An 82,267-nucleotide genomic window follows, 5' to 3' on the forward strand; every position below is an offset into this window, starting at 1 on the left:
GGTACAGAGCGATCGGAGTGAGGACCGCGGCGGAGCGGCGGCCGTCCGGGATGCGGGGCTGGGACGCGGTCTGCGAGAAGCGCGGGCGCAGGAACGCGCCGGTCCGCGATGCGGGTTCCGGAGCGGCCGTCTGGGCCGCGGCCGTCTCGGGAGCCGCGGCCGGGGTGGCGGCCGTGACGGGCTCCGTGCGCGGCGGTGCGCTGCGGCGCAGGTCCTGCTCGGGCACCTCGGCCGGAGCCAGCTCGCCCTCGATGAGCACGGGGGCGACGATCGGCTCCGAGACCGGGTGGTCGTCGGCGGCCACCACGACGACGCCGTCGTGCACCACCGTGATGCTCTCGGTCTGGCCGTAGCCGCCGCTGCTCTCGTCGCGCACGATGCTGCCGGCCGAGAGCTCGATGACGCGGCGCTTCATCTGGTCGACGATGCCGGCCTCGTGGGTCGCCATGATGACGGTCGTGCCGCCAGCGTTGATCCGCTCGAGGAGGGCCATGATGCCCGCACTGGTCGTGGGGTCGAGGTTTCCCGTGGGCTCGTCGGCGAGGAGGACCGCCGGCTTGTTGACGACGGCGCGCGCGATCGCGACGCGCTGCTGCTCGCCGCCGGAGAGCTCGTGGGGCAGTCGCGAGGCCTTGCCCGCGAGTCCGACCATCTTGAGCGTGTCCGGGACGGCCTCCTGGATGAAGCCCTTGGACTTGCCGATGACCTGCAGGCTGAACGCGACGTTGTCGAAGACCGACTTGTTCGGCAGGAGCCGGAAGTCCTGGAACACCACGCCCATGTTGCGGCGGAAGTACGGGACCTTGCGGCTCGAGATCTTGCCGAGGTTCTGGCCCAGCACGTGGATCGACCCGGACGAGGGCCGCTCCTCCTTCAGGATCAGCCGGAGGCAGCTCGACTTGCCGGACCCGGAGGCGCCGACGAGGAAGACGAACTCGCCCCGCAGGATCTCGAGGTCGATGGCGTTCAGGGCGGGTCTCGTGCCGCCGCGATACTGCTTGGAGACGTTGTCGAAGCGAATCATGTCGATACGAGGGTAAGCGACGATGCCCCGGGCGCCGCCGCCGTGCTCCCCCGGCGCGCCGGGTGAGGAGTCCGGGAGGGCCCTGCGGAGGGGCTCAGGCGGACTTGCGCCAGCGGATCCCCGCGGCGATGAAGCCGTCGAGATCGCCGTCGAAGACGTGCGCCGGGGTGCCGACCTCGTAGTCCGTCCGGAGGTCCTTGACCATCTGGTACGGAGCGAGCACGTAGCTGCGCATCTGGTCGCCCCAGCTCGCCGTGATGTTCCCGGCGAGCTCCTTCTTGGTCGCCGCCTCCTGCTCCTTCTGCAGCAGCAGCAGGCGCGACTGCAGCACGCGCATGGCGGCCGCGCGGTTCTGGATCTGGCTCTTCTCGTTCTGCATCGAGACGACCGTGCCCGTGGGGATGTGGGTCAGCCGGACGGCGGAGTCGGTGGTGTTGACCGACTGGCCGCCGGGGCCGGAGGAGCGGAAGACGTCCACGCGGATGTCGTTGTCCGGGATCTCGATCGCCCCGGCCTCCTCCATCAGCGGGATGACCTCGACCGCCGCGAAGGAGGTCTGGCGCTTGCCCGCCGCGCCGAAGGGGCTCATCCGGACGAGTCGGTGCGTGCCGGCCTCCACCGAGAGCGTGCCGAACGCGTAGGGGGCGTCGATCTGGAAGGTGGCCGACTTGATGCCGGCCTCCTCGGCGTAGCTCGCGTCCATGACGGTCGCGGAGTACTTGTGCTTCTCGGCCCAGCGCAGGTACATGCGCATGAGCATCTCGGCGAAGTCGGAGGCGTCGACGCCGCCCGCACCCGCGCGGATCGTGACGACCGCGGGGCGGTCGTCGTACTCGCCGTCGAGCAGGGTCTGGACCTCGAGCTCGCCCATCACCTTCTGCAGCGACGCGAGCTCGGCGATGGCCTCCTGCTCGGAGTCGGCGTCCTCGGCCTCGTTCGCCATCTCGACGAGCACCTCGAGGTCGTCGAGTCGGCGCTCGATCGAGGTGATGCGGGCGAGCTCCGACTGCCGGTGGCTGAGCGCGCTCGTCACCTTCTGCGCGTTGACGGTGTCGTCCCAGAGGTCGGGGGCGCCGGCCTGCTCGTTCAGCTCCGCGATGCGGGTGCGGAGGCGATCGACGTCGATCACGGCGCGGATGTCGTCGAAGGTGGAGCGGAGAGCAGTGATCTGCTCGGTGAAGTCGTTGTCCAGCATGGTGGACCCAGACTACCGGGGCGCGCCCATGGAGCCCTGAGCGCGCGGGGCGCGAGCGTAGGCTGGGGACGGTGACCGACACCGCCGAGCGCCCGTTCCCCGTGGGTCCGCTCCTGCTGTCGACGTTCCTCCCCACCCTCCTCTTCTCGATCGGCGAGGGCGCGATCATCCCGCTGCTGCCCGTGGCCGCCGGCGATCTGGGCGCGACGCTCGCGATCGCCGGCCTGGTCTCGGGGATGATCATGATCGGCGAGCTCGCCGGCGACGTGCCCAGCGGATGGGTGGTCTCGCGCATCGGCGAGCGCGGCGCGATGCTCGCCGCGTCGGCCGCGTCGATCCTGGGGCTCGTGATCTGCCTGCTGTCGACGTCGTGGGTGGGGCTGACGGTGGGCGTCTTCGTGATCGGAGTCGCGACCGCGGTGTTCGCGCTGGCGCGGCACGCCTTCATGACGTCGTTCGTCCCCGTCGGCTACCGGGCGCGCGCGCTGTCGGCGCTCGCGGGAGCCTTCCGCGCCGGCTGGCTCATCGGGCCGTTCGTCTCGGCGGGGGTCGTGCACCTGACCGGCACCGTCGAGTCCGTCTTCTGGATCCACATCGTCTGCTGCGTGCTGGCGGTCGCCGTGCTGCTCCTCGTGCCGGATCCGGCCACGATCCTCCGCCGGTCCGCGGCTGCCGTCGACGAGACGGCGCCGCCCGAGCCGCGCCGGGGACTCGCCCGGACCCTCCGCGAGCACCGCGGAGTCCTCGCTCGGATGGGCACCGGCGCCGCGCTCATCGGCGGGCTCCGGGCGAGCCGCACCGTGGTCCTGCCGCTCTGGGCCGTGAGCATCGGGATGGGCGAGACGGACACCGCGATCGTCATCGGCATCGCCGGCGGACTCGACTTCGCCCTCTTCTACCTGGGCGGCCAGCTGATGGACCGCTTCGGCCGGGGCGCCACGGCGATCCCGTCGATGATCGGACTCGGCGCGGGCCACCTGGTGCTGGCCGTCACCCTGCTCGCGGTCGATCCCGTGCCGTGGTTCGTGGCGGTCGCGTGCCTGCTCGCGGTGGCGAACGGAGTCGGCTCGGGCATCCTCATGACGATCGGAGCGGATCTCGCGCCGCAGGACGATCCCGCGCCCTTCCTCGGCGCGTTCCGCTTCACGGGCGACGTCGGCGGTGCCGTCGCTCCACTGGCCGTCGCCGGGCTGACCGCTGCGGTGTCCCTGCCCTTCGCCGCCGGAGCCGTGGGAGTGCTGGGCCTGGTGGGCGCGGGCGCGCTCGCCCGGTGGATCCCGCGCTACCTCCCGCACGGACGGCCGAGCGGCTGAGGCTCCCCTCCTACACTGGAGCGGCACCCGCGGGAGTGGTGGAATGGCAGACACGCAGGATTTAGGTTCCTGTGCCGCAAGGCGTGAGGGTTCGAGTCCCTCCTTCCGCACCTGTCGCAGACGGCCGCGACCGGGCCGCTGACCGCGTTCCCCGGCACGGCTCGCACGGCGGCGGCCGCCCGGTCGCCCAGGCCCGGGAGCGGGTCGCGGATCCACGGCCTGCGCGAGGGGTCGAGCGCTACGCTGAGCGCTGTCACGCCTTCGCCCCACCGCCCACCGGCCGAACGGCACCGCCGACGACTGGAGACCCGTTGAACCACGCCGCCCTCATCCCCTGGCTCGATCCGGAGACGATCCTCACCTCGTTCGGGCCCTGGGGCGTCGTCGTGGTCTGCCTGATCGTCTTCGCCGAGACCGGCCTGCTGATCGGCTTCCTCTTCCCGGGCGACACGCTCCTCATCATCACCGGGCTCCTCGCGCACGAGAACGCGTCCAACGGCGGACTGGGCGTCCCCATCTGGCTCATCTGCCTGGCGGTCGGGTTCTCGGCCTTCGTCGGCGGCGAGGTCGGCTACCTGATCGGGCACAAGGCGGGTCCGCGCATCTTCGAGCGCAAGGAGTCGGGGTTCTTCAGCGTCGAGAACGTGCGGCGCACCAACGCCTTCTTCGAGCGCTTCGGCGGCCTCGCCGTGATCCTGGCGCGCTTCGTCCCGATCGTGCGCACCTTCGCACCGATCGCCGCGGGCGTCGCCCACATGAACTACAAGAAGTACAGCCTCTACAACCTCATCGGCGCGCTGGTCTGGGGCAGCGGAGTGACCCTCCTGGGCTGGCTGCTCGCCTTCATCCCGCCGGTGGCCGACTTCGTGTCGCACTACATCGACGTGATCCTGCTCGGAGCGGTCGCCCTCGCCATCATCCCGACGCTCTTCCACTTCTTCCAGCAGCAGCGCCGGGCGAAGCATGCGGCCGACCCCGAGACCGACGCGGCCGAGGCGAGGGCGCTCGTCCTCGACCCGTCCGTCGTCGACGACGAGCGCCGCGAGCACTGACCGCTGGCGGGCTCAGGGCAGGCGCGCCGCCAGCCCGGTCAGCTCGGCGCGCAGCGCCGTGAAGGCGCGCGCACGGTGGCTCGCCGCGTTCTTCTCCTCGGGCGAGAGCTCGGCCGCGGTGCGGTCGGAGCCCTCCGGGACGAAGACCGGGTCGTAGCCGTGGCCGTTCGCGCCCCGGGGTGCGGTCGCGATCGCTCCGGGCCAGCGGCCCTCGACGACGATCTCCTGCCCGCCGGGCAGCACCGACTCGGGCACCACGAGCGCGATCGTGCAGACGAAGTGCGCCCCGCGGTGCTCCTCGTGCACGTCGGCGATCTGGGCCAGCAGCAGCTCGAGGTTCGCCACGGCGTCGTGCGGCTTCCCGGACCACCTGGCCGAGAAGATCCCGGGCGATCCGCCCAGGACGTCGACGCGGATCCCGGAGTCGTCCGCGAGCGAGACGAGACCGGTGTGCGCCGCTGCGGCGCGCGCCTTGATCAGCGCGTTCTCGGCGAAGGTGACCCCGTCCTCGACCGGCTCGGGGCCGTCGTAGGAGCGCACGCCGACCCCCGGCAGCGCCTGGGCGAGCATGGCGCGGAACTCCTCGACCTTGCCCGCGTTGTGCGTGGCGAGGACGAGATCCAGGCTCACGCGCCCGCCTCCGCGGCGAGCGCCTCCGCCTGGATCCGGGCGAGGTCCGACGCGCCGGAGACGGCGAGGTCCAGCAGGGCGTCGAGCTCGCGGCGGTCGAACGGAGCGCCCTCGGCGGTGCCCTGCACCTCGACGAAGAGGCCCCGGCCGGTGACGACCACGTTCATGTCGGTCTCGGCGCGGACGTCCTCGACGTAGGCGAGGTCGAGCATGGGCACGCCGTCGATGATGCCCACCGAGACGGCCGAGAGGCTGTCGATGAGGGGCACCGCCTTCTGCCCGATGTACTTCTTGCTGCGCGCCCACTCGATCGCGTCGACCATGGCCACGTAGGCGCCGGTGATCGCCGCGGTGCGGGTGCCTCCGTCGGCCTGCAGCACGTCGCAGTCGATGACCAGCGTGTTCTCGCCCAGCGCCTTCATGTCGACGACGGCGCGCAGGCTGCGGCCGATCAGGCGCGAGATCTCGTGGGTGCGCCCGCCGACCTTGCCCTTGATCGACTCGCGGTCCATGCGGGAGTTGGTGGAGCGGGGCAGCATCGCGTACTCGGCCGTCACCCAGCCCTTGCCCTTGCCCTGGAGCCAGCGCGGGACGCCGTTGGTGAACGACGCGGTGCAGAGCACCTTCGTGTTCCCGAACGAGACGAGCGCGGACCCCTCGGCCTGCGTGCTCCAGCCGCGCTCGATGGTCACGGTGCGCAGCTCGTCGGGCGCGCGGCCGTCCTTGCGGACGACGGTCTTCTCGGTGTCGGTCACTGGGGTCTCCCTCGATGGGGCGCGGCCGCATCCAGCTCGCGCAGATTGATGGTGCCGGTCTCGACGAGGTCGACGCTGGAGACCTCGGGGCCGAGGAAGCGGCGGGCGAGGCGGACGAAGTCGCTCGAGCCCGTCTCCTCCCAGCGGTAGGTCGGCGGCGCGGCCTCCGTGCGCTGCAGCCCGTGGGCGACGAGCGTCCGGTACACGTCGAGTGCGGTCTCCTCGGCGCTCGAGACGAGGCGGACGTCCGGGCCCATCACGTACGCGATCGCGCCGCGCAGCAGCGGGTAGTGGGTGCAGCCGAGCACGAGGGTGTCGACGCCCGCGGCCTTCATCGGCGCCAGGTACTCCTCGGCGACGGCGAGGAGCTCGTCGCTCCAGGTCACTCCCGCCTCGACGAACTCGACGAAGCGCGGGCAGGCGGCGGTCACGAGCTCGAGGTCGGGAGCCGCGACGAAGGCGTCGTCGTACGCCCGCGAGCGGATCGTGCCGACGGTGCCGATCACTCCGACGCGGCGGTTGCGCGTGTCGCGCACGGCGCTGCGGACAGCGGGCTGGATCACCTCGACGACCGGGATGCCGCGGCCGATGGTGTAGCGCTCGCGCGCATCCCGCATCATCGCCGCCGAGGCCGTGTTGCAGGCGATGACGAGCAGCTTCGCGCCCTGGTCGACGAGCGTGTCGAGCGTGTCGAGCGCGTACGCGCGGACATCGGCGAGCGGCTTGGGCCCGTACGGCGAGTGCGCGGTGTCGCCCAAGTAGACGATGGACTCGTTCTGCAGCTGGTCGATGATCGAGCGGGCCACCGTGAGTCCACCGACGCCCGAGTCGAAGATTCCCAGGGGTGCGTCGGTCACGATCGACCAGCCTACCCGCGCCCCTCCCCCGGGACGCGAGCCCCCGGCTGCCGACCCGCGAGCCCTCCGCGAGCCCCGGGCCGTGCGTGGAAGACTGCGGGGATGGACGCGACCGCCTTCCTCACCGACCGGTACGAGCTCACGATGGTGGAGGGCGCCCTGGGCAGCGGCACCGCCGATCGGCGCTGCATGTTCGAGGTGTTCGCCCGGAGCCTGCCCTCCGGACGCCGCTACGGCGTCCTCGCCGGGACCGGGCGCCTGCTCGAGCTCGTCTCGCGCTTCCGCTTCGGCGAGCCCGAGCTCGACTGGCTCCGCGAGAACCGCGTGGTCGACTCGCGCACCCTCGACTGGCTCGCCGACTACCGCTTCAGCGGCGACGTGTGGGGATACCGCGAGGGCGAGGTCTACCTGCCCGGCTCCCCCGTGCTGATCGTCGAGGCGCCCTTCGCCGAGGGCGTGCTGCTCGAGACCCTCGTGCTGTCGGTGCTGAACCACGACAGCGCCGTCGCGAGCGCCGCGGCCCGCATGGTCTCGGCTGCCGGCGACCGCCCGCTCGCCGAGATGGGCTCCCGCCGGGCGGGCGAGCGCTCGGCCGTCGCCGCGGCACGGGCCGCCTACATCGCGGGGTTCGGCTCCACCTCGAACCTCGAGGCGGGACGCAGCTGGGGCGTGCCGACGATGGGCACGTCGGCGCACGCGTTCACGCTGCTGCACGACTCCGAGGAGGACGCGTTCCGCGCGCAGGTCGCCGCGCTCGGCCCCGGCACGACGCTCCTCGTGGACACCTACGACGTCACCGCCGCGGTCGACCTGGCCGTGCGCGTCGCCGGCACGGGCCTGGGCGCCGTGCGGATCGACTCCGGCGACCTCCCGCAGCAGGTCGCCGCCGTCCGGGCGCAGCTCGACGCCCTCGGGGCGACAGGCACCAGGATCACCGTGACCAACGACCTCGACGAGTACGGCATCGCGGCCCTCGCCGCCTCCCCCGTCGACTCCTACGGCGTGGGCACCTCGGTCGCCACCGGCTCCGGCCACCCGACCGCCGGCATGGTCTACAAGCTCGTGGCGCACGAGGACGACGCGGGCGAGTGGGTCGCCGTCGCGAAGAAGTCGGCCTCGAAGGCGTCGATCGGCGGTCGCAAGGCGGCCGGGCGGCTGCTCGCGGCCGACGGAGTGGCTCAGGAGGAGGTCGTGCACGTGGGCGCCGGCCCCGAGGGCGGCGTCGGAGAGGGCGAGCGCGCACTGCTCGTCCCGCTCGTGGACGGCGGCGAGATCCTCGGCGACGCCCTGGGCGCGGCGGGCACGGCCGCGGCGCGCGAGCACCGGGCGTCGGCCGTGGCGGAGTTGCCGCAGGACGCCCTGCGCCTGGGCCGGGGGGACCCGGTCATCCCGACGCGCTACGCCTGACCTCCGAGGACGGCATGACACGCGAGAGCGGGAGGGGGCGGCCCGGTCGCCGGGCCGCCCCACTCACTTCATCCGGGCGTAGATCTCCTTGCAGGAAGGGCAGACGGGGAACTTCTCGGGGTCGCGCCCCGGGAGCCACTTCTTGCCGCAGAGCGCTTTGACGGGCTTGCCCGTCAGTGCGCTCTCGAGGATCTTGTCCTTCTGCACGTAGTGGGAGAACCGCTCGTGATCCCCCGGTTCGATGGTCTCCTGGTTCAGGAGCTCCTCGAGCTCGCGGTCGAGGGTGGCGGTTCCGCCGCCTCCCTCGAGAGGGTCGGTGCTGCTGTTCTCGGGGCGGGTCGTCATGCCCCCGATCCTACGCGCGGCCGACCGAGAGGTCAGCGGGAGCGGAGCAGGTCAGTAGCGGCTCGTGAACGAGACGAGCTCGGCCGCACGGCGATCGAAGAGCCACCCTCCGAGCAGCACCCCGAGCGCGAAGACGACCACCGCGCTGCCGAAGCCCGTCAGGATCGCGGCCTGCGCCGCCTCCGGCTCGACGAACAGCGCCCGGATCGCGAGCACGACGGTGGGAGCCGCCAGCAGCAGCCCGAGCCCGAAGGCCAGCGCCTGCGGGCCGGCTCCACTGGAACCAGGCGCCTGCGGCTGCACGAACGGGCTGTCGCCGGGCCGGGGAGCCGGGTACGCCAGCCGCGCCGAGACCGCACTGGCGACCCCGGCGGGCACCAGCAGGAGGCAGGTGTTGGCGGCGAGCAGGACGGGCAGGGCCCCGTCGAGACCCGAGGTGGCGCTCGAGGCGAGCGAGCCCAGGAGCACGATCGGCAGTCCGAGCAGGAGCGTCGGGAACGCCCGGCCGAGGCGGTCGGCCCGACCGCTCACGCCGGCGGCCACGTGGAGCCAGAACGCGGACCCGTCGTAGGCCGTGTCGTTGTGCAGGAACCAGCCCAGGAACAGCACCACGAGCGGCACCGGCAGCAGCGACAGGAGCGGGAACGGCACCTCGACCAGAGCCAGCAGGACGAGGACGACGACGGGGAGCAGCGGGACGGCCACGAGCGACGCCTGGTACCGCGGATCGCGGATCCAGTAGGTGATGCTGCGGGCGGCCACCGCGCCGGTCGGGGATCCGCCGAGCACGTCGAACCAGCCGAGCCGGAGCCCGCGCGGCGGACGGTGCGTGCGCTCGGGCCGGTCGACGAGCAGGCGCACGAGCAGCCACCAGAGGACCGCGAGGGCGGCCAGCGTCACGAGCGCCACCAGAAGCGGCCCGACGGGATCGCCGGCCACGGCCGCCGGAGCGATCGCCCAGGCCGCGCCGAACGGCGTGACGCCGAGGGTCGCGGCGACGGAGCCGAGCGCGCGCGCCCCTGCTCCGCCCCAGTCGAGGCCGGTGACGGCGATCATCACCGCGGGCACGGCGAGCAGGAGCACGAGTCCGAGGATCGCGAGGAGCTCCCGGGCGGTGCGCGACGGGACGAGGGCGGAGGAGGCGGCGAGGCCGATCCTCGCGCACAGGAGCGCGGTGGCGACTCCGAGCAGCGGTCCGAGGACGGCGAGCACGCCGGCGTCGGCGAAGAGCGGGACGAGCGCGAGGGCGAGCACGAGAAGCGCGAGGACCGGCACCGAGATCAGCCCCGCGAGAGCGAGCATCGCCGCGAGGCGCGCACTGGGGATCCCGAAGAGCCGGAAGGCGCGCGGGTCCATCGGATCCAGCGGCCCCAGGAGGAAGGGCAGCACCAGGAAGCCGGCGGTCACCAGGGCGCCTCCCCCCACGGTCGCGTCGGCCGCGAGCCCGGGGGCGCCGCGCAGCGCGCCGAGCGCGGCGAGCAGCCCGGCCGTCGCGGCGACGGCGACCAGGACCCCGAGGACGACCCCCGCGGAGCGGGCGGGACCGGAGCGGAAGGACCCGAGGAGGACGTCGAGCCTCAGCCGGAGAAGTCGTGCAGCCACTGCAGCCCCTCGGCGATCTGCTTGCCGCCCGCCAGCTCGAGGAAGCGCTCCTCGAGGGTGGCGGTGCCGGCGACGTCCTCGACCGCTCCCGAGGCGAGGACCCTGCCGCCCACGATGACGGCCACGTCGTCGCAGACGCGCTCGATGAAGTCCAGGCCGTGGCTCGAGAGCACGACCGTGCCGCCCCCCGCGACGAAGCGGCGGAGCACGGTGATCACGGCCGCGGAGGAGACGGGGTCGACCGACTCGAAGGGCTCGTCGAGCACGAGGACGCGCGGAGCGTGGATCATCGCGCCGGCGAGCGCCACCTTCTTCGCCATGCCGGCGGAGTAGTCCGAGATCAGGCGCTCGAGCGCGTCGGTGAGACCGAGCGCCTCGGCGAGCTCCTGGGCCCGCTTCTTCGCGGTCGCCCTGTCGATCCCGCGCAGCGCCGCGGCGTAGAAGAGGAACTGCGCGCCGGTCAGGCGGTCGAACAGGCGCAGGCGGTCCGGCAGGACGCCGATGAGCCTCTTGGCGGCGGCCGGGTCCTTCCAGACGTCGACGCCGTGGACGAGGACGCGACCGGTGTCCGGGCGGAGCAGGCCGGTCATCATCGAGAGTGTCGTGGTCTTGCCCGCTCCGTTGGGGCCGATGATGCCGTAGAAGGTGCCCGCGCGGACCGCCAGGTCGAGCCGGTCGACGGCGACGGTCCGGCCGAACGTGCGCGTGACGGCGTGCAGCTCGTAGACGACGGGGTGCGGGTCGGTCGCCGCCTCGGGGGCCTCCCCTGTCGCGACGGGCCCGGCCTGGAGCGCGGGATCGACGGCGTCCTCCGGATCGGCGGGGAGCGGGGTGCGCTCGGACCCCTCGGCGTTCGTCGACGTCATCCGGCAACGGTACCAACCCGCCCGCCCGGTCCACCGGGCCCCGCGCCGGACCCCGCGACACGGCGGAGGTCAACCCACCCTGGCCCTCGAGAGCGGGGACTGTACACTATCTCTCGACCCGAGGAGCAATCAGATCGATACGCAGCGGTTAATTCGAGGAGACGAGCAGACGATGACGAACAACGGAACGACCCGGGGCGGCTCGAGCAGCACGCCCGCCACCGTCGTGATCCTCGCCGCCGGCATGGGCAGCCGACTCGGCCGCTCGCTCCCGAAGCCCCTGACGCCCCTCAGCGACGGGCGCACGATCATGCAGCAGCAGTTCGACAACATCCACCACGCGTTCGGCACCTCCGTGCCCGTGAGCATCGTGGTCGGCTACAAGCTCGAGCACATCATCGAGGCGTTCCCGTCGGCGTCGTTCGTCTACAACGAGCAGTACGACCAGACCAACACCTCCAAGAGCCTGCTCCGCGCCCTCCAGGCCTCGGGCCAGGGCGGGGTCCTCTGGATGAACGGCGACGTCGTCTTCGACCCCCGCATCCTCGACCGCGCCGCCGCCCTCATCGCGAAGGACGCCTCCTTCGTCACCGTCAACACCGCCAAGGTGTCGGACGAGGAGGTCAAGTACACGACGAGCGCCGAGGGCTACATCCAGGAGCTCTCCAAGACCGTCCGCGGCGGACTCGGCGAGGCGGTGGGCATCAACTACGTGTCGGCCGCCGACAAGCCGGCGCTCATCCGCCAGCTGGCCCGGGTCGACGCCCAGGACTACTTCGAGCGTGGCATAGAGTTGGCGATCGAGCAGGACCGACTGCTCGTCGAGCCGATGGACATCTCCGACCTCTACGCCGTCGAGGTGGACTTCGCCGAGGACCTCGAGCGCGCGAACCTCTTCGTCTGACGCCCGACCCTCGTCCGGCTCGATCGGAGCCGGGTGAGGAGTCGCGCGCAGTGAGCCGGATCGACGTCGTGCCCGGGGACGACCTCTCCCGCGATGCGGCCGTCGCCGAGCGCCACCGCCGCTCGAAGGCCTGGCGGTACCGCCACTCCCTCTGGCTGCTGACGCGGCGCGACCTGACGGTCCGCTACGCCACCAGCGCGCTCGGCTACTTCTGGTCGATCCTCGACCCGCTCGTGATGTCCGGGATCTACTACTTCGTCTTCACGGTGGTCTTCGACCGCTCCGTCGGCGAGGACCCGTACATCGTCTTCCTCCTCGCGGGCCTGCTGCCCTGGATGTGGTTCAACCAGGCGACCTCCGACGCCACGCGCGCCTTCCTCAAGGAGGCGAAGCTCGTGCGCTCGACGTCGATCCCCCGCACCATCTGGGTCGGGCGGATCGTGCTGTCCAAGGGCATCGAGTTCGTCGCCAGCATCCCGGTCCTCGTGCTGTTCGCGGTGCTCGCGGGCGCCGAGGTCACGCCCGCCGTCCTGCTCTTCCCGGTCGCGATCGTGCTGCAGGGCGTGCTGACGCTCGGCGTCGGACTGCTCGTCGCGCCGCTGGTGGTCTTCTTCCGCGATCTGGAGCGGGTGATCAAGCTCGTGCTGCGCTTCCTCTTCTACGCGTCGCCGATCATCTACTCGACCGCGAACCTGCCGGAGGCGGTGCAGCCGTGGGCGGCGCTCAACCCGCTGAGCGGCATCTTCGCGCTCTACCGCTCCACGTTCTTCGCGAGCGAGCTCGACCTGCCGCTGATCCTCACCTCGGCGCTGATCTCGGTGCTCCTGCTGGTCGTGGGCCTGATCGTCTTCCGGCGCTCCGAGCGCTCCGTGCTGAAGGAGCTGTGATGAGCGCGTCCCCCTCCGCCCCCGCCGAGCAGCCGATCGTCATCGCGTGCCGCGGTCTGGGCATCAGGTTCCGCCGCAACCGCCGCGGGCGCCGCTCCTTCAAGGACCTCTTCGCCGGGCGCTCGCGCCGCTCGCGTCCCGGAGAATTCTGGGCTCTGCGCGGGCTGGACGTCGAGGTGCGCCGGGGCGAGGCCATCGGAGTCGTCGGCCGCAACGGCCAGGGCAAGTCGACCCTCCTGAAGCTCGTCGCCGGAGTGGTGCTGCCGGACGAGGGCACGGTCGAGGTCCGCGGCGGGGTCGCCCCCCTGATCGAGATCACCGGCGGATTCGTCGCCGACCTCAGCGTCCGCGAGAACGTCTACCTGACCGCGGGCCTGCACGGCATGTCCAAGCGCGAGGTCGACGAGCGCTTCGACTCGATCATCGCCTTCGCCGAGATCGGCGACTTCCTCGACACCCCGTACAAGCACCTCTCGAGCGGCATGAAGGTGCGCATCGCCTTCTCCGTCGTATCGCGGCTGGAGGAGCCGATCATCCTCGTCGACGAGGTGCTGGCCGTCGGCGACAAGGCGTTCCGCGAGAAGTGCTACGCGCGCATCGAGGAGCTCCTGGCCGCCGGTCGGACGCTGTTCTTCGTCTCGCACAACGAGCGCGATCTGCGCCGCTTCTGCACCAGGGGGCTCTACCTGGACAAGGGCTCGCTCGTGCTGGATGCACCGATCGATCAGGTGCTCGCGCGTTACGCTGAGGACTACGCGCCGAAACCGCCGACGCCCGCCGACTGACGGCGGTGCCGCGCGGGCGGCATCCGGACGACGCAGGAGTGCACCACATGGCGCCGAAGGACCGCGGCTCGAAGGCGCAGGGCCGGGACATCGAGCAGTCGGACCCCGGGCCCGTCGACACGGCCCAGCTCGCGAGGATCCTCGATCGGGTGCTCGCCGTGCAGCGGCCGGCCGTGCTGGCCAACATCCGCGCTCTGCGCCGACGTCGGCCGAACGCGTCCCCCGAGCAGCTCATCACCTCGCTCGAGCGGCAGTACCTCTCGAGCGTCGCCGCCGGCGGAGCGGCCATCGGAGCGACCGCCGTCGTCCCCGGGCTCGGCACCGCGGCGTCCGTCGCCCTCTCGGGCGCCGGCGCCGTCGGGTTCCTCGAGGCGAGCGCCCTCTTCGCGCAGTCGGTGACCGAGGTGCACGGCATCCGCCTCGAGGACCCGGAGCGCGCCCGCGCGCTCGTGCTCACGCTGATGATGGGCTCCTCCGGCAGCGAGCTCGTGCGCCAGGTCGCCGGGCAGGTCACCGGCGGCGCCGGACTCAACCAGTACTGGGGGTCCGTCGTCACCAAGGGCCTCCCCTCGTTCCTCGTCGGCGAGCTCGCCGATCGCGCGAAGCGCTCCTTCACGCGGCACTTCCTGGCCCAGCAGGGCGCCGGACTGGTGGGACGCGCGATGCCCTTCGGCGTCGGCGCGGCACTCGGCGGCGTCGGCAACGCGATGCTCGGCCGCAAGGTCGTGCAGAACGCCCGCGACGCCTTCGGTCCGGCACCGCAGGTGTTCGGCAACGCCCTCGTGATCGAGCCGACCCGCTCGGAGCGCAAGCGCGCCCTGACCGCGGGGGCCCCGGAGCCCCTCGAGCTGCACGTGCGCGACTACGGCGGAGCGGGCGAGCGCGTCGCCCTGCTCCTGCACGGCCTCGCCTCCGACTCCCGCACCTGGTACGCCCTCGTGCCGACGCTGCAGGAGCACGGCTACCGGGTGATCGCCCCGGATCTCGCCGGTCACGGCGGCTCGCCGAAGTCCCTCGCCTACTCGCCCGAGCGCTGGGCCGCGGACGTGCGCGCCTCGGTCCTGCAGACGCCCGACCTGATCCTCGGCCACGGACTGGGAGCGGTCGTCGCGGCACGCCTCGCGGACGAGTACCGGCCGGAGCGGCTGATCATCCTGGACCCCGCGTTCTCGGACTCCCGAGGGCTCGTCGGCGCTCTGCGCGGCTCCCGCTCGCTGAGCCGGGTCGAGAAGGGCGACGCCGACGACCTGCGCCGACGCCACCCGATCTGGACCGACGAGCAGATCGAGCTCGACGTCTCGGCGCACCGGATGTGGGACCCGGCCTCGGCGGGCGGACTCACCGCTCGCGGTGCGACGGACGCGCCGGACGCGTTCGTCGTGCCGACCCTCGCCGTGCTGCCGGAGGATCCGATCGGGCATCCGTCGCTCGCGGGTCTGCTCACCGAGCGCGGCGTCGAGGTGCGCAGCGTGCCCGGCGCGGGTGCCTCGATCCTGCGCGAGGACCGCCCGGCGCTGATCGCGGCGATCGAGGACCGGCTCTAGCCGCTCGCCTTCGCCGTCTTCGCGGCGGCCTTCGCGGCCTGCTTCGTCGCGCGGACCTTCGTCAGCGACTCCGGGGAGACGATGTCGGCGACGGAGCGGAACGAGCCGTCCTCGCCGTAGGCGCCGGCGGCCTCGCGCCAACCCGCTCCCTCGAAGCCGCGCTGCTTGCCCAGCAGGGCGAGGAAGATCCGCGCCTTCTGGTCGCCGAAGCCGGGGAGCGCCTTCAGGCGCGCGAGCACGGTCCTGCCGTCCGGCTCGTCGCGGGTCCAGATCGCGGAGGCGTCGCCGCCCCAGTCGTCGACGATCGCGCGGCACAGGGTCTGCACGCGGCCGGCCATGTTCGCGGGGTAGCGGTGCACGGCGGGAGGAGTGCGGCAGAGCTCCGAGAACGCGTCCTCCTCGATTGCCGCGATCGACTCCGCGTCGAACGACAAGCCGATCGCCTCGAGGCGCTGCTCGATCTTCAGGGGGCCGGCGAACGCCGTCTCCATCGCGACCTGCTGATCCAGGAGCATGCCGATCAGCAGCGCGAGCGGGTCGCGCGTCAGGAGCGCATCGGCGTCCGGGTCGTCGGTGATGTGGAGCGCGTCGGAGGTCATCCCTCAGGGATACCACGCCGACCGGCGCCGTGCGCGAGGCTCCGCACGGTGCGGTCGATCGTCTCGAGCGAGGAGGAGAGCTCGAGGTCGCTCAGGTGCCCGTAGCCCAGTACCAGCGCCGGCTCGCCCGCGCGTCCCGACACCGCGTACGCGTCGAGCGTCGCCACCTCGAGCCCCTCGGCGGCCAGCGCGGCGGCGACGTCGGCCGCCTCGAGCGGGACCGGCAGGGTGAGCACCACGTGCAGGCCGCCGTCCAGGCCCCTCGCCTCACCCCAGTCGATCCGCGCCGAGAAGGCGCGCACGAGCTCCCGGCGGTGCGCGTAGCGCCGCCGCGAGCGGGCGAGGTGGCGGCGGAACGCCCCCGTCGCCATGAAGGCGGCGAGCGCCTCCTGCGTCGGACCCGAGACCGAGGCGTCGCGCTCCGAGTCCAGGCCCGCGAGTGCCGGACGCAGCCACGAGACGGCGGGCAGGGCGAGGAAGGCGACGCGGAGCCACGGCGACACGGTCTTCGAGAACGAGCCCACGTGCGCCACTCCCCCGCTCGCATCCAGCGACGCGAGGGCGGGCAGGGGCGCGCCGACGTAGCGGAACTCGCTGTCATAGTCGTCCTCGATGACGAGGAGCCCTTCGGTCGCTGCGAGGCGGACGAGCTCGAGCCGCGCCGCGAGGGCCAGGCGCCCGCCGGTCGGGTACTGGTGCGACGGAGTGACGACCACCACGTCGAGCCGCGCCGACGCGAGCGCGGCGAGGTCGATGCCGTCGGAGTCGAGGGGGATCCCGACGATCTCGTGCCCTTCCGCGTGCAGGCGCCTCCGGACGGCGGGGTAGCCCGGGTCCTCGACCCCGACGCGCACCGGTCGGCCGAGGGCGGTGGCAGCGGCGCGGGCGAGCAGCGCGACGGCGTCGGCCGTGCCGCTCGTGACGACGACATCAGCGGCCGCGACGTCGACGCCGCGCGAGCGTCGCAACTGCAGGGCGATCTGCTCGCGCAGACCCGGGTCGCCGGTGGCGGCGGGGAGCGCGGAGGGCGGCGCGGCGAGCGCGGGACGCCACGCCGCCCGCCATTCCGGTGTGTCGAGCCCGCGAGTGTCGGGCCGGCCCGGCCGGAGGTCGAGGACCTGCGCGGCGCGCTCCGGAGGGAGCGGGTCGGCGGCGGGACGCAGCGATCGCGGCGGCACGACGACGCCGTCGGCCGCCACGGTGACGGACGCCCGCGGCTCGGCCACGAGATAGCCCTCGCCCACGAGCTGGTCGACGGCCGCCACGACGGAGCCGCGCGAGACGCCGAGGCGCTCGGCGAGCACGCGGCTCGACGGGATGGGGTCGCCCGCCCGGTAGCGGCCGTCGAGCACCGCGGCGCGCAGAGCCTCCGCGAGGTGCGCTCGGACGGATCCGCGCGGGGACGGAGCGAGCAGCAGCGGGATCTCCAGATCTCCGGACGCCATGGACTCCCCCGCTCTGGACCACTCGGATCGTGTCCCGCTGGCATTCTGACAGATCCAGTGACCGTCGGAGGATCGGAGCATGAGCACCCTCCCCGTCACCGACCGCACCCGCGTCACCCGCCTCCGCGAGCGGCAGAGCACCGACCGCACCGAGCTGTATGCGCTGCTCGACGAGGCGCTGATCGCCCACGTGGCCGTGGTGCGCGACGGCGCGGCGATCGTCCTGCCGATCCTCTTCGCGCGCGACGGCGACTCCCTCCTGCTGCACGGATCCAGCGGTGGAGGGCTGTTGCGTGCGGCGGCTCGGGGGGCGCTGCTGACGGTGTCCGTGACCCTGGTCGACGGACTGGTCGTGGCACGCTCGACCTTCGACAGCTCGATGAACTACCGCTCGGCGATGATCCTCGGCGAGGCCGAGGCACTGGAGGGCGAGGAGAAGCGCCGAGCCCTCGACGTGCTCGTCGACCGGCTGCTCCCCGGCCGGGCGGCGGAGGTGCGGCCGACGACGGCCCGGGAGATCGCGGCGACCCTCGTGCTGCGGATGCCCCTGGCCGAGGCGAGCGTCAAGATCCGCGCGGCGGGTCCCTCCGACGACGCCGGGCACGAGGACGGCGTGTGGGCCGGCGTCGTGCCGCTGGCGACCCGAACGCTCCAGCCCCGGCCGGCCGCGGGAGTCGACGTCGGGACGCCCCTGTCCGTCCGGAGCTTCACCGCGGCCCTCGACGCCGCGGCACCGCCGTACCGCTGAGGACCGCCCGGCCCTACTTCGCGTCCTGGCGGGGGAAGACGACCTTCTGCACGACGATGATGATCGACGCCGCGACCGGGATCGCGACGAGCGCGCCGAGCACTCCCGCGATCGTGCCGCCCGCGACCGCCGCGATCACGACGACCGCACCCGGCACCGAGACCGCGCGCGCCATGATGCGCGGGCTCAGCAGGTACGCCTCGACCTGCATGTAGACGAGGTAGTAGATCGCCGCGACGAGGGCGGTCAGCGGCGACGCGAGCAGGCAGGCGAGCGAGATGATCGCGGCGCCCGAGATGGTGCCGACGAGCGGGATCAGGGATCCGAGGAATGCGACGCACGCGAGCAGCGCCGGCACCGGTCCCCCGATCGAGACCAGGAGGATGAAGGTCAGCACGCCGTTCACGCCGGCCAGCGTGACCTGGCCGACGACGTAGCGGCCGACGGCTCCGGTGATCTCCTCGCCGACCTCGCGCGCCTTCGCGCGGTGCGAGGCGGGGGCGAAGCGGTACGCGACGGACTTCATCGACCGAAGCGACGCCAGGAAGTAGAGAGTGAGGATCAGCACGATGATCGCGCCGGTCACTCCGCTCGCGATGCCCGTGCCGACGGCGAGCAGCCCGCCGCCGAGCGAGAGCAGGTTCTGCGGATTCCCGATGAAGCCCTGCACCGTCGCGATCAGCTGATCGACCTCGATCACGCCGCGCAGCTGATCCTCGAGATCGAGCACCCACTGCTGCGAGGCGATGTCGGTGACGATGCGCGGAGCGTCGGTGACGAACAGGGTGAGCTGCTCGACCAGGATCGGGATGATGTAGAGCAGCAGACCGGCGAAGCCGAGCACCACGACCGCGAACACGATCGTGATCGCCAGGGCGCGCGGGATCCGCTTGCGCTCGAGCCAGGACACCAGGGGATCCAGGCCCAGCGCGAAGAACATCGCCACGAAGACGTAGGTGAGCACCGTGCTCAGCTCGACGACGAGGCCGCCGAGCACGAGGGCCACGAGGACGCCGAGACCGCCGAACAGCCCGATGCGGAACGAGCGGATGGTGAAGACCGGGCGCTCCTGGTCGGCCGTCACGACGATGTCGGAGTCGACCTGCGGCGGTGTCGGCGCGGCCGCGCGCCGTCGGGCGCGGGCGAACATGCGTCTGGTCCTCATGGGACGAGCGTAGCGGCGCGCAGGAGGCGCTCCTCCGCGCCCGGCGGGACTTGACGCGGGCCTCACCGGCCCCCGCTCAGCCCTCCGGATCGTGGTCGTCGACAGCGGGATCGTCGCGGTGGAGGGCCGCGTGGCGGTCCCACTCCTCGAGCAGGTGCTCGATCGCGGCGTGGAAGCGCGCGGTCGCGGCTCCGGGGCGGGTGTCGCCGAAGTAGTGGGCCACCCAGCGCTGCAGCCGCTCGACGGCCGCCGCGTCGCGCTCGACGCCGGCGAGGCGCGTGGTGATCGAGGACGCGTCGGCGGCGAGGAGCCATTCGGCGTCGCCGAGGTAGCCGGACTCGTCCACGTCCGCCTCCGGGCTCACGGGCCGCGTCACCATCAATGGCAGACCGGTCGCGAGCCGGTCGTAGACCATGGCCGAGACGTCGAGGACCGCGACGTCGGCGGTGAGCTGCCAGCCGAGCTCGGCCGCGGTGTCGTGGACGTGGGCGGCGGTGCCGTCGGCGGCGTTCGCCGCGGCGATGAGGGCGATGATCTCGCGGTTCGCCGCTCCGTACGCGGGGTCGACCGCCCCGCTGCGGGGGTGGGGCCGGTAGACGAGGCGGTAGCGGGGGTCCGCGAGCAGGGCGCGCACGAGCGCCACTCCGTGGCTCGCGACGGAGCCGTAGCCGGCGGCCGCCCGATCGCCCTCCCAGGTGGGTGCGTAGAGCACCACGCGGCGCTCATCCGGCGTGAACGGCGTGCGACCGGCGAGGTGGTCGGCCTGGGGACGGCCGATCGGGATCGCCCGCTTCTCGAAGTCGAAGTCCCAGAGGACGCGGTGCAGCCGTGCGAGGGCGGCGTCTCCGGCGATGAGGCTGTAGTCGTAGGCCTTGAACTGGTTCGTCGTCATGTACATCTTGTCGCTCTCGCCGTGGTTGACGAAGACGTGCCAGCGGCGCCCGTAGCGCATCATCTGGAAGTTGCGGGAGTTCTGGTTGACGTACAGCACGATGCGCAGCGGCTGCCGCGCGATCGTCTCCTCGAGGTCCACGACCGAGCGGACGTAGGCCACGGGGACGGGGCTCTCGCGGAGCAGGACCGCGGCGGCGCTCGCATTGCGCGTCAGCAGCACCACGGGCCGCGTCTTCGCGAGCTCGACCAGAGGGCGGTACCACTGGCGCACCTGGTAGAGGTTGATGTCGCCGTCGGCGAAGTACACGCCGATCTCGAAGCGCCCCTCGGGCAGCGGGGCTCGCGCGGCGAGGAGCCGGGCGACGGTGTGCCGGGCGCGGCGGGCGGCGAGGAGGTCGGCTCCGACCTTCCGCGCCAGCCGCGCGTCCCTGACGAGGCGGAGGAGGAGATCGCGGGACGTCATCGCTCCAGGCTACAAGCCGCCCCTCCTCCCAGTGGGCACCGCGAGGGGCGTCAGGAGAGGGGGGTCACCCGGAGCCAGACGAACTGCAGCGGTGCGAGACGGAAGCCCTCGCGGAGGTCCACGGTGACCTCGGTCACGAGATCCAGGGCCCACGGATCCACGCCGCCGAAGCGCTCCGGGGCGATCTCCTGCACCTCGTCCGAGACGTTCGCCAGCACCAGCAGCGCCTCGCCGTCGCCCGGCCGCTGGTAGCCGAGCACGTGGTTGTTCTGCGCGTCGAAGACGGTGAGCGCGGTGCCCGCGAACAGCGGGACCGACTTGCGGATGGCGATCAGGTGCAGCAGGCCGCCGAAGACCTCGCCGGCGACGGTGCCCGGCGTCTCGCGCTCGGCGTAGCGCTCCGCCGGGCGGCGGGGCCGGTTGACCCATCGGGAGTCCCCCGCGGTGGCGGGGTCGTCGCGGTAGGAGTAGTCGTTCAGCTGGCCGACCTCGTCGCCGAGGTAGAGCAGCGGGAGCCCTCCGGTGCTGAGCGCGATCGAGTGCGCGAGCAGGACACGCTCGATCCCGTAGGGGTCGCCCGCCTCGATGCCGGCGAGGGACGCGGTGGTGCCCGACACGCGGCGGTCCCCGGTGCGCGGGTTCTCCTGGAACGGGACGCCGCGGGCGAACGTGCCCTCGAAGCGATCGGTGTAGAAGTCGTTCAGGAAGCGGCGGTGGCCCGCGGCATCGATCCCGAGCTCGGCCGCATCCTCGTCGGCGAAGGTCCAGCCGATGTCGTCGTGACCGCGGACGTAGTTCACCCAGGCGGTGCCGTCGGGCAGAGCGTGTCGGCGCTCGAGCGCCTGGGAGAGCAGACGGACGTCGCGGGTCGCGATCGCCTCCCACGTCAGCGCCATCTGCAGCGGGTTGTACGAGAGCTGGCACTCCTGGACGTCGATGTACTCGACGACCTCGTCCGGGTGCACGATCGCCTCGGACTTGAACAGCAGCGACGGAGCGGCGAGGCGGCAGACCTCGTTGAAGGCGCGCAGCAGCAGGTGCGCCTCGGGCCGCGACTCCGAGGTCGTGCCGAGCTCCTTCCAGATGAACGCGACGGCGTCCATCCGCAGAGCGTCGATCCCCTGGTTGGCGAGGAAGAGCATCTCGCCGGCCATCGCGCGGAAGACCTCGGGATTGGAGTAGTTGAGGTCCCACTGGTAGCGGTGGAAGGTCGCCCAGACCCAGCGGCCGTCTTCGAGCGGCACGAAGGAGCCCGGGTGGTCCTCGGGGAAGATCTCGCGGGTCGTCCGCTCGAAGGCGTCGGGCTGCTCGCGGTCGGGGAAGATCCAGTAGTAGTCCTCGAACCGCTCCTCACCCGCGAGCGCGCGGCGCGCCCACTCGTGCTCGTTCGAGGTGTGGTTGAAGACGAAGTCGACGACGAGGGCGATCCCCTGGGCGCGGAGCTCGGCGGCGAGCTGGCGCAGCTGGTCCATGTCGCCCAGGTCGGGCCGGACGCGGCGGTAGCTCGAGACGGCGTAGCCGCCGTCGGACTCCCCCTCCGGGGCGTCGAAGATCGGCATCAGGTGGAGGTAGTCGAGCCCGATCTCGCGGAAGTACGGGATCTCGGCGCGCAGTCCCGCGAGGTCGCCGGCGTAGCGGTCGACGTAGCAGACGCCGCCGAGAGCCTTGTTCGAGAGGAACCAGTCCGGGTGCTGCTCGCGCGCCCGGTCGAGCGCGCGCAGCTCCTCGGGCCGCTGGGCCCAGGACGAGGCGGCGAGGGCGACGACGCCCACGATCTGCTCGGCGAGGTCCTCGCGGTCGCCGTAGACCCCGGAGAGCAGCTCCACCAACCGGGGCAGGTGCTCGTCCAGGCGGGCCCGGAACTCGTCGTCGTCCCCGACGACGGCCCCCTCATCGAGGTGCGTGCGCACCGTGGCGAGCAGCTGCGTCGAATCGAACACCGTCGTCCTTCCGGGGGCATCCGCCCCGGCGGGAGCGGCTGCCCCGATGCTAGACGATGGGCGGACGCCCGGCGAAACCCATGCGGAGCACGGTCCGCCAGGACATCGCGCGGCGCGATCCCGGGTCCGCGAGCCAGCCCTCGCGCCACCCCGCGAACCAGGCACGGAGCGCCGGGAGGTCGCGCGCCCAGCGCAGGCACTGGATCGCCGTCCAGGAGCCCACGTAGGCGAGCGCGAGCGGAGCCGGCAGGTTGCGCCGCGCGAGCCAGACGCGATTGCGCGCGTTCAGCCGGTAGTAGTCGGCGTGCCGGGTCTGCTGGATCACCGGATGCTGCGCGACGAGCTCGCCCGCGTACCAGGTGGTGCGCCCCGTGTCCCAGACCCGCCAGGCCAGCTCGATGCCCTCGTGGGCGTAGAAGAACGGATCCGCCCAGCCGCCCGCCTGCTCGAACACGTCGCGGCGCAGCACGACCGCGCCCTCCCAGACCGAGAAGACGGGGCCGGAGCGGCGGGGGTCGCCCTTGAGGATCCGCGGGATCCAGCGGCGCGGCGCGGGGGTGCCGTCGGTGCTGTCGACCCGCGGCTGCACGAGTCCGATGCGCCGGGGCGAGTCGAGCAGGGCGATCGCGTCCCGGAGGAAGGTGGGCGACGGCACGCGCGCGTCGTCGTCGAGGAAGAAGAGGTGCTCGCCCCGGGTCGCGGGGGCACCGGCGTTGCGTCCCGCGGGGATCCCGACGTTCTCGGGCAGTGCGAGCGGGCGGACGCCCTCCGGCAGGCCCGTGGGCTCCCAGCCGTTGCCGACGCAGACCACGTCGAGCTCGACGCCCTGCTGCGCGAGCACGCTCGCGAGCCCCGCGGCGAGGTCGTCGGGGCGCGTGCCCTGAGTGAGGACGACGACTCCGACGCTCGGCAGCGGCGCCGGCCGATCAGGAGCGGACACGCTTGGACGCCATGATCGCGATGAAGTGGCCGACGAGGGCGAGCACGGCCAGCGGCAGGAGCGCCGCGACCAGCACGCGGTCGGCGGTGCCCGCTCCGACCACGAGACCGACGAGGGAGGCGGCGAACGCCAGCATGGTCAGCTCGACCGAGTGGTAGAGGCGGTGGAAGGGCACGAACCGGGCCGCCCGGCGGAGTCTCGCGAGTCCGGAGGAGGACGGCACCGCCTCCCCCTTCGTGTCGGCGAGCTTCGTCAGTCCCGCGTTCGCGCGGGCGACGTGCACCATGTCGTTGAGCGCCTTGTTGAGGACGATCACGAGCGCCAGGGCGAGGCCGATCGTCGTCCAGAGGAAGTCGCCCGGCGTCTCGAACGGGAACCCGGCAGCGCGGAGCCCGAGCGCGATCGGGATGAGCGACTCCGTCGTGTAGTGGCCGACCTTGTCGAGGAAGACCCCCGCAGGGGACGACGTGCGGCGCCAGCGGGCGACCTCGCCGTCGCAGCAGTCGACGAGCATCTGCAGCTGCCCGAGCAGGAGCGCGAGCGCCGCGCCCGCGACGCCCGGGATCAGCAGCGCGGCGGCCGCGCTCCAGCCCACCAGGATCATGAGCCCGGTGACGCCGTTCGCCGAGATCGAGGTGCGCAGCAGCACCCAGGTCAGGTACGGCGAGAAGCGCCGCAGGTAGAGCGACGCCGTCCAGTGCTCGGCGTTGCGGCGCCCGCGCACCTCGGGGGGCTGCGCGACCGCCTTCAGCTCGGCGATGGATCGGGGTCTCGTGGTCGCGGTCATGCGCCCCTCGCAGTGTCGGTGCCGTCGTCGCCGGCCGTGGGGACCCCGCCGGTGCGCGGCTGGTTGCGCGCCGCCGAGATGTTGCTGGTCAGACCTGCGAAGCCGAGCACGAATCCGGTGCCCCACGCCACGTGGATCGACGGGATCACGACGGCGAACCACAGCATCGCGCGCGGACCGTCGACCCGGGCGACGGCGACCGTCGCGGCGGCGACCAGCACGAGGTAGCCGAGCGGCACGACCAGGCCGAGCAGGAGCCAGGGCGCGGCGCCGACGAGCGCCTGGACGACTCCGGCGGCCCCCGCCAGCAGTCCCAGGGCGAGCAGGGCGACGAGCACGGGCGGCGCGAAGTAGCGCAGCGACCGCGAGGCGGGGAACAGCCGGGTCAGCTCCCCTCGCCACATCCCCGTCGAGAGGAACTGGCGCAGCAGCGCCCGCATCGACGGGCGGGGTCGGTAGGTGACGGTGAGGCGCGGCGTGAACCAGACGGTGCCGCCCAGCTCCCGCAGGCGCCGGTTCAGCTCCCAGTCCTGGCCGCGCTTGAAGCGCTCGTCGAAGAGCCCCGCGCGCTCGAGTGCCGTGCGCCGGAAGACCCCGAGGTACACCGTCTCGGCCGGTCCCTCCTGCCCGCCGACGTGGTGCGGGGTGCCGCCGAGGCCGATGCGGGAGCCGTAGGCCCGCGCGACCGCGCGCTGGAACGGGGTGAGACCCTCGGCCGCCATCACGCCTCCGACGTTGTCGGCGCCCGAGCGCTGCAGGGTCTCGACCGCGATGCGCGCGTAGTCCTGCGGCAGAACGGAGTGGGCGTCGACGCGGACGACGACGGGGTGCGTCGACGCGCGGATCGCCGCGTTCAGGCCCGCGGGAGTGGAGCCGACGCTGTTCGCGACCACGCGGATCCGCGGGTCGGCGGCGCTCAGCTGCTCGACGAGCGCCTCGGTCCCGTCGATGCTCGGCGCGACCGCGAGGACCACGTCGAACGGCCCCGGGTAGTCCTGCGCGAGCAGCGAGTCGACCGCGGCGCGCACGTGGGTGACCTCGTTCAGGACGGGCATCACGTACGAGACGCCGGGGAGCTCCGAGAGGTCGTCCGTCGACGCCTTGTCCGTCGGGTTCTCGGGCTGCATATGTCCAGTTCGTGCGGGAGGAGCCGGTCGTCCACGAGGATCCGGGCGGAAGTCCGCACCACACTAGCAGCCCCCGAGGACGGATCCTCAGGGGCTGCTCGGGAGTGCGGGAGGAGCGTCAGCCGGTCGCCATCGTCCCCAGCGTCGCGTCGAGCTCGTAGCTCTGACCGCTGCGGACGTAGGTGATCTGCACGTCGGCGTTCGCGGCCCGGGCGCGCACCTGCGCGGTCAGGTCGGAGGCGTTCGTGATGGGGGTGCCGTCGATCGCGGTGACGATGTCGCCCGCCTTCAGACCGGCCGCCTGCGCGGCACCGCCCGAGGTCACCTCGCGGATCGCGGCGCCGAGGACGTCCTCGGTGGAGTCGGTGACGCTCGCTCCGAGCAGCCCGTGGGTGGCCGACCCGTTCGCGATGATCTCCTTCGCGATGCGCTCCGCGACCGCGCTCGGCACGGCGAAGCCGACTCCGATGTTCCCGCTCTGATCGCCCGAGCTCGAGGAGCCGGCGCTGGCGATCGCGACGTTCACGCCGATCAGCTCGCCGTCGCTGTCGAGCAGGGCACCGCCCGAGTTGCCGGGGTTGATCGCCGCGTCCGTCTGGATGACGGGGAGCGAGATCGTGCTCGTGGCCTGGGTCTGCGGGGCCTGACCGGGGATGTCGAAGTTGAAGGGGCTGTCGGTGCTGCCGCTGGAGCTGTCGCCCGAGTCGTCGGGCGCCGCGGAGGAGGCGACCTGGATGCTGCGGTTGAGCGCGCTGACGATGCCGTCCGTGACGGTCCCGGAGAGGCCCAGCGGCGCTCCGATGGCCACGGCGGTGTCGCCGACGTTGATCTCGGAGGAGTCGGCGAAGGTGATCGGCGAGAGATCGGTCGCGTCGGTCAGCTTGATCACCGCCAGGTCGAGCGTGGGGTCGGTGCCGACGATGGTGGCGTCGTAGATCCGGCCGTCGCTCGTGGTGACCGTGACGGCGGCGTCCGCGACGCCTCCGTCGAGCGTCACCACGTGGGTGTTGGTGAGGACGTAGCCGTCCTCCGACAGCACGATGCCCGAGCCGGTACCGGCGGAGGAGCCGCCGCTCACCGCGATCGTGACGACGCTCGGAGTGGCCTTCGCCGCCACCGCGGTCGCGGTCGTCGCGTCCTCGGCGTTGTTGACGGTGATGGTCTGCGAGCCGCCGGACGACACCACGCGGGTCGCGGAGCCGTTGGAGGCGGACCAGAGTCCGAACACGCCGGCTCCGGCGACCCCGCCGACGACCGCGCCGATCGCGAGGGCGGCGACGACGCTGACCCCGGCGCGGCGCTTGGGGGCCGCAGGGGGCTGCTCCCCCGCGGGGCCGAAGGCGCTCGAGGACGGCGGGTTCTCGGAGCTGTGCACCGTGTTGGCGGCGGGCGGCGCGTACTGGCCGTACCGGGGACCGGGGGCCACGGGCTGCGGCCGGTTCTCCTCGGAGGAGTTCGACGTGTACGGAGGCTGCGGCGTGGAAGCGGGCTGCGGCGAGGACTCGGGCAGCGGGACGGTGGGGTGCTCGGACCCGCGGCCCTGCTCGGGGGCCGGGGACCCCTGAGGGCCCGTCGGCGTGGTGGGATCCTCGGGCTGACGGGGACCCTCGTGACTCTCGGTCATGGGTAGTGCTCCTTCCAAGCGGGGATAGCTTGACCAGCGAACCTGGGGGTTCCTTATGACCGGGCTGGAAGCGGGACTCGAAGACGGAGATGGCTCCACGGTGCAGACTGGTGGCGTGAGCATCCACGGATCCTGGACCCGCGCAGCCGCGGGCGCCGGACTACTCGGGCCCCGCGGCGAAGTCGCCGCGACCGTCTTCAGCGAGATGAGCGCGCTCGCGCAGCGCACGGGGGCGATCAACCTCGGGCAGGGCTTCCCCGACGAGGACGGCCCCCGCGAGGTGCTCGAGACGGCGCGCGAAGCGATCGCGAGCGGACTGAACCAGTATCCGCCGGGCCCGGGCTTCCCGGTGCTCCGCGGCGCGATCGCGGCGCACCAGAAGCGGTTCCACGGGCTCGAGCCCGATCCCGACGGCGAGGTCCTCGTGACGACCGGGGCGACGGAGGCGCTCGCGGCGACCCTCCTGGCCCTGCTCGAACCGGGCGACGAGGTCGTGACCTTCACTCCGCACTACGACGCCTACGGGGCGCTGATCGCGCTCGCCGGCGGCGTGCACCGCACGGTGCTGCTGCGCGGCCCGGACTTCTCGGTCGATCCCGCCGAGCTCGTGGCCGCGGTGTCGGACCGCACGCGCATCATCCTCGTGAACGACCCGCACAACCCCACCGGCGCGGTGCTCCCGCACGAGACCCTCGAGCTGATCGTCCGGCTGGCCGAGCGCCACGACGCGGTGATCGTCACCGACGAGGTCTACGAGCACCTGCGCTTCGACGGGCGGCACGTGCCGATCGCCACTCTGCCGGGCGCGTGGGAGCGGACCCTGACGATCTCCTCCGCCGGCAAGACCTTCAGCACCACGGGCTGGAAGATCGGCTGGATCACCGGGCCGCGCGAGCTGATCACCGCGGTCCTCGCGGTCAAGCAGTTCCTCACCTACGTCAGCGGCTCCCCGTTCCAGGGCGCCGTCGCTCGCGGTCTGGGCCTGGACGACGTGTTCTTCTCGGGGATCGCGTCGACGCTCGAGCGCAAGCGCGACATCCTGTCGGCCGGGCTCGCCGCCGCCGGGTTCGGTGTCGCCCCGTCGCGGGGCGGGTACTTCGTCGTGGCCGACGCCGCGCCGCTCGGGTACTCGGACGGCGTGCAGTTCTGCCGGGCGCTGCCGGAGCTCGCCGGCGTCGTCGCGGTGCCGGTCTCGGCGTTCTGCAGGCCCGAGGACGCGGCGCCCTACCGCTCCCTCGTGCGCTTCGCCTTCTGCAAGCGGTTCGAGGTGCTCGAGGAGGCGGCCTCGAGACTCGCGGGCATGCGCGCCTGAGAGGCGGCGGACGGGAGCGGCATCGGGCCGGCGCGGCACCCGTCCGGCTCGTGCCTGTGCGTGCTCGGCGCGGGCGGGGTCAGAGCGGGCGGACGGTGAAGCGGCGCAGTGCGAGCGCCGGGTTCTTCGCCCGGGCGGCGTCGATCCGCTCGCGCGAGAGCCAGGCGACCGCGACGTCCTCGGCCTCGCCGAGGGTCGCGATCTCGACGCCCATCGGATCGACGACCATGCTGTTGCCGACGCCGATCGGCGGGGTCTGATCGGCCGCGACGAGGTAGATCGTGTTCTCGAGGGCGCGCGCGGTGACGAGCGTGCGCCAGTGCGCCTCCTTGAGCGGGCCCCTGACCCACTCGGCGGGCGCGGCGACCACATCCGCCCCGGCGTCGACGAGCCACCGCGTCACCTCCGGGAAGCGGAGGTCGTAGCAGGTCTGCAGCCCGACGACGAGGTCGCCCACCGCGAAGGTCTCGGGCGCGCCGATCTCGCCGGCGGCGATCCAGTCCGACTCCGTCGACCCGAAGGCGTCGTAGAGGTGGAGCTTGCGGTAGTGCGCGACGAGCCGTCCGTCGGGGTCGACGGCGACGAGCGTGTTGGCGACGCGGCGGTCGTCGGCGACGGACTCGACCATGCCGGCGACCACGAAGACGTCGAGCTCCCGGGCCAGCGCGCCCAGCCCGTGCACGAACGGCCCGTCGAGCGGCTCCCCCGCGGCGAGCAGCTCGGGTCCGAGCGGATCCGAGAAGGAGGAGCTGTACTCGGGCAGCACGACGACGCGCGCCCCGCGGTGCACGGCCGTCGTGACCAGACGGCGGATGGTGGCGAGGTTCGCGTCGCGGTCGGCGACCGGAGCGAACTGCGCGACGGCGAATCCGATGCCGCCCGCGGCGGGGCCGGTGCTCACGCTCAACTCGGCGGGTAGAGGAAGAGCGGGACGCTCGAGGCCGGGACCGTGCGCGTGTGGTACGAGTGGTCGTTGCCCCAGTTGTACTCCTCGAGCGAGACCGTGCCGTCGGAGTTGACCGACTGCACGTACGCGACGTGGTTGCCCGTGAACCAGGCGACGCTGCCGGGCACCGGGGTGCTGCTGGTCACCCAGCCGTGCGACGCCCACTGGCCCGCCCAGGCGTAGGCGCTGCCTCCGCCCGGGGTCATGTTTCCCCAGGTCCACTTCCACGGAGCGCCCGTGGACCCCTGGTCGCGGTTGAGCCGCCACGCGACGAAGTCGACGCACTCGCGGTAGTAGTAGCGCAGCGGCGAGAGTCCGCCGCCCTGGTCGTCCGTGAGCTGATCGCGCCACGGGTAGTCGTCGCCCTCCTCGCGGGGGGTGACCGAGGTGCTGGAGCCCGGAACGGCCGTGCTCGTGCCGCTCGCGGCGGCCTCCTCGGCCTCCTGGGCCTGCTGCGCCTCGCGGGCGGCCCGCTCGGCCGCCTCGGCGAGGGCGCGCGCCTGGGCTGCGGCCTCGTCGAGCTGCTGCTGCGTGGGGGCCGTGAACGAGTCGCGGATCACCTGCTCCTGCGTCGCGGACGCCGAGACGGTGAGCTTCTGCGTGCCGAGCGCGCGGATGCGGGCGGCGGCCTCGACGGCGGCCTGGGAGTCGTCGGCGGGATCGAACGAGTAGGCGGGGAGCGCCATGACCGCGACCATGCCCGCGATGGCGGCGACGGCGACGGTGCTGACCGCGCCGCGCAGCGCCCGGGCGCCGCGACGGCGGACCGGGGGCAGGGACGAGAGGACCGGGGGCACCGACGAGAGGACCGGGGCGGCGGCGGAGGTCGCGGGACGACCGGGAGCCGCGGGGACGGGAGGCGTCGTCGCGGGGACGGCGTCCGCGGGCACGATCGGCACGGCACCGGTCGTGGCGGAACGGCGGCCGGCGGCGGGACGCGCCGGTCGGTCGCCGCGGTGGGCGGCGTCGCCCTCGGAGGAGTCCGAGCGGGGCTGCCGGGTTCCCGGTGCGGAGGAGGACTCGGCCTCCCGGCGGCTGCGCCGGGTCGGGTGGTCGATCGCGCCCGTCCCGTCTCCGGTCGTCGGGGTCTCGTCCACCTGGTCGTCCGTCACTCCGTCACCCTTTTCATCCCGGACGAGGATACCCCGGGGGCACCGTCGTCGCACCGTCCGGCGCGCCCTCACGACGTGCGCAGCGGGTGCGCCAGCTCGTCCGGTCCGAGGCGGGCGAGCAGGAGCGTGACGACCGCGGAGAGGGCCGCGAGGACTCCCACCACGGCGAACGTCCGACCGATGCCGACCGACTCGCCCACCGGGCCCGCGACGGCCATCGAGACCGGCATCAGCGCCAGCGAGACGAAGAAGTCCAGGCTCGAGACCCGGCCCAGCAGAGCCGGCGGCACCCGCTGCTGCAGCAGCGTGCCCCACAGCACCTGCGCGGCCGACCCGGTCACCCCGTCGAGGAACAGGATCGCCGCGATCATCCAGAGCCGGTCGACGAGGCCGAGGAGCGCGAACGGCAGCGTGCCCAGGCCCCACAGCAGGATCATCGTCGTCAGGTAGCGCCGCGGCACCGGGCGCGAGGAGACGACGAGCGAGCCCACCACGCCGCCTGCTCCGTACGCGGTGAGGGCGAGGGCGTAGCCTCCGGCTCCCGCACCGGTCTGCTCGCGCACCGCGAAGGGCACGAGCACCTCGATCGGACCGACCACGAGGAACACGAGGACGACGGCGAACAGCAGCGTCGCCAGGAGCCAGCGCGTCCGCACCATGTAGCCGAACCCCTCGCGCAGGTCGCGGAGTGCGGAGCGCAGCGGGGATCCTCCGGCGGCCGGCGCGCGCTCGACGGGCACGGGTCCCATCAGGAGCAGGGCCGCGAGTCCGAGCGCGTACCCCAGCGCCGCGACGGCGAAGGCGGCCGAGGGAGCGGCCACCGCGATGACCGCCCCCGCGATCGCCGGTCCGGCCGCGCTCTGCGCGATGGGGCGCAGCGCTCCCTCGACGCCGTTCGCGGCGAGCAGCTGATCGGGCGGCAGCAGTCGGGGCAGGATCGCGGAGTACGCGGGGAAGAAGAACGCCTCGCCCACGCCGAGCACGAACGCGATCGCCGTCAGGTGAGCGACGGTGAGCACGCCGCCCGCCGCCAGGCCGACCGCTCCGAGCACCACCATGACCCGGGCGGCCTCCACCGCGATCAGCAGCCGGCGCTGGGGCACGCGGTCGGCGGCCACTCCCCCGAGCAGCACGGCGAGCACGAGGCCCGAGGCGCTGGCGGCCGCGACCAGCGAGACGTCGCTCGGCCCGCCGCCCAGGGCGATGACCTGCCAGACCAGCCCGACGATCCAGACACCGCTGGCGACGAGGGACAGCGCGAGCGCACCGGCGAGGAACCGGTAGCGGCGGGTCCGGAAGGGCCGGAGAGCGCGAGGGAGTGCGACGGCCATGCCGATTCCTCCTCTTCGTCGTCCGGAGCCGCCGGCGGTGGTGACGCGGGCAGCCGATCAGAGTAGCGTCCGAGGCGACGGAGCGGCAACGGAGCCGCTCGCGGGCGGAAGGGGTGCGCCGTGGTCACGAGCGAGCGCGTGTTCAGCGGTTTCAGCGTCGACGACATCGAGGCCGCGCGCGCCTTCTACGGCGGCGCGCTCGGGTTCGACGTGTCGGTGAACGCGATGGGGATCCTCGAGATCGACCTGCCCGGCGGCGGGCACGCGATCGCCTACCCGAAGCAGGACCACGTCCCCGCGACCTTCACGATCCTCAACCTCGCGGTCGACTCGGTGGACGACGCAGTCGCCGAGCTGAACGCCGTGGGAGTGACGACGAAGATCTACGACGACGTCGAGCTGCCGACGGACGCGAACGGCGTGATGCGCGGCCACGGCCCGGACATCGCCTGGTTCCGCGACCCGGCGGGCAACGTGCTCAGCGTGATCGACGCGGGCTGAGCGCCGCGCGGCACACGCTCGGGAGCCGTTCGTTAACGACGAAACCCGGCCTCTGACGAGACCGGGTTTCGCTTTCTTGTTGTCCTGGCACGTGCGAAAACCAACACCCTTAGCTCTGAGCCACTCGAACCAAGACTCGAAACTACGAGAGAGCACAAGCGACAGCGGATCACCGATCGACGTTCCGACCGCATCATTTGGCTGTATGCCCAGGGCATGAGTACGCGCGAAGTCGCAGCCCAGGCTGCCGTAGCGAAGTCGACGGTGCTACGAGTACTAAGAGACGCCGGCATCGAAATGAGACCGCGAGGGGGTCGTCGAGATCAAACGCCTCGCACGACCTTGTAGTTGAACACGATGTGGGCGGCAACAAACGGATCGCCGTTCACCTCCTCCTGGATCTCCTCGATCATGACTACGCACAAATTGCCGACTTTATTCATCAGGACTACCGACTGCCCAGTTACCGGACGAGCAACACGGCCAGGTCGGATAAACGAACTAATCGTTGCGGGCGTCCAAGATGACGCCGTGATGAGCCCTACTGCTTCGACCGGGTCCCTCATGACGTACACAAGGTTCGGACCACCCGAACTGATATACAACTCAAACTTGTACTCGCCAGCGCCAATAGTAAACGTGCTGCTTGGGCTGTCACCATAGATAAACTTCTCGCGTCCACTCAGAGCAGGATTCGCCCATGATCCCGGATCACGTAGCCGAGCGATGCGCTCAAGACGGACACTTCGGTCTTTCAACACAGCTAAAGGAACGCTTTCCGACCGATCTGCAGGTAAGCCTTCTATCCATCGCCACAACTCGTCGATTTGCGCAGCGCCGGGAAAGTTGCCACCTGCGACGTCCGCATTGAAGTTGAAGCCCTTTGGCCGCTCACGCTGTAACCAGTTGGGCAGCTCGAAAGCGGGATTGCGCACAAAGACCGTCGATAGCCAACCGGAGTCTCTGTCATGAGCCGCTTCCTGAATCCACTTGTTCTCGATTCCCACACCGGAGTCAGGCAAATTGTCCGCACGGTCCACGTAGTTCTCGTCCACAATCATCAGTACATGAGCGGTATGTACAGCTTCTCTCATGAACCCGCTCAGACTGTCTCCATACTCGAGCCGGTCGTCTATCAGCACCGAATATCCAAGCAGCCGAAGCGCGCCGGCTAAGAGACGGACCCATTCCCGGTGACCGTCCGACGTCCATGCATAGGAGATAAAAAGGTCCGAGGACGCCGGAGGAGTTGTGCGCCCATCGGTCATTTTGCGTCCTCTGCACTCAGCACGGCTCGCACCAGTAGAAGAGAAATAACCTCGTTCACCAGCTTGCCTAGTTTACGGACATTGCCAACTCCGGTTGCCCGAGCGTTTATCAACTCCTTGATCTCCGTAGCGTCCAGCAAGCTAGCCTCGTCATTCGTGAGCGACTCGAAACGGCTATCCACGAGACGACCCACCACCACTTTGATTTCGTCTGCTGAGAGCGGCGCAAATTGAATCAGGGCGTCGAAGCGAGAGTACAGCGCATCGCCTAACGAGCTACGAATCTCTTCTTCTGAACCATAGTTCGATGTGCAGATTATGAGAGCTGGACCAAGACGCGCACGATAGTTCTTATCTTCAAAAACGCCCTCGTCAAAAAATTCGTAGAAAGCGCTATGAAATACTGACGCAGCCTTGTCGAACTCATCAATTAAGATCACACCAGACCTCCGCTCAAGCAGGTCTCGCGCGAAGGATGCCTCCGAGTGCGCGCCACCAAAGATGTATGACGCAAACTTGTCGCTATGGTACATGGAGAATTGTTTGCGGAACAATTGCCCGCCACTAAAGCCGTTTACGAACTGAGCTGTTTCGGTTTTCCCCACCCCTGAAGGCCCGAAGAACATCAAAACGACTGGCGTTGTGCGCCGTGAGGTGGTCAACGGATAGAGCGCGGCGAGCATTCGATCTCGCACCGCCTCCTGTCCAACTATGCGGTCCGCAAATCCATCTCTAAATCGGATAAGCGCTTCGTGCGTTAGCGGTGGGTATTCGTACGTCTTAATCTTTGTGTCGAGCGCACGCTCAAGCTGGGCTTCAATCAGTGCAGGCGGGTTGTGTAAAACTAGGCGCTCAGGGTTGATTTCCCTCACAAGACCGATGAAGTTTGTCAGAGCATGCTCGTTCAAACTGGCGTAGTCACTCGACATTGCTACGAGACGTTTGATCCGTGGAGTTGGTAGCTCCTCAGCCTGGCTATCGTGTCCGTCGACGACATGCCGAATACGCCGTCTTCGCTCGTCGAGCTGGCTGACCGCGTCGGGCAAGTAAACCTGAGCGCTAGATCCAAGTTTTTCCTCGAACCAAGACAGCGGACCGTAAAAAATAGAAACCTTCGTGTCAGCCCGCATATTCAACGCCAGCTAAAATCACGTCGTAGACGTCAAGGAGATCACCAGCCGCTTCGCTTGAGCCGTCGACTATTGCTAAGGCATCGACCGGCGTCACCGACGGGTTAGGGTTCATCTCAGCGGACATTGTTAAGCTACTCTCCGACGCCCTACCTACACGCACTCCGTCAAAGACGAGGTTCATGCGACCAAGATCTACGAGTCCGTAATTGTTACGGAAAGCCTCGATGTTGAAACGTAGTACAAGTTTGCTACCGTTGGGTGTTTGGCCGAGCAACTCGTAATATCCCTTGGCCGACAGCAAGGCTTTATCGAGTTCGGCTAAATTTACGGGGAGCTCATCAATTTTCAGCATTGCCAGGTAGGGTGTAAACATCTTCATGTAAGCAGCCGAGTCGCTCGGCGCAGATATCGTAAACTTTTCGAGCCGCTCGACACCCTTCAACTCGTGCACCTTACCTAGATAGTCGGTCAAGATTGTGTTCGAGAGGGTCTTGTTGAGAATGCTACGCCCGAGGGCGGTTGCACTTGCCGCAGCACCCGCTTCGGCTGAACCGCCAAAGAACGGTAGCCAATTGAACTTTGCGGCTGCTTTTGCACCTGCTTTAGCCTCGACTTCAGCCGTTCTTTCCCTAGCACTCTCCTTCGAGGAGGCCTCTTTTCCACCAGCCGTAATATCCAGTAAGTCCGAAGCCGACTCTTCATCGAAATAAACAATCTTGACTAGGGGAGCTGCGATTTTGTTCTTTTCTACCATCTTCTATACCTCGAATTACTTATCTACTTGCCGAAAAGAGTTCCACGCCTTCCTCGAAGTCCTCGGCATGCGTCGCCTTGCGCCTCTGAAGGGACAGTTTTCCTTTGGAATCCCTGTCCGTCCAATAGCTCCCGACTATTCGCTTGGCCGGGCTGCCGACCACAGCAAGCACTCCCGATCCGTGATGGATTGGGCTTCTTTCCCGAAGACCCATGTCAGGCTCATTCGTATAGAGATAGTGCAGCAACCAGGATCCGTCCTCACGAACTAATCTTGCAATTGAGGACTTGGACTTTGATTCGTTCGAGATCAGAGCGACAGTTGCGCTCGTACTGGTTTGTTTGATTACAACATAGACAGTCTTGGGGTCAGGTGACTCACCGGTCATGGGGTCGATCCAAAGCGATTCGAGCGTTGCCTCCCAAGTGCCATCGATGTTCCGAGAAACGCCGGGTATCGCTTGCGCCAATTTGAGCTTCCACGCCCATCGGTCCCACACAAATAACAAAACTGAGCAAACAAGCACAGCAATAGAGAAGAACTGAAGGAAAGAAGGCTCGAATTTTCCCGTTGTAACCCAGACGGCAGCAACGAAGACGGTGGAGACTATGATAATGATGACACGGAGAAGAATCCCATTCACCATCATTCGAACTCCATGTAATTCCAGGCTGCATTGGCGAACTTGTGCACGCTTGCTCGGTCCCACTTCTGCGTGAAATGGAACAGATACTTCACCCCGTTCCCTTCAACCCATCGATCCGAATCTTCGGTCGGCTCGGGTCGCATCGTGTAGTTATAGATGTCAGCGAGACATGCTTGCATGACAGCACGCCAGGTCGAACGAAGGAAATACTCGTCAGGGCAGTTATATATGAGGCACTCAAGAAGATATGAAGCCTGCTCTTCGGCCAAACCCTTGTCAACTAGAATACCCTCTAGTCGCTTCAGGATGCGAACCGTTTTCTTGTAGTAGCCGTTTGTTCGAGTATTTTTTGCTCGACCATTATCGAGCTGCAACTTTGGGTAATTATTGATGGTTCCACCACCAACTTTGAAAAGCTTAGTTCCCTGCCTGTAGTTCCCACTAGGGAAGTACTCTCGGAATGTGAAGCAAGGAACTACATCAGCGTCAACGCGTGACGTGTTCGATTTTATTTGAAACGCAGTAGTGCCAGATGTAACCGCTCCTGGAAACTTCGCGCTAAGCGCCGCGCTGATTTGTTCCCGCAAGTACTCGGGGGTCCAGACTCCCTCGTAACCTTCGCTAGCAGGATGACCACCCTCGGATGGACTGACCTCCTCCCAGTAAACGACTTCCTCGCATTCAACTACGATATCGACATCGCTTTCTGTCTTGACGTTCGTATTGTTAGCGTATGAGCCTTTCGCGTAGATCGAGAAGCTGAAGCCCTTGAATGCATCCTGAGCACTTATTGCCTCGCGAATCATCCGCTCAGTCAGTTCTTGCTTATCTTGCTCGGTTGCGCTCGACGGACCGGTCCATCCCGCAAGCTGCTCTTCTGTCACCATGCCAACTCTCCTTGCCGCGTAGTATGAAGATCGTTCATCGGTCCGTCAATGGTTAACGACCGACATTTGTGAAATTTATAAGCGCCAGGCGAGCGGAACGCCCGCTTTAGAACGCACAGAATTTACGGGCTTTGGCTCCTCTGCGAAGTAACTCGATCGGTCCTGACCGCACCCATAGGGGGCGGGGGGTTGGCTTTATAGGCTGCAAAGCGACGGGCCAGCCTGGCTGCGAACTCGGTGTACTCAGCCAGCGTGAGCGCCATGACTGCATTGAGGGCTGTATTGATGCGGTACTCGTCGTTAGTGGCCTCTGGCTGGTAGTCGATGCAAAAGCTCTCGATTACGTCTGCAAAGTAGGCGATGGCTTGACCCTCCGGCTTCTTGCGGAAAGTGTCGACCGACGCGTAGCCGAGTCGCGTCGCCGCCACCTCGCGCAGGACCGCGGGACGCGCTCCTCGTCGCCCCATCTCGAGTCCGAGGATGATGCCAACCGCGGTGGCTTGCGCTCCTTCGGCCCGCTTCGTCCATGCCTCGTGCAGCAGCTTCTCGATGCGGTCGGCCGCACCGACACCGTAGATGTCGAGCGCCAGACGACTGAGCGTCGGTAGCTCGTGGACGTGCTCGGCCAGGCGGTGCAGCCCGAACTTGCGGACGACCTTGAGCTCCCCGACGAGGAGTGCGTGGAGCGTAGCTTCCGGCATGTCCAAATACTGCCCGAAAGTTGCCCCGGCTCGTCCCTGAAGTTGTAGACGGTTCTTTGGTGCCCTTGAAAGACGGGGATGACGGTCATCCCCGATCGAGCCAAAAGGGGTTCAAACGTGAACGAACGGGAGCGCTGGGCGACTCACTCCCAGAGCATCATTCCGAGCCGCGAGGAGCGCATGCACTCCTCGGCGGTGCGCAAGGTCGTCTACGACGCGCGCGAGTCGAAGCTCAAGATCGACGCGGCGGCTGCGGTCACCGCCCACCTGATGGACAGGGCGGTCGACCTCGACAACCACCGCCGCAATCTGGCCGGCAACGACCCGACGCTCAACGCGGTGCTGACCCGCATCGAGCTGGGCTTCGTAGCCAAGGGCGAGCAGTACCAGTGCGACTTCGGATCGAGGTACTAGCCGTGGCTAGTCGCCTGAGCGATGCGGAGCGCTCGCGGCTCTGCATCGAGTACGCCGCTCACGCCCGCAAAATCTGGGCCTCGCTTGATCAGCTCGCGGACAGCCTGGCGGAGGGTGACGTGGACCTGCGGGCTGAGCTGCGGCTCATCGAGGAGTTCCTGCGATGATCACGCTGTTCCTCGTGCTGGTGCTCCTGGCACTCATCCCTGTTGCCGTATTTGGACTGTCCCTCATCGCAGACGACTGCCCAGAGAAGCAGGTGCGCCGCGCGCAGGTCCGGGCCGAGGCCGACATCGACGCCCATCATCGAGCGGCGCTTCGGGCCATGAACGATGCCGCGGGCCAGTCCTGGCGAAACCTGGTGGAGTGAGCATGGACCGCCGTCCTCACAGCATCGGCTCCGTCGTGACCGGTGCGCTGCTCATCGTCCTCGCGCTCTGGCTCATCGTCCGCATCCTCGAAGCCATCTGGCTACCACTGCTGGTGATCGGGCTGGTTGCGATCAGCCTCATCCTGGCCAGCTGGATCATCTATCGCCGAACTCGGCGCTGGTAATACCCCAGAAAGCCCTCCTCCAATCGCTGTTGTGAAATAGGCCAATTTCATTGACCGATGCACGGTCGCATCACATAGTAAGTGGCGGTTGGTGCGACCGTGCATCATTCCCCAAATCATCCCCAAAGTTAACTCTGAAAGGAGGTCTCTTCACTATGCCTAAAAACTACTCTAAGAAAGGCCGGGCGACGCATCGCCGTTCCCTTCGTCACCTGTCGGTGCGCGGGGTGCTCCGCCGCGAGCCCAACCTGCAAAAGATCGCGGGCACGATGGCAGCCCTCGCACTCGCCGACGCCGAACGGGCCGCCCAGAACCAAGCCCCGAGGGGCCGGTCATGAGCGCCCGCTTCATCCAGTGGCGCTCTCTGGCGCTGCGTACTCCGCTAACTGAAGGCCAGGTGGCGGCTGCGCTCACCGCTGTCGGCACGCTGAGTGGCAGCCCCTTCGTCACGATGGAAGCCCGCGGCGCAGACCATCAGCTCAGCTGGCGGCTCGGGTGCGATCCGCATCACCTCAGCCGAGTGCTCGACGCGCTTCGCCCGCACCTGCCGGGTCTGCATGCCAGCGACGACGCGGACCGAGACGACACACCCGATGCCGCCGCTCGGCTGTCCCTCAAAGGAAGTGCCTTCCGCCCGCTGGACCCCTCCGTCGTCGTTCCCACCACGCGCACCCTGCTGGCTGCCCTGGCGCGTGCCGGACGCCACGAATCGGTCACGCTGCAACTCACGCTCGGTCCACGCCAGCGCCCCGAGGCGGTTCCCGAGCCCAAAGGCAAGCCAGGGCGCGACCGGGCGCTGAAGTGGAGCGGCCTGCGCTTTCACGTCGACCTGCGGGTCGGCGCGTCGGCAGCTGATCCGGCCCGAGTGCACGTGCTCGTTGGCGGCGTCATCGCGGCGGTCCGCACCCTGGAAGTCCCCGGGGTCGGCGTTAGTGCGGTGCGCACCTCAACCGACGGGTTCCAGCGGGTGAGCCTGCCGTGGTTCTGGCGCTCAGTCCTCGGACCGAGCGAGCTTGTGACCCTGACGGCCTGGCCGATCGGGACGCCGCCATTGCCTGGTGTGCCGTCGCCGCATCCGGTCCGGCTCCAGCCCGACCCCTCGATCGCGCAGCGCGGCCTGGTGCTCGGCCAAGCCACGACGATGCTGCCGAAGACCCGCCGCGTCGCGCTCAGGCCCGCCGACCAACTGCAAGGTCACCTCCACCTGATCGGTCCGACAGGCGTGGGAAAGTCGACACTGCTGATTTCACTGGCCCTACAGGACATCGAGGAGGGCGCCGGTCTCTGCTTCATCGACCCCAAGGGCGACGCCGTCGAAGAGCTGCTGGCGCGCATCCCGAGCCACCGCCTGGGCGACGTCGTGGTTATCGACCCACGAGACCCGGCGCCGGTCGGCCTGGCCAGCCTGATGGGCGCTGACCCCGATCGCACCGCCGATGCGCTGCTAGCAGTCTTCCACTCCCTCTACGCCGACAACTGGGGGCCGCGCAGCCACGACATCATCCATGCCGGCTTGCTGACACTGGCGCGCCGCGGAGATGCCTCGCTGGTGCTGCTGCCCACGCTCCTGACCAACCCTGGCTTCCGGAGGTCCGTTACGCAGACGATCGTGCGGGACGACCCACTCGGCCTTGGGACCTTCTGGGGCTGGTACGAGTCGCTGTCGGAAGCCGAGCGCGAGCTGACGAAGGCCGGGGCCCAACTGGTCAGCTGCTCGGAGAACATCGACGAGACGCCGAGTGGCATGCTGCTGCACGGCATCATGAGTTCGATCGCCGAGTTTTACAGCCGCAACCTGGCGACGGAGTCTCGCAAGGGGATGCTGCAAAAGGCCAAAGGTGGCGGCACGGTCAACGCGGCTCCCTTCGGCTACATCAACACCCGCACCCGCACTCCCGAGGGCCGCGAGGTGCGCACCGTCATCCTCGATTCGGACCGGTCCCATTGGATCCCCTGGATGTACGAGCGCTACGCCTCCGGCGAATGGACGACCGCCATGATCCGCGACGAACTCCTCAAGCACTCCGTTACCACCTTGCCGCGGCCGAATCGCCCCAGTGCCCCGATCGCCAGTTCCCACGTCGACTCCGTGCTGAGGAATCGGTACTACGTCGGCGTCGTCAAGTTCGAGGGAGTCGAGTACCCCGGTAAGCACGAGCCGCTGATCAGTGAGCAGCTCTATGCCCGTGCTCAGCAGGTCCGCGCTGCCCGCCGTCAGAGCGGCGAGAAGCCCCGGGTTCACACGCATTACCTCAAGGGCACGCTGTACTGCGGCAACTGCGGGGAACTTTTGACCTTCGAGCAGTCGCGCAACCGCGTGGGCACGCTCTACGACTACTTCTACTGCTTGGGTCGTCAGCGCCTCAAGAACGGCTGCACGTTCAAGGCGACGCAGGCGCACATGGTGGAAGACCTCGTCGAGCAGCACTGGTCGACGGTGACGTTGTCAGACACGCGGCTCGCCGAGGTCCGCCGCCTCGTGCTCGAGCATATGGAGACGTTGCTTCCGAACCAGGACCGCGCTGAGGCAAAGGCGAAGCGTGACATCGCCGATCTGGCTGCGCAGAGCGACCGCCTGATGCAGGCCTTCTACGCCGACGCCATCGCGCTCGATCAGCTCAAGCAGGAGCAGTCGAGGATCAGTGCGGCGCGGGCAGCCGCCGAGTCACTGATCGAACGAAACACCACGGACCGCGAAACGGTGCTCGAACGGCTTGATTACCTCTGCACTCTGCTGGCCAGCCCAGCGCGCTACTACGAGAACGCACCGACTGCCATGCGCCGCGAACTGAATCAGGGCATCTTCGAGCGCATCTACGTCTTTGATGACGAAATCGTCGGCAGCAACCTGACCGAGCCGGTGCAGCGCCTGCTGAGTGAAGATCTCAAGCTGCACCTGGCGCGCGAACGGAAGAGGGTCCTTCGTTCGGACGTGAGAACCAACGACCTCGAGAACCCGTCAGGGGTTGCACCGATTCTGGACAGAGGTAGCGGCGAATCGGTGCCAGACATCTCTCAGGAACCGTCCGACGCCCGTTTGAGCACCTTTTTGGCGATTGAGCGTCCCAGGGGTCATTTCCCTTGGGAACGAAAAAACCCCGGACCATTCAAGGTCCGGGGTTCTAACGATCATTTCTTGGTTGCGGGGGCAGGATTTGAACCTACGACCTCTGGGTTATGAGCCCAGCGAGCTACCGAACTGCTCCACCCCGCGGCACAAGAAGAAACACTACACGCGGATCGGGAGGAGCGCAAATCGAGGACGGAGCAGATCGGGGCGCCGCCCGATCAGGAGCGCTTCGAGGCCGTGATCGCGAGCGCGAGCGGCAGCCACTCCTGCTCGGGCCAGGCCCAGGCGCCGTCCTCGCGCTGCACCAGCTGGGGCGCTACGCGCCAGGGTGCGATCGGCTCCTCGCGCAGCTCGGTGATCGAGAGGCCCGCACCGAGCAGGGCGGAGGCGATCGACCCGAGCGAGTGGCTCCACTCGTGGGCGCGATCGTTCTCGAAGGCGACGTCCGTGCCTGCGTAGTCGCCGGCGCCCTCGACGACGCGCGGCTCACCGCCGCCGTCGTACGGCTGCTGGAAGCGCGGCTCCGGCCCCTCGGGCGAGCCGGTGAGCACGGCCGCGGCCGGATGCGTGTCGACGAACACGAACGAGCCGCCGGGCGCGAGGAACCACTCGACGATCCGCGCCCACTCGACGAGGTCCGGGAGCCACACGACGGTGCCCCAGGTCGTCACGACGACGTCGAAGGAGTCGGGCTCCGGCAGCATGTGCCGCAGATCGTAGAGGTTGGAGCAGACGAAACGGGCGCGGCCGGCGAGTCCGAGCTCGGTCGCGAGACGACGCGCCTCGCGGACCGCCGCCATCGAGAAGTCGACGCCGATGACCTCTGCGCCGCGCTGGGCGAGCGCGAGGGTGTCGGCTCCGAAGTGGCACTGCAGGTGCAGGACCCGCTTGCCCTCCCAGCCGCCGGGGGCGACGCGGGCGAGCGACTCCTCCTCGACCGGGAAGAGCCGGCCCGCGCCGCCCCGCAGCGCCGACAGGTCGTAGAACGCGCTGCCGGCGTGCGCGGCGACGCGCTCGTCCCAGAGGGCGCGGTTCAGATCGAGCCACTCCCCCGAGCGCAGGTGCTCGCCCCGGTCCACCTGGACCATCGTGCTACTGCTGCCCCTCCGCCTCGAGCGCCCGGGTGAGGGCCTCGGTCAGCTGCTCGTCGGCTGCGGCGAAGGCGGTGAGGTCGCCGTCGCGCAGCGCCGCCTCGCGGGCTGCGAGCGCCGTGCTGGCGTCGGCGAGGGCCTGCTGCAGCGGCGTCTGGTCGCCCGTGCCGGTGTCGGTGCCGCCGGTCTCGGTGTCCGTCCCCGGGTCCGCACCGGTGTCGGTACCGGGATCGGTCCCGGTTCCGGTGTCGGGCGCGACCGGCGTGCCGGTGTCGCCCGCGTCCGCGCCCGAGTCCCCGCCGAAGAGGCTGTCGAGAGCCGCGTCGAGGGTGTCCTCGAAGGCGATGTCGTCGCCGAACGCGACGAGCACCTTCTGCAGGAGCGGGAAGCTCGTGTCGCCGTTGGAGCTCACGTAGATCGGCTGGACGTAGAGCAGGCCTCCGCCCACCGGGAGGGTGAGCAGGTTGCCTCGGGTGACCGTCGTGTCGCCGCGAGAGAGCAGAGCGAGCTGGTTGGCGACCGTCGGATCGGTGTTGAACGCGTTCTGCACCTGACCGGGGCCGGGCACCGTGTCGTCGCTCGGGAGCTCGAGCAGCCGCAGGGTCCCGTAGCCGTCGGCGACGCTCCCCTCGGTCGCGCCCGCGTCGGAATCGGCCACGAGGTACCCGGTGAGCACGTTGCGGCTCGCCTGGCTCCCCGGCGTGCTGGCCGGGATGTACGTGGAGTAGAGAGAGTACGACGGCACCTCGACGTCGGGGGTCTGGAGCGTGAGGTAGTACGGGGGCTGCAGGGAGTCCCCGCCGACCGCCGAGGCAGCCGAGGTGCCGCTGGTCGGGTCGTTCGGAGTGGACCACGCCGCCTCGCGCGAGTAGAAGGAGCCGGCGTCCGTGACGTGGTACGTGCCCAGGACCGCGCGCTGGACCTTGAAGAGGTCCTCGGGGTAGCGGACGTGGCTGAGCAGGTCGGCCGACATCTCGCTGATGGGCTCGACGGTGCTCGGGAAGATCTTCTGCCAGGTCTGCAGGATCGGGTCCTCGGTGTCCCACGCGTAGAGCGTGACGCTGCCGTCGTACGCGTCGACTGTCGCCTTCACCGAGTTGCGGATGTAGTTGACGTCGTCGGTCGGGAACTGCTGCTGCGTGTTCGTGTCGGCGATCGCCTGCGAGAGGCTCTGCACCTCCGAGTACGGGTACTCGGCGGAGGTGGTGTAGCCGTCGACCACCCAGACCACGCGTCCGTCCACGACGGTCGGGTAGGCATCGGAGTCGAGCGTCAGGTAGGGGGCCACCTTCTGCACGCGGTCGACGGGATTGCGGTCGTAGAGGATCTGCGACTCGGTGTTCACCCCGTCCGACAGGAAGATCTGCTCGGACTGGAACTTGATCGCGTACACGAGCTTCTTGAACACGTTGTCGAGAGCGGGGCCGCCCTCGCCGTCGAAGGTCGTGTAGGTCTGCTGCTCGCCCTCGGTGCCCGACGGGTAGTCGAGCTCGATGTTGCGGTCGCTGTCCCCGCCGACGATCGAGTACGCCGGCGAGTTCTCGCCGAAGTAGATGCGCGGCTGGTAGTCGCCGAGATCGCCGGTGGTCGGCACGCCCGACTCGATGAAGACAGGCTCGCCGTCGGCGGAGCGCTGGTTGCCGTACGCGGCGACCAGTCCGTAGCCGTGGGTGTAGACGAGGGTCTGGTTGTACCAGGTCTGGTTGTTGCCCAGACCGTTGAGGTTCAGCTCGCGGACGCCGACGACCGCGTCCTGGGTCGCGCCGTCGATGCTGTAGCGGTCGACGTCGAGGGCGTTCTGCTCATCGCCGAACGCGTAGTACTGACGGAACTGCTGGAGCTGCGAGAACGCGTCCGTCACGACGGCGGGGTCGAGGATGCGGATGTTCGCGGTGGTCTCGGCATCGGAGCGCAGCGCGCCCGGCTCGGCGTCGGTGGTCGCGTCGTAGGGGATGACCTGGACGTCGTCCACGCCGTACGCCTGGCGGGTCATCTCGATGTTGCGCTGGATGTAGGGCTCCTCGAGCGTGCGCTCGTTGGGCTCGACCTGGAACTTCTGCACGACCCACGGGTAGAGGGAGCCGACGAGCAGGCTCGAGACGATCAGGAGCGCGGTGCCGATGACGGGCAGGCGCCAGCGTCCGATGAACGCGGTGACGACGAAGAGGACCGCGACGAGCACGGCGACGCCGGCGAGGATCTGCAGGCCCGGGATGGTCGCGTTGACCGACGAGTAGGTCGCTCCGGTGATGCGGGCGCCCTGGTCGGTGAGGGTCGCGTACTGGTCGAGCCAGAGGCTGACGGCCTGCACGAGGAGGTAGAGCGCCGCGATGATCGCGAGCTGGATGCGCGAGGACTTCGAGATCCGGACCTCGCGTCCGTTCACGCGGATCGCGCCGTAGAGGTAGCCCGTGGCCAGAGTGGCGAGCGCCGAGATGATGAGGACCGCCGAGGCGAAGCCGACGAGGCTCTGGTAGAAGGGCAGCTCGAACAGGTAGAAGGACGTGTCCAGCCCGAACTGCGGGTCGATGTCGCCCGAGGGGGTGCGGTTCCAGAAGGTCAGGCTGGTCTGCCAGCGCGACGCCGACGAGACGCCCGCGAACAGTCCCAGGACCGCGGGGATGCCGAAGGTCGCCAGACGGCGCAGCGGCTCCACGACCTGCTGGTAGCGGTCGATCTGCGAGTTGAGCTTCGCGTAGACCGGGCGCAGGCGGTAGGCCAGCGTGAGGCTGATGAAGACCGGGATCGCCATGGCGGCGAAGCCGATGACGAAGAGCCCGCCGGCCGCCGCCCACTGCGTCGTGAGGACGGAGAGGAAGCCGAGCTGGTCGTACCAGAGGATGTCGGTGTAGAGACCGGCGAAGACGAAGAACGCCACCACCAGAACGGCCACCACCACGACAGTGACGGCGAGGACGCTCCGTCTCTTCCGCTGCGGGGTTTCGGTTGCTGTGGAACTCACGGATGGGCCTCTTGCTGTCGAGATGTGAGGGGAGGGCACCCATGCTATGCGACGGGTGCGGGCCCCACCTGAGCGTCGGCCTCGACAGCAGGAGGCGGGCGTCAGCCGATCGGAGTCGCCCCGTCGCAGGTGGGCAGTCCGGAGACGTCGCCGGAGGCGATGCCGTCGAGTGCGGCGAGCGCCTCGTCGAGCGTCGCCACGCTCAGCACCTCGATGCCGTCCGGCACGTGCCCGACGACCTCGCCGCAGTTCTGCGCGGGAGCGAGGAACCAGTCGGCGCCCGCCGCCACCGCGCCGAACATCTTCTGCCGGATGCCGCCGATGGGCCCGACCTGCCCGTCCGCGTCGATGGTGCCGGTGCCCGCCACCTCCTCGCCGCCGTTGAGCGAGCCCTCGGTGAGCTTGTCGATGATGCCGAGGGCGAACATCATGCCCGCGCTCGGGCCGCCGACGTCGTTCAACTGGATGTCGACCTCGAAGGGGAAGTCGAAGGCCAGGCCGGCGACGATGCCGATCACCGCGGCGCCGTCGCTGTCGACGGGCACCACCTGGACGTCCTGACGCGCACCGTCGCGCTCGATCGTGAGGTCGACCGGGACGCCGGCACCGGACGCCTGCACGGCGTCGCGCAGAGCGGCGACGTCGGACACGGGGGCGCCCTCGACGGCGACGACCGCGTCGCCCGGCTCGAGCACGTCGACGGAGGGCGAGTCCTCCGGGATCTGCACGACCGACACCTGCTGGGCGACCGGATAGCCGAGCTCCGTCAGTGCCACGGCGATCGCCTCCTGCTGCGAGTCGGACATCTCGGCCTGGTTGGCCTCGTCGCGCTCCTGCACCGTCACCGATCTCGGGAAGATCGACTCGACCGGGACGACGGCCTTGCTGCGGTCGAACCAGGCGCCGACGATCTCGACCCAGTTGGGCAGGCTCTCCGGATTCCCGACGACCGAGACGGTCAGCATGTCGAGCGTGCCGGTCGTGGGGTAGGTGGGCTCGTCGGGGATGGAGATGAGCGGGACGTCCTCGCCGTCGGTCTCGCTGGTGCCGAGGGTGTCGAAGACGGGGCCCGGCTGCTCGATGACGTAAGGGGCGGGCGCGATGCCCAGCGCGACCACCAGGGCGACTCCCGAGAACAGCACGGTCGGTCCCACCCACGCCCGCTTCCCGCGTGAGGGCGAGTGCCGGGGATCGTCGGAGAACAGCGTCACGGGGGCCTTCCTCAGGGCGTGCGGGGAAGCTCCGCCGGGGTGTTCGCGGCGGGCGGAAGCGGGCCCTGCGGTTGCGGTCGTCTTCAGGCCGATCGCCCGGGCACTCGGGCTAACGTAGCTTGCACGACTGGGAGTCGAGTCACGATCCCGCGCCCGTCACGGGCGTTCACCCGAACGACGGAGGGCTGATCCGAATGGCCGCAGGCGACAGTGCTGACCGACCCGGCGAGGGGTCGGAGGACGAGTTCCGCGAGATGCTGAGCCGGTTCCTCTCGGGTGACGGTCCGATCGATCCGTCGCAGCTCGCGGGTGCCGCCGGGCTCCCGAACGACCCGGTCGCTCTGCAGAACCTGCTCTCGCAGCTGCAGAGCGCGATGCAGCAGAACGGCGACGGCATCAACTGGACGCTCGCGAGCGAGCAGGCCAAGCAGCTCGCCCGCGCCGAGTCCGCCCCGGTCACCGACTCCGTGCGGGCCCCCTTCGACGGAGCCTTCGGTGTCGCGGCACTCTGGCTGGACGAGGTCGCCTACGTCTCGGAGCTCTCCCGCCCGCCCCGCACGGTCAGCCGCCTCGAGTGGATCTCGCTCACGATGCCGGTCTGGACGCAGCTCGCCGAGCCCGTCGCCCTGAGCATCTCGGACGCGCTGACCCGGGTGATGCGCGAGCAGGCCCCGGAGGAGATGCGCGAGATGATCGCCGGAGCCGAGGGCATGATGCGCGGCATCGGCGGAACGCTCTTCGCCCTCCAGCTCGGACAGGTCGTCGGGCAGCTCGCCGCGGAGGTCGTCTCGGGAGGCGACATCGGCATCCCCCTGCTCGAGGAGAACGACGCCGCGATCCTGCCGCAGAACGTCGCCGCGTTCGGCGAGGGGCTCGACATCCCGATCGACCAGGTGCAGATCTACCTGGCGGTGCGCGAGCTCGCTCACGCCCGCCTCTTCCGTCACGGCAAGTGGCTCCGACTGGCCCTCATCTCGCAGATCACCGACTTCGCGCGCGGCATCAGCATCGATACCACCCGCCTCGAGGAGCTCGCCGGGAACTTCGACCCGTCGAACCCCGAGGAGCTGCGCGACGCGATGACGTCCGGCGCGCTGATCCCGCCCAAGACCGAGGAGCAGCTCGCAGCGCACGGCCGCCTCGAGACGGTCCTCGCCCTGATCGAGGGCTGGGTCGACGTCGTGACCGCGGCCGCGACCACCCGCCTGCCCAGCGCCGGAGCGATCGCCGAGACCGTCCGCCGCCGGCGCGCTTCCGGCGGGCCGGCCGAGTCCGCGTTCGCGACGCTCGTCGGCCTGGAGCTGCGCCCGCGCCGGCTCCGCGACGCCGCCGCCATGTGGCAGGCGGTGACCGACGCCGTCGGACCGGAGGCGCGCGACAGCCTGTGGTCGCACCCCGATCTGCTGCCCGGTTCCGAGGACCTCGACGACCCGAGCCGCCTCGTGGCCCGCCTGAGCGCCGAGGCCCGCGGCGAGACCCCGGAGCCCGACGAGATGGACCGCGCGCTCGAGGAGCTGCTCAACGGCGGCACCCCCGACGCTCCCCCGGCCGACGGAGCGGGCGACGGCCCGGACGACGCGGCCGGCCCGACGGGCGACCGCCCGGTCTGATCGCCTCCGGCGGCGGGACCTGTGGAGAACTCCCCCGGCCCCGCCGCCGACTCGGCCATGCTCTCGGCATGGTCCTCCGACTCGATCCCCGGTTCCCGCTCCTCTGGCGCTCCGCGACCGCGATGCAGGTCGGGCTCGACCGCCCGCACGTGGTCCTCGACGGCGTCGGCTACGCCGAGGAGCTGCTGCTGCACGCGCTGCGGGTGGGCACCAGCGCCGGGACCGCGCGGCTGATCGCGCGGCGGGCCGGTGCGTCCGACGAGCGGATCGACGAGCTTCTCGAAGCGCTGCGACCGGTGCTGTCGCGCAACGTCTCACCCGGCCCTCCCCCCGCACCGCGCGTGGTCGTCGAGGGCGACGGCACCGCGGCGGACGCCCTGCGGAGCCTGCTGCGCGGCGAGGGCTGCGAGCTGGTCGGGGAGGACGCGGTGCCCGACGTCGCCGTGCTGCTGACCGACTTCGCAGTCGCTCCAGCCCGGGCCGCGCACTGGCTGGCCGCCGACGTGCCCCACCTGGCGGTCGTCTTCGGCGACGAGGCGGTGCGGGTCGGGCCGCTGGTCGAACCGGGCGCGGGCCCGTGCCTGCACTGCGCCGAGCGCGACCGGATCGACCTCGATCCCGAGTGGCCGCGGCTCGTCATCCAGGTGCTCGGCCGCCGCGCGCCGACCCGGACCGCGCTCGCGAGCGCCGCGATCGCCGTCGTGGCGGCCGATGCCGTGCTGCGCCGCGTCCTCGCGGGCGGGACGGCGCTGAGCGACCGGGAGCGGATCTACTCCGACGCCTCGGGCGGCTTCAGCGAGCGGCGGCTGGAGCCGCACCGCGAGTGCGCGTGCCGAGCTCTTCCAGGAAGCGCGACGGCTCCCTCCGCGTCACCCGGCCCACCGTCGAGCGCGACCACGACAGGCGCAGGCGCCGTCGTGCGCGGGTGATGCCGACGTAGAGCAGGCGGCGCTCCTCGTCGATGCCCTCGAGTCCGCTGGCGTAGGAGATGGGGAGCAGTCCCTCCGAGAGGCCCATCAGGTGGACCGAGTCCCACTCCAGGCCCTTGGCCGAGTGGATGGTCGCCAGGGTGACCGCCGCGCGGTCCGGCTCGTGGTGCACCTGCTGCCGGGCGAGGAGGTCGTCGGTGAACTGCCGGAACGTCCAGTCGGCGGGAGCCTCGTCGACGAGGCGGGCGAGGGTGTCGAGCGACTCCCACCGATCGCGCACGGCACCGGGGGCCGACGGCGGCTCCGCGCTCCAGCCGAGCGAGCGGAGGACGTCGCTGACCGACTTGAAGAGCGGCTCTCCCGCGATCGAGACGGAGGCGGCGCGCAGCTGCATCACCGCCTGCTTCACCTCCGGCAGATCGAAGAACCGCTTGCCGCCGCGCATGTGCGCGCTGACACCGCGCTCGGTGAGCGCGTGCTCGAGCACCGCCGACTGCGAGTTGGTGCGGAACAGGATCGCGATGTCGGAGGGCCGCACTCCCGCCTCGACGTCGGCGGCGACGCGGGCGGCCACTCCGCGCGCCTCCGCGATGTCGTCGGGGTACGCGTCGATCGACGGCTCCGGCGCCTCGCCCTTCTCGACCGCGTGCAGCACGAGCGCACCCGGGCGCCCGCGCATGAGCCGGTTCGCGGTCTGCACGATCGGCGTCGCGGACCGGTAGTTCTCCTCGAGGCGCACGACAGTGGCGGCGGGCCAATGCGCGGGGAAGTCGAGGAGGTAGTCCGCCCGCGCGCCGGCGAAGGAGTAGATGGTCTGGCTCGCGTCGCCCACGACGCAGAGGTCGCTCCGGTCGCCCAGCCAGAGCTCGAGCAGCCGCTGCTGCAGCGGGTTCACGTCCTGGTACTCGTCGACGACGAAGAACCGGTACTGCTCGCGCACCTGCATGGCCATCGCGGGCTCGGACTCGAGCATGCCGGCGGTGACGAGGAGCACGTCCTCGAAGTCGATCTGCCGGCGCTGGTCCTTCAGCCCCTCGTACTCGTCGACCAGGGCGACGGTCTGATCGAGCGTGAGCCGGCCGGGGAGCGTCCTGGTGCGCGCGGCGACGGCGTACTGCTCGAGCGACAGCGCCGACACCTTCCGCCACTCGATCTCGGCCGAGAGGTCGCGCAGCGTCGCGGTGTCGAGCTTGAGACGGAGCCGCTCGGCCGCGTGGCCCAGCAGGCGGGCCTTGCCGTCCAGCAGCTGGGGCATCGTGCCGCCGACCAGCTGCGGCCAGAAGTAGCCGAGCTGCGAGAGCGCGGCGGCGTGGAAGGTGCGCGCCTGCACCCCTCCGGCACCGAGGACGCGCAGGCGCGAGCGCAGCTCCGCGGCCGAGCGGCTCGTGAAGGTCAGCGCCATCACGCGGCCCGGGGTGTAGACGCCCGTGGCCACGCCGTGCGCGATGCGGTGGGTGATGGTGCGGGTCTTGCCGGTGCCCGCTCCCGCGAGCACGCAGACCGGCCCGAGCAGCGCCTCCGCCGCCTCCCGCTGCCCCTCGTCGAGCCCGTCGAGCAGGCTCACGCGAGGGGCCCGTTCTCGAGCTCGCCCCCGTACCAGTCCTCGATCATGGCGCGGGCGATGGAGGAGCGGCCGGGCAGGAGCACCGACTCGAGCGAGTCGCGCAGCTGGTCGCGGGTGAACCAGCGCAGGTCGACGATCTCCTCGCCGTCCGGTCGCAGCGCCGCGGGCTCCTGGTCGGGCGCGAGGCGGGCGGTGAAGCCGACCATCAGCGACGCGGGGAACGGCCACGGCTGCGAGCCGAGATAGGCGGGGTCGACGACGCGCATGCCCGACTCCTCGAAGATCTCGCGCACGACGGCCGCCTCGAGCGACTCGCCCGGCTCGACGAAGCCGGCGAGCAGCGAGAAGCGGTCGCTCCCCCACATGGCGTTCGAGCCCAGGAGCAGGCGGTCGTCGGCGTCGAGGACGCAGACGATGATCGCGGGGTCGGTCCGCGGGAAGACCTGGCTGCCGTCGGTGGGCGAGCGGCGGACCCAGCCGCCCTGCTCGACGACGGTCGGGTCGCCGTTGCGCGGGGAGTAGGCGTGCACGGCATGCCAGTTGGCCATCGCGAGCGCCTCGGTGAAGAGGCCCGCGTCGCGGCGGCTGAGGCGCTCGGCGATCGGGCGCAGCTGGCTCCAGCGCGACTCGTCGGGCTCGAGCTCGAGGGCGGCCGCCTCGGTCAGCACGGTGGCGACGACCGGGGTGCCCGCGGGCTCGCCGTCGGCGTCGACCGTGGTCCGACCGAGGTAGACGCGGAGCGTGCCGGCGGTGACGGAGTCGGCCCTCTGCAGCGCGAGGCGGTCGCCGTCGACCAGGGCGCGGTCCTTCCGCAGGGCCAGGACGCGCGTCGCCGGGTCGGCGAGGAGCTCGTCGTAGAGGTCGGGACGGCCTCGGGAGAGGTAGTCGCGGTCGACGGCCTGGCGGGCGAGCGGGAGGCGATCGGTGAAGGGCGTGGTCATTCGGGGAGCTCTTTCCAGGAGGCGGTGCCGCGGGACGGGAGACGCCCGCGGGTCGGTCCGCGGCGGGTCGGCGTCCGGCGGTGCCGGGGCCGGATCCCGAGCACGGCATCGGCGGGAGAGCGCGTGGCGGTCGGGCCGGTCGGGCGCGGAGCGACCTAACCTAGAACCCATGGCCAGATCCCATCTCACTCTAGCCGCGCTGGCCACTTCGGCCGTCGAGGGCCTCGACGTCCGGACCGCGCGAGCGTTCACCCACTCGACCCACGGCGACTTCGACTCGGCGCTCGTCACCAGCCGCGACGGCGCCCGTCTGCTCGTGCGCGTGCCGACCTCCGCTCTGGCCGAGCAGGAGCAGCTCGGCGACCTCGTGGCGCTGCGGGCGCTGACCGCGGGGATCCGCAGCCGGCTGCCCTTCGACCTGCACACGAGCGTCGGGCAGGCCCCCTACGACGGCACGCGCGCCGTCGTCTACGAGTTCCTCGACGGCGACCGCGTGCTCATCGACGACGTCGCGCCCTCGAGCGGACTCGCGGACTCGGTCGGCCGCGCGATCGGCGCGATCCACTCGCTGCCCGCGTCGTTCGTGCAGGAGGCGGGACTGCCCGTCGCCACCGCCCGCGACAGCCTGAACGAGACCGTCGCCGTGATCGAGCGCGCCGCCGACACGGGGCACGTGCCCGCCGCGCTCGTCGCCCGCTGGGAGACCGCCTCGTCGGACGAGGCGCTCTGGCGGTTCGATCCGACGGTCGTCAACGGCTCGATGACCTCCGACTCGTTCCTGCGCTCCGGCGACGTCGTGACCGCGGTGCTCGGCTGGGCCGCCCTGCGTGTGGGCGATCCCGCCCGCGATCTGCACTGGCTCCTCAGCGCCCCCGGAGCCGGGACCGCCTTCGCGGCCTACTCGCGGATGCGCGCGGGAGCGGTCGACCGGACCCTCCGCCAGCGGGCGCAGCTCTACGCCGAGCTCGAGCTCGCGCGCTGGCTGCTGCACGGCACCGAGACCGACGACTCGGCGATCGTCGACGACGCGGTGGCGATGCTCGACACCCTCGTCGACAGCGTGCTGGGCGACCTGTCGGCTCCGCTCTCGACCGACACCGGTCCGGTGCTGGAGGTCTCGGAGGTCGAGGAGCTCCTCAACCGCACCCCCGGTGCCCGCACGGGCTCTCACGGCCGCGGCCTCGCCCCCAGGGCCGACGAGAGCGACTCCGACAGCTCCCGCTCCGAGTAGAAGCGCTCGGGCCGCAGCACCAGGTCGTCGGCGACGAAGTAGAACACCGCGTCGATGCTCTCCAGCGGCACGCCCTTCCACTTCGCGAAGGCGAGCCGGTAGAGCGCGAGCTGGAACTGCTTGAGCTCGAGGTCGGCGGCGTCCTCCGGCGCCCGCCCGGTCTTCCAGTCGACGATCTGGAAGCCGTCTCCGTCAGGGTAGACCGAGTCGATCTTGCAGACCACGACGTGCTCGGCGAGCTGCAGGTGGATCTCGATCTCGACGGCCTCGGGACGGCGGTCCGCCCACTCCGACCGCTCGAAGGTCTCGACGAGGGCCGCCAGCCGATCCTGCTCCTCGGTGCTCTCGCCGAGATCGTCGAACTCGTCGGGGAAGGTGTCGACCGCCTCGGCCTCGCCCTGGATGCCGAAGCGGTTCTCGACCCACGAGTGGAAGGTCGTGCCGAGGCGGGTCTGCCGGTACGGCCGCTCCGGCATCGGTCGGCGCAGCTGCGCGGCGACCTCCTCCGGGGCGCTCACCACGTCCTTGAACCGCGAGGCGGGGATGCGGACGGGCAGTTCGACGCGCTCGCCACCGGCGAGGCGCACGGCCCGCTCGGCGAGCAGCAGGCGGACGTCCTCGCCGCGCGCACCGAGGAGGGCCGGCTCGGCCAGGCGGACCCGCCCGGCCGCGGCGCGGACCCGCTCACCGCGCGAGCCCAGCGGATCGTGGGGCCAGCGGAAGGTCCGCGGGGCCCGCTCGAGCGGGTTCTCGAGGTTCGCGGGCTCGACGGGGAGCTCCGGGAGGGTGCCGGCCTCGGCGAGGTCGCGGAGGAAGACCCCCGGACCGCGGGGCTTGGACTGACCCGCCCACCACGATCCGCTCAGCAGGAGGTGGTGACGGGCGCGGGTGACGGCGACGTAGGCCAGCCGGCGCTCCTCCGCCTCGTTGCGCTCGCGCAGGACGGCGCCGAAGTCGCCGATCGCGTCGACCACGTCCTTCTGGGTCTCGCAGCCGCGCCAGTCGAGGTCCGGCAGCTCGGCGGCGTCGCCGCGGAAGGCGTACGGCATCGCGCCCAGGCGCACCCAGCCGCGGAACCCCTCGACGGGAGTGCCGGGGAGCTCGCCGTCGACCATGCGCGGCACCGCGACGAGGTCCCACTCCAGACCCTTCGAGCCGTGGATGGTGAGCAGCTGCACGGTGCCGGGCTCGGGATCCTCCGGGCGGGGCGCCAGGCCGTCGCGCTTGTCGGCGAGGACGAGCCAGCGGAGGAAGCCGCGGAGGGACGAGCCGGTGCCGGCACCCCGGTCGTCGGTCTGCAGATAGCCGGAGACGGCGTCGCGGAAGGCCTCGAGATTGGCCCGGCCGTCGCTGCGCGACTCGTTGGCCTCCACCTCGATGTCGAGTCCGAGCTCCTGCTCGACGAGGGTGGTGAAGTCGAGGAGGTCCAGGCCCGCACGGGCCCGGAGCCGCGCGAACAGGGTGCCGGCGTCGTGCAGCCGAGAGAGCCCCGCCTCGCTGAAGGCCGACAGTGCGGAGTGGTCGATCCGGCCGTCCTCCCCCGGTCGACGCGACGCGATGAAGTCGAGAGCCTCGATGATCGAGCCGCCCTCCCCCTCGGTGACGGACGCGCGCATCCGCTCGCGCACCTCCTCGGGGAGCAGGCGGTGCGCGTGATCGCGCGACGCGAGCCAGGAGGCGAGATCGCGGAGGGCGCGCAGGTCGCGCACTCCGATCCGCCAGCGCGCTCCGGCGAGCAGGCGCACGAGCTCGCTGCCCGCGGCCGGATCCTCCACGACGGTGAGGGCCGCGACCAGGTCGGCGATCTCGGGCTGGCGGAGGAGCCCGCCGATCCCGAGGATGTGGTACCTGACCCCGTGCTTCGCCAGCGCGGCGGCGAAGCGGTCCATGTGCGCGCGGACGCGGAAGAGCGCCGCGGCCGAGGGCGGCTCCGGGCTCTCGGCGAGGCGGCCCGCGAACCAGCGCGCGACATCGTCGGCCTCCTCCTCGATCGTCTCGGGGAAGGTCAGCTCGACCGGGTGCCCGCTCGCCGCGGGACCGGCGGCGAGACGGTCGACGGGGACCGCGCTGCCCGCCGCGAGCGGCTCGACCACCGCGTTCGCCGCCGCCAGGACGCCGTGCCCGTTCCGCCAGCTCGTCGAGAGCGAGAAGCGCGCCGCCGAGCCGAAGTCGACGCCGAAGCGGCCGAGCCCCTCGGCGCTCGCCCCGCGCCAGCCGTAGATCGACTGGTGCGGGTCGCCGACCGCCATGACGCCCTGCTCGGCGAAGAGGCGCGAGAGCAGTCGCGTCTGCAGCACCGAGGTGTCCTGGTACTCGTCGAGCAGCACCACCCGGTACCGCGCCCGGTGCTCGTCGATGAGCGTCGGCACCCGCTCGGTGATCCGCAGGGCGAGGGCGACCTGGTCCGAGAACTCCACGAAGCCGCGCTCGGCCTTCGCCTCCTGGAACCGCTCGGCGAGCGCCGTGAGGACGGGCAGCGCGCCGACGGCCTGGACCGCCTTCTCGACGTCGCGGTAGGCGCCGCTGCCCTTGGAGCCCCGAGGCAGTCCGCCGATGCGCACGAAGTCCTCGGCGAAGGCGCCGACCTCCGCGGGGTCGGCGAGGTTGTCGGCGAGGTCGTGCGCGAGGGACACGACGAGGTCGGTGAGGCGGTCGATGCTCGCCTCGACCTCGAGGATCCGCGGATCGGCGGTGTCGGCGACCACCCCCCGCGCCAGGTGCCACGCCGACGCCTCCGACAGCACGGTCGCATCGCCCTCGCGGCCGATCAGCGCCGCGTTGTCGCGGAAGATCGTGTTCGCGAAGGCGTTGTAGGTCGAGACGGTCGGGGCGTCGAACGGATCGGGCTCCGTCCGCCCGTCGGCGAGCGGGAGCAGCCCGGCGGCACCGAGCTGGTCGATGCGGCGGCCGATGCGCTCGCCGAGCTCGGCGGCCGCCTTCCGCGTGAAGGTGAGGCCGAGCACCTCGGAGGGAGCGGCCATGCCGTTCGCCAGCAGCCAGAGCACGCGGTTCGCCATGGTCTCGGTCTTGCCGCTGCCCGCACCCGCGACGACGAGCGCCGGCGCGAGCGGCGCCTCGATCACGGCGCGCTGCTCGGCCGTCGGCGGGCGCAGATCGAGCTTCTCGGCGATGGTCAGGGCGTCGATCACGCGCGCGCCTCCCCCTCATCGACGGCGTCGTCCTGATCCTCCTCGGGCTCGACCTCGTCGAGCGCCAGAGTGCCGTCGCCCGAGACCTCGGGCACGGCGTGCAGGCGGTACCGGAGGGAGTCGCCCGGCGAGAACGGCACGGCGTCGAGCAGGCCCGAGAAGGCGGGAGCGGCCATGCCGGTCGCGGCGGCGCGGACGCGCTCGCGCAGGCGCTCGAGCTCCTCCTCGCCGAAGCGCGGCTGCACCACCTCGCGGTAGCGCTTGCCGCGCACCCCGCCCGAGACGAAGAGCAGCTTGGCGCCGCCGCGCGCCGTCTGCCCCGCCGCCTCGATGGCGCCGCTCGCGACGGCGAGCTGATAGCTGCCCAGCTGCGCGTGCTCGGCGACCGCGGCCTGCGGCGGGATGCTCCGTCCGGTCTTGAGGTCCACGATCGTCACGGAGCCGTCGGCCGCGCGCTCCACGCGGTCGATCGAGCCCCGCACGCGCGCCGGCGGCACATCGATCTCGAACTGCTGCTCGCGCCCGAGCACCTCTCCTCCCGCCTCGCGGAAGTCGACCAGGTACTCGGCGAGCCCTTCGACCAGGCGCCGGGTCAGCCGCTTCTGCCGCTCGCCCAGCCAGGGCGATTCGAACACCAGCTCGGGCCAGCGCGACTCGAGCTGAGTCCACAGCGTCTCGGTGTCGGGCTCGGCGGCGTTCTCGAGCACCCAGTGCACCAGGGTGCCGACGCCCATGGCCGTGCTCGTGGTCGAACCCGACACGGCATCGACGAACCAGTTGAGCGGCGAGTTCTCGAACGCCTCCAGACGGCTCGGCGAGACCGAGACCGGCCGCTCCGGGTCGTCCAGCTCGAACAGCGGCTCGCTCGTCGAGGGCTCGAGGACGCCGTACCAGGAGGAGGGATCGGCACCGGGCACCTCGGCGAGCGCCAGGGCCCGCAGTCCGCGGATCGCCGCCGGTGCGTCGGGCGAGTCCGGAGTGGTCGCCGTGCGCCGCAGCGCCGCGACCGCTCCGCGCAGGGTGAGCGGCACCGCGGAGGCGGCGTCGAGGTGCGGTGCATCGGGAGGCGTGAGCCGGAAGAAGAGGGACGGGGTCTCGTCCTCGCCGGCGACCGCGCTGAGCACGAGCTGCCGGCGGGCGCGCGAGGCGGCCAGTGCGAACATCCGCAGCTCGTCGTCGAGGGTGGCCTTGCGCCCGTCCAGCGGCAGGCCGCCCTCGCCGCGGGCGGCGCGGACGAGGCCGTCGGGGTCGAGCAGGGAGCCGCGCTGCCGGAGGTTGGGCCACACGCCGTCCTGCAGCCGGGCGATGACGACCACGTCGAACTCGAGCCCGACGACGGAGGAGGGCGTGCCGATGAGCACCGCGTCGTCGACCGAGCGCGGCGCCAGGGTGTCCTCCGGGACCTCCGCCTCGAGGATCTCAGTGACGAACCCGATCGCGGAGGATCCGGCGGCCCGCTCGACGAAGCGCCGCGCGGCGCTGAAGAGGGCGACGACGCCGTCGAGGTTGCGGTTCGCCTCGGCGGCGGTGAGCCCGGTGCCCAGAGCGAGCTCGCGCCACGACGAGGCGACGCGGCTCGACTCCCACGCCGACCAGAGGAGCTCCTCGATCGAGCCGTGCTCGGCGTGGAGGCGCCGCACACGGTCGATCGTGACGGCGAGGCGCTCGGCCTGGCGGGCGGGGGCGGAGTCGATGGTGGCGAAGCGCCCGGGGGCCGAGAGCGCCTCGACCAGGAGCGCGTCGCTGGGGCGGATGCCGTCGCCGGCGAGCTCCTCGGCGCGCAGGGCGAGCCGGAGGCGGCGGAGTCCGAGCCGGTCGACTCCGCCGAAGGGCCCGAGCAGGAGCTCGGACGCGAGGGCCGCATCGAGAGGCCGCTCGCCGATCGCGACGCCGACGAGCACGAGCAGGGCGCGCGCGGCGTGGTCGTCCCGCAGGGCCCGGCCGGCCAGGACGGACCGCGTGGGCACCTCGGCCACGGCGAGCGCCTTCACGAGCGGCTGCACCGCCGCGCCGGAGCGCACGACGACGGCCATCCGGTGCCACGGGACCCCGTCGCGCAGCCGGCGCTCGCGCAGGAGCCGCGCGAGGGTCGCCGCCTCGCGCGCCGGGGTCGGCGCCTGGAGGACGAGGATCGGCTCCGGGGCGCCCCCCGCCTCGTCCTCGGCGACGGCGGTGCGCTGCCGACCCGCGGCGGCCGTGCCGATCCTCTGCACGGCGCGCGTGACGAGCGCCCGCAGCTCGGCGCCGTGACGGTGGACCCGCTCGAGGACGAGCGTCTCGGCGCCCTCGACCCCGATGCTCGACGAGAAGCGGCCGAGCGTGTCGGAGGAGGCGCCGCGGTAGGCGCTGGTCGCCACGTCGGGGTCGCCGAAGGCGATGATCGTCACCCCGCGCGCGGCGAGGGCCCGCAGCAGCACGACGGTGGACTCGCTCGCCTCCTGCAGGTCGTCGACGATCACGAGCCGGAGCGCGGTGATCCGCTCGCCCCCGCCTCCCTCACGGATCGTCTCGGCGGCGAAGGCGGCGAACTCGGCGGCGTCGAGCTTGGTGCCCGCGTCGGGCGACATCCAGTCGACGACCTCCCGGAACTCCTCGAGCACCTCGGCGGCCGCGGCCCACTCGCCCCGCTCGGAGTCGACGGCGAGCGCGCGCACGGCGGCGGTGTCGAGGCCGTGCTCGGTCGCGCGCATGCCGAACTCGCGCAGCTCGGTGCGGAAGGTGCGGAGCCGGAGGACCTCCGGGCCGAACTCGTCCGGCCAGCGCGGGCCCGTGCCCTCCTCGAGGTGGCCCTCGATCAGCTCCGAGAGCAGGACGTCCTGCTCGCCGCCGGTGAGCAGGGTCGGCCGCTCGACGCCGAGCTCCTTCGCGGAGGCGGTGACCGCCTCGAACGCCAGCGACGTCGCCGTGCGCGCCAGCGGCCCCCGCGTCGGCACGCCGATCCGGAGCGCCAGGACGTCGCGCAGTGCGGTGGCGGCCGTGCGACTGGCCGCCAGCACCGCGACCGACTCCGGCGCGTACCGCCGCTCGAGGATCCGGTCGGCGACGAGCTCGACGAGCGTCGTGGTCTTGCCGGACCCCGGGGCTCCGAGCACGGCCGCGCTCCGCCCGTCCGGCAGGGAGAGGACCGCCTGCTGCGAGGCGTCGAGCCGCACGCGCGCACCGCCGGACTCCCGCTCCTGGACGGAGGACGGGGAGGCGGAGGACGAGGCGGTGACGGGCACCCCACCACGCTAGCCACCACCGCCGACACTCCCCGACGACCGGGCGGACGGCACCCGGAGCCCCGATCCGCTCAGCGCGAAACCCGCGTCGGCGCTCTCGCACGGTGCCGTATCGTGACAGCCACGTCCCTCCTCCCGAAAGGCAACTGCTGGTGGAAATCCGTATCGGAATCGTCAACACCCCGCGAGAGCTCAACTTCGAGTCCTCGATGTCCGCGACCGAGGTCGAGAAGACGGTCACCACCGCTCTCGAGGCCGGTGCGAAGGTCCTGCGCCTGCGCGACGAGAAGGGCAAGATCTACATCGTCCCCACCGACACCATCGCCTTCGTCGAGCTCGGCTCCGAGGAGTCGCGCCGAGTCGGCTTCGTCGCCTAGCCCCTCCGGGAACGTCGTGGAGCTCCTCTTCGTCACGATCGGAGGAGTGCTGCTCGGTCTGGCCGCGCGGTACTCGCTCCCGCACCGGCACCTGCACGGCGCCGTGCTCGTCCCGGCCCTCGGCGGCGTCGTCGCCGCCGTGCTCTGGGTGGCGCTGACCTGGGCGGGCCTCCCCTGGGACGGCGGGCTGATCTGGGTCCTCGCACTGGCGCTCACCGCGATCGCCGTGATCGTCGCCGACCTGGCCCTCGGCCGGGCCCGCGCCCGCCGCGACGACGCCTCCCTCGAGGCGATGCTCGCGGGGCGGGTCGCCGCGCAGTAAGAACGCACCACCACGAACGGCGCGGGAGTCGAGGACTCCCGCGCCGTTCGTCGTGCCGGGCCCGCTTCAGGCCGGTGACGGCGCCATCGGCGAGGTGGCCACCAGCGCCTCGGCCACCGCCGCCCGGATCGGCTCCACGATCGGCAGGCGCCCCGCGAACTCCGCCGCGAGCAGCTCGGCCGCCGCGCTCAGAGGCCCGCCGCCGATGATCACCGCCTCGGCCCCGGCCGCCTCCGCCCGCAGCACCGCCTCGCGCAGCTCGGCGTGCAGCCGGACCGGATCGCGCAGCTGCTCCGCGTCCGAGGCGGTGAGGAAGCATCCTGCGTAGTCCCGGGGGTCCCCGGCCGACGCGACCAGCGCCCGCAGCGTCCCCTCGAGCCGGGACGTGGTCGTCGCGATCGCGAAGCGCCGCCCGGTCGCACCGGCCGCGCGCACGGCGGCCGCACCGATGCCGACCACCGGCAGTCCGGTGGCCTCCGCCGCCTCCGCCGCTCCCGGATCGCCGAACGCCGCGACCACGAGGGCCGCGGGGTCGTGCAGCAGCACCGAGCGCCGGGCGGAAGCGACCACCTCGCCGGCCGATGCCGCCAGTGCCGCCGGATCGGTGATGATCGACGGCCCCCGCTCCGCCGTCTCCCCCACGACGTGCACCTCCTCACCGCGCACGGCGTTCCGCGCGATCGCCACGAGCAGCCGCGTGGTCTCGGCCGACGTGTTCGGGTTCAGGACGACGAGGGTGCGGCCCATCGTCAGTCCTCCGCCATCGGCCGGCCGACCGTCTCGCGCGGGAACTGCACGGCGATCGCGCAGATCGCGAAGAGCCCGGCCAGCAGGGCGAACATGCCGCCGACGCCCGACGCGTCCAGCACTGCCCCCGCGAGGAGCGGGAAGAGGCCGCCCGAGAGGGAGCCGAGCGCCAGGATCACGGAGGTGCCGAGCCCGCGGATCCGCGTCGGGTACTGCTCCGGGGCGAAGAGCCAGATGGTGGTGTTGAGCACGATCACCGAGAAGTTGAAGAAGAAGCCGAACATCAGCACCAGCGCGATGCTCGTGCCGAGGAAGCCGAAGCCGAGGCCCGCGCCGACGCCGAGGATCGCGGCGACGGTGAGGGTGAGCTTGCGGGGCAGGCGCCGGGCGGCGAGAGCCGCGACGATTGCTCCCACGAGAGAGCCCGATTGCATCACGAGGGTATACCAGAGGGCACTCGTGATGTCGAAGCCGCGCGAGGTGAGGATCAGCGGGATCAGGGTCAGCATCGAGATCTGCGCGGCGTAGGACATGCAGACGGCGACGCCGAGGGCGATCGTCGTGCGGCGGTGCCGTCGCCCGAAGAGCTCGGTCCAGCGCGGAGTCGCGGCGACCGTGACAGTGGCCGCGTCGGCGGTCCCGAGGTAGTCGACCTCGTCGCCGAGCGGCCGGTGCAGCCTTCCCTGCGCGAGCCGGTTGATCACGGTGTTCGCCTCGGCGGTCCTGCCGCGGGCGGCGAGGTAGCGCGGCGTCTCGGGCAGCGCCCGACGGTAGACCACGACGGCCAGAGCGGGCACGACGAGCAGACCGAACAGCCAGCGCCAGCGGTCGTCCCCGGTGAAGACCGAGAAGACGATCACGCCGAACAGCGGGGCGAGCATGTTGCCCAGCCCGGCGGCCGCGACGTTGATGAGGCCGACGGCCGTGCCGCGGTGCTTCGCCGAGAAGAACTCGGCGAGCATGATCACCGCGGTCGCGATCTCGCCGCCGAGACCCAGACCCACGAGGAAGCGGGCGGCGACGAGGATCTCGTAGCTCGGTGCGAGCGCGCAGAGCAGGCTGCCGACGGCGAAGACCAACAGGTTCGCGCCGAGCAGAGTGCGGCGCCCCACGCGGTCCATGACCACTCCCGCCAGCACGCGTCCGAGGGCGACGGCGGTGAACGTGGCGGTGTTGAGCAGCCCGAGCTCTGCTCCGGCGAGGCCCCAGTCCGCTGCGAGCACCGGGCCCGCGACTCCCACCGTGTTCTGCTCGATCGCGTCGAAGAACACCCCGAAGAGGATCATCGCCACGATGCCGACGTGGGCGCCGGTGATCCCGATGCGCGAGTACGCGGCTTCGATGCGGTCTCCTGTCGTCGTCGAGGGCGGCGGGTCCGTGACGGTGCTCATGGGCGAGTCCTTCCGTGAGAGGGGATGCTCGGTATACCGGAGCACGACGGCCACGCTACGGTCGCTCGCCCTCCTCCATGTTTCACCCGCGTGAAATCGGTGTTACGGCTGCCGCCGCGCCTCTCTCGGACGCCCGCTACCCTGTACCCGTCCCCCGTTCGGTAGACCGAGGAGCAGCGATGCCCGAGAAGACCCCCGTCAAGACGATGTCGCAGTCCGTCTACGAGGAGCTGCGGCGCCGGATCCTCGACGGGCGCCTGCCCGCGGGCGAGCCGATCCGGGAGCGCGATCTCGCCGCCGAGCTCTCGGTCTCGCGCGTGCCGATCCGCGAGGCGCTCCCCTGGCTCGAGCTGGCGGGGCTGGTCACCGTGCGCCCGCGCAGCAGTGCCGTGGTGACCGTCGTGACCCGGCGCGACGTCGACGAGCTCTACGACATCCGCTCGGCGCTCGAGCCCCTCATCGCGCGGACGGCGGCCGAGGCCGTCGCCAGAGGGGCGGACGCCTCGGCCCTCGTGGCGGTGGTGACCGACGCGGGAGCGGCCCTGGCCGACGGCGATCTCGCGCGCTTCCACTCCGAGAGCGGCAGGATCCACGGAGCGATCGAGGCGATCGCCGGCAACCGGCTCCTGATCTCGACCATGGGTCCGCTCGACGAGCGCAGCAACCGCCTCAACATCGCCAACATCCAGGCGGAGCCGGGGGTGCGCCACGACGAGCACGTGCGGCTCGCCCAGGCGGTCGCCGCGGGGGACGTCCGCCTCGCCTCCTCCGTCGCGCACGCCCACGTCGAGTGGGGGCGGCAGCGCACGATCGCGACCCTCGCCGACGTGCCGGGCTTCTGGGCGGAGTGACGCGCAGGGCCCGCGGACGGGATCCCGCGTCGCTCCCCCGGTCGCCGCGCCCTAGGCGGTCAGGCCGAGGGCGTCCATCCGCCGGGTGTGCGAGGCGATCAGCTCGGTGAACACGGGTTCGATGCGCGACTCGTCCGAGTCGTGGTTGCCCGAGCCCATCAGCGCCGAGCGCGCGACCAGGAGGGTGTCGCCGACGAGCCGGCGACCCCAGACGGCCAGCCGCGAGCCGAGACGGTCGTCGGCGGCGATCTCGCGGCGGAGGATCGTGATGAGCCCGTCGATCCCGGTGTCGGCGCCGAGGGTCTGCGCGATGCGCGGTCCGACGTCGCTCGGCAGTCCTCCCGTGAGGCGGATGAAGAAGTCGTCGAGCAGCCCCGCGGTGATGTAGGCCGAGAGCAGCGTCTCGTGCAGGTCCGCGCCCCGCGTCAAGTGCTCGAACGTGTCGATCGCGGGACGGAACGGAGCCATGGCCTCCCACGGCTCCACGTCGCGTCTGCGCAGTTCGGCGACGACCGCGTGGTGCTTCGACAGGGCGGTGCCGGCGGCGGCCGAGATCGCCTCCTTGTCGGCGAGGTCGTCGGTGCCCGCCACCGCGCGGGCGAGGGCCTCGAAGATAGCGAGCTGGAGGTAGGCCACCTGCCCGAGGTAGGGCAGGACCTCGGGAGTGAGGTCGGCCAGGTCGACGCGGTCGCGCTTGGCGGACTCGCCCCTCGGGGTCAGGCGCGGGGTGTCGCCGGAGGGACGTCGGCGTCGGAACCAGGCTGCCATGGGCCCAGCTTAGAGCGAGGGCGCTCCGCCCCGCCGACGCCCTCCGGGGCGCGAGAGGCGGGTGCCGGTAGACTCGCCGGGATGTCACCGGCGCTGGATCGGTGACCCTGCGCCCGGAGTCGTACAGGGGCGTAGACCGTTCGACACGACAGGCGCTTCACTCCCGTGACTTTCTCCGATCTCAACATCGACGACGACATCGTCGCCGCACTCGCCGCCAAGGGCATCCTCGAGCCGTTCCCCATCCAGGAGCAGACGATCCCCCTGGCCCTGCAGAAGCAGGACATCATCGGTCAGGCCAAGACCGGCACCGGCAAGACCTTCGGCTTCGGCCTCCCCCTCATCCAGGCGCTGGGCACCGACCCGGAGCCGGGCGTGAAGGCGCTCATCGTGGTTCCGACCCGCGAGCTCGCCGTCCAGGTGACCGAGGACATCGAGCTCGCGGCCTCGAACCGCCCCACCAAGATCGTCTCGATCTACGGCGGCAAGGCGTACGAGGGCCAGATCGAGCAGCTGAAGGCAGGCGCGCAGATCGTCGTCGGCACCCCGGGGCGCCTCCTCGACCTCGCCGGTCAGCGCCTGCTGTCGCTCGCGAACGTCCAGGTCATGGTGCTCGACGAGGCCGACAAGATGCTCGACCTGGGCTTCCTCTCGGACATCGAGAAGCTGTTCGCGCAGACGCCGCAGACCCGCCACACCATGCTCTTCTCGGCGACGATGCCCGGCGCGATCGTCGCGCTCGCCCGCCGCTTCATGAACAAGCCGATCCACATCCGCGCGACCGACCCCGACGAGGGCATCACGCAGGCGAACATCAAGCACATCGTCTACCGGGCGCACTCGCTCGACAAGGACGAGGTCATCGCGCGCATCCTGCAGTCGGAGGGCCGCGGCAAGACCGTCATCTTCACCCGCACCAAGCGCGCCGCGGCCCGCATCGTCGAGGAGCTGAACGACCGGGGCTTCAACGCCGCCGCCGTCCACGGCGACCTCAACCAGGAGCAGCGCGAGCGGGCGATGGCCGCGTTCAAGGCCGGCAAGAAGGACATCCTGATCGCCACCGACGTCGCCGCCCGCGGCATCGACGTGAACGACGTCACCCACGTCATCAACCACACGATCCCCGACGACGACCAGACCTACCTGCACCGCGTCGGCCGCACCGGTCGCGCGGGCAAGACCGGCATCGCGGTCACGTTCGTCGACTGGGAGGACCTGCACAAGTGGGCCCTCATCAACCGGGCGCTCGAGTTCGGCCAGCCCGACCCGGTCGAGACCTACTCGTCGTCGCCGCACCTCTACACCGACCTCGACATCCCCGTGGGCACGAAGGGCCGGCTCAAGCCGACGCCGATCCCCGCGGAGGCGAAGGCCGACGCCCAGCCCGAGCGCAGCACGCGGCAGCGCGAGCCGCGCGAGCCTCGCGAGGGCCGCGAGCCCCGTCGTCGCAGCCGCGGCTCGTCCGAGCAGACCGAGGCCGCCGCGTCCGATGCGGGCCAGGCCCCTTCGAGCGAGAGCAAGGAGCACCACGACGGCAACAGCGAGCCGCGCCGTCGCACCCGCCAGCGCCGCCGGGGCCCGCGCCCCGACGCCCAGGTCTGACCCGCAGGCCCCCTCGACCCCCTCCGCGAGCGATCGCGCGAGGGGGTTCGTCGTCTCCGTAGGGCGGGCCCGCTCAGTTCCGAGCAGCAGCGCGGATCGCGTCCACCGTCGCGCGCGGCGTCGTGTTCTCGCCGATCCGGTTGGGCTTTCCCGTGCCGTGGTAGTCGCTCGACCCGGTCGTGACCAGGCCGTACCGCTCCGCGAGCTCGCGCAGCCTCCGCTTGCCCTCCGCAGTGTTCTCGCGGTGCTCGACCTCGAGGCCGAACAGCCCAGCGTCGACGAGGTCCGGCAGCATCGACTCCACCACGATGCCGCGGGTGCTGGTGGCCGGGTGCGCGATCACGGGGACGCCTCCCGCCGCGCGCACCAGGCGGACCGCGTCGACCGGATCGGGTGCGTAGTGCGGCCGGTAGTACCCGCCCCGCCAGTCGAGGATCCCCGCGAACGCGGCCGAGCGATCGGTCGCGAGACCGCGGGCCACGAGGGCGTCGGCGATGTGCGGGCGCCCGATCGTGGAGCCGGGGGCCGTCTGCGCCAGGACGTCGTCCCAGGTGAGGTCGTAGTCGACGGCGATCGCGGTGACGATCGCCTCGGCGCGGTGCATCCGCTCGGAGCGGATCCGCGCGGTCTCGGCGACCAGGCCCGGATCCTCCGGATCGACGAGGTACGCGAGCACGTGCACGCTCGCCCATCCGACCCGAGACGAGAGCTCCATGCCGGGGAGCAGCGCGATGCCCGCCGCGTCGGCGGCGGCGCGAGCGGCCGCCCATCCGCCGGTCGAGTCGTGGTCGGTCAGGGCGACGCCCGCGAGACCCGCGTCGGCGGCCGCGCGCACGAGCACCTCGGGCGGCTCGGTGCCGTCGGACACGAGGGAGTGGGTGTGGAGGTCGAACCCGCCTCCCGCGACATGCATGCCGCCCATCGTAGACGCGCGTCCTGCGCCCGGGGCCGGGAGGATGCCCTACCCTGAGCCGGGATGGGGACGAGACTGGTGAAGTTCGCGGTGGCCGCTGCAGTGGCGATCGTCCTGCTCGTGGCGACCGCTCCCGGATTCTTCGGACTCGCCCGCGAGGCCCCGTTCGCGCAGCTCGTGTCGTTCCGCCTCGGCACGGCGCTCGGCGCCGTCGTCGTCGCCCTGGTGGTCGTCGTCGTGGCGGTCCTCGTGCCGCCCGTGCGCCGCCTCGCCCTTGCACTCGCGGCCCTCGGAGTCGTCTTCGCCGTGGTCCTCGCCGGGCTGCAGGGCGTGCGCGGCTACGAGGACAGCGCCCCCCGCGCCCACCGCCTCGCCGATCTGCGCATCCTCACCTGGAACACGCTGGACTCGGTCGCCGTCGCGGACGTCGTCGCGCTCGCGGACGAGAGCGCCGTCGACGCCCTGGCCCTCGTCGAGGTCTCGGAGGCACCGGCTCAGGAGATCGCCGCCGCGCTCGCCGCCGCCGGCCGCCCGATGACCCTGCACTACGCCGCGGGCGGAGGAGGGATCGCCGGCACGGCGCTCCTGCTCGCCCCGTCGCTGGGCGCCTATGCGGTCGATCCCGGCAGCACGCCGACCGGCACCCTGCCCTCGCTCGTCGTCCGGCCGGACACCCCCGAGCGCCCGGTGATCGCCGCCGTGCACGCCGCACCGCCGATCCCCGCCCTGATGGCCGACTGGCGCAGCGACCTCTCGCGCCTCGCCGCGCTCTGCAGCACCGAGGAGGACGTGGTCGTCGTCGGCGACCTCAACTCCACCCTCGACCACTGGTCCGGGCTCCCGGGCACGGCCGACCTCGGCGGCTGCAGCGACGCGGGCGCGCTCGCGGGCGGCGGCGGCACCGGCACCTGGCCCGCCTCGGTCCCCGCCGCGCTCGGCGCCCCGATCGACCACGTGCTCTTCTCGGGACGCCGCGAGGTCTCGGGCTACCTCGTCGTCGACGACCGCGACGACGCCGGGAGCGACCACCGCCCCGTGCTCGTGCAGCTGTCCGTGCGGGGCATGGTCAAGGACTCCTCCTGACCCCTCCTCCGCCCGCCGAGGAGGAGAATGGGATCATGACGAACACGGACGAGCAGACCACCCCGACGCCCGTCCCCGCCGCAGCGCCCACCCCCCGCGCGACCGCGAACCGCTCGACGACCCCCGCCTCGGACCGCTTCCGCGACTTCATCGCCGCGGGCTGGGCCGACCGCGAGGAGCCGCTGCCGGAGCCTCGCGAGCAGGCCTCCTTCGCGGCCTCCCGACGCGACCGGCTCTCGGCGCTGCACCTCGGCGAGCGCGTCGTCGTCCCCGCCGGGCGGCTCAAGCAGCGCGCCAACGACACCGACTACCCGTTCCGCGCGCACTCCGCCTTCACCTGGCTGACCGGCTGGGGCGCCGACTCCGAGCCGGGCGCCGTGCTGGTGCTCGAGCCGGGCGAGTCGGGCCACTCGGCGGTGCTCTACTTCCGCGAGCGCGCCGGACGCGACTCCGACGAGTTCTACGCGAACCCCGAGATCGGCGAGTTCTGGATCGGCCCCCGTCCCTCGCTCGCGCAGGTGTCGGCCGACCTCGGCCTCGAGGCCCGCGGCATCGACGAACTCGACGCCGTGCTGGACGCCGCCGACGACGTGGCCGTGGCCGTCCTCCGCGAGGCCGACCCGCTGGTGGCCGAGCGCCTGGCCGGGCGCACCTCCGCCGACTCTGACGCCGCCCTCGAGCGGGACCTCAGCGAGCTGCGGCTCGTCAAGGACTCCTACGAGATCGCCGAGCTGCGTGCCGCGGTCGACGCCACGGGCCGCGGCTTCGAGGACGTGCTCTCGGATCTGCCGCGCATCATCGCCCACGAGCGCGGCGAGCGCCTGATCGAGGGCGTCTTCAACGGACGCGCTCGCGCCGACGGCAACGCGGTGGGCTACGACACGATCGCGGCGGCCGGACCGCACGCGTGCATCCTGCACTGGACCCGCAACGACGGACCGGTGCGACCCGGCGAGCTCGTGCTGCTGGACGCCGGAGTGGAGCAGGAGAGCTACTACACCGCCGACATCACCCGCACCTTCCCGGTCGACGGCGTCTACACCGACGCGCAGCGCCGGGTGCACGAGACGGTGCGGGAGGCGGCGGACGCGGCCTTCGCGATCGTCCGCCCGGGCATCCGCTTCCGCGACGTGCACGCGGCGGCGATGGCCGTGATCGCCCGCCGGACCGCCGAGTGGGGTCTGCTGCCGGTCAGCGCCGAGGAGGCGCTCGAGGCCGACAACCAGCAGCACCGCCGCTACATGGTGCACGGCACGAGCCACCACCTGGGTCTCGACGTGCACGACTGCGCGAAGGCCCGCCGCGAGATGTACCTCGACGGAGTCGTCGAGGCCGGCATGGTCTTCACCATCGAGCCCGGCCTCTACTTCCAGCCCGACGATCTCACCGTGCCGGAGGAGCTGCGCGGCATCGGCGTCCGCATCGAGGACGACGTGCTGGTCACCGAGGACGGCGCCGAGAACCTCTCGGTCGGCATCCCGCGCTCCGCCGACGAGATCGAGGCGTGGATGGCGCGGCTGGCGGGCTGAGTTCGGCCCCCTATCGTCGGGTCGGGCGGTTCGACGAGCCCGTCAGGCGGCGAGCGCCTGCGGGACTGCTCGTGCCGCGGCGAGACCCTCGAGGAGCGCCGCGAGCTGACCGGCCGGCGCCTTCGGGTCCTCCGGGTGCCACTGCACGCCGACGATCGGCGCGCTGAGGTGCTCGATCGCCTCGACGACGCCGTCCTCGGCGCGCGCCACCACCGAGAGGCCCGGGGCGAGCACGTCGACGGCCTGGTGGTGCGCGCTCTGGACCGCCAGGACCTCGGCGCCGAAGAGTCCGGCGAGCGTCGAAGCGGGCGCGATGTCGACCGCGTGGACGTGCATCCGATCGTGGGCGGGAGCGGCCGCGTTGACGTGCGCGGCACCCGGCCCGAGATCGGGGACGAGCGTGCCGCCGAGGGCGACGTTGACGATCTGGAGGCCGCGGCAGATGCCCAGGAGCGGCGTGCGCCGGGCGAGAGCGCGGTGCACGAGGGCGATCTGCGCCTCGTCGGCCCGTTCCGCGTGCGGGCCCTCGCCGGGATAGCCCCGGTCCGCTCCGTAGCGCTCGGGGGCGATGTCCTCGCCGCCGGCCAGCACGATCGCGTCGGCGCCGTCGGTCTCGGCGAGGAGGCGGGCGGCGCCCAGGTCCTCGGCCGCGTAGCGCTGCGCCTCCCAGCCGAGCTCGCGGGCGAGCGTCAGCAGCCGGCCGTTGAGGATCTGCACGTAGGCGTGGTAGTCGTCGCGGCCGGGGCGGGTCCGGGCGACCTCCACGATGGCGAGCGAGCGGGTCATGCGCTCCATCCTGCGCGGGGCGCGGATCGCGGTCGAGTCGGGGCGACACGCTCCGTAACACGGGGGCCGTACGATCACGGAGTGACCTCCGCTCCCCCGCCCCCGCCGGAGCGGCTGCAGCGCGTCCGTGCCGACGTCTCGGTCCTCGCCGGCCTCACCTCGGAGCGGCAGGTCCGCCCGCTGCGCGAGGCCGCGGACCGCGTGGCTGCGGACCCGGAGGCCGACTCCGACGCCCTGCTCTCGGCGATCGAGTCCCTGACGGCGCTCCTCGCCCGCGCGGAGGCGCAGCTGAGCGGACTGGAGCGCTCGGTGCGGGACGATCTCGCCCGGGCCGACACGCTCTCCGACGTCCGGACCGCCGCCCAGGTCTCGTCGGCCGCCGACGTCGCCGCCGCGGGCGCCGCCGCGCGGGCGCTCCTGCTCGACGCGGACGAGGCCCGCGCGGGAGGGGCGCGCCACGATCCGGCGGCGGTCCTCGCGCTGCTGCTCGAGGCCGACGCCGCGCTGGACGCGGTCGTCGCCGGATACCGCGATCCGCACGCGCAGGCCGAGCGCCAGCTCATGCTCTTCGAGGCGGCGCGGACCGCGGCCAGGCTCGGCGCCGACGCCGTGGCCCTCCTCGCGCTCGTCCACGGCGACAGGATCACCGCGGCGCCCCGGATCCTCGCGGAGGAGACCGGCGAGCAGCTGGCCGCGGCGGCGCGACTCGCCGCCGGGGATCCGGCTGCGGCTCTCGAGCAGGCCCGGGGGGCGGCCGACCGCTCGCGCTCGGCTCTGGACGAGGCGCTCGTCGATCTCGACGGCCCGTCGGCGGCCGTGCCCGCCACCCCGGGCGCCGACGCCTCACTGGGCGCGCTCCCGACGGTCTGAGGGTCCCGCGTGCCGCGTGCCATAGTGAGGGGCATGGCGTCCTTCCTCGTTGTCCCGCAGTGGCAGGGCTCGGCGTCGACCCGCGCGATGCGCCTGGTCGACGGCGCCGAGGCGATCCGCGGCGATCTGCCCTCCTCCGCCACCGTCTCCGTCGAGATCCCCGCCGAGGCGGGCGACGCGCAGGACACCGGGATCCGCCGCTACGCCTCCGTCGCGACGACCGCCGAGCGGATCCGCGAGGCGCTCGCCGGCCGGCCCGGCCCCGTGATCACGATCGGGGGCGACTGCGGCGTCGAGTTCGCCGCGATCGGCCACGCCGTCCGCACCGCCGAGGGGCCGGTCGCACTCGTCTGGCTCGACGCGCATCCGGATGCGAACACCCCCGCCACGTCTCCCAGCGGCGCCTTCTCGGGCATGGTCCTCTCGGCCGTCCTCGGCCGCGGCGTCGGCCTGCTCAGCGCGGGCGCCGGGGAGCGCGTCGAGGACTCGAGCGTCGTCCTCGGCGGCGTGCGCTCGATCGACCCGGGCGAGATCGAGGGACTCCTCGAGCGCGGTGCGCAGAGCCTCTCCGCCGACGAGCTCGATCCCGAGTCGCTCGTCGCGGCCGTCGAGGCCACCGGCGCGCGCTCCGTCTACGTGCACATCGACCTCGACGTCCTGGACCCGGCCGAGATCGCCGGGCTGTTCGACCCGGTGCCCTTCGGCGTCCCCGCGGCCCGGCTCGTCGCGAGCCTCGAGGCGCTGCGCGCCCGCTTCCCGCTCGCCGGCGCCGGAGTCACCTCCTTCGCCCCCGTCTCCCCCGCGGCCGCGGTCGACGACCTGCCCACGATCCTCCGCCTGCTCGGCGCGCTGGCCCGCGGGGCCTGAGCGACCACTCGGAATGCGGACCGTCGGACGGCGCGATGTCGGCGGCACCGGGCAGGATGGTCGGACGCGACCGAGCGGAGGACCGACGTGCGAGAGCCCAGCGTGAGCGAACCCCGCGAGAGTGAGCCCCCAGTGAGCGAGCCCCGCGAGAGCGAGCGGGGCGCGAGCGGCGAGCGACCGCGCGTGCGCACGGAACGGCGCGGGCACGTGCTCGAGATCGTCCTCGACCGCCCCGAGAAGCGCAACGCCGCCGATCTCGCGATGCTCACCGCCCTGGCCGGGGCGTACGGCGAGCTCGACCGCGACCCCGAGCTGCGCGTCGGCGTCGTCCTCGCCGCGGGCGAGCACTTCACCGCCGGGCTCGACCTCGCCGACATCGGCCCGCGGATCACCTCCGGTGGACTGGACTTCGTCCCCGAGGGCGGCCTCGACCCGTGGGGACTGCGGACCCGCCCCGTGTCCAAGCCCGTGGTCATCGGGCTGCAGGGCACGTGCCTGACGCTCGGCATCGAGCTCGCTCTCGCGAGCGACGTGGTGGTCGCTGAGGAGTCCACGAGCTTCGGCCAGATCGAGGTCGCCCGCGGCATCCTGCCGTTCGGCGGCGCCACGCTGCGCTTCCCGAGGGCCACCGGCTGGGGCGACGCCATGCGGTGGATCCTGACGGGCGACTCCTTCGACGCGGCCGAGGCGCACCGCATCGGACTCGTGCAGCAGGTCGTCAGCGACGGAGCGGCCGCCGCCGACGCCCGGGCGATCGCCGAGCGGATCGCCGCCCAGGCGCCGCTCGCGGTGCAGGCGGCCCTCGCGAACGCCCGGCTCGCCCTGTCCTCCTCCGACGACCAGGCGGCGCGCGCTCTGCCCGCCGAGCTCGCCCGACTCGCCGCCTCCGAGGACGCCGGCATCGGACTGCGCGCCTTCCTCTCGCGGACGACCGCTGAGTTCACCGGACGATGAGCGACGAGATCCTCGCCCCCGCGGCCGCCACCCGACCCGCCACGGCCTCCCACCCCGCCGAGCAGGCCTCCTCGCTCGAGTCGCAGCAGGAGCGCGCCGCCCGCCAGCTCGAGGTGCGCCTGCGCTACGGCGACCAGGTGTGGGAGCTGCGGGAGGTCGACCACTTCGCCGTCTTCTCCCGCGCGAGCCGAGCCCGACGGGCCGGGCGTGCGCTCGTCGCCTCCGGCTACGAGATCGCGATCTCCCGGCTGCGGCTTCGGCACGTCCTCGTCGCGAGCCACCACGCCGCGGTCCACGAGGAGGCCACCACGGCGTTCCTCCGCCAGGTCATCGACGCCGTCGAGAGCGAGGGCGGCCGCTACGACGGCTGGCGAGCCGAGATCGTGCCCGCCCACTGACCTCCCGCCGGCCGCGCCGGCACCCCCGCCGGGACGGAGCGCCCCGGCCAGCAGTCACGGGCGGACGCCCGAGAAGGATCCGGACACCATGAGCACCGAGAAGACCCCCGCCGACGAGTTCGACCTCATCGTCATCGGAGCAGGACCCGTGGGCGAGAACATCGCCGACCGGGCCGTCCAGGGCGGCCTCACCGCGGCGGTCGTCGAGAGCGAGCTCGTGGGCGGCGAGTGCTCGTACTGGGCCTGCATGCCCTCCAAGGCGCTGCTCAGGGCCCCCATGGCGCTGCGGGCCGCGCGCGACCTCCCCGGCGCCGCGCAGGCCGTGACCGGCGGCGTCGACGTCGCCGCGCTCCTCGCGCACCGCGACTCCGTCACGAGCGGCTTCGACGACCACGGCCAGGTGCAGTGGCTCGAGGGAGCGGGCATCGAGCTGGTGCGCGGGCACGGTCGCCTGAGCGGCGAGCGGGAGGTCACCGTGACCGCCCCGGACGGCACCGAACGCGTCCTCCGCGCCCGGTCGGCCGTCGCCGTCGCGACCGGCACGACCGCCGTCGTCCCCGATGTCCCCGGACTCCGCGACGCCGCTCCCTGGACGAGCCGCGAGGCGACCAGCGCCGAGACCGTGCCGCCCCGGCTCGTCGTCATCGGCGGCGGAGTGGTCGCACTCGAGATGGCCACCGCATACGCGGGGATGGGCTCCTCCGTCACCCTGCTCGCGCGCAGCGGACTGCTCGCCCCCTTCGAGCCCTTCGCCGGGACGCTGGTCGGCGACTCGCTCCGCGGGCTCGGCGTCGACGTCCGCCTCGGAGCCTCGCCCGCCTCGGTCGAGCGCCGCGCCGACGGCACCGTCTCGGTCGTCCTCGAGGACGGCGGCACCGTCGAGGCCGACGAGATCCTCGCGGCCACCGGCCGGGCCCCGCACACCCGCGACGTCGGACTCGAGACGGTCGGCCTCGAGCCGGGCTCGTCCCTCACCGTCGACGACACGATGCTCGTGCTGGACGCCGACGGTGCGCCGATCGGCGGATCCACGCCGTGGCTCTACGGAGTGGGCGACGTGAACCACCGCGCCCTCCTCACCCACCAGGGCAAGTACCAGGCCCGCGCGGCGGGCGACGTCATCGTGGCCCGCGCCACCGGAGCCGAGGTGCACGACTCCCCGTGGGGCGCGCACGTCGCGACGGCCGACCACGAGGCGGTGCCCCAGGTCGTCTTCACCGATCCGGAGGTCGCCTCGGTCGGCCTCACCGCGGCGGCCGCCGAGAAGGCCGGCTACCGCACCCGCGTCGTCGACTACGAGATCGGCTCCGTCGCCGGAGCCTCGCTGGCCGCGGTCGGCTACACGGGCACCGCGCGCATGGTCGTCGACGAGGACCGCCGCGTCGTGCTGGGCGTCACCTTCGTCGGCAAGGAGGTCGGCGAGCTCCTCCACTCGGCCACGATCGCGGTCGTCGGCGAGGTGCCGCTGTCGCGGCTCTGGCACGCCGTCCCCTCCTACCCCACGATCAGCGAGGTGTGGCTGCGCCTGCTCGAGACCTACGGTCGCGAGAGCGCGTGAGCACGCTCCGCAGGGCGGTCTCGGCCGTCGCCCTCCATCCCGCGATCACCCGCCCCGGGTACCTCTTCGGGTGCGCGGTGGGGCTCGCGTGGGGCGCCGTGTGGAGCACCGGCCGGATCGAGCGCCGGAACGGCCTCGTGGTCTTCCGCGGCATGCCGGACTGGTCCTACGGCCGGGGCGGCTCGTGCGTCGGCACGAGCTACTTCACCGGCACCAACGCCTCCGACCGCGTCCTCGAGCACGAGGCCGTGCACAAGCAGCAGTGGAAGCGCTACGGGATGTGGTTCCCGTTCGCGTACCTCGTGGCGGGACGCGATCCGCTGCGCAATCGATTCGAGATCGAAGCCGGTCTCGAGAAGGGCGGATACCTCCGTGGTCGCTGACATGAAGGGGCGCGTCGTCGTGCTCACCGGAGCGAGCTCCGGGATCGGGAGGATCGCCGCGGGCGAGCTGTCGCGTGCGGGTGCGACCGTCGCGGTCGTCGGCCGCAACGCCGAGCGCACCCGCTCGGTCGCCGCCGATGTCGGAGGAGTGCCCTTCGTGGCCGACTTCGACCGGCTCGACGACGTGCGCGCGCTCGCGAGCGCACTGCTCGAGCGATTCGACGGGATCGATGTGCTGGCGAACAACGCCGGCGGTCTCGTGTCGGAGCGGGGGGTGTCGGCCGACGGGTTCGAGCGGACGATCCAGAGCAATCACCTCGCGCCGTTCCTGCTGACCCGCCTGTTGCTGCCGCGCCTCATCGAGACGGGCGCCTCCCGCCCCGGGGCGCGCGTCGTCTCGACCGCGAGCGTCGCCAACCGGTTCGGGCGCCTGGATCTCGAGGACCTCGACCGGAGGAAGGGGCCGTGGCTGGGCGGATGGCGCGCCTACGGCACCTCCAAGCTCGCGACGATCCTGTTCATCCGCGAGCTGGCCGAGCGCCTGCTGCCGACAGCCGTGGACGCCTACTCGTTCCACCCCGGATTCGTGGCCACCGGCTTCGGCGCCGACTCCCGTCTGATGAAGACGCTGCAGACCCTGACCTCGGGCTCCTACGGCATCACCGCCGAAGCGGGGGCGGTGCCGCTGATCACGCTCTGCTCCGAGCCCGACGTCGGAGCCGCGAGCGGCACCTACTTCGACGGCCTGAAGCCCGGAGGCGCCGTCGCACCCCAGGCCCGCGACCGCCGCCTCGGCACCGACCTCTGGGACCTCTCGAGCCGCCTGGTCGGCGTGCCCCCGACCCTCTGAGCTCCTCCCGCACCCCTCCTGCAGGCGTATGCCTCGCAGAACCTCAGCTGCGGAGGGGGCCCGACGGCTGACAGCCGCGAGCACCCCTCCTCACCTGACGTCGCGCAGGGATGCAGCGGGTCGCAGGGGCGTCGTCTGCAAGGCGGACGAGCTCCGCATGGTGGAACCCTGCTGTGCGAGGACAACGCCGCAGTCGGCGCCCTCTTCAGTCCCCGAGCGGGTCGCAGGGGCGTCGTCTGCAAGGCGGACGAGCTCCGCATGGTGGAACCCTGCGGTGCGAGGACAACGCCGCAGACGGCGCCCCTCTTCAGTCCCCGAGCGGGTCGCAGGGGCGTCGCCTGCAGGGCGGACGAGCTCCGCATGGTGGAACCCTGCTGTGCGAGGACAACGCCGCAGACGGCGCCCCTCTTCAGTCCCCGAGCGGGTCGCAGGGGCGTCGCCTGCAAGGGCGGACGAGCTCCGCATGGTGGAACCATGCGGTGCGAGGACAACGCCGCAGACGGCGTCCCTGCGGCCCGCTCGGTCAGTTGGCTTCGGAGCGGCCGAGGCGCCAATATCCCATGAACGCCACGCGCTTCCGGTCGACGCCGAGCTCGGTGACGAGGCAGCGGCGGATGCGCTTCACGGCGCCGGCCTCGCCGGCGATCCAGGCGTAGAGGCCGGGGTCCTTCGTCTCCTCGGGCACCTCCCACAGGATCTCGCTGTCGACGTCGACGTCGGACACCTCGACTCCGCGGTGGTGGGCCGTGAGGAACCGGGTCGCCCAGGTGCGGACGGAGGCGTCCAGCGCCGCTCCGCAGTCCGCTCCGCTCTCCCGGACGATCCAGGTCACGTGCACGCCCGCGGGGTGGCGCAGCTCGAGGCGGTCCTCGGCGGTGGGCACCTCGAGGAACGCGGCTCCGGAGGCGTCTGCCGGCAGGCTCTCGAGGATCGCGCCGATCGCGGGCACGGCCGTCTCGTCACCGGCGAGCAGGAGCGAGGTGGCGGCTCCCGGATGCCACTCGACACCGCCGCCGGGGAGCTCGGAGCGGGAGTCGGGGGCGATGATCACGACCTCGGCGCCCGGGGCGGCGGTGCCGACCCAGGCGGAGGCCGGGCCGGAGTCGCCGTGCGCGACGAAGTCGATGTCGACCTCGGACAGCTCGGGGCGCACGGCCCGGATCGTGTAGGTGCGCAGCGGGTTGCGCTGCTCGTCCGGCAGCGTGCGCCAGCGTCCGTACCAGTCGGCCGCGACGCCGTCGGGGGCGTCGAGGTCGGCGACGGAGGACAGGAAGGCGCGAGCGTCGGAGGTCGGGGTCGGCACCACCAGCTTGATGCGCTGGTCGGGGCCGGTGCAGCCGACGGAGTCGAGGTCGTCGCCCGTGAGGGTCACGCGGATGAAGTGCGGCGCGATCCTGGTCGCCCGTGCGACGGTCGCGAGGTACGGCCGGTAGGCCGGGCGGGCGGGGGCGGCGGTCGTCGGAGGCATCGCCTCAGTATCGCATAGTGAGGTGAGCCTCACCTAACTCCGAGAACGGAACGGGAGCGCGGGTCAGCGGGCGGCGTGCTCGGCCGAGACGCGCAGGCGAGCCTCGACGTCGGCGGCGAGCTCCGCGATCACCGGGCCCGCTCCACCGATCCAGGCGCAGAAGTCGTGGCGCTCGTCGGCCCACGGGTAGTCGCCGCCGACCACGGACATCTCGCCGACCCAGGCCCGGACGGCGCGCTCGAGCGCCATGCCGCGACGGCAGAGACCGCCGGTGCCGGGGGCACCGGACCGGGTGGAGCGCCCCAGCCACGTCACCGTGACGCGACCCGGCGCCGACAGGGGCGGCAGCCCGCGGGCGTCGTCGACCTCGACGAACACCTGGCCGCGCGCGTTGGCGGGGAGGGAGTCGAGCATGCTCTGGATCCACGGCACGACGGTCTCGTCGCCCGCGATCAGGAACTGCTTGACGCCCGTCGGCTCCAGGCCGTCGCGTCCCTCGAACATGCACATCGAGAGCAAGTATAGGCATGCCTTACCTAAGCGCCAAGCGATCCGACCTGATGATCCGCCGAGGTCTCACCACTGCGGAGGATGCCGCCGCTGCCAGCGCGCACGGCGCTCGAGCTGCGCTCCGATCGAGAGCAGCACCGCCTCGCCGCCGGGCCGCCCGATCAGCTGGATCCCCATGGGCAGACCGCCCTCGGTCATCGAGAGCGGCAGCGTGATCGCGGGCAGGCCGCTGACGTTCACGAAGGACGTGAACGGCGTGTACTGCACCTGCTGGGCGAAGTTGCGCTCCGGATCCTCCGCGTCGTACCAGCCGACGGGTCGCGGGGTCATCGTCATCGCGGGTGCCAGCACGGCGTCGAACGTCGAGAACGAGGCGATCACGGCGCGCTCGTAGGCGGTGAGGACCGAGGCCGCCTCGACGATGTCGCGCGCGCTGAGACGCCTGCCCTCGAGGACGAGCCAGCGGGTGAGCGGTTCGAGGAGCGCGAGATCCTCCGCGGTCTCGACCGGCAGCGTCGAGGCTCCGCTCTGCCAGAGCGTGCGGAAGGCGGCCGGGTACGCCGCGCTGGGCGGCAGCGACGCCTCTTCGAGGCCGTGCCCGAGGGCGGCGAGGGCGGCGACTCCCTCGTCGAAGGCGGCCTGCGCCTCGGGCTCCAGCCGGATGTCCTGCACGTCGTCCCAGGGGGACGCGGTGAGCACGCCGATCTGGAACCGGCCCTCGCCTCGGACCGCGGCACCGAGGAACGAGCCCTCCCGATCCTCCGGAGCCGCCACCGAATAGGGATGCGGGATCACGCCGTTGCGGCGCTCGAGCATCCCCTCGAGCAGGAGGCCCGCGTCGGCGACCGAGCGGGCGATCGGCCCGGCGACGACCAGACCGCCGACCCCGCCGACGCCGGACGTCGCCGGCACGCGGCCGCGCGAGGGCTTCAGCCCGACGAGCCCGCAGGCGGCGGCCGGGATGCGGATGGACCCGCCGCCGTCCGACGCCGGCGCGAAGGGCAGCAGTCCGGCGGCCACCGCCACCGCCGCTCCTCCGCTCGAGCCCCCGGCGCCGAGCCGGGTGTCCCACGGCGTGACAGCCGGCGGTCCGACGCGGCTCTCGGTGTAGGACGGCATGCCGAACTCGGGGGCCGCCGTCTTGCCGAGGCTGATCGCCCCGGCCGCGTCGAGCACGTCGACGATCTCGTCCGAGACGTCCGGCACGAAGTCCTCGCGCAGTCGGGAGCCGGACGTGGTCCGTACTCCCCTGCGCCGCCACAGGTCCTTGTCGCCGCTCGCGAGTCCCCACAGCGCCGCGGTGCGCGGCAGAACCCCGGCGGTGAGAGCCGCGGCCCGCTGCCGGGCGGCCTCGGGTGTCACCGTCGTGAACGCTCCGAGCTCGCCGTTCCACCGGTCGATGCGCGCGAGGTAGTGGTCGACGAGCTCGAGAGGCGAGACCTCTCCGCGCTGCAGCTGGTCCCACTGCTCCTGGGCGCTGAGGTGGTGGAGTTCGAACATGGGAACGACCCTATTCCCCCGCGCTCGAGAGCCGCGGGGAACAGGGTCGTCCGGGGAGCGGGGGTCAGGCGGCGCGCCTGCCGACCTCGCGGGTGCTCTCCTCGGCGCCGTGGCGGCCACCGGCCGGCACGACCGTGTCGCGGTCGACCCGCGCTCCGGTCGCGACGACGGCTGAGCCGCCGATGCGCGTGTAGCTGCCGATGCGGGCACCCGGGCCGATGATCGCCTCCGGCCCGACGTGCACGTTCGCGCCGATGAAGGCGCTGTGCCCGATCATCGCGTCACGGTCGATCCAGCTGCCGGCGCCGATCCACGCCCGCTCCCCGACCGTCGCGCCGGGCTCCACGTAGGCGCCCGTCTCCACGTAGGCGGACGCCGAGACGCGCGAGCCCGGAGCGACCATGCCGCGTCCGTTCGCATGGCGACGGTAGACGATCTCCTCGTCGCCGCCGCGCGTCCCACGTCCCTTGTTCACTGCTGCTGCTGCCATCTGCGTCGTGCTCCTCCGAGCGTTCCGGGGGGCGGGGCTCCGGGCCCCACCCCGTCATCCGTAGACAACGCCGAGCAGTACTCGGGCATTCCCCGTTCCGGGGCACGACCAGGGCGGATGCGGCGGCTCAGCGCGGTTCGACGCGGTCGGCGACCGCCGTGACCACGGCTCGGAAGCGCTCGGGCGCCTCGCGGATCCGCCGACGGGCCAGGACCCCGGCGAGAGCCGACGACGCGGCCGAGGCGACGACCTCGCACTCGACGCGCGCTCCCCCCTCGTCGGCCAGCACCCGCCACTGCTCGACACCCGCGAGAGGAAGCCGTCGCTCGAACCCGTCCGCAGTGCGGGTGTAGGCGCCGTCGTCGGCGAGCACATCGGCCAGCGCGGCGAGCACGGGAGCGGTGCCGGCGTGGAGGATCGAGGCCAGGGCGAGGAGGCTGCGCACCGCGGAAGTCTGTCACGCCTCGCGCGAGGACCGCTCAGGAGCGCGCGTCGAGCACCCGCCGCAGCCAGTCGAAGGACGCCTTCGGCACCCGGTCGCCGCCGCGCGCATCGAGGGCGACGAGCCCGTGCGGGCGGGTGTAGCCGTGCTGCCACTCGAACGCGTCGACCAGGGTCCAGAGCTGGATCGCCTCGAGGGGCAACCCCTCGTGGACGGCCTCGGCGAGAGCGCCGAGGTGCGAGCCGAGCCAGCGGATCCGCTCGGTGTCGACGATCGCGCCGTCCTCGTCGAGCATGTCGGGGAAGCTCGCCCCCAGCGAGGTGACGACCAGCGGGGGCAGCGCCTCGCCGTACCGCTCCACCAGCCGACGGAGGACCGACACCGGCGCCCAGGGAGCCGACGGCGAGCCGTCGCCGGTGCGGTCGAGCTCGGGCCACGGCCGCTCGTGGAACGGGAGGAGCGGGGGTGCCCCGACGCCGGTCGGGGCCGACGGATCCCGGCCCGCCGCGATGCGGTGCGGCGGCAGCGGGGCGACGGCGTAGAAGTCGAGGGGGGCGGCGATGCGCTCGAGGTCGCGGGGATCCACGCGCGCGAGGCGCTCGAGGAAGGGCGGCAGCTCCTCCGGACCCTGCGGGTACGCGCCGGTGAGCACCGCGTCGGCGACGAGCCGATTGCGGAGGACGTCGGCGAGACCGGCCCACGCGACGTCCGCCTCGGAGTCGCTCGCCGGCTCGAGGGGCGCGAGGGCGTCGACGAGGCCGATCCGTCCGCTCACCTCGGCCGAGCGCAGCGCCTCGACGGCGATGCCGTGCCCGAGGAGCTGGTGGTGCAGCGCCGGCAGCGCGTTCAGGAGGCGGCCTGCTGCGGGAGCCTGGCGGGTGAGCGCGTAGCCCTCGAGCATCACGGTCGACGGCTCGTCCACCGTCACCCAGTCGGCGACCCGGTCCCCCAGCTTCGATCCGACGTCGAACGCCAGATCGCCGAAGCGGAACGCCGTGTCGCGGTTCATCCACCCGCCCGTCAGCGCGGAGGGGGTATCGCGGTGGTGCAGCGTCAGCACGGTGCGGATCCCGGCCTCGGCGAGCGCGTCGAGGAGCCGGTCGTAGAAGCCCAGCCCACCGCGGTCGAGCGGCCCGCGGCCGTCGGGCTGCACCCTGGGCCACGAGAGCGAGAGCCGCAGCTCCTCGGCCCCCAGGTCGACGAGCAGGGCCAGATCCTCGCGCCAGCGCAGGAGGAAGTCCGTCGCGATCTCGGGCGTCGCCTCCTCGGCGATCGTGCCGCGCCGCAGCGCGAAGTCGTCCCAGACCGAGCGGCCGCGCCCGCCGGTCTCGAGCGACCCCTCGGTCTGGAAAGCGCTCTGGGCGAGCCCGATGCGCAGTCCGGACGGCAGCAGCCGCCCGAGCTCACGGGGGTCGTCGAAGCGCGCGGCCTCGGCGCGCACCTGCCGCCGATCGCGTCCGCGTGCCGCGTCCTCGCTCATGGTTCCTCCGAAGGGTCGAGGGTTGTATTCTCGCGGAAGCGCTCTCCCGTCCGCCGACCACTCCGCCGCCCGGCGGAGTAGCCGTCCGCCCGCAGGTGTCCATCCGGTGACGACGGGCGCGCCCGCTTGACAGTGCCCGCGCGCGACCGTGCAATGGACGCACAGTGCCAGGACGTGTCGACACAGCAGGACCGGGGGGTTCATCGGGGTCTCCGATGACCCGTGTCCGTCGACCCCGGATGCGGCGCGCTCGGCGCCCCGCGCTCCTCGCCGCCCTCGTCGCGGTGGTCGTCGGAGCACTCGCCCCGGCCGCGGCGGCCTCGCCGCTGGCCGTCTCCTCGCCCGCGTCGGGATCGGTGATCCCCGGTGGCCCGACCGCGGTCAGCGGGACCGGCACGGCCGGGAACCAGATCCAGGTCGGCGTGCGCGGCGGAGGCGATCCCCTCTGCATCACGACGGTCGCGGCCGACGACACCTGGAGCTGCACCGCGACGCTCGCCGACGGACCCACGGTGCTCACGGCCGTCGAGCTGCTCGCCACGGGAGGAACGACGACCACGACCGCGCAGCTCGCCGTGCTGAGCCCGCCGGTGATCGGCTCCGTCGACGGCTCGGCCACCTCCGCGGGCTCGGTCCGCGGGACCGCCTACCCGGGCGCGAGCGTGGCGGTGACGACCGACGGCGGTGCCTC

At 71.6% G+C, this 82,267-nt stretch carries 76 protein-coding genes, 2 tRNA genes and 2 pseudogenes; 33 read left to right on the top strand and 47 right to left on the bottom strand.

What is annotated here, in order from left to right:
• Together ftsE and prfB are read right to left on the bottom strand one after the other, a co-directional pair.
• Positions 1–1,024: cell division ATP-binding protein FtsE (gene ftsE / locus IOC53_RS07155; RefSeq protein ID WP_242683046.1), on the bottom strand; the 1,024-nt coding region annotated here is incomplete at its 3' end.
• 94 nt (positions 1,025–1,118) lie between these two features.
• Positions 1,119–2,219 (bottom strand): peptide chain release factor 2, encoded by a 1,101-nt coding sequence (gene prfB / locus IOC53_RS07160; RefSeq protein ID WP_055793603.1) that lies wholly within the window; start codon positions 2,217–2,219, stop codon positions 1,119–1,121.
• Between the two features lie 71 nt (positions 2,220–2,290).
• Between prfB and IOC53_RS07165 the strand changes: the two genes are divergently transcribed.
• From IOC53_RS07165 to IOC53_RS07175, 3 genes are all read left to right on the top strand, one after another.
• Entirely contained in the window at positions 2,291–3,532 is a 1,242-nt protein-coding gene (locus IOC53_RS07165) for an MFS transporter (RefSeq protein ID WP_307786099.1), read from the top strand.
• A gap of 29 nt (positions 3,533–3,561) precedes the next feature.
• Positions 3,562–3,642, top strand: a tRNA-Leu gene (locus IOC53_RS07170).
• 201 nt (positions 3,643–3,843) lie between these two features.
• Positions 3,844–4,584, top strand: a complete 741-nt coding sequence (locus tag IOC53_RS07175) for a DedA family protein (RefSeq protein ID WP_207403835.1) — start codon at positions 3,844–3,846, stop codon at positions 4,582–4,584.
• A 12-nt stretch (positions 4,585–4,596) separates the two neighbouring features.
• Here the strand turns inward: IOC53_RS07175 and rdgB are convergent, their stop codons facing one another.
• Genes rdgB through murI form a run of 3 tightly spaced genes read right to left on the bottom strand, consistent with a single transcriptional unit; the run spans position 4,597 to position 6,826 of the window.
• Entirely contained in the window at positions 4,597–5,214 is a 618-nt protein-coding gene (gene rdgB, locus IOC53_RS07180; protein ID WP_207403845.1) for an RdgB/HAM1 family non-canonical purine NTP pyrophosphatase, read from the bottom strand.
• Positions 5,211–5,969 (bottom strand): ribonuclease PH, encoded by a 759-nt coding sequence (rph, locus tag IOC53_RS07185; RefSeq protein ID WP_207403846.1) that lies wholly within the window; start codon positions 5,967–5,969, stop codon positions 5,211–5,213. The genes rdgB and rph overlap by 4 nt, the downstream gene beginning before the upstream one ends.
• The gene (gene murI / locus IOC53_RS07190) at positions 5,966–6,826 is read right to left on the bottom strand and encodes a glutamate racemase (protein ID WP_207403848.1); all 861 of its coding nucleotides are present in this window, start codon (positions 6,824–6,826) and stop codon (positions 5,966–5,968) included. Before murI ends, rph begins: the two co-directional genes overlap by 4 nt.
• A 102-nt stretch (positions 6,827–6,928) precedes the next feature.
• Between murI and IOC53_RS07195 the strand changes: the two genes are divergently transcribed.
• Complete coding sequence (locus IOC53_RS07195; protein WP_207403850.1) at positions 6,929–8,233, top strand: nicotinate phosphoribosyltransferase; 1,305 nt, start codon at positions 6,929–6,931, stop codon at positions 8,231–8,233.
• 63 nt (positions 8,234–8,296) lie between these two features.
• On the opposite strand, the gene IOC53_RS07200 is transcribed toward IOC53_RS07195, so the two are convergent.
• The 3 genes from IOC53_RS07200 to IOC53_RS07210 are packed head-to-tail and all read right to left on the bottom strand — an operon-like array spanning position 8,297 to position 11,046.
• The gene (locus IOC53_RS07200) at positions 8,297–8,578 is read right to left on the bottom strand and encodes a DUF3039 domain-containing protein (protein WP_055793615.1); all 282 of its coding nucleotides are present in this window, start codon (positions 8,576–8,578) and stop codon (positions 8,297–8,299) included.
• Between the two features lie 51 nt (positions 8,579–8,629).
• A complete protein-coding gene (locus tag IOC53_RS07205) occupies positions 8,630–10,180 on the bottom strand; it encodes an ABC transporter permease (RefSeq protein WP_207403852.1) in 1,551 nt (516 codons plus the stop codon).
• Entirely contained in the window at positions 10,156–11,046 is an 891-nt protein-coding gene (locus IOC53_RS07210; protein ID WP_207403854.1) for an ABC transporter ATP-binding protein, read from the bottom strand. Before IOC53_RS07210 ends, IOC53_RS07205 begins: the two co-directional genes overlap by 25 nt.
• A gap of 172 nt (positions 11,047–11,218) precedes the next feature.
• Here IOC53_RS07210 and IOC53_RS07215 point away from each other — a divergent pair, with 172 nt between their 5' ends.
• The 4 genes from IOC53_RS07215 to IOC53_RS07230 are packed head-to-tail and all read left to right on the top strand — an operon-like array spanning position 11,219 to position 15,166.
• Positions 11,219–11,950, top strand: coding sequence for an NTP transferase domain-containing protein (locus IOC53_RS07215; RefSeq protein ID WP_207403856.1), 732 nt, complete (start codon positions 11,219–11,221; stop codon positions 11,948–11,950).
• A 59-nt stretch (positions 11,951–12,009) separates the two neighbouring features.
• The gene (locus tag IOC53_RS07220; protein WP_251947997.1) at positions 12,010–12,837 is read left to right on the top strand and encodes an ABC transporter permease; all 828 of its coding nucleotides are present in this window, start codon (positions 12,010–12,012) and stop codon (positions 12,835–12,837) included.
• Positions 12,837–13,622 (top strand): ABC transporter ATP-binding protein, encoded by a 786-nt coding sequence (locus IOC53_RS07225; protein ID WP_207403859.1) that lies wholly within the window; start codon positions 12,837–12,839, stop codon positions 13,620–13,622. Before IOC53_RS07220 ends, IOC53_RS07225 begins: the two co-directional genes overlap by 1 nt.
• A gap of 47 nt (positions 13,623–13,669) precedes the next feature.
• Positions 13,670–15,166, top strand: coding sequence for an alpha/beta fold hydrolase (locus tag IOC53_RS07230; RefSeq protein ID WP_207403861.1), 1,497 nt, complete (start codon positions 13,670–13,672; stop codon positions 15,164–15,166).
• Here the strand turns inward: IOC53_RS07230 and IOC53_RS07235 are convergent.
• A complete protein-coding gene (locus IOC53_RS07235) occupies positions 15,163–15,765 on the bottom strand; it encodes an HhH-GPD-type base excision DNA repair protein (protein WP_207403863.1) in 603 nt (200 codons plus the stop codon). The two genes, IOC53_RS07230 and IOC53_RS07235, sit on opposite strands and share 4 nt — an antisense overlap.
• Positions 15,762–17,210: a PLP-dependent aminotransferase family protein gene (locus IOC53_RS07240; protein WP_207403865.1), complete on the bottom strand. Its 1,449-nt coding sequence runs from the start codon at positions 17,208–17,210 to the stop codon at positions 15,762–15,764. The genes IOC53_RS07235 and IOC53_RS07240 overlap by 4 nt, the downstream gene beginning before the upstream one ends.
• A gap of 79 nt (positions 17,211–17,289) precedes the next feature.
• Here IOC53_RS07240 and IOC53_RS07245 point away from each other — a divergent pair, with 79 nt between their 5' ends.
• On the top strand, positions 17,290–17,958 hold the full coding sequence (locus IOC53_RS07245) for a pyridoxamine 5'-phosphate oxidase family protein (RefSeq protein WP_207403867.1): 669 nt from the start codon (positions 17,290–17,292) through the stop codon (positions 17,956–17,958).
• Positions 17,959–17,971: 13 nt separating this feature from the next.
• On the opposite strand, the gene IOC53_RS07250 is transcribed toward IOC53_RS07245, so the two are convergent.
• From IOC53_RS07250 to IOC53_RS07280, 7 genes are all read right to left on the bottom strand, one after another.
• Positions 17,972–19,123, bottom strand: a complete 1,152-nt coding sequence (locus IOC53_RS07250; RefSeq protein WP_242683047.1) for an AI-2E family transporter — start codon at positions 19,121–19,123, stop codon at positions 17,972–17,974.
• Between the two features lie 76 nt (positions 19,124–19,199).
• The gene (locus tag IOC53_RS07255) at positions 19,200–20,480 is read right to left on the bottom strand and encodes a hypothetical protein (protein ID WP_207403869.1); all 1,281 of its coding nucleotides are present in this window, start codon (positions 20,478–20,480) and stop codon (positions 19,200–19,202) included.
• Between the two features lie 50 nt (positions 20,481–20,530).
• Positions 20,531–22,402 carry an alpha-amylase family protein gene (locus tag IOC53_RS07260; protein ID WP_242683057.1) on the bottom strand — a complete coding sequence of 624 codons (1,872 nt, stop codon included), beginning with the start codon at positions 22,400–22,402 and terminating at the stop codon, positions 20,531–20,533.
• 67 nt (positions 22,403–22,469) lie between these two features.
• Positions 22,470–23,360 (bottom strand): glycosyltransferase family 2 protein, encoded by an 891-nt coding sequence (locus IOC53_RS07265; protein WP_207403873.1) that lies wholly within the window; start codon positions 23,358–23,360, stop codon positions 22,470–22,472.
• On the bottom strand, positions 23,347–24,147 hold the full coding sequence (locus IOC53_RS07270; RefSeq protein WP_207403875.1) for a CDP-alcohol phosphatidyltransferase family protein: 801 nt from the start codon (positions 24,145–24,147) through the stop codon (positions 23,347–23,349). Before IOC53_RS07270 ends, IOC53_RS07265 begins: the two co-directional genes overlap by 14 nt.
• Positions 24,144–25,274 (bottom strand): glycosyltransferase family 2 protein, encoded by a 1,131-nt coding sequence (locus IOC53_RS07275; RefSeq protein ID WP_207403877.1) that lies wholly within the window; start codon positions 25,272–25,274, stop codon positions 24,144–24,146. Before IOC53_RS07275 ends, IOC53_RS07270 begins: the two co-directional genes overlap by 4 nt.
• Before the next feature lie 118 nt (positions 25,275–25,392).
• Complete coding sequence (locus IOC53_RS07280; protein ID WP_207403879.1) at positions 25,393–26,898, bottom strand: S1C family serine protease; 1,506 nt, start codon at positions 26,896–26,898, stop codon at positions 25,393–25,395.
• Between the two features lie 115 nt (positions 26,899–27,013).
• Here IOC53_RS07280 and IOC53_RS07285 point away from each other — a divergent pair, with 115 nt between their 5' ends.
• The gene (locus IOC53_RS07285; protein WP_207403881.1) at positions 27,014–28,210 is read left to right on the top strand and encodes a pyridoxal phosphate-dependent aminotransferase; all 1,197 of its coding nucleotides are present in this window, start codon (positions 27,014–27,016) and stop codon (positions 28,208–28,210) included.
• Between the two features lie 79 nt (positions 28,211–28,289).
• Here the strand turns inward: IOC53_RS07285 and IOC53_RS07290 are convergent, their stop codons facing one another.
• The 3 genes from IOC53_RS07290 to IOC53_RS07300 all read right to left on the bottom strand — a co-directional run bounded on the left by IOC53_RS07290 (position 28,290) and on the right by IOC53_RS07300 (position 31,599).
• The gene (locus tag IOC53_RS07290) at positions 28,290–29,111 is read right to left on the bottom strand and encodes a carbon-nitrogen hydrolase family protein (protein WP_207403883.1); all 822 of its coding nucleotides are present in this window, start codon (positions 29,109–29,111) and stop codon (positions 28,290–28,292) included.
• A 2-nt stretch (positions 29,112–29,113) separates the two neighbouring features.
• Positions 29,114–30,268: a CHAP domain-containing protein gene (locus IOC53_RS19440; RefSeq protein ID WP_207403893.1), complete on the bottom strand. Its 1,155-nt coding sequence runs from the start codon at positions 30,266–30,268 to the stop codon at positions 29,114–29,116.
• A gap of 68 nt (positions 30,269–30,336) precedes the next feature.
• On the bottom strand, positions 30,337–31,599 hold the full coding sequence (locus IOC53_RS07300) for an MFS transporter (protein ID WP_207403895.1): 1,263 nt from the start codon (positions 31,597–31,599) through the stop codon (positions 30,337–30,339).
• A gap of 120 nt (positions 31,600–31,719) precedes the next feature.
• Between IOC53_RS07300 and IOC53_RS07305 the strand changes: the two genes are divergently transcribed.
• Complete coding sequence (locus IOC53_RS07305; RefSeq protein WP_207403897.1) at positions 31,720–32,100, top strand: VOC family protein; 381 nt, start codon at positions 31,720–31,722, stop codon at positions 32,098–32,100.
• A 168-nt stretch (positions 32,101–32,268) separates the two neighbouring features.
• A complete protein-coding gene (locus tag IOC53_RS19640) occupies positions 32,269–32,448 on the top strand; it encodes a helix-turn-helix domain-containing protein (protein ID WP_374070441.1) in 180 nt (59 codons plus the stop codon).
• Here IOC53_RS19640 and IOC53_RS07315 read toward each other — a convergent pair.
• The 6 genes from IOC53_RS07315 to IOC53_RS07340 form a co-directional block, all read right to left on the bottom strand.
• Entirely contained in the window at positions 32,424–33,368 is a 945-nt protein-coding gene (locus IOC53_RS07315; RefSeq protein WP_207403902.1) for a TIR domain-containing protein, read from the bottom strand. The genes IOC53_RS19640 and IOC53_RS07315 overlap by 25 nt on opposite strands.
• Positions 33,365–34,498, bottom strand: a complete 1,134-nt coding sequence (locus IOC53_RS07320; RefSeq protein ID WP_207403904.1) for an AAA family ATPase — start codon at positions 34,496–34,498, stop codon at positions 33,365–33,367. The genes IOC53_RS07315 and IOC53_RS07320 overlap by 4 nt, the downstream gene beginning before the upstream one ends.
• Positions 34,488–35,255: a DUF6414 family protein gene (locus IOC53_RS07325; protein ID WP_207403906.1), complete on the bottom strand. Its 768-nt coding sequence runs from the start codon at positions 35,253–35,255 to the stop codon at positions 34,488–34,490. The genes IOC53_RS07320 and IOC53_RS07325 overlap by 11 nt, the downstream gene beginning before the upstream one ends.
• Before the next feature lie 19 nt (positions 35,256–35,274).
• Positions 35,275–35,904: a hypothetical protein gene (locus tag IOC53_RS19645; RefSeq protein ID WP_207403908.1), complete on the bottom strand. Its 630-nt coding sequence runs from the start codon at positions 35,902–35,904 to the stop codon at positions 35,275–35,277.
• Positions 35,901–36,788, bottom strand: a complete 888-nt coding sequence (locus IOC53_RS07335; RefSeq protein WP_207403909.1) for a nucleotidyltransferase — start codon at positions 36,786–36,788, stop codon at positions 35,901–35,903. The genes IOC53_RS19645 and IOC53_RS07335 overlap by 4 nt, the downstream gene beginning before the upstream one ends.
• A gap of 122 nt (positions 36,789–36,910) precedes the next feature.
• Positions 36,911–37,489, bottom strand: coding sequence for a hypothetical protein (locus IOC53_RS07340; RefSeq protein WP_207403911.1), 579 nt, complete (start codon positions 37,487–37,489; stop codon positions 36,911–36,913).
• 180 nt (positions 37,490–37,669) lie between these two features.
• Here IOC53_RS07340 and IOC53_RS07345 point away from each other — a divergent pair, with 180 nt between their 5' ends.
• The 4 genes from IOC53_RS07345 to IOC53_RS07360 are packed head-to-tail and all read left to right on the top strand — an operon-like array spanning position 37,670 to position 38,458.
• Complete coding sequence (locus IOC53_RS07345; protein ID WP_207403913.1) at positions 37,670–37,903, top strand: hypothetical protein; 234 nt, start codon at positions 37,670–37,672, stop codon at positions 37,901–37,903.
• A gap of 2 nt (positions 37,904–37,905) precedes the next feature.
• Positions 37,906–38,070 (top strand): hypothetical protein, encoded by a 165-nt coding sequence (locus IOC53_RS07350; protein WP_207403915.1) that lies wholly within the window; start codon positions 37,906–37,908, stop codon positions 38,068–38,070.
• Entirely contained in the window at positions 38,067–38,273 is a 207-nt protein-coding gene (locus IOC53_RS07355) for a hypothetical protein (RefSeq protein ID WP_207403917.1), read from the top strand. Before IOC53_RS07350 ends, IOC53_RS07355 begins: the two co-directional genes overlap by 4 nt.
• On the top strand, positions 38,270–38,458 hold the full coding sequence (locus IOC53_RS07360) for a hypothetical protein (RefSeq protein WP_207403925.1): 189 nt from the start codon (positions 38,270–38,272) through the stop codon (positions 38,456–38,458). The genes IOC53_RS07355 and IOC53_RS07360 overlap by 4 nt, the downstream gene beginning before the upstream one ends.
• 382 nt (positions 38,459–38,840) lie before the next feature.
• Here the strand turns inward: IOC53_RS07360 and IOC53_RS18870 are convergent, their stop codons facing one another.
• Positions 38,841–39,281 carry a hypothetical protein gene (locus IOC53_RS18870; RefSeq protein WP_242683048.1) on the bottom strand — a complete coding sequence of 147 codons (441 nt, stop codon included), beginning with the start codon at positions 39,279–39,281 and terminating at the stop codon, positions 38,841–38,843.
• Between the two features lie 585 nt (positions 39,282–39,866).
• Between IOC53_RS18870 and IOC53_RS19650 the strand changes: the two are divergent.
• A pseudogene (locus IOC53_RS19650) lies at positions 39,867–40,877 on the top strand (recombinase family protein); the annotation flags it as partial.
• A 246-nt stretch (positions 40,878–41,123) separates the two neighbouring features.
• On the opposite strand, the gene IOC53_RS18875 reads toward IOC53_RS19650, so the two are convergent.
• From IOC53_RS18875 to IOC53_RS07390, 5 genes are all read right to left on the bottom strand, one after another.
• Positions 41,124–41,354 (bottom strand): hypothetical protein, encoded by a 231-nt coding sequence (locus IOC53_RS18875; protein ID WP_242683049.1) that lies wholly within the window; start codon positions 41,352–41,354, stop codon positions 41,124–41,126.
• Between the two features lie 241 nt (positions 41,355–41,595).
• A tRNA-Met gene (locus tag IOC53_RS07375) sits at positions 41,596–41,672 on the bottom strand.
• A gap of 74 nt (positions 41,673–41,746) precedes the next feature.
• A complete protein-coding gene (locus IOC53_RS07380) occupies positions 41,747–42,616 on the bottom strand; it encodes a class I SAM-dependent methyltransferase (protein WP_207403927.1) in 870 nt (289 codons plus the stop codon).
• 4 nt (positions 42,617–42,620) lie between these two features.
• Complete coding sequence (locus IOC53_RS07385) at positions 42,621–45,581, bottom strand: UPF0182 family protein (protein WP_207403929.1); 2,961 nt, start codon at positions 45,579–45,581, stop codon at positions 42,621–42,623.
• Positions 45,582–45,682: 101 nt separating this feature from the next.
• A complete protein-coding gene (locus tag IOC53_RS07390) occupies positions 45,683–46,792 on the bottom strand; it encodes a S16 family serine protease (protein WP_207403937.1) in 1,110 nt (369 codons plus the stop codon).
• A gap of 194 nt (positions 46,793–46,986) precedes the next feature.
• Between IOC53_RS07390 and IOC53_RS07395 the strand changes: the two genes are divergently transcribed.
• Complete coding sequence (locus tag IOC53_RS07395) at positions 46,987–48,402, top strand: zinc-dependent metalloprotease (protein ID WP_242683050.1); 1,416 nt, start codon at positions 46,987–46,989, stop codon at positions 48,400–48,402.
• 792 nt (positions 48,403–49,194) lie between these two features.
• On the opposite strand, the gene IOC53_RS07400 is transcribed toward IOC53_RS07395, so the two are convergent.
• The gene (locus IOC53_RS07400) at positions 49,195–50,895 is read right to left on the bottom strand and encodes an ATP-dependent helicase (RefSeq protein ID WP_207403939.1); all 1,701 of its coding nucleotides are present in this window, start codon (positions 50,893–50,895) and stop codon (positions 49,195–49,197) included.
• Positions 50,892–51,836, bottom strand: a complete 945-nt coding sequence (gene nudC / locus IOC53_RS07405) for an NAD(+) diphosphatase (protein ID WP_207403950.1) — start codon at positions 51,834–51,836, stop codon at positions 50,892–50,894. The genes IOC53_RS07400 and nudC overlap by 4 nt, the downstream gene beginning before the upstream one ends.
• Before the next feature lie 169 nt (positions 51,837–52,005).
• On the opposite strand from nudC, the gene IOC53_RS07410 reads away from it, so the two are divergent.
• Positions 52,006–53,067, top strand: a complete 1,062-nt coding sequence (locus tag IOC53_RS07410) for a phosphotransferase (RefSeq protein WP_207403959.1) — start codon at positions 52,006–52,008, stop codon at positions 53,065–53,067.
• On the opposite strand, the gene IOC53_RS07415 is transcribed toward IOC53_RS07410, so the two are convergent.
• Complete coding sequence (locus IOC53_RS07415; RefSeq protein WP_207403967.1) at positions 53,004–56,216, bottom strand: ATP-dependent DNA helicase; 3,213 nt, start codon at positions 56,214–56,216, stop codon at positions 53,004–53,006. The genes IOC53_RS07410 and IOC53_RS07415 overlap by 64 nt on opposite strands.
• Positions 56,213–59,437 (bottom strand): ATP-dependent DNA helicase, encoded by a 3,225-nt coding sequence (locus IOC53_RS07420; protein ID WP_307786100.1) that lies wholly within the window; start codon positions 59,435–59,437, stop codon positions 56,213–56,215. Before IOC53_RS07420 ends, IOC53_RS07415 begins: the two co-directional genes overlap by 4 nt.
• A gap of 152 nt (positions 59,438–59,589) precedes the next feature.
• Here IOC53_RS07420 and IOC53_RS07425 point away from each other — a divergent pair, with 152 nt between their 5' ends.
• Together IOC53_RS07425 and IOC53_RS07430 are read left to right on the top strand one after the other, a co-directional pair.
• Positions 59,590–59,814 carry a DUF3107 domain-containing protein gene (locus IOC53_RS07425; protein WP_055793661.1) on the top strand — a complete coding sequence of 75 codons (225 nt, stop codon included), beginning with the start codon at positions 59,590–59,592 and terminating at the stop codon, positions 59,812–59,814.
• Between the two features lie 16 nt (positions 59,815–59,830).
• Positions 59,831–60,136, top strand: coding sequence for a hypothetical protein (locus tag IOC53_RS07430; RefSeq protein ID WP_207403975.1), 306 nt, complete (start codon positions 59,831–59,833; stop codon positions 60,134–60,136).
• 66 nt (positions 60,137–60,202) lie between these two features.
• Here the strand turns inward: IOC53_RS07430 and IOC53_RS07435 are convergent, their stop codons facing one another.
• Together IOC53_RS07435 and IOC53_RS07440 are read right to left on the bottom strand one after the other, a co-directional pair.
• Positions 60,203–60,883: an aspartate/glutamate racemase family protein gene (locus IOC53_RS07435; protein WP_207403977.1), complete on the bottom strand. Its 681-nt coding sequence runs from the start codon at positions 60,881–60,883 to the stop codon at positions 60,203–60,205.
• 2 nt (positions 60,884–60,885) lie between these two features.
• Positions 60,886–62,274 (bottom strand): MFS transporter, encoded by a 1,389-nt coding sequence (locus IOC53_RS07440; protein ID WP_242683051.1) that lies wholly within the window; start codon positions 62,272–62,274, stop codon positions 60,886–60,888.
• A 179-nt stretch (positions 62,275–62,453) separates the two neighbouring features.
• Here IOC53_RS07440 and IOC53_RS07445 point away from each other — a divergent pair, with 179 nt between their 5' ends.
• Positions 62,454–63,125, top strand: coding sequence for a GntR family transcriptional regulator (locus tag IOC53_RS07445; protein ID WP_207403980.1), 672 nt, complete (start codon positions 62,454–62,456; stop codon positions 63,123–63,125).
• 51 nt (positions 63,126–63,176) lie between these two features.
• On the opposite strand, the gene IOC53_RS07450 is transcribed toward IOC53_RS07445, so the two are convergent.
• Positions 63,177–63,893: a ferritin-like fold-containing protein gene (locus tag IOC53_RS07450; protein WP_207403982.1), complete on the bottom strand. Its 717-nt coding sequence runs from the start codon at positions 63,891–63,893 to the stop codon at positions 63,177–63,179.
• A 165-nt stretch (positions 63,894–64,058) separates the two neighbouring features.
• Here IOC53_RS07450 and IOC53_RS07455 point away from each other — a divergent pair, with 165 nt between their 5' ends.
• Positions 64,059–65,495, top strand: coding sequence for a DEAD/DEAH box helicase (locus IOC53_RS07455; RefSeq protein WP_207403984.1), 1,437 nt, complete (start codon positions 64,059–64,061; stop codon positions 65,493–65,495).
• Between the two features lie 73 nt (positions 65,496–65,568).
• Here the strand turns inward: IOC53_RS07455 and IOC53_RS07460 are convergent, their stop codons facing one another.
• Complete coding sequence (locus tag IOC53_RS07460) at positions 65,569–66,408, bottom strand: PHP domain-containing protein (protein ID WP_207403986.1); 840 nt, start codon at positions 66,406–66,408, stop codon at positions 65,569–65,571.
• 63 nt (positions 66,409–66,471) lie between these two features.
• Here IOC53_RS07460 and IOC53_RS07465 point away from each other — a divergent pair, with 63 nt between their 5' ends.
• Both IOC53_RS07465 and IOC53_RS07470 read left to right on the top strand, forming a co-directional pair.
• Positions 66,472–67,491, top strand: coding sequence for an endonuclease/exonuclease/phosphatase family protein (locus tag IOC53_RS07465; RefSeq protein ID WP_207403988.1), 1,020 nt, complete (start codon positions 66,472–66,474; stop codon positions 67,489–67,491).
• Between the two features lie 35 nt (positions 67,492–67,526).
• The gene (locus IOC53_RS07470; protein WP_207403990.1) at positions 67,527–69,020 is read left to right on the top strand and encodes an aminopeptidase P family protein; all 1,494 of its coding nucleotides are present in this window, start codon (positions 67,527–67,529) and stop codon (positions 69,018–69,020) included.
• Positions 69,021–69,062: 42 nt separating this feature from the next.
• On the opposite strand, the gene IOC53_RS07475 is transcribed toward IOC53_RS07470, so the two are convergent.
• Positions 69,063–69,806: a gamma-glutamyl-gamma-aminobutyrate hydrolase family protein gene (locus tag IOC53_RS07475; protein ID WP_207403992.1), complete on the bottom strand. Its 744-nt coding sequence runs from the start codon at positions 69,804–69,806 to the stop codon at positions 69,063–69,065.
• Between the two features lie 81 nt (positions 69,807–69,887).
• On the opposite strand from IOC53_RS07475, the gene IOC53_RS07480 reads away from it, so the two are divergent.
• From IOC53_RS07480 to IOC53_RS07510, 7 genes are all read left to right on the top strand, one after another.
• Positions 69,888–70,676, top strand: a complete 789-nt coding sequence (locus IOC53_RS07480; protein ID WP_207403994.1) for a hypothetical protein — start codon at positions 69,888–69,890, stop codon at positions 70,674–70,676.
• A gap of 33 nt (positions 70,677–70,709) precedes the next feature.
• Positions 70,710–71,543 (top strand): arginase family protein, encoded by an 834-nt coding sequence (locus IOC53_RS07485; protein ID WP_207403997.1) that lies wholly within the window; start codon positions 70,710–70,712, stop codon positions 71,541–71,543.
• 183 nt (positions 71,544–71,726) lie between these two features.
• A complete protein-coding gene (locus IOC53_RS07490) occupies positions 71,727–72,497 on the top strand; it encodes a crotonase/enoyl-CoA hydratase family protein (RefSeq protein ID WP_207403998.1) in 771 nt (256 codons plus the stop codon).
• Positions 72,494–72,895, top strand: coding sequence for a ribonuclease E inhibitor RraB (locus IOC53_RS07495; RefSeq protein WP_207404007.1), 402 nt, complete (start codon positions 72,494–72,496; stop codon positions 72,893–72,895). Before IOC53_RS07490 ends, IOC53_RS07495 begins: the two co-directional genes overlap by 4 nt.
• Before the next feature lie 88 nt (positions 72,896–72,983).
• Positions 72,984–74,453 (top strand): NAD(P)/FAD-dependent oxidoreductase, encoded by a 1,470-nt coding sequence (locus IOC53_RS07500; RefSeq protein ID WP_207404009.1) that lies wholly within the window; start codon positions 72,984–72,986, stop codon positions 74,451–74,453.
• Entirely contained in the window at positions 74,450–74,836 is a 387-nt protein-coding gene (locus tag IOC53_RS07505; RefSeq protein WP_307786101.1) for a Fe-S oxidoreductase, read from the top strand. The genes IOC53_RS07500 and IOC53_RS07505 overlap by 4 nt, the downstream gene beginning before the upstream one ends.
• The gene (locus tag IOC53_RS07510) at positions 74,826–75,686 is read left to right on the top strand and encodes an SDR family NAD(P)-dependent oxidoreductase (RefSeq protein WP_307786102.1); all 861 of its coding nucleotides are present in this window, start codon (positions 74,826–74,828) and stop codon (positions 75,684–75,686) included. Before IOC53_RS07505 ends, IOC53_RS07510 begins: the two co-directional genes overlap by 11 nt.
• A gap of 523 nt (positions 75,687–76,209) precedes the next feature.
• Here the strand turns inward: IOC53_RS07510 and IOC53_RS07515 are convergent.
• The 6 genes from IOC53_RS07515 to IOC53_RS07540 form a co-directional block, all read right to left on the bottom strand.
• A complete protein-coding gene (locus IOC53_RS07515) occupies positions 76,210–77,154 on the bottom strand; it encodes a siderophore-interacting protein (RefSeq protein ID WP_207404010.1) in 945 nt (314 codons plus the stop codon).
• A 63-nt stretch (positions 77,155–77,217) separates the two neighbouring features.
• A complete protein-coding gene (locus tag IOC53_RS07520) occupies positions 77,218–77,664 on the bottom strand; it encodes an SIP domain-containing protein (protein WP_207404012.1) in 447 nt (148 codons plus the stop codon).
• 66 nt (positions 77,665–77,730) lie between these two features.
• A complete protein-coding gene (locus IOC53_RS07525) occupies positions 77,731–79,164 on the bottom strand; it encodes an amidase (protein WP_207404014.1) in 1,434 nt (477 codons plus the stop codon).
• 64 nt (positions 79,165–79,228) lie between these two features.
• On the bottom strand, positions 79,229–79,654 hold the full coding sequence (locus IOC53_RS07530; protein ID WP_207404016.1) for a transferase: 426 nt from the start codon (positions 79,652–79,654) through the stop codon (positions 79,229–79,231).
• 127 nt (positions 79,655–79,781) lie between these two features.
• Positions 79,782–80,099 carry a hypothetical protein gene (locus IOC53_RS07535; RefSeq protein WP_207404018.1) on the bottom strand — a complete coding sequence of 106 codons (318 nt, stop codon included), beginning with the start codon at positions 80,097–80,099 and terminating at the stop codon, positions 79,782–79,784.
• A 34-nt stretch (positions 80,100–80,133) separates the two neighbouring features.
• Positions 80,134–81,576, bottom strand: coding sequence for a glycoside hydrolase family 1 protein (locus IOC53_RS07540; protein WP_207404020.1), 1,443 nt, complete (start codon positions 81,574–81,576; stop codon positions 80,134–80,136).
• A gap of 215 nt (positions 81,577–81,791) precedes the next feature.
• Between IOC53_RS07540 and IOC53_RS07545 the strand changes: the two are divergent.
• Positions 81,792–82,267, top strand: a pseudogene (locus IOC53_RS07545) (hypothetical protein); the annotation flags it as partial.

It is taken from the genome of Rathayibacter sp. SD072, from assembly GCF_017355185.1.
Classification (GTDB): Bacteria; Actinomycetota; Actinomycetes; order Actinomycetales; family Microbacteriaceae; genus Rathayibacter.

What these genes read in the sequence shown, in the direction of transcription:
- prfB (WP_055793603.1), bottom strand. Translation starts at nt 2,219, where the DNA reads ATGCTGGACAACGACTTCACCGAGCAGATCACTGCTCTCCGCTCCACC.
- IOC53_RS07195 (WP_207403850.1), top strand. Translation starts at nt 6,929, where the DNA reads ATGGACGCGACCGCCTTCCTCACCGACCGGTACGAGCTCACGATGGTG.
- IOC53_RS07200 (WP_055793615.1), bottom strand. Translation starts at nt 8,578, where the DNA reads ATGACGACCCGCCCCGAGAACAGCAGCACCGACCCTCTCGAGGGAGGC.
- IOC53_RS07210 (WP_207403854.1), bottom strand. Translation starts at nt 11,046, where the DNA reads ATGACGTCGACGAACGCCGAGGGGTCCGAGCGCACCCCGCTCCCCGCC.
- IOC53_RS07215 (WP_207403856.1), top strand. Translation starts at nt 11,219, where the DNA reads ATGACGAACAACGGAACGACCCGGGGCGGCTCGAGCAGCACGCCCGCC.
- IOC53_RS07225 (WP_207403859.1), top strand. Translation starts at nt 12,837, where the DNA reads ATGAGCGCGTCCCCCTCCGCCCCCGCCGAGCAGCCGATCGTCATCGCG.
- IOC53_RS07230 (WP_207403861.1), top strand. Translation starts at nt 13,670, where the DNA reads ATGGCGCCGAAGGACCGCGGCTCGAAGGCGCAGGGCCGGGACATCGAG.
- IOC53_RS07235 (WP_207403863.1), bottom strand. Translation starts at nt 15,765, where the DNA reads ATGACCTCCGACGCGCTCCACATCACCGACGACCCGGACGCCGATGCG.
- IOC53_RS07240 (WP_207403865.1), bottom strand. Translation starts at nt 17,210, where the DNA reads ATGGCGTCCGGAGATCTGGAGATCCCGCTGCTGCTCGCTCCGTCCCCG.
- IOC53_RS07245 (WP_207403867.1), top strand. Translation starts at nt 17,290, where the DNA reads ATGAGCACCCTCCCCGTCACCGACCGCACCCGCGTCACCCGCCTCCGC.
- IOC53_RS07250 (WP_242683047.1), bottom strand. Translation starts at nt 19,123, where the DNA reads ATGAGGACCAGACGCATGTTCGCCCGCGCCCGACGGCGCGCGGCCGCG.
- IOC53_RS07255 (WP_207403869.1), bottom strand. Translation starts at nt 20,480, where the DNA reads ATGACGTCCCGCGATCTCCTCCTCCGCCTCGTCAGGGACGCGCGGCTG.
- IOC53_RS07270 (WP_207403875.1), bottom strand. Translation starts at nt 24,147, where the DNA reads ATGACCGCGACCACGAGACCCCGATCCATCGCCGAGCTGAAGGCGGTC.
- IOC53_RS07275 (WP_207403877.1), bottom strand. Translation starts at nt 25,274, where the DNA reads ATGCAGCCCGAGAACCCGACGGACAAGGCGTCGACGGACGACCTCTCG.
- IOC53_RS07280 (WP_207403879.1), bottom strand. Translation starts at nt 26,898, where the DNA reads ATGACCGAGAGTCACGAGGGTCCCCGTCAGCCCGAGGATCCCACCACG.
- IOC53_RS07300 (WP_207403895.1), bottom strand. Translation starts at nt 31,599, where the DNA reads ATGGCCGTCGCACTCCCTCGCGCTCTCCGGCCCTTCCGGACCCGCCGC.
- IOC53_RS07315 (WP_207403902.1), bottom strand. Translation starts at nt 33,368, where the DNA reads ATGACCGATGGGCGCACAACTCCTCCGGCGTCCTCGGACCTTTTTATC.
- IOC53_RS07320 (WP_207403904.1), bottom strand. Translation starts at nt 34,498, where the DNA reads ATGCGGGCTGACACGAAGGTTTCTATTTTTTACGGTCCGCTGTCTTGG.
- IOC53_RS07325 (WP_207403906.1), bottom strand. Translation starts at nt 35,255, where the DNA reads ATGGTAGAAAAGAACAAAATCGCAGCTCCCCTAGTCAAGATTGTTTAT.
- IOC53_RS19645 (WP_207403908.1), bottom strand. Translation starts at nt 35,904, where the DNA reads ATGATGGTGAATGGGATTCTTCTCCGTGTCATCATTATCATAGTCTCC.
- IOC53_RS07335 (WP_207403909.1), bottom strand. Translation starts at nt 36,788, where the DNA reads ATGGTGACAGAAGAGCAGCTTGCGGGATGGACCGGTCCGTCGAGCGCA.
- IOC53_RS07340 (WP_207403911.1), bottom strand. Translation starts at nt 37,489, where the DNA reads ATGCCGGAAGCTACGCTCCACGCACTCCTCGTCGGGGAGCTCAAGGTC.
- IOC53_RS07345 (WP_207403913.1), top strand. Translation starts at nt 37,670, where the DNA reads ATGCACTCCTCGGCGGTGCGCAAGGTCGTCTACGACGCGCGCGAGTCG.
- IOC53_RS07355 (WP_207403917.1), top strand. Translation starts at nt 38,067, where the DNA reads ATGATCACGCTGTTCCTCGTGCTGGTGCTCCTGGCACTCATCCCTGTT.
- IOC53_RS07380 (WP_207403927.1), bottom strand. Translation starts at nt 42,616, where the DNA reads ATGGTCCAGGTGGACCGGGGCGAGCACCTGCGCTCGGGGGAGTGGCTC.
- IOC53_RS07395 (WP_242683050.1), top strand. Translation starts at nt 46,987, where the DNA reads ATGGCCGCAGGCGACAGTGCTGACCGACCCGGCGAGGGGTCGGAGGAC.
- nudC (WP_207403950.1), bottom strand. Translation starts at nt 51,836, where the DNA reads ATGACCACGCCCTTCACCGATCGCCTCCCGCTCGCCCGCCAGGCCGTC.
- IOC53_RS07410 (WP_207403959.1), top strand. Translation starts at nt 52,006, where the DNA reads ATGGCCAGATCCCATCTCACTCTAGCCGCGCTGGCCACTTCGGCCGTC.
- IOC53_RS07435 (WP_207403977.1), bottom strand. Translation starts at nt 60,883, where the DNA reads ATGGGCCGCACCCTCGTCGTCCTGAACCCGAACACGTCGGCCGAGACC.
- IOC53_RS07440 (WP_242683051.1), bottom strand. Translation starts at nt 62,274, where the DNA reads ATGAGCACCGTCACGGACCCGCCGCCCTCGACGACGACAGGAGACCGC.
- IOC53_RS07445 (WP_207403980.1), top strand. Translation starts at nt 62,454, where the DNA reads ATGCCCGAGAAGACCCCCGTCAAGACGATGTCGCAGTCCGTCTACGAG.
- IOC53_RS07450 (WP_207403982.1), bottom strand. Translation starts at nt 63,893, where the DNA reads ATGGCAGCCTGGTTCCGACGCCGACGTCCCTCCGGCGACACCCCGCGC.
- IOC53_RS07460 (WP_207403986.1), bottom strand. Translation starts at nt 66,408, where the DNA reads ATGCATGTCGCGGGAGGCGGGTTCGACCTCCACACCCACTCCCTCGTG.
- IOC53_RS07465 (WP_207403988.1), top strand. Translation starts at nt 66,472, where the DNA reads ATGGGGACGAGACTGGTGAAGTTCGCGGTGGCCGCTGCAGTGGCGATC.
- IOC53_RS07470 (WP_207403990.1), top strand. Translation starts at nt 67,527, where the DNA reads ATGACGAACACGGACGAGCAGACCACCCCGACGCCCGTCCCCGCCGCA.
- IOC53_RS07475 (WP_207403992.1), bottom strand. Translation starts at nt 69,806, where the DNA reads ATGACCCGCTCGCTCGCCATCGTGGAGGTCGCCCGGACCCGCCCCGGC.
- IOC53_RS07485 (WP_207403997.1), top strand. Translation starts at nt 70,710, where the DNA reads ATGGCGTCCTTCCTCGTTGTCCCGCAGTGGCAGGGCTCGGCGTCGACC.
- IOC53_RS07495 (WP_207404007.1), top strand. Translation starts at nt 72,494, where the DNA reads ATGAGCGACGAGATCCTCGCCCCCGCGGCCGCCACCCGACCCGCCACG.
- IOC53_RS07500 (WP_207404009.1), top strand. Translation starts at nt 72,984, where the DNA reads ATGAGCACCGAGAAGACCCCCGCCGACGAGTTCGACCTCATCGTCATC.
- IOC53_RS07515 (WP_207404010.1), bottom strand. Translation starts at nt 77,154, where the DNA reads ATGCCTCCGACGACCGCCGCCCCCGCCCGCCCGGCCTACCGGCCGTAC.
- IOC53_RS07520 (WP_207404012.1), bottom strand. Translation starts at nt 77,664, where the DNA reads ATGTGCATGTTCGAGGGACGCGACGGCCTGGAGCCGACGGGCGTCAAG.
- IOC53_RS07525 (WP_207404014.1), bottom strand. Translation starts at nt 79,164, where the DNA reads ATGTTCGAACTCCACCACCTCAGCGCCCAGGAGCAGTGGGACCAGCTG.
- IOC53_RS07530 (WP_207404016.1), bottom strand. Translation starts at nt 79,654, where the DNA reads ATGGCAGCAGCAGCAGTGAACAAGGGACGTGGGACGCGCGGCGGCGAC.
- IOC53_RS07540 (WP_207404020.1), bottom strand. Translation starts at nt 81,576, where the DNA reads ATGAGCGAGGACGCGGCACGCGGACGCGATCGGCGGCAGGTGCGCGCC.